We start from the raw sequence: 112267 nt of genomic DNA, 5'->3' as shown, positions 1-112267 counted from the left end.
CGGGGTCCGCGGGGCGGCCGTACGCGATGAAGGCGGCTGCGATTGCACCCACAATCGCACCGAGGATCATGAACGGAACGAACCTGGGTGCCCGGCGAACTGTAATTTCGCGGCGGGCAGTGCCATTTCCGGATGGTGCGTTGGTGTCCTCAGAAGCCATGCCTTCCAGCCTACCGTTCCCTGTTTGTGTACAGATAATGCCCCTCGGATTGCTCCGTAGGGGCATTATTTGTACACAAGTTCGGCAGAGTCAGCTGCCGCGGTACGTCGAAAACGCGAACGGGCTTAGCAGCAGCGGCACGTGATAGTGCTCACCGGCGTCCGAAACCGTGAAGTTCAGGTCCACTTCCGGGAAGAACGTTTCCGTGCCAAGGCCCTCGTAGTAATCGCCAGTGGCGAAGTTCAGACGGTAGGCGCCGCCGGGAATCCGCTCCGGACCGAGATCCTTGATGCGGCCGTCGGCGTCGGTCTCGCCCTTTGCGACCAGGGTCCAGCTATCGCCTTCGCGGACGTAAAGTACGACGGCGACCCCAGCCGCCGGGCGTCCGGAACCGGTGTCCAGGATGTGCGTAGTTACCTGTGAAACGGTCATGAATTTTCTCCTTCGCTGATCACGCCTGCGAGTCGCAGCAATGCTATCTCGCGCAGCTGGCCAGCCACGATTACGTCTTCTTCTTCGGGGGTGTGGGTGAGCCGCTCCTGAAGGGAGCCGAGGATCTCCTCGGCGCTGCGTCCTGCCGCGCGGATCAGGAAGACCCTGCCGAACTTCTCTTCGTAGGCGCGGTTTCCCTCTGCGAGGGCAGCGGCCGTGCCGTCGTCGCTGGGGTCCACTCCGGACTGTTCCGAACGGGACATGGCCGCTTCGGTGGTTTGGGCCTTGGGCCGCTCGCCGATCCGGGGGTGGTGGGCCAGTGCGGACTCCACCTCTTCCGGCGTGAACGGCTCGGCAGCTTGGCGGGCCTGCCCCAGCAGTTCGTCGACGCTCGTGAAGGGTCGGGCGTCCGCGACGTCCTCAACCCAGCGGCTGATATCCAGGCAAGGGGTCAGGGTCCTGATGGCCTCGTCCCGGTCAACACTGTTGAATACTGCAAGCTCCATGCTTGTGTCATCCTCGTGCAAATGCTGGCATCCATGGTGTGGGCTATGCGGAACTCCTGCTTTCCGGCAGGAGGAAGCTTGCTTCTATTGATTCCGCATCATGGAACTGTTATTTCAGCATACGTAAATAGTTAAGCCGAGCACTTAGGCTGGTGTCAAGAGAGTACCGCGCCGGAGCGCCGCGTTCTCACAGTCAGGTAGAGGCGGTGCGCCGTAATGACTAAGGCAAGCCAGGCTATCCCGAGAATCCAAGCGGCCAGAACATCAGTGAGCCAGTGGTGCCCGAGGTAGACACGACTCAAGCCCATGGTTGCGGCAAACGCCGATGCCACCACCACCGTGATGATTCTGGCCTTTGCCGTTTTGAGGCGAAGAATGATCAAGTAAGCCACGATTCCTGCGATCACGATTGAATTCAGGGAGTGGCCGCTGGGAAACGACGGCGATTGCTCGTACGGCGGAATTGCGTCCGCGAGGTCAGGGCGGGTGCGGCCAAACAGAGGCTTGCCCAGGACAGTCATGAGGAGTGAGCCCAAGCCCGCCGTCAACATCAGGATGACAGGAGTCCAGGAGCGACGCTTCGTGGCCAAGGCGATCATGATCCCCACCGCGATAATGGGCATGCCAACCGTGCCGCCAACATTCGTGTATGCAGTGACGGCGAGATCCAGCGCGGGGGAGCGAACGGACCTGGCGGCGTCAAGGACCGGATGGTCAAGGCCCGCAACCCCGTCGGCTTCAGTGACCGACTCGTAAACCTCACCAAAAGCCACAGCGAGGGACACGGCAATGACAAGTCCCACGGCCAACGTGATGATCAGCGCCGCATACGGGCCCAGCAGTGTGGTGATCCACTGTGCAGCTCCCGCCAGGACGCGGCCTACCGGGGATTTCCACCGTGTGAGGTCCTGCCCTGCGACGAACCGGTCCTGGCTGACCTCGCCGCGGACGCCCTGCTCCGGTTGCTCTTTTCCTTCAGTCGTCACCCTTGTCCCCTCACCGTGGCGGCCTCCGTAGTGGTGAGTAACCTTAGCAGTTTGGGCTTGGGGCAGCCGATGTGGCTCGCCCCGCACCGCACGCTGGGGCAGAATGACGAGAACCAGCTGAAGGAGTTCGCACATGCCAGACATATTGACGTCCAGGTTCCTGTTCGGTCCCGGCCCGAGCAACTGCTACCCCGAGGCCATGGCCGCGCTGGCCTACCCGGTGCTCGGGCATTTGGATCCCGTCTTCATCGAACGCCTGGACCGGACGTGCGAGGGGCTGCGGGCCGTCTGGGGTACTTCGAATGCGCGCACGCTCCCGCTGAGCGCCACAGGTTCAGGCGGCATGGAGGCAGCATTCGTGAACACCGTCTCCGACGGCGACGTGGCAGTGATCGCTGTCAACGGACTCTTCGGAGCACGCATGTGCGAGGTCGCCCGGCGGTGCGGCGCAACTGTCGTCCGTGTTGACCATGAGTGGGGCCAGCCCGTTGATGCTGACCGCGTGCTCGCGGCACACCCACATCCCAAGGTGATCGCCGCCGTTCACGCCGAGACTTCCGTCGGCGTTCTCTCCGACATCGCTGCGCTGGGCGCAGGCAAGGGCGACGCCCTGTTGATCACCGACGCCGTGACGTCCATCGGCGGACTCGAACTTCGGGCAGACGACTGGGGGATCGACGTCGGATATGCCGGGACTCAAAAGTGCCTGGGCGTGCCACCAGGGCTTTCGCCGTTCACGGTCTCGGACCGGGCCTTTGAGCGGCGTATCAAGGATCCGCGCTCGTGGTACCTGGATATCGGCTTGCTCGGTGGCTACGTAGGGGCGGCGAGTGGTGCCCGCACGTACCACCACACCGCGCCGGTCACCATGATCGCCGGCCTCGAAGCCGCGCTGGACCGCATCCTCGCCGAGGGGCTCGACGTCGTACAAGCCCGCCACCGCGCTGCCGGCGCTGCGCTGCAGAGTGGCCTGGAGGACATGGGACTTGAGCTGTTTGCCGCTGAAGGCGCACGGCTGCCGAGCCTCACCACCGTGAAGGTACCCGACGGCGTCAACTCGGCTGCCGTCCGTGCTTACCTCCTCGAGAACTTCAGTATGGAGATCGGTTCGGGCGTGGGCGAGTTCGCGGATACTGTCTGGCGCATCGGAATGATGGGGCCCAACGCAAACATCGCCTCGGTGACCTTGGTTCTGGGCGCACTGAAAGAGGCCATCGACAAGGCGTAAGTGAGCGAGCATCCCACGAAAACCCGTTGGATGTGAGCGAGCATCCGTACTTCCGATGTTCTCTCACTTCCTGACCGGTTTCGCCGGATGTTCTCTCACATCATGCCGGCGCCGACGATCACTCGGTGACGTGACCGGCGTCGTACGCCAGAGTCGCCGAAGCCGGGGTGGTGCCATCGGCGGGCTGGATCGAAGCGATTGTCAAGAGGCCAGCCCCCGGAAGGGCGACCGACTGACCTGCGCGGAAAGCCTGCTTTCGTTCCTGTTCGGCGGTGCGGATCCAGAACTGGATGGCGGGAGCACCGTCGGCAATTCCGATCTTCACAACCCCCACCCTGACGCCGTCAAACGTGGGCTGCATGCCTTGCTTGACTGTAACCAGCTGTTCCACGGTCATCCTTACTTCACGCCCACGGAGTACACGGAGTCAAAGTTTTCCTTGTACTCATCCTCGGTCAGTTCCAGGGTGCCGGCCTTCGGCTCGCCGTCCAGCTTGCCTCCGGCCGGGCCCCACGGGTTGGCCAGAACCACAACTTTCTCGCCGTCGTCGTTGGTCTTTACGTCCACCACTATGTAGGCGTGGTTGGGGACGACATCCGTGCGGCTGACCTCGTCCGGCTCCCAGAACCAGTCAAAGTCGTCGTCCTTGACGTCTTGGGTGCCAACCGAGACCGCCTGACCGTCAGCTAGTTTGTCTTCGATCTCGTCGAGGTCCAGTTCGCCGTCCTTATCCGCGGACTGTCCCGTCATGAGCTCCATTGCATCGTTGCTGAACCCGCCATCAATGTCATCGTATGAACCGCCACGGTGCTCGGCCGCAGCACGTTCATAAATGGAAAGCCAGTTCGGCTGGCCGTCGGCGCCCCGGACTCCACCTCCAGTGGACTTGGCCTCCACCGTCACTTCGACGGGTTCCCCGTCTTCGTACAGAGTCACAACCCAATGCGTTGGAGGGTCTCCCACGGGACGCATGTGGGAGGCAAGGAACTCGTCGAGTTTGCCTTCGCGCTCCAACGTCTGTGCCACAGAGCCTATGCCCGCCAAGAGCCAGCAGTCGCCGATTTGCCCTTGGTGGATATCGCTCGGATCGCCCGCATCGGGATCTTTACGGACGTCGCCTGGAACATCTACATCCGAGGTATCAGGATCCAACGGCCCCGGATCGCCGGGAGGATTTGAATCCTGTTTGCCTGCGTCACCGCTACGGCTGCCTTCCGAACTGGTCTTGTCCTGCTCGTCTGCATTGCGGCTCAGTTCGTTGGCCTGGCTTTGCAACTCGCCGGAAATCAGCTTCAGCATGGGGCGGTGCTCCGACTCCCAAGCCGCCCGGAACATCACTGCGTCGCGGCCCTCCCACGGCGCGCTGGATATGAGCTGGCCCAATTCCAGCGAAAGCGTGCTCATTTTGTCCGAATGCCGGGACATTGTCTTGGCGAGCGCCCGAAGTTGATCAACGTCAGCACCGTAGAATCCCGGCATCTGTCTGTCCCCCTATGTTTGACGCTGAAGCCTAAGCCAAGTTATCTGTGAGGAGCTGCTCATGGCGATGGGTAGAACTTCCCCTTAGCTCGCCGGAAGCTCCGTGGGGTCGCAGGTCTTGGAATCCACGGGAACGTTCATGCGCAGATATGCCGGGTTTTTGGACTCAAGGATTACTGTGGCACCGGTTCCGTCCGTGCTGCGGGTTACTGTCCATCCGCCGGGAACTGCATCAATTCCATCGAAGGCGGGGAATTCGTGCCGCTTAAGGATGGGATCGGCCGTAGCGAAGACGGCTTCAAAATTCTTGGATGGCTCCACAATATCTGCACTGCTCTTCATGCTCGCCGGGTGAAATATGCACCGGCCGTCGCTCGCCAGAGCCATGGTGGCAGGCTTGTCCACAGCCCAGGTGATTGCCGGCATCGTCTTCTCCAATGCCGCGATCAGATCCCTGCGCAGGGCGTCGTACTTTGTGAAGCTCTCTGCAACCGGGGCAGGCTCGGCAGTCACCGGAGGGGGACTGCTGGGTTCGGTATGGGGGCCGTCAGGAGCGGAGCAGCCCACCATGATTGCCGCCCCAAGTATCAGAGCACCTGCCAGTACTTTCCGTGCAGTGCGGCCCTTTCGGCGGTCCATGTCATCCCCCAGTTTCATCAAGCCCTCGACGCCGGGCCTCACGGAATGCTTTCACAGTTGCGTCATGTCTGGCGATGGGCAGAACACCACACCCCGCGACCCAGGGTCGTGGGATGTGAGCGAGGATCGCCCGAAAAGGCGTGGGATGTGAGCGAGGATCGCCCGGAAACCGGTGGGATGTGAGCGAGGATCGCCCGAAAAGGCGTGGGATGTGAGCGAGGATCGCCGGAAAAGGCGTTGGATGTGAGTGAGGATCGCCCGAAAAGGCGTTGGATGTGAGCGAGGATCAGGTGTTGCGGGTCAGGATCCACGTGTTGGTGCCGTCCTGGCGTTCGAAGGTCACGGTTGTCACCAAGGCCTCGATGAGCGCAAGGCCCCGCCCGGATTCTGCGTCCTCGTCCGGCATGTCGGACTGCATGTCTTCAGCGAAGGGCTCGCGGGCGTTGAACGCACTGACCCTGGCCACCAGGCGGGTGGGCCGGACGCTGATATCCACACCGATCTCCACGGGCTTCTCGCCCACGGGAAGGGCGTGTTGCACGATGTTGGCGGCGGCTTCAATGACTGCGGTGGTGAAGGTCATCCGGTCCATGTCAGGGACGAAGGAGGCGTCGTCCCACAAGGCATCAATTTCGCCGTGGATGGCATCGATTGCTTCCTCGTTGGACGGCCCGTGGTAGCCCCTGCGTGCGATGACCTCAGTCATTTCCGAACGCCTCCTCGGCTGAGGAGTACGCGGTCAGAACGCGGTCCATGTTGGTAAGTTCCAGCACCATTTTGACCTGGGGCTGCACGCCGGAGATCCGCAAATCGCCACCTGCCTGTCGGGCCGCTTTGAGGCAACCGATGAGGGCTCCGAGGCCGGAGGAATCCATGAAGTCCGTTTCTGCAAGGTTCACTACAACGCGGCTGGATCCACCAGCCACAACCTCTGCCACTAGTTCCCGCAGCTTCGGAGCGGCCACCATGTTCAACCGGCCGACGCTCTTCACCTCCGCGTAGGAGTCTTTGACCTCGTAGCTAAACTGCATCAGCATTCCTCTCTTCGGGGCGTCCAGGACCTTCCGGACCCGCCAATTCCTCAGGGACAAAGCCCTTGTACAAAACTGCCTTGACCAGGACGCTCAGGACCACAAGGTCGAAGGCTACCCACGCTACATTCACCAGGGTTCCGAGGGGCTCCGACAGGCCAGAAAGAAGCCGGGCAAGCCCAACAACCAGTGCAAGGGCAAGCAATGCAGCAACGATGATCTGTGGACGAATCAGGCTCCAACTGGGGCCGCCACTCTGTCTGGCCTTGGGGGTGACGGCGAATCCGAGGGGACGCCCGAACCAGACGTTGCGTGCCGCCGTCGTGCAGGCCTTGATCCACGTGGGGAACAGAGCGAGGCTGTACTGCTGCCCGCGCCAGGTGGGGATCCCATGCCCGGCGATGACGAACAGCATCTGGTTTACCACCATGAACGGGATGAAACGGATGAAGAAGTCGAAGCTCAGGCTGGTCACCGGAAGGATGCCGAGCGTCAGATAAATGATCGGGGCCGCAAAGTAGACGACGGCCGCGAAGCCGCTCAGGTAGCTCCACATGGTGGAGAAGTACATGAGCCGCTGGCCCCAGGTGAGGCGGCGTTGGACCAGAGGGTTCTCGCGCAGGAGGACCTGCATGGTGCCTTGGGCCCAGCGAAGGCGTTGGGTCAGCATGGTCTTGATGTCCTCGGGAGCCAGCCCGTTCGCCAGGACTTCGTGGTGGTAGACGCTCTTCCAGCCGAGGGCGTGCAGGCGCATCGCGGTAGCCATGTCTTCGGTGACGGAGATCGTGGCCAAGGGCATGATCGGCTGGGCTTCGCCGGTTCGTTCCACGGAAATGGCATCCAGGACTGCATGGACCGATTCGAGGGCGCCCAGCGGTGACCAGTCGCGTCCGGACATCCGGTCGACGGCGTCACTCGCCACTGTTGTGACACCAGACTCGCCGACGTGGGCCAGTTCCATGGCGGCGATTTCTTCGAGGTCGGATTGGAGCGCTGAGAAGTCGGCGGCCACGAGCGTGCGCACGGCGTCGTCCACTTTGCGGCGCACACGGTACGTGATCTCGCTCAGGGAAGCCCCGGCTTCGAGCTCCTGCTGGGCGTTTTCGGTTGCGGCTTCCACCTCGTTCAACATTTGCTCGACCAGCGGGTTTTCAGCCTCGGGCGATCGCCGGGCCTTCTTAATAGCGGTGCGGGACGCAGCCAGAGCACGGCGCACACTCTTCTCGGTGGCCTTGACGTAGCCCACCAAACCAAGCTGCATGAGGGCTTCCCTACGCAGGATGGCGTTGGAGCCGCAGAAGAACGCCGCGTTCCAGCCGTCCTTGCCTTGCTGGATTGGCCCATAGAAGAGGGGAGCCTGGCTGCCCAGAGGATCGTCGGCGGGAACGTTGACGAAGTACTGGGGCGTTTGGACCAACGCCACACGGTCATCGTTGAAGTAGCCCAATGTCTTGTCCAGGATGTCCGGCTCGGGGATCTGGTCGGCGTCGAGAATCAACAGGTACTCGCCCGATGTAATCATGAGCGCATTGTTCAGGTTCCCGGCTTTGGCGTGCCGCGGCATGTCCGGTGTCCAATCGGCACCGCGGGTCACGTAGCCGATTCCGTTCGACTCGGCGAGCTCGCGCATCTCAGGGCGGTCGCCGTCGTCCAGGATCCAGGTACTGTGCGGCCAGCGGATGTCCTTGGCGGCGAGGGCCGTCGTCATGACCAGGTCCAGGGGTTCGTTGTACGTGGTGATGAAAACGTCCACCGTAGCAGTGTCCGGTGCCGCGGGCGGTGGCTTGCGGATCTTCAGGTTCCACACCGTCATGCCGAAGAGCATGACGTCAATGAGGCTGTAGGTCTCGGCAATCACCAACGGAACAGCGATCCACCACGCTTCCCAGTTCAGCGAAGCCAGCCAGCGCCACGCCACGTAGTTCACGCCCAGAATGACCGTTAGGACAACACAAAGCCGAGTCCAGAATCGCGTCACGTTCCCCCTTTTTTCGTGGCTAGTACCGGATGATCTAAGCAACTCCGCTGTGGTTGCGTTCCAGCCCTGCATCGAGTGTTGGGTGAACCCCACGCCGTCGGTGAACCACGACGGCGGTCACGTCATCTTCCGCTGTGTCCGCCGGTGCCAGCTCAAGCAGGGCAGCGCAGACGTCTTCCGAGGTGCCCCCGCTCCGCGCCGCCTTCTCTACGTTCCTCACAAACTCTTCAAGGGATTCGTGCGCGTCGAGTACGCCATCGCTGACGATCACCAGCGAATCGCCGGGCTCCAATTGCAGTTCCGCGGCCGGCCATTGCTGTCCGTCCATAATCCCGACGGGTGGCCCCGCGGAAACCAACCTCCGTGCTGCCCCCTCGGCCGGGACGTGCAGCCCAAGTCCATGACCGGCGTCGACATAGCTGAGCCTGCCCGAGGCACTGTCCAGGCGCGCATGGAACATGGTCACGAAGGACCCTGACTGGTCCAGGTCGGAGGTCAGCGTGGCGCTGGCGGAGCCGAAGGCGTCAGCAATTGCCGGGGTATCCGCCACGGACCTCATGACGGCGCGGACGGTGGCCGCTATCAAGGCCGCGCCCATGCCTTTGCCCATGGCGTCGGCGAACGTCAGGTGCATGCCGTCGCTGGTCTGGTACCAGTCGTAGAAGTCCCCACCCACGCTGCGCGATGGGCGGAAGGCGCCAGCGACGTCGTAATCGTTCAGCCGCACCGTTTCCTGCGGGAGGAGGCTTGTCTGCACAACCGCAGCGCGGGCGAGTTCGTCAGTCTGGCGGGTGTCCTCCGCGGGCGTCCGTGCCCTGCGGAACAGCGCCCGGATGCGGGCCTGCAGTTCCTTGGGGCTGAACGGTTTGTTAATGTAATCGTCCGCGCCGGTGTCCAAACCGGTGAGCCGGTCAACCTCGTCGGCACGGGCCGTGAGCATCATGATGTAAGCGTCCGAGAATTCCCGGAGGCGCCGGCAAACTTCCATGCCATCGATGTCCGGGAGGTTGATGTCCAGCGTCACCAGTTCGGCATTGGTATTACGGACAGCCTCGACGCCGGAAAGACCGTCGGGCGCTTCGGTCACCACGAAATCGAGCTGCTCAAGGACCAGAACGAGGAGGCCACGGATGTCGGCGTCATCTTCGATGACTACAGCATGGCGTGGGGACGCGGTTGAGACCATGGCTCCATTAACTACTGCCGCGGAGCTTTTGTCACGTTTAGTAAAGGTACGTGTAACGCCCGCTCACAATAGTGGGCGGGCGTTACAAAATTTGTGCAGTTATGTGCGAGAGGGATTGCCCTAAAGCCGCAGGATGTGCGAGAGGGTTAGACGCCCAGCTCTTCCTTCAGGGCCTGGACGTGGCCCTGGGCGGAAACCTGGTACTGGGTGTGCTTGACGGTGCCTTCGCCGTCGAGCACAACAGTGGAGCGGACCAGGCCCTCGACGATTTCGCCGTCAACCAGCTTCTCGCCCCAGGCGCCGTAGGCAAGGGCCACGGAGTGGTCCTCATCGGAGAGCAGCGGGAAGGTCAGCGCAAATTCGCCAGTGAACTTTGCGAGGGCCTCGGGGCCGTCCGGGGAGATCCCGATGACGTCGTAGCCGTTGCCCTGCAGGCTTGCGAGGTTGTCGCGGAAATCGCAGGCCTCGGTGGTGCAGCCGGGGGTGGCTGCCTTGGGGTAGAAGTACACAATGACGTTGCGTCCGCGGTAATCGGACAGCGAGACCTTGGTGCCGTCGGCGTCGAGCAGCGCGAAGTCAGGTGCTTGCGTTCCGACGAGGAGTTTCTGGGTCATGGCGATCCTTTACGTTTCACCGGCTTGCAGCCGGCATGCATTTAAAACAACAGCGGTCATTCGAGAATTGCGGTGCATTGATCTTTTACAACAGCGAAATCAGATGCTGTATTCCGCAGGTCCGCGCACTGTGGCATAAGGCCCTGGCACGAACTGGTAGCCACCACCACGGACGGTGGCGACAGTGTGGCGGGCGCTTCCGAGCTTCCGCCTCACCCTTCCAACATAAACGTCAATGGAGCGAAATGCCGCGCCGGGGAGGTCAAATGACTCAAGGAAACGTTGCAATTCTTCACGACTGATGGCCCTGGAGCAGTTCACCACGAGGTAGCGCAACAGCTTGTATTCCATGCCAGTAAAGGCAACCGGCTCGCCGTCGAGCAGTACTACTTCAGCCGCGAGGTCGATTGCAAGTTGACTACGGCGCCCGGCCAACATGACGGGCTCGACGGCGGTACTGCCGCTTCCGATCCGACCCCGGCTCACGGACTCATCACCCTCGCGTTCGGAGGTGATTCGTCCGTTCGACGGGGAGTTTCCGTCAGCCAGTGCGTCCGCGAGGGACACCGCGTCCGTCCCGAAAGGGTGGGTACCGGCGTCGGCGGCTTCCTGCGGAGTGCCGCCCCAGGAAGTATCGCCGACGCCGGAGTGTTCTGCCCCGATGGCGGGCCAGATGCGGACTTCCGCCTCCGGGGCAAGTTTCATGGCCCGGGCCAGCACAAGGCGTGCTGCCCGTTCCCAGACTGCAGGATCAATCTCGTCGCCCTCGGCCGGGTTGACCCAAAGAGCAAGGCCACGCGCGCTCAGGCCGGGCTGTGTCTTGAGTCCCGGCCGCCGACCCATGGCCCGCGCTGCGGGGTCACGGAAAGGCGGCGGCCCGTAGGCATTGACTGCCATGACGGTGGACCCTAAACGTTGCCGCGGCGGAGCAGTTTGCCGCCGGGGTTCTGGCCATCGATCGGGGTGCCGCGCAGGTAAGTTTTGCGTACGACGCCGGCCAGGGGACGGCCGTCGTACGGCGTGATCGGGTTCTTGTGCTTGAGCTTGGTGACGTCCACAACGAAGGCCTCGTCCGGGGCGAAGATGGAGAAGTCGGCGTCGTAGCCCAGGGCGAGCTGGCCCTTGTTGTGCAGGCGGGCCAGGGCGGCAGGCTTCTCGGCCATCCAGGAGACAACCTGCTCCAGCGGGATACCGCGGTGGCGGGCTTCGGTCCAAATCAGGGACAGGCCCAGCTGCAGCGAGGAAACGCCGCCCCATGCCACTGCGAAGTCGCCGTTTTCCAGGTCCTTCAAGTCCAGCGTTGAGGGGGAGTGGTCCGAGACGATGCAGTCGATGGTGCCGTCCTGGAGGCCCTTCCAAAGGAGCTCGCGGTTGGAGGCCTCGCGGATAGGCGGGCAGCACTTGTACGCCGTGGCGCCGTCGGGGATTTCCTCGGCCATGAGCGTCAGGTAGTGCGGGCACGTCTCAACGGTGAGGTTGACGCCGTCGCGCTTTGCTGAGGCGATCATCGGCAGCGCGTCCGAGGAGGAGAGGTGCAGGATGTGGGCCCGGGCGCCGGTCCAGCGGGCGCGCTCGATGACCTCGGCGATGGCCTTGTTCTCGGCGCCCCGGGGGCGGGAGGCAAGGAAGGTCTCGTAGTGGTCGCCGCCGGGGTGCGGGGCGCGGTCGATCGCGTGGGAGTCCTCGGCGTGCACGATCATGAGGGAGTCGAAGGACTTGAGCTCAGCCATGTCCTCTTCCATCTCGTCCGCATCCAGATGCGGGAACTCGTCCACGCCCGAGTGCAGGAGGAAGCACTTGAAGCCGAAAACGCCTTCGTCATGCAGGGGGCGGAGGTCCTTCTTGTTGCCCGGGATGGCACCACCCCAGAATCCGACGTCCACGAATGCCTGGTCCTTGGCGACCACGCGCTTCTGCTCCAGGCCGTCCACGGTGGTGGTGGGCGGGATGGAGTTCAGCGGCATGTCGATGATGGTGGTGACACCGCCGGCGGCTGCGGCGCGGGTGGCGGAGGCGAAGCCTTCCCACTCGGTGCGGCCGGGCTCGTTGACATGGACGTGTGTGTCCACCAGGCCGGGGATGAGGGTTTCGTCGTCTGCGAGTTCGATGACCTCGTTGCCCGTCAGGCCGTTGCCCAGGGGTTCGATGGCGACGATGATGCCGTCGCGGATGCCAACTTCGCGTGCTGCGAGGCCGGCGGTGGTCAGGATGCGCTGGCCCCGGATAACGAGGTCATAGGCGCCGATTGCTTCAGACATTGAGGTACTCCTTGTTGTCGGGGTTGCCGGTCCGCTCCGCCAGGTACACGCCTATGTGCTTACCCAATTGTTCAAGCAACGGACCTGCTTCAGCGATACATTTTTGGACATCTTTTTCCAGATCGGTCAGTGCGTGGACCGTGTGGAAGCCGGCATCCGTGAGTTGTTCCCGGCTCAGGGTACTCCGGCCGCACACGGCGATCACGGGAACCCCGGCTTTCTGGGCTGCTCTGGAAACGCCCATGGGGGTCTTGCCGAGCAGGCTTTGTTCGTCCAGGCTGCCTTCTCCGGTGATCACCAGGTCGGCGCCCTTCAGTCTTTGTTCAAGGTCAGTGAATTCAAGCACGACGTCGATACCCGGCCGCCGCTCTGCCTTCAGCGACGCGATGGCAATGTAGCCAACGCCTCCTGCTGCTCCGGCGCCTTCTGCCTTGGCTGCGTACTTGGCCTGCTGACCGGTGGTTGCAGCGAGGACGTCCACGAAGTGGCTCAGGGCTTGATCGAGTTCGGTGACGTCGTCCGGCGTCGCGCCTTTCTGCGGACCGAAGATGGCTGGGGCTCCGCTGGCCCCCAAAAGGGGATTGTCGACGTCGGACGCCAACACGAACTCCGTTGCCTCGATACGGACGTCGAAGTTTGCGAAGTCGATGCTGTCTATATTCGCGAGTGCCGCACCGCCGCCGGGGAGCTCGTTGCCATTCTTGTCCAGAAACACGGCGCCGAGGCCCTGCAGGACTCCCGCGCCAGCGTCGGTGTTGGCGCTGCCGCCCACACCCAGAATGATCTTGCGGCAGCCGAGGTCCAGCGCGGCGCGGATGAGTTCGCCCGTGCCGATGCTGGTTGCGGTTTTCGCCGTCTCTGACGTGGGGCCGTCCGGGAGGAGGGCGAGACCGGAAGCCGCCGCCATTTCGATGACAGCTTCCGTATTTTTGATCGCAAAATCAGCCTGCACGGGTTCGCCCAGCGGGCCGGTGACGGTGGTGGTCCGGCGGGTGAAGCCGGAACCGATGGCGGCGTCGATGGTTCCTTCGCCGCCGTCGGCTACCGGAATGCGTGTTGCCTCAAGGCCTGTTTGGCCGAAGCCTGCCAGCAATCCTGTTGCGAGATGCCTGGCGACGTCGGGCGCGGACAGTGAGCCCTTGAATTTGTCCGGGGCGATGACAACACGCATTCCGGTGCCTCCTTTTCCTTTAAGCCTTGGCGAGGATCGCGGTGGGTGCGTCCGCCGCGGTCTCTGCCAGCTCTTCGAACTCGTTCACGCCGTTGATCTCAACGCCCATGGAGATGTTGGTGATCTTTTCCAGGATCACTTCAACAACCACGGGAACCTTGAACTCGCCCATCAGTGCTTTGGCCTTGTCAAAAGCGGCAGGCATGTCGTTCGGGTTCTCAACGCGGATGGCCTTGCAGCCCAAGCCCTCGGCAACCTTGATGTGGTCAACGCCGTAGCCGTTGGTCTCCGGGGAGTTGATGTTCTCGAAGGCCAGGGACACGTTCTGTTCCATGTTGAAGCCGCGCTGGCTCTGACGGATCAGGCCCAGGTAGCTGTTGTTCACCACAACGTGGATGTACGGCAGGTTGAACTGCGCGCCCACGGCCAGTTCCTCGATCATGAACTGGAAGTCGTAGTCACCGGACAGGGCAACAACGGTGGCATCCGGGGTTCCCCTTACAACACCCAGTGCTGCCGGAGCGGTCCAACCCAGCGGGCCAGCCTGGCCCGCGTTGATCCACTTGCGGGCACCGAACACGTGCAGCATCTGTGCGCCGGCGATCTGCGACAGGCCAATGGTGGACACGTAGGTGGTGTCGCGACCGAAGGCCTTGTTCATCTCCTGGTACACGCGCTGCGGCTTGATGGGCACGTTGTCGAAGTTGGTCTTGCGGTGCAGGGAGCCCTTGCGCTCCTGGCACTCGGCAACCCAACCCGAGTAGTCCGGCAGGGTCTTGGCCGCCTGGCGCTCGCGGGCCAGCTCCAACAGACCGTCCAGCGCCGCACCGGCGTCGGACGCGATGCCCAAGTCCGGCGAGAAAACGCGACCGATCTGCGTCGGCTCGATGTCGATGTGCACGAACTTGCGGCCGGCCGTGTAGGTGTCCAGGCCGCCGGTGTGGCGGTTGGCCCAGCGGTTGCCGATGCCGATCACGAAGTCGCTCTGCAGGAACGTCTCGTTGCCGTAGCGGTGCGAGGTCTGCAGGCCAACCATGCCGGCCATCAGCTGGTGGTCGTCCGGGATGGCGCCCCAGCCCATCAGGGTGGGGATAACCGGAACGTTCAGGATCTCGGCCAGTTCAACCAACTGAGCGGATGCGCCAGCGTTGATGATGCCGCCACCGGCAACGATCAGCGGGTGCTTGGCCGAGGTCAGCATGTCCAGGGCCTTTTCCAGCTGCTTGCGGGAAGCCTTGGGCTTCTCGATGGGCAGGGGCTCGTAGGTCTCGATGTCGAACTCGATCTCGGCCATCTGCACGTCGATGGGCAGGTCCAGCAGGACCGGGCCCGGACGACCCGAGCGCATCAGCTGGAACGCCTTCTGGAAGGCGCCGGGAACCTGGCCCGGCTCCAGGATGGTCATGGCCATCTTGGTAACCGGCTTGGCGATGGACTCGATGTCCACGGCCTGGAAGTCTTCCTTGTGCAGCTTGGCAACGGGTGCCTGGCCGGTGATGCAGAGCATGGGGATGGAATCTGCCCAGGCTGCGTACAAGCCCGTGATCATGTCAGTGCCAGCGGGGCCCGACGTGCCGATGCAGATGCCGATGTTGCCATCAGCTGCGCGGCTGTAACCGTCAGCCATGTGGCTGGCGCCCTCAACGTGGCGGGCCAGCGTGTGGCGGATGCCGCCGTGGGCACGCATTGCGGAATAGAAGGGGTTGATCGCTGCGCCTGGCAGGCCGAAAGCCTCGGTGGCGCCTTCCTTTTCCAGGATGGCGACTGCCGCGTCAACGGTGCGCATCTTAGCCATGGTGTACTCCTTGTTTTTGCCCTTTTCGGGCGAAGTCTGTGGTGTTTTTGGGTGTGGTTAGGGAGCCGCCGTCGTTTAAGTACGACGGCGGGTTCCCTGCTTTGTTGCTGTGTTGCCTCTTGGGCGGCTGGGTTACTTCCGGCCGCTGAGCTGGAGGACCTGCTTGAAGAGGCCCGAGTGGTCGAGGCCGCCGTCGCCCTGGTTGACGGTTGCGGCGACGAGCTGGGCGACTACTGCGCCGAGCGGGACAGCGACGTTGGCTTCGCGGGCTGCGGAGGTGACGATGCCGAGGTCCTTGTGGTGGAGGGCCAGGCGGAAGCCGGGGTCGAAGTTGCGGTCGAGCATCTTCTGACCCTTCTGGTCCAGGACCTTGGAGCCGGCCAAGCCGCCGCCGAGGACCTTCAGTGCTGCGTCGGTGTCTACGCCGTAAGCCTCGAGGAAGGCGATGGCCTCGCCGAGGACCTGGATGTTGACGGCCACGATCAGCTGGTTTGCTGCCTTGACGGTCTGGCCGGAGCCGGACGGGCCGACGTGGACGATGGTCTTGCCCACTGCGTTGAGGACATCCTGTGCTGCCTCGAAGTCTGCAGCTTCGCCGCCGACCATGATGGACAGAACGGCGTCGATAGCGCCCTGCTCGCCACCGGATACCGGGGCGTCGAGGGGACGGATGCCTGCTGCTACTGCATCTTCGGAGAGGCGCTTGGCAAAGTCCGGGCGGATGCTGGAAGCATCGATCCAGAGGGTGCCCTTCTTCGCGTTGGCGAAGACGCCGTCCTTGCCGCTGACTACGCCCTCTACATCGGGGGAGTCCGGGACCATGGTGATGACGACGTCGGCGTCCTTGACTGCGTCCGCGATGCTGGTGGCACCCTGGCCGCCTTCGGAGACGAGCTTGTCGATCTTGTCCTGGCTGCGGTTGAAACCGGTGACCGTGTGGCCGGCCTTGACGAGGTTGATGGCCATGGGGAGGCCCATGATTCCGAGGCCGATGACTGCAACGTTGCTCATTGTGGTTCTCTTTCCGGGGAAGTCTGTGTGTGTTAACTCAGGTGTGCTTACCCAACTAGGTCGCATTTGTGCGCGTTTTCAGGGTTCTAAACGCGCTCTGCTGCTACTTAGTTAGGCGTACGGTGCTTAGTTGGCGTTGGCGCGCTGGCGGATGGCCCAGCTGAAGGCCGTTTCCTGCGGTTCCTTGTACTCGAGGCCGATGTAGCCGCCGTAGCCGAGTTCGCGGCTGCGGGCGATCCATTCACCGAGGGGGAGTGTGCCGGTGCCGGGGGCGCCGCGGCCGGGGTTGTCGGCGATCTGGATGTGGCCGAAGTCCTTGGCGTGGTTCTCGATGACAGATTCGACGTCGTCCCCGTTGACTGCCAGATGGTAGAAGTCGGCGAGGAGCTTGACGTTCTGTGCCCCGGATTCTGCCTTGACGCGGGCGATGACCTTGAGTGCGTCTTCGGCGGTGAGGAGCGGGTACTTGGGTGCGCCGCTCACCGGTTCGAGGAGGACGGTTCCGCCAATACGTGCGACGCCGGCCGCTGCGGTTGCGAGGTTCTCGGCACCAATGGCGTCCTGTTTCTCAGCCGATTCGCCGTCGATGCGGTTGCCGTAGAGGGCGTTGAAGGCCTTGCAGCCGAGGCGCTCGCCGATGCCCGCGACAACGTCGATGTTGTCCTGGAACTCGGTGGAGCGTGCGGGCCAGGAAACCAGGCCGCGGTCGCCGCCGGGCATGTTGCCAGCGTTGAAGTTCAGGCCCGTGAGCTGAACGCCGGCGTCCTTGATGGCAGTTTCAAACTCGGTTACTTGTGCGTCGCTGGGGACGGAGGTCTCGAAGGGCCACCAGAACTCGACGGCGTCAAAACCGGCTGCCTTCGCGGCGGCGGGGCGCTCGAGCAAGGGCAGCTCCGTCAGGAGGATGGAGCAGTTCACTGTGTACGTCATCGTAGGTCCTTCCGAGGAGGGGCTTTGATCTATCTTCCCGTGCGCTTGGCTTGGCCTGCTTGGTCTTGGCTTCGTTTCCGCTTTGTGGAATTTAGATTCTGCTTTATGAAAAGTTTAGGGAAGGTGCGGGTGCGAGTCAAGGGGGTGGGTGGGGAGGCCAGGGTTTGGGATACCAACACGTGGCTGTGAGTCCTTGCATGCTGCGAGAGTGTCGACGATGCCTCAAACGTGGCCGCGTAGAGGTCCAGGATGAGCGGAGATTCAAGATATGCTCATGGATGCAGCCAGCCAGTTGTCTTGCGTCCTATAAATCGTCAGTGGTTCAGCGGAGGATGTAGGAACGTCGACAGTAAGAAGCCGGAGGTAGTCCGTGAGCAACCTAATTGAGATTGATGACGCGATCATCCTTCTGCTTGGGACGCGCGTTGCCGGCGCGCGACCAGGTGAAATTCAAGGGATCACCCGTCTCGAGAAGCTCGTGTTTCTCCTGGAGCGCGAAACATCAAGTAAGACTTGGCTGTCGCAGGACGCTGGATTTGAGCCTTACAATTTCGGGCCGTTCTCACAGAAGGTATATCAGGCTGTAGATATGCTTGCGGCCGCCCAATTGATTGAGGATTCATCGTCCCCTTCGGCGGATGTCACTGACACCTGGGAGCAGCGTGAGGGGATCGGTCTCGACACTGGCTCGGCCGGGCAGAGCAACGATCCGTACCGAACCCGTGATTTCAAATTGACGGAGCGTGGGTGGAGGTACTTCGAAGCGCTGACGAGGGAGTTGCCAAATGGTGCGGTTACCGAACTGCAGCAATTCAAGCGTCAGTTTGGATTCCTTCCGTTGCGACAGCTGATTCGCTACGTTTATACGCGGTATCAGGAATACACTACGAAGTCCAAAATTCGCAATGACATATTGGGGCCAAATACGTGACGCTGCATCTTGAGGTCGCGGCGGCAGCGTCGCAGTTACCTGACCCAGCCTGGGGGTTCGGATTTGGAGGCGCAGTCTTCATCTTGAGCGTTCCTGCTACGTGGGCGAGCATGCACCTCCGTGGGAAAACCCACTTGAGGTTGCGGAAGCCCGTAGATATCGCCTTCGCTGGACTCACTGAACGCGCCGTTGAAAAGTTGCAGGATCTTCAAGCCCGTTTGAATGCGATGCTCCCGGACCCCACCACGCCCTTTAATCCCAGCGATGTCGTCGTCGACCCCTCTTCAGTGCACAAGCCGGTAAAGCTTGGAATTAGGGCTCTCAAGGAGCGCAATTCAATCCATCGTCAATTCCGGTGGATACTTCGGGTTTGCTCGGTATTGAAAACAGTGACCATAGCTTTCACTACCATGGTCCTCATTTCTACTGCACTGTACTTCTTCACTTTTGTGAACACTTGGCTTTGGCAGGCATCCTGTTGGACTACGGCTGGTGTATTCGTCATTGCAGTGATACTTGTCGCTTCGTATGGGATCCTCGATGCTAGAATTCAGCGGTCCATTGAGCACGCGGATCCAATAGAGGACACCCCGGTCGGTGTTGCTTCGTGATGGTCTTCATCGAGCATGATAAGGCCTTCGACACGAGTGGTGAATCAAGAATGATGCCCGACCTTGTGAACTGGCTTAGGCGTTCGCGATGGGTTAGAGATGATTCCATTATCGTTCGCGAACTTCCAATAAATGGACGTCGGGCTGATCTTGTCACCATGACGAAATCTGGGGTTATCTCGACTTTTGAACTTAAGCTTGGCGGCTTCAATCGAGCCTTGGAGCAGGCGGTCTATAATCGGCTCAGCGTTGATCGCTCGTGGATGGTTTTGGGAAGTAGCCCTCGCGCTAGCAATGTGGAGGAAGCAGTCAGGTTCGGTATTGGGATCATTGCAATCAACGAAGGCCAATTGAAAGTTCTGTGCCGACCTGGCGCACCCGGGTTTGATCCTGAGGCGAAACGAAGAGTGGGGGCTCGGTTGAGCGAGATTGGAGTGGTTTGTGTTTGAAGGGTTTCAGCACTATTTGAGCTATGGTTCAACGGACCAGCAGACCGTTCGGGATCTCTCCGAGTACTTTAATGGCTTGCTTGTTCCGGGCACAATTGCTGCATTCCAAGCAGAAGGAACTAAGGGTTTCGTGCTTTCCTTATCGGCTCGTTCCGCGGAACCATACGTTATCGACTCCCGATTTCCCCTGTTTCAGAACCGCTTGCAACGCCCTAAAAAGTCCCATCAGATGCTGGCGGACTTGCTTGGTGTCCCATCGTTGGTAAGTCAATTCATGACTCCTGATCCGAACAATTTCAGTGATGCAACCATCGAGCAGATCTCATCCAATTGGATTGATTTTAATGTTGGGTTTGAAACTGTCCAAACGAAAACATTCGATAAGTATGCCGCCCGATTAGGCGAAAAAGTTCTCCCTGAGAATCGGCAAGATCCTCTCTATATTCTCCCTCCTTACACAATGGTTGGAAGTGCTGCAGACAATTGGGAAAGTGTCTCTCAGCGCATCTGGGATGCATCGCAATCGTATGCCAAGGCTAGAAGCGTCGATGACAAGCTCAGGCGAGTTATCGCTGCAAGTTCGGCAATTGAGTGGGACCGACTTGCCTCTACGTCTGTCGAGCAGGAAATTGTTGCTTGGATCAGTAACCTTGACGAGTTTAAGTTGACCTCTGAAGCGGAACTCGTGCAGTACGGACAGGCTCTAACATCAGCCATGGGTAGGGGGCAGCGCGTGTTTGCCCTCTATGGCGGGTTTTTTTCGGTGTTGCTTTCGCGATATGGGCTTACTGGTTCGTCTCATGGAATCGGGTTCGGCGAGCATCGAGACTGGGTGGAGCTTCCGAGTTCAGGAGCACCTCCTGCTCGCTATTACGTTCCACGCCTTCATCGCTACGTGGGGGTTGATATTGCGACAACAATTTGGCGCCAGTTTCCAGAATTAGTTTCTTGCGATTGTTCGGAATGCAATAATGACTCACCTTCTACTCTGGATTACCACTCCTTGATGCGCCACTCGGTCCGTGTGCGGAATAAGGAGATAGCAGGGTGGCTAGACCTACCTTCAGCTGAAGTTTCTCATCTGCTTGATCGTGACTACCTTGCCTTCCGAGCAGCGGCCCAGAGCCTAGCGGCGCCTGCGAATGTTGCCAAAAAAGTGGAAGAGTCGTGCGCGCATCTCGCCATGTGGTCGAGAGTTATCCAGACCCTGGGCTAGGACCAGTTCTGGCTCCGGGACTTCGTGGCCTTATCTCGCCCTCCAGCTAATCTGAGGAGAGCCGGTGGGGCCTGGAGATGTGCCGGCGTAGGCGCACCGAGAATGCTCGCGGAAGGACAATCGAATGGCTCGGCCGACAGTTCAGGACGTCGCCAAAACGGCGGGCGTGTCCGTAGGGACGGTCTCGCGTGTCTTGAATGGGAGCCCGGCTGTCAGCGAAGCAGCGAAGGAGAAGGTCAACGCAGCGATCCGGGAGCTCAGCTATCGTCCTCTCGCCTCAGCAAGGGACCTCCGCCGGGACAGGACAATGCGCGTCCTCGCCCTCGCGAAGAACCTCGACTCCCTGGTGATCAGCGAAGTGTTCCGAGGTGTCGGCGACGCCGCCGCGGACTCGGGATACGTCAGTCTCATCGCTGCGACCGACGGTGAACTCGACCGCGAGCAGCAGCTCGTGGACATGCTTCGCAATGGCTCCGTGGACGGGTTGGTGATCTTCTCGCCCACGATGCCGGACGATGACGTCAACGCAGTCGCCGAGCAAATGAGCGTTGTTCAAGTATGTGAAATCGTCGACGCCGAAGCCGCTTTTGGAGTGTCCATCGATGACCGCCAGGCCGCCTACGACATCACCAAACACCTGATCGACACGGGCGCCAAGAAGCTGGCCATGCTCGCCCACAGGGGTGCCCGCTCAGGCCGGCTGCGTGAGGAAGGATTTCGCCAGGCACTCACTGAGGAAGGCCTGAACGCGGACCAGATCCTGCTCGGCGAAGGCAACTTCGGATTCCACGCCGGCCGCGATCTCACGAAGAAACTCCTGGAAACAAAGAACCTCCCGGACGCAGTCTTCTGTGGGACCGACGTAGTCGCCGCCGGCTGCGTCCGTGAGCTCACCGATGCCGGCCTAAAGGTCCCGGATGACATTGCCGTAGCGGGTTTCGATGACTCAGCCCAAGCAGAGATGTGCGTCCCCGAGCTCACCACCGTAAGGCAGCCGGCCTACGAAATGGGCCGAGAAGCCTTCGCTGAGCTCCTCGAACGCATGACAGTCCCAGGGGAACATCGCCGCGGAAGAACCTTCCTCCCGCACGAACTCGTCATCAGGGACTCCACGAAATAAAGAGGGTTGACAGCCCTCAGTGGTCCCTGTCACACTACTTTGGAATCGATTCCACGGCCGCAAGGCCGTTTTTCAAGGCAGCATTTGGAATCGATTCCACGAACCAAAAAGAACAACCGGCAAAGAAGCCACCCTCAGCACGCGGGACAGCCAAAACGCGCACTGAACTCCGCCGCCCACAGACCCCAAAGGAGCCACTTGTGGACTTGAACCGACCTGCTCTCCCGCTCCAGAACAAAACCGCACGAAACCGAAAAGCCCTTGCGGCAACCGCAGTAGCGGCAGCCCTCCTCCTCAGCGCATGCGGTGGGGGAGCCGTACCCCAAGGTGCGGAACAAGCGGCAGTTGCCGATCCGGCGTCGGGCGCTAATGCCAGCGGTGCGGTCAACATATGCGGCGTCAAGGACGCGAGCGGTATCTACAAGGGAACGGCGGAGGCCTTCACGAAGGCGAATGGCAAGGTCACGGCCAAGTACACCGAGATCGGCGCCACCACGGACGAGGCCCGCACGCAGATCGTGCAGCGGCTCGAAGGCAAGTCCACCGAGTGCGACCTCTTCCTTACGGACGTCATCTGGACCTCCGAGTTCGCGTCCCAAGGCTGGCTGCTGGAGCAGACCAAGCTGGTCGAAGCCAACAAGGACCGGCTCATTCCCTCCACTGTGGAAACCACCAAGTACCAGGACAAGTACTGGGCCTCGCCGTTCTTCACCAACGCCGGCTTGATCTACTACCAGAAGGACAAGGTAGCCAAGCCCGAGTCCTGGCAGCAGCTCTACGCCGAAGCCGCCAAGGCTCCCGGCAACGGCTACGTCTACCAGGGCAAGCAGTACGAGGGCCTCACGGTGAACTTCCTCGAGATGCTCTACAGCGTGGGCGGCGAAGTCCTCGATGACCAAGGCAACGTCAAGATCGACTCCCAGGAGACCCGCGACGTCCTCGACTTCATGACCGAGGGCCTCAAGAACGGCTCAGCCGACCGCGCCGTCCTCACCTACAACGAAGACCCGGCCCGCCTCGCCTACGAGTCCGGCGACTTTGGATACCAGCGCAACTGGCCGCACGTGTACCGCCTGCTCAACGCGACACCGCTGGCGTCCAGCTTCGGTGTCGCGCCGCTGCCGGCATGGGAAGGCGGCAAGGCCTCCGGCGTGCTGGGCGGCTGGAACCTTGCGATCTCGGCCCACTCCACCAACCAGGCCGGGGCTGTCGCTTTCATCGACTTCGCCACCACCCCGGACTGGCAGAAGCACGTAGCCATGGACTACTCACAGGCACCCGTGAACGAAGCTGCCTACTCCGATCCGGCGGTCCTGGAGAAGATGCCATTCGCCACGGAACTGCTCGCCTCCGTGAAGGGTGCCAAGCCGCGCCCGATCTCCCCGGTCTACCCGCAGATTTCGCAGGCGATCTACAAGAACGTCTACGCCGTCCTCTCCGGCACCGCCTCCACTGAGGAAGCCGTGCAGAAGATGGCCGAGGAAATCACGGCGGCAAAGGCGAGCTTCTAATCATGGCCACCAGAACAATCTCGCCAAGCCGCGGCCCAGCGAAGACAAGCGGCCGCGACCGCGCCGAGCGGAGGCTAGCCCTCCGCATGACCGCCCCGTCGCTGGTGATCATGGCCCTGGTTGCGGCGGTCCCCATCGGCTACGCGATCTGGCTCTCCCTGAACCAGTACAGCGTCCGCACGGCAGGCCTGTCCCGCTTTGTCGGTTTGGAAAACTACATCAACGCCCTGGCAAGCCAAGAGTGGTGGGCTGCGTTCGGCCAGACGCTCCTCTTCGCAGGCCTCTCGGTCAGCCTGGAACTCATCCTCGGCACGGCCATGGCGCTGCTCCTCAACCTCGCGTTCAAGGGCCGCGCCGTCCTGCGCACCGTGGTTTTGCTGCCGTACGCGATCATCACCGTGGTTAGCGCCATCACCTGGCAGACGATGTTCCAGCCCAACATGGGCCTGGTCACCAACGTCCTCTCCATGCTGGGGCTGCCCGGCGGCGACGTCGTCTGGCTCGGTGAACACGGCTACGCGATGGCCGTGATCGTCATGGCCGACGTCTGGAAGACCACGCCCTTCGCGGCGCTCATCATACTGGCCGGCCTGCAGGTCATCTCCGCCGAAACGTACGAGGCCGCGGAACTCGACGGCGCCAGCAAATGGCAGACCTTCGTCAACATCACCCTGCCGCTCCTGCGCCCGGCGATCGTCCTCGCGGCGATCTTCCGCACCATGGACGCCCTCCGCGTCTTCGACCTGCCGTTCGTCCTCACCCGCGGCGCCAACGGCACCGAGTCGATGTCCATGCTCGCCTACACCCAACTGCGCGAAAACCGGCTGGTGGGCGAAGGATCGGCGCTGTCCATCCTGACCTTCCTCACCGTCATGGTGGTCTCGGTCATCTACGTCCGCTTCGCCGGAGGCAACATCCGGGACGTCGCGAAGGAGGAACAATGAGCACGCTGATTGCAGAACGCCCGACGGCGGCACCCGCCACCGCCCGCAAGGCGCCGAAGCGTCGCTTGCGTGGGGAGTCGAAACTGCATCCCTTGGTCTGGGTGTTCGTGGTGGCCGTCATGGCTTTCTCGCTTATCCCGTTCTACTGGCTGGTGAACACCTCCCTTAAGAAGGGCGCGAGCCTGTCCCAAGGCGAGCTCTTCCCGAGCCAGCCGACCCTGGAGAACTATCTGGTGGTCTTCCAGAACCCCGAGTTCCTCTTGGCCTTGCGCAATTCGGTGATTATCGCCGTCGTGACTACAACAGTGGCGCTGGTCTTCGCGTCCTTCGCCGCCTATGCGCTGGCGAGGCTGAAGATGCGCCGCAAGGCGATGATCCTGACGCTGATCCTCTCGGTGACCACGTTCCCGGCCATTGCCATTGCGGCCCCGATGTTCTCCATCTGGCGCGAGATCGGCCTCTACGACACCCTGCTCGGCCTCATTATTCCGAAGCTGACGTTCGCGTTGCCGCTGGCGATCTACACGCTGACGTCGTTCTTCAAGGAGATCCCGCGTGAGCTCGAGGAATCCGCATACATGGATGGCGCCACACCGTTTGTCGCCTTCCGCAAGGTGATCCTGCCGTTGGCGGTTCCGGGCCTGGCCACGACGGCGATCCTTGTCTTCATCTCGGTCTGGAACGAATTCCTCCTGGCCGTCACGCTGACCACCTCCCCGGAGGCCCGCCCAGTCCCAGTGGCGATTGCATTCTTCAGCGGCACCAGCGAGTTCGACCAACCCCTGGGCACCATCAGCGCCGCATCGGTGATCATCACCATCCCACTCGTCATTCTCGTGCTCGTGTGCCAGAAGCGCATCGTTTCCGGCATGACCGCAGGTGCCGTCAAAGGCTAACCCCAAACCGCCCAAAGAAACCCCAGAAAGAACAGGAACAACGTGAGCATTCAGCAGCAGGCCCCGTCCGCAACCCTCAAAGTGGGAGTTGTGGGCATCGGTTGGGCCGGCCAGCAGCACATCAAGGCATACAGCAACATCGACGGCGTCGAGATCGTCGCCGTCGCGGGGATGGAAGCCGACCTTCTTGCCCAGCTGAAGGAGGAGTACAGCATTCCGCACGCCTTCGCCCGCTGGGAAGACATGATCGAGCTTGAAGGCCTCGGCGCCGTCAGCGTCGCCGTGCCCACGTTCCTGCACGCGCCGATCGCCATAGCGTCGCTTGAGCGGGGACTGCATGTGCTGAGCGAAAAGCCGTTGGCGCGCAACGCCGTCGAGGGTCAACAGATGGTGGACGCCGCGCGCAAAGCGGGGCGGGTCCTCGATGTCGCGTTCAACCACCGCCGCCGCGGCGACATCCAGGCGCTCAAGGAAGTGATCGACGCCGGCACGCTGGGCCGTCCGTACTACGCCAAGGCATCCTGGCTCCGGCGCCAAGGCATTCCCATGCTGGGTAGCTGGTTCACCAACCCGGAGCTCGCCGGCGGTGGTCCGCTGGCTGACATCGGCGTGCACGTCCTGGACTACTCGCTTCACCTGCTCGGTGAGCCCAAAGTTCTGGCCGTCTCGGCGTCGACCCATTCCGAACTCGGCCCGCGCGGCCTCGGCGGCAATGCCCGCTATACGGCGTCGAACTCCAGCCATAAGTTTGAAGTGGAAGACTTCGCATCGGCCTTCATCCGGCTGGAAGGGGGTGGAACCTTGATCCTGGAAGCGGGTTGGGCCACTTACCGCGACGAGCGGGACTTGATGGACTTCACTGTTTACGGGACCGACGGCGGAGCGGACTTGCGCTCGGTCGGCGCCTCCGAGAACCCCGTAGCGGACGTCCATGTCTTCACCGAGAAGGACGGCGAAAACGCCGATTTTGAAGTGGTGGCCGAACCCGGCCGAGCCCACCAGGCCGTCGTCGACGATTTCATTGCCGCCGTTCGCGGTGGCGAGACGGTGTGGGGAAGCCACGACGGGTCGCTTGCTCTGAGCCGTGCCCTGGTCCTGGATGCTTGCTACAAATCAGCTCTCGAACAACGTGAAGTGGTGCTCTGAAATGTCTGATTCAAAACTCAAGATTGTTGTGTGGAATGAGGCCGTGCACGAGGCCCGCAACGATCCTTCAACGATGGCCGAGATGTATCCGGAAGGCATCCATGGCGCCATCGCTGCCGGGCTTCGTGCCTACTACCCTGACTCTGAAATTTCCACAGCCACCTTGGCAGATCCCGAGCATGGGCTGTCCGAGGAAGTCCTGAAGCAAACGGACGTGCTGCTGTGGTGGGGGCACATTGCGCATGAGGAAGTCGCTGATGAGGTGGTGGAGCGCGTGCAACGCCACGTACTCGGTGGCATGGGCCTGGTGGTCCTGCACTCCGGGCACTTCGCCAAGATCTTCACCAGGCTGCTGGGTACTACTTGCTCGCTGAAGTGGCGCAACGAAGGTGAACGGGAGCTGGTGTGGACCGTGAAGCCGTCGCACCCGATCGCGGCCGGCATTGAAAGCCCGATCGTCATTCCTCAGCAGGAAATGTACGGCGAACTGTTCGACATTCCGGAACCCGATGACCTGATCTTCATCAGCTCGTTCACCGGGGGAGAGGTGTTCCGCTCAGGCGTGACCTTCTCGCGAGGCAAGGGACGCATCTTCTACTTCAGCCCGGGCGATCAGGAATACCCGGTGTACCACCAGGCGCAGATCCAGAAGGTTATCGCCAACGGCGTCGGCTGGGTGGCTCAGCCGGGTGTCTTCCGGGAGGCGCCGGAGGTTTCCAATCCTGCGCGGGGATGGTTCGAGGAGGGCTAGAACGATGACCACTTTCCCTTTATCCGCTGGCCGTCCGCTGGGCGTGGCTGCGATCGGTTACGCCTTCATGGGGAAGGCCCATTCGAACGCATGGCGGAACGTGACCAGCTTCTTCGACGTCCCGGCCTTTGAGCAGAAAGTCCTCGTTGGCCGGGACGCCACGCTTGTGGCCGAGGCTGCCGCCAAGTACGGCTGGGCCGAATCCGCCACTGATTGGCGTTCCGTGATCTCGCGGGATGACATAGACGTTGTTGATATCTGCGCCCCGGGCTGGATGCACGCCGAGATCGCCATCGCGGCCCTGGAAGCGGGCAAGCACGTCCTGGTGGAGAAGCCGCTCGCCAACACTTTGGGTGAGGCTGAGTTGATGGCTGACGCGGCTGCCTCGGCTCAGGCTCGCGGAGTGCAGTCCATGATCGGGTTCAACTATCGACGCGTTCCGGCGCTGGCATTGGCCCGGGAGCTGATCGCAGAAGGTCGTCTCGGAACCATTCGGCACGTCCGTGCCGCATACCACCAAGACTGGCTTTCCGACGTCGAAACCCCCATGAGTTGGCGGCTACGCAAGGAAACCGCTGGCTCCGGGGCGCTGGGCGATATCGCCTCGCACGCCATCGACCAGGTCCAACACCTCACGGGCCAAACCGTCACTGAGGTGACCGGAACGCTGAGGACTTTTGTTGCCGAGCGTCCCGGTCCTGGAGGTCTGGAAAAAGTGACAGTCGACGACGCCGCGTGGGCCACCTTGGGAATGACTGGAAACATCAGCGCCTCGGTGGAGGCATCCCGGGTGGCCACCGGCCAAAAGAACTCGCTCAAGATCGAAATTTACGGTTCGCTAGGGTCGCTGACGTTTGATCTGGAGAACCTGAACGAGCTCGGCTTTCTGGACGCTACGCTTCCGGTGCGGGAGCAGGGGTTCCGGCGAATTCTGGTCGACGAGCCCGAGCATCCGTACGCTGGCGCGTGGTGGCCGCCGGGGCACATCATCGGTTGGGAACACACCTTCACGCACCAGACCCGGGACTTCCTGTTGGCCATCAGCGCGGGCGAGCCGCCGTCGCCGTCGTTCGCTGACGGGCTCCAAATCCAGCGAGTGTTGGCCGCCGTCGAGGAGTCTGCCGGAAACAAGAGCATGGTGACGGCCGTTCGGGAACGGGTTGGCGTCAGCTAGCCCGGACTACGTTGGCTTCCGCATGGATGATGGCGAGCCCATCTCGATAGGGCGTCACGGCGAACTCAGGGAAATGCGAGGTGAACTTAGTGGAGTCGAAGCGGTTGTGGTGGGCGTAGCGCGGCAGGAGTTCCCTTACTTCGCGAACCTGTGGAGAGAAAAGGCCAGCCGCGTTCAGGGCCCACCGCGGCACGACGGTGTAGCCGGGGTTCTGGCCGAAGGCTTCCGACGCCAAGGTGGCGAACTCCCGGTAGTTGAGGCGCTCCTGTGGGACAGGGAGATGCCAGGTCTGGCCGAAAGCGGCTGGCCGGTTGCCCAGGAGGGCAAGCGCACGGCTCGCGTCGGGAGTCCAGATCAGCGTCCGCTCCCGGTCATCCCGCACCGGGATGCGGGGTTTCTTGCCGGCCTTCAGGGGCTCGATGATCAGGGCATTTGTGAAGCTCTGCGTCCGGCCCGGCCCATAGAACTCGGGCGCCCGGCCGATGAGAACGGGAATATCGCCCCGGGCCATCTCCTCAAGCACCATGGATGCCATGGCGGCGCGGACCTTGCCCTTGCGCCCGTTGGGAGTAAAGGGGGTCAGTTCAGTCTGGACGCGGTCGTCCTGGGGGTACATGTAGGTGTTGTCGAAATAGACGAATTTGGCGCCCGTAGCCCGGGATGCGTCCAACGCGCTGCGGAGCATCGTGGGGAACTGGGCCTCCCACAGCTCGCTGTTCGCCGGAAGTCCGGCGGTGAAATACACGACGTCGCTGCCCTCAACTGCCGCGGTGGTCTGGGAAGACTCGAGCAAGTCCGCTTTCACCAGTGCATCTGACTCGTTGACCTTGCGCGGATTGCGGCTCACGAGCCGCAGGTCCTGGGTGTGGTTGCGGTGAAGCTCCCTGGCGAGTTCCATCGCTATCTGGCCGCTTGCGCCCAGTATTGTCTGCATTTTCGAGCTCCGCTGAATAGGTGACATCGCATTCGTAATGCGATATGTTTACACTGCTTACATCAGCGTAGGAGGCAAAGTTAGCAGTGTCAACATCGGTAAAGCCTTATCACCACGGCGACCTCCGTGCAGCCCTGCTCGCTGCCGCTATTGAGAGCCTGGAGGCGGGGGAGACGTTCTCTTTGAGGGCCGTCGCTCGTCGCGCAGGAGTGTCGCCCACAGCGCCATACCGGCATTTTGCGGACAGGGACGCGCTTGACAGCGCGGTGGCGATCGAAGGGTTCGGGGATCTCCGAGCGGACCTCGAGGCTGCGTTGACTGACGTGGCTGAGCCCGCGGCGCCGGAGGAGGTGATCGCGGCACTCGGAGTGGCCTATGTCGGGTTCGCTTTGAAGCGGCCGGCCGTGTTCCGGTTGATGTTCGGCAACGAATGCGACGAGAGGGACAGTGAACGCGTGCAGGCTTCGGAGCAGCTTCACGAGATGTTGAACCAATCAATCGAGCGGCTCTTACCCGGGGCGAACAACTCTCACCTGTCCCTCGCGCTGTGGAGCATGGCGCACGGCTTGGCGTTCCTTCACCTCGACGGCAAGCTGCAGCCTCAAGCCAGCTCAGACGTTGCCGATCGCGTCAAGTCGGCGGTTGCGGCGATCTTTGCGCTCAATGACAAGAAGTCCGCCAGCTAGTCCCGATCCGCTTACACCTCCAGGAGAACGAGCATGACAAAACGCATCCTCCACGTTGTCACCAATGTCAGCCACTATGACGACCCGTCGCACCCTACCGGTTTATGGCTGTCCGAACTGGTTCACGCCTGGGACGTGTTTGAGGAACACGGTTTCGAGCAGGCAATCGTCAGCCCGCAGGGAGGCTTTGCACCTTTGGAGCCACGCTCACTGAAGTTCCCCAGCTACGACAAGGCAGCCAAGTCGTGGCACGCTGACCCGTCCCGAATGGCGCTTCTTGAAAATACCGCCGGCCCGGAGAGCATTAATTCGGCGGATTTCGACGCCATTTACTTCACCGGGGGCCATGCGGTCATGTACGACTTTCCTGACAGCGAAGGATTGCAAAAGATCACCCGTGACATCTGGGAACAAGGAGGCATCGTATCCTCGGTCTGCCATGGATACTGCGGCCTGCTCAACACCAGGCTTTCCGACGGCAGTCTCCTTGTGGAGGGCCGGAAAGTAACCGGCTTCGCGTGGCAGGAAGAAGTCCTTGCCCGGGTGGATAAGCTCGTGCCTTACAACTCAGAGGAAGAAATGAAAAAGCGCGGGGCGTTGTATGAAAAGGCCCTGCTCCCGTTCGTGCCCTACGCCATCTCTGACGGCAAACTCGTTACGGGGCAGAACCCGGCTTCTGCAAAGGTGACCGCGGAGAAGATCGCCGCACTTCTCTAAAAAGGATCCTTCAGCGGGCACCCAGCTGGCCAAACTAAAGCGCGCTTTTGGAACCGAGAAGCCGGGTTGACCAGGCCCGGCTGACCCACCGGCGGTATTTTTGGCGACGGAAGAAGGTTGGTTTCACCGTTCTAGCTGGTCAGGCTCAAAGGAGAAGAGATGGATGAACGTCCGAAGCTGACTGTTCCTGATCTCGTTGGGCAGCCTGTGCACATTGCCCAAGAGATGGCGGCGAACATTGGGTTTGGTCTCGCCGCCGGGGACCCTGACGGGCCTGGACTCCGTTCGCGTACGTGGCCAGGGCTGTTCTGGGTAACCTCCCAAGATCCGTCCGCTGGGTCGGTCCTTGAGCGGGGTAGCCAAATTAGGATTACTTTCGTTCAGGACGGTCAAGCCCGAAGCGACGTGCCGGAGCAGACGGGCGGGCCGGCCCCCTCACTTAAGAGTCATGCGGAGGCTGAGAAGGACGAGTGAGCGATGTCCGGTGAGGGATGCCCTCAGGCTGCGGCTGGCCTAACGCCCAGGCTCTCAGAGGAAAGCACCAGAGCGTCCGATAGAGGATCCTCTTACGGGCGCCGCTGTTGACGCAAACAACGGAAAATACCGCTACAAGGATCCGGTCGGCACCCCTTCTACCGAAAGAGAATGTAGAAAACGATCGCTAGTCCGGGAAAGAGCGCCTGGCCGATGGCGCTGACCAGAAGGCGCTTCTCCGTTACCCACAGCCAGAAACCAAGGAGGACGTGGCAGGCGCAGCAGAAGATAATTATGGCCAACCCACTGGCGGGAGTGCCAGAGAAGTTCACCAGCCACAGACCTACGGCTATTCCAAGCCCAAAGGTGATGTTGTAGGCGCCAACGTTCATCGCCCACATCCGCACCGCCTGCACGTCGTCAGGTCGGATGAGAAAGATCCGGTGGAAACGTTGATCGCCATGGAAGAAGATCTCCAGGATGCCAACGCTGATCAGCGCGAGGCCGGTAGATCCCGCGAGTATCTGGCTCAGCAGATTCATGCCGTGCTCCTAGCGAATCCTGCAATTTCCGCTTCTCTGCGTGCAGGTTACGCTTCAGGCGCGAAGACCTTCAAGGGTGGTGGCAAACGTGGTCCGCTACCCATGCCCGCCCGCACTGAGCCCCGCCCCTACAGCCGCAACAAACGCATCCGTCTCCGCTGACCTCCGGCTCTTCAACCACAGCGCCGACGTCCGCCAAGCCAACGGATCGCCCACCAGCGGCCGCCACACAATTCCAGCGGGAAGGGGCGTCCACGGCTCCTCATTGAAGTGCACACCCCGGCCGGCCAGGATCAGTCCGTGTGTGAAGTGCTGGTTCCTGGCATGAACAATTGCCGCCGGCAAGTACCCAGCGTCCCGGCAGGTGTGCAGGAACGAGTCGTATAAGGTGGGGGCCATGTGCCGCGGGAAGATGATCAGCGAGCTCCCGGCCAAGTCGCCCAAGCGCACAGAAGACGCAGAAGCCAACGGGTGCGAGGCATTCAGCACCACACCCAATGCACGCGAGAACACCGGCCCCGACTCGAAACCCACGCTGCTCAAGGGGTGACGGACCACCGCAACGTCCAGTTCGCCGTCGCGCAGTCGCTCAACCTGCTCCACGGTGGTGAGCTCGTGCAGGTTCAACAGGACATCAGGCGCAAGCGAGCTAAACGAAGAAACCATCGTGGACAGCGCCACGGGGTTCGTATCCGGCGGCACTGCCACCTGCAGGATGCCCGAAGCGCCAGGCCGGATCCGCCGCATCGATTCCTGCGCCATGGCCACGTGATCCAGGACTCCGCGCGCGTGTTCCAGCAGCAAGGCCCCGGCCTCGGAAAGCTCGACGCCAGTGCGTCGCCGATGGAACAACTGCACCCCGAGTTCTTTCTCCAGGTCCTTGATCCGCTGCGAAAGTGGCGGCTGGGCCATATGCAGACGCTGTGCCGCGCGGCCGAAATGGAGCTCCTCGGAGAGCACCACAAAGTACTTGAGATGGTGGAGGTCCATCTGCGCACCATATCAGTTTGGTATCAAGGCGAGTAGATATTGATGTTAGACGGGTCACAATTGCCGATGGTCAGATGGGAACCAAGAAGCCCAACGAACCAAGGGAAACGCCCCAATGTCCCAAGATGTCCTCTTCGAACAAGACGGCCCCATCGCCATCATCACCCTCAACCGCCCGGACAAGCTCAACGCCTGGACCGAAGCCATGCGCAACGAACTCATCGGCCACCTGGAAGGCCTCAAAGGCAACGACGAAATCCGCACCGTCATCCTCACGGGAACCGGCCGCGCCTTCTGCGCCGGACAGGATCTGGCCGAGACTGCGTCCATGAACCCGGAGGACCACGAATCCGCCGAGGCTTGGATTGACGGTTTTGACCGTCTTTACCGCGCCGTCCGCAACCTCGATCAGATCACTATTGCCGCAGTCAACGGCGTCGCCGCAGGCTCTGGTTTCCAGTACTCACTACTAGCGGATCTCCGCGTCGGCGACTCCAAAGTCCGCATGGGCCAACCCGAAGTCCTCTCCGGCATCCCCAGCATCACCGGGATCTGGGCCATGTGGAGCATCCTCGGCAAGTCCAAGACCTCCCAGTTCGTCCTCACCGGTGAACTGGTGGACGCTGCCGAGGCTCAGCGGCTTGGCCTCCTTAACTACGTGGCGGACGACGGCGGCGTGCTGGATTACGCGAAGGACCTCGCCTCGCGCTTGAGCCTCCTTCCTCCGGGTGCGGTCCGACTGACGAAGAACCGTTTGCGCAGCTTGGAAGATGACGACCTGGCGGACGCCATGGCAGAAGCCAAGCGCGTCCACCGAGAGGCCTACGGCACCGGCGAACCACAGCGCGAGATGGCCCGCTTCCTCGCTGGCCGCCGTTAAGCCGCGAAGCAGGAGGCAAAACCATGACAACCACAGCAACCCAAGACCGCTACACCGAACTACGAAACTCCCACCGCTGGGAGGTTCCCGAGCTCTACAACATGGCCGTCGACGTCGCCGACCACCACCCAAGGGACAAGCGGGCTCTCATCCTGGAGTCCGCCGTCGAAGGTCAACGAGAGGTGAGTTGGGGCGAAATCCAGGACCGCTCACGGCAAATCGCAGCAACCCTCCAACGAGCCGGCATCAAGAAGGGCGACCGCGTCGCCGTCCTGCTGCCGCAGCGCTCCGATACCCCGGCTGCGTATCTGGGCGTGCTGCGGACCGGCGCCATCCTGGTCACGATGTCGCTGCTCTGGGCCGCGGAACCCATCCGATTCAGGCTTGAGGACAGCGGTGCGTCGGTGATCATCGCCGAGGAGTCTGCCAAGCACCTGTTCGAGGACTACGACGGCACCTTTATCGACATCGACAGCCCGGAAATCGCCACCGAAACCACTGAATTCCAGAACGTCGAAACCAAAGCCGACGACCCCGCCCTCATCTTCTACACTTCGGGAACCACCGGCCGCGCCAAGGGAATCGTCCACGCGCACCGCACGCTCCTCGGCCACAACGAGTTCGAGTACTGCCACCAACTCGGCGACGGCGATGTGTTCTACGGTGCGGGGGACTGGGCGTGGTCGCTCGCCAAACTCATGGGCCCGCTTCGGCTCGGCGCCACGCACCTCGTGTTCCGGCCGGAAGGCGGCTTTGACCCCGCAGCGCTGCTGGACGCCATGAGCCGCCACCGCGTCACCAGCGCCCTGGTCAATCCGACGTTCTTGCGCAAGATGCGCGAGGACGTGCCCGACGCCGGTACTCGCTTCCCGCTGTCCCTGCGGACGGTTTGCTCGTCCAACGAGCCGCTGACGCCGGACTTGATCGCTTGGTTCCAGTCGCAGTACGGGGTGACCCTGCTGGACTACTACGGCTCGACGGAGTCTTATCCGCTGCTGGGCAACTACCCCGAGGTCCCGGTGAAGCCGGGCTCGATGGGCAAGCCGCTGCCCGGTTGGGAGGTCCGGTTGCTGGACGAGGTTGGGCAGGAAGTGGCGGCCGGCGAGACCGGTGAGATCTGCCTGCGTGCCCGATCCAACCCGCAGTTTCCCTTGGGATACTGGAATATGCCGGAGGCGTCAGCCGCCGCGTTCGGTGGCGATTGGTACCACACGAAGGACCAAGCCTACGCGGATGACGACGGCTACTTCTGGTTCCTGGGGAGGACCGATGACGTCATCAAAACGTCCGGCTACCGTGTGGGGCCGTACGAGCTGGAGGCAGTCATTCGCGAACTCGATCCCGTGCGGGACGTGTCGGTGACCGGCGTGCCCGATGAGCTCCGCGGCCAGTCCATCAAGGCCTGGATCGAACTGATGCCCGGTCACGCTGGGGGAGCGGACCTGAGCGAAACCATCGTGGCGCATGTGAAGGAGAACTTCTCCCGCTTCGCTTACCCGCGATTCATTGAATACGTCTCCGCGCTGCCTAAGTCGGCCACCGGAAAAGTCCAGCGGGCCCAGCTCCGCGAACTCCCACACGTTGTAGCCTCTCCCCGCATCGAAGGACAACAATCATGAATACGATGACCGAGAAAGTCGCTGAAACTGAGTCTTCCCCCCGGCGCAGCCTCAAGCGCGTCGCTGCGGCAGCCGCCGTCGGAAATTTTGTCGAATGGTTCGACTCCGCGGCTTATGCGGTCATGTCCGTCACCATCGCGAAGCTCTTCTTCCCGGACTATTCAACGACGGCGTCACTCCTGGCCGTGTGGGCGATCTTCGCCGGCGGCTTCATCGCCAGGCCGCTCGGCGCGGCCTTCTTTGGACGTTACGGTGACCGGATTGGCAGGAACAAGATGCTTGGGCTGTGCGTGCTGATCATGAGCGCTGCGACGTTCTGCATCGGTATCCTGCCGACTTTTGCCGTGATCGGCGTGTGGGCTCCGATCCTGCTCTTCTTGTTCCGTGCGGTTCAGGGCTTCACGACAGGTGGTGAGTACACGGGCTCGTCGGCGTTCATCGTGGAGTATGCGCCGGAAGGTAAGCGCGCCACGTACGCCAGCATCATCCCGGCCACTGTCGGCCTGGCTTCGGTTGCCGGTGCGTTGCTCGGCGCGGCCATTACTGCGACTCTGAGCCCGGCCGACCTTCAGGCTTGGGGCTGGCGAATCCCCTTCCTGCTCGCAGCCCCGCTCGGCCTCATTGGCCTCTACATCCGGTCCAGGGTGGACGACACTCCGGTGTTCCGTGGCCTGGAGAAACGGGGCAACGTGGCGAAGAAGCCCTTGGGTGATGCCATCCGGCTTTGCGCACGGCAGATCTTCACACTGTTTGGCTACAGCATCACCAACGCGATCGCTTACTACCTGATGAGCAGCTACATGATCGCGTACATGACCTCGAGCCTTCACTACTCAAGCACTGAATCGATGATCACGAGCGTAGTCACGATGCTGGTGTACACAGCAGTGTGCCCTCTGGCCGCACGTGCCAGCGACCGTTACGGCCGCAAGCGGATGCTGCTGGTGGCGTGTGTTGGCTTTGTGGTGATGACCATTCCGGCATTCTCCATCATGCCGTTGGGACTCGGTTCGCGATCTTGGGCACCAGCGTCCTGGGTGCTTTGGTTGCGGTGATTGGTACGTCCAACGTTCCGGCCCTGGTGGAGATGTTCCCTTCATCGGTCCGTGCTTCCGGGTCTGCGATCGGTTACACCTTGGCCTACGTCCTGTTCGGTGGGACGGCTCCGTTCGTGGCGACCGGATTGGTGGCTGGCTTTGGGACGCCGTTGGCTCCGGCGTTCTACCTGATGGGCATGGCTCTGGTGTCCGCGGTGGTTGTGGTGTTGTTCTTCCGCGAGACGAAGGATCTGTCATTGTCGAGGACGACGGTTCTGTAGGGTTTTGTCACTGATGCTTGCTTCGAAAGCAGGAATCAAGTATCCATGAGTCTTTGCCGTACAACAGCGAGCCCCGAGGGCTATCTCGGGGCTCGCTGCATGAGATCAAAATCTACGACTCAGCACCGCCGGAATCGTGGCTGGTCAACGCATCGTTTTCAAGTTCACGACGAGCATCCTTGATTGCATTCTTTACGGCACGATAAATGACACCGTAAAGGACATACAGGAATATTGCCGCAAAGATCAGCGGTACAAAAAGCGTGAGAGTGAGATCCAAGTTAGAGGGCTCCATAGATCGGCTGGGAAGACTTGCGCAGGACGTCACCCTGGCTGTTATATCCAATGTTCAGGAATCCCCAACCAACAGACACGCTGGCGACACTCCCACCACGGTTTGCCTCGTATGAGAATGCAATTCCCACCTGCGCCGGACCACCAACTGTGCAATTGGCCGCGTTCAGCGTCGATGTGACGTACCCATTGTCGGTCAGGTTTGCGAAACCGGAAGTACCATCTGCAATATTCCAAATGGGGGACTTTGAGCCCACACCGGCGTCCCGCAGGGTGGCACGATTGGTGACCGTTCCATCATACTTGCCGGTATTGGCCAGGAGATTTCCGTGCCGAACACAGTCAGGATAAGTGAACTGCAAGGAAGCCAAGTCCTCGGGGGCGCCTTGGCCGACGAAGTCATCCCGCCAGTTCCACTGGCCATAGACCTTCAACTGGCGGCTTCCCTGTGCCAGCGGCACGTACGTGACGAAGACATTGAAGGCGTCCTGCGGGAAAGCCATCGGCTGAAGCCCCGTGCTCTCGCCATTCAGGACAGCTTGGGCATGCTCCGCGCTGACCTCACCCTCATTGTTCAGCGAGATTCGGGTGCTCTGTCCCGTCAACTTCTTTGAAAGTTTGTTGAGCCCAACAATGTCCTGAGGGTTGTTTGCAACAAACTGATCAATTTGCGCTTCAATTTCAGCATTGGAGAGCTTCTTTCCGACTTCGGCACTCGCCGGCGTGGCCGCAAGTCCGATAAGCAGGGCCGCGCTTGCGATAACGGCCATTTGCTTAGGTAATTTCCCCATTTTTCCCCCAAATATTTCTGTTGCTGAATTAATGCATGGATCACAGTATAGGACGTCGTGGCGAACAGCAAGTCATATGAGCGCACCCAAAAATAGATTAGGCACTATAGACGAATCATCGTTTCATTTCCAGTCAATTCATTAGAAAGTGCTGCCCTTGGCATGCTGTCCCCGCGACAAATAGAAGGTGGCCTTGACTCCGTCGGGGTCTGTGGCAGTCACGACTACGCGTCATGAATTGCCTATTCGGAAGGCCGATCCGCGCCCGCAGAACACGAACTGTAGAACCGTCCATACTTGGCCAGCACCAAATACATGACGACGGCGCTGACCCCACCCAGGAGGGGTCCGGCCCAGATCGCTATGGACGTTCCATGAATGAGGATCGCCGCGGCCGTGAAGGCAGACGCGAGGAGGCTAATTGCTGGTGCATCTGAGGCGGTCTCCCGATCGGTCACGGTCGCAACAGTGAGGGCCAGCCCATAAGAGATGGCTAAACCTAGCCAGTAGCTTCGGATCCGCTTGGCTGAGTTCGCGTTCATCGTAGGTTTCCCCAAAGATTCTTCACTGCCGGTTGCGTCTATGGATACGTGTCGCTGGATGGCGAGGTGGACATCGCCCCAGGTGGAGGCGTCATGGATGGCGGCTGCCTCGACATGATCGGGCATTGATTCCACCACCTAGACCACCATTCCCCTCCACCTAGATAGCCCCACGCGGCACTTATCTTTGGGGCATTCCACCACCTAGTTTCGATTTCCTCCTCTGTGGCACCTTCTCCAGCCCATAGCTTCGTTCCAAGAACGAGGGAAACTATTGGGGGTTGGGTAATTGACGCTGAATGAACAACAGACCATTGCCGCGGCGGTAGATCAGTGGATTACCGGCATACCGGGGCGCATCGCAGGCCATGTAGTTTTCGTGGAGAATCCCGAGCACACTGACTACGCAAAAACATTGGCCGGTGAGGGCTCCGTCATCCTTGCCCTCAATGGCGACAGGGACGACGAAGCCATCACAGCCGTGTCCGGCTCGTTCGATGCCACCGGAGAAGAACTCTTGGTGAACGGCACGCTCAGCCTGGAGATTCAGGATTACGTAGCCATTCCCTTCGTGAATCTTGTGGGGGTCACGCTCGTCCGCATCACCTCCGACGATGACTGGCTGGCATTCTTCGACGACGCCGACGAAGCCCGCCGTTCGGGCCACTTTATTCGTCAGCTCATCGAGGTCAATGCCGTCTTGGCCGAACGCGGATTGTTGACCGGACAAAGCTGCCAGGATCTCGCGAGGCTGCACATTGCGGCCGACGGAACAGTCCTCAGTGGTCCGTACGGCGCGAAGATCGGCCGAATTGGCGATCCCTTTTCCGATCTCCAAAGAAGATCGCTCGCGCTCCAGCCGGAGTCTTCGATTGCCTCCATCCGCGACCCCCGTAGTGTTCGCGAATCGCTGGCAGCCAGACCATGGATTCCCCGCTACCTGGCAGCGTTGGATGCCTGGAAGTTCATCTTCAGGGAGGACCGTGCAAGCACTCAATTTGTTGGCTTCGGCCTAAGCCTCTACGGAGCATCCACAAATGGCGAGCTGCCATCGCCCGGTGCGCCGTTCATCATTCGACATGGTGGCGAGCACAGTCTTTTGGACACCAAGTCCGGACGCGTCTTCAAGGTCGGGATTGACGCAGCTACCATCATCGAGGCCATCTCCAACCTGCAGGACGTCAGCGCTGCTGCCGCGCTCATAGCGCCGGCCCTCAACCTCCCAGAGGCCGTAGCAACAGGATCCGTGACGGCAATCCTGAATCAGTTCGAGCAGCTCGGCATTGACCTCATCGGCACTAAACGATGACCGTACCTCTAAAACACCAGGCACAGATCCCGCTCTGGGTTCCACTTGTAAGCCAGCACGATTTCGAGGCAGCAAGCTACACAGCGGTCAGGGCCCAGGGGGTCCATGTAAATTTCGAGGACGGGCAGCGACGACTCTGCGCAAAGAGCGGCCTGTGGAACACGAACCTTGGCTATGGGAATGCACAGATTGCAGAGTCAATAGCCGATGAACTGGAAACAGCGTCCTACCTGCCGCTTTTCCGGACTGCGCACCGCAAGGCCATTGAGGCAGCCACGGCACTCCTTGAATTGCCGAAGCATCACTTCGAGCGCGTTCTCTTCTCGACGTCCGGAGGTGCCGCCAACGACGCCGTTATGAAACTCGCGCGCCACTACTTCGTCCTGGACAAACAACCCGAACGCAAACTCGTCATCGGGCTAAGCGGCAGCTACCACGGGCTCACCTACGGCAGCCAGGCACTCAGCGGCGACGACCTCGGCCAAGCCGTATATGGTGTGGACAGGCGTAACATCCGGCATATCCGGTTCGACGACGACGGCGCGGAGCTGGCCCGACTCCTGACAAGGGAGGGACACCGCGTAGCAGCAGTGGTGGTTGAGCCCGTCCTTGGTTCGGGTGCGGAAGTTGTACCGGACGCCTTCCTGGCTGCACTCCTCAAACACCGGGATGAGCATGGCTTCCTCGTCGTAGCTGACGAAGTCGCCACCGGGTTCGGCCGTATCGGAGGGTGGTTCGCTTCAGATGAGTGGCGGGAAGCCCCGGACGTCGTTGTCACTTCCAAGGGACTTACCAACGGCACCAGCGCATGTGCCGCCCTCCTCATCGGCCAGCGCATAAGCCAGCTCTTCGATAAGAACGAGGCCGTCTTTGTCCACGGCGAAACCCAAGCCGGAACCCCAGCTACCTCTGCCGCGGTTCTCGCCACGATCTCCGAGATGAAAAGGCTGGATCACAACACTCTGACTCACCGGGTGTCAGAAGGCCTCGACCAGCTCATTGCCAAACTCCAGGCAAGTCCAGGGGTTGCCGGGTCCTCTGGACGGGGGTGCTTGCGGGGCGTCCTGCTGCGAACCGACAGTGGATCACCCCTTTCTCCGAACGGTGTCCTGGCGGTCGTCCGGCGGATCCATCAAGCCGGGGCAATCGTGCAGCCTGGGCCAGGCCGGATCCAGCTGCTGCCAGCACTGATCTATACACGGGAGAACTTCGGGGAACTGCATGCGGCCATGGTCGATGGGCTGGCAAAGGCGGAACGCGATGGTGTTTTCGCATGATCGCCGATCGCATATGGAACACGCGATGCGTCGTCCTCGACCCAGGGATGGCACCCAAATATATCGGCGGACTCACCCGTGGCCGGACCGGACTCGTGGTGGACAAGGCACTCACGGGTCAGAGGGATGCGTTGTTGGCGCGCGACCTAAAGGGAGCGCCAACACTGGAGCTGAACGCTGCCCCGGTCACAGTCGAAACCCTGCGGGTTGTGGGCAGCTTTGTCCGCAAACACGGACTTCGGACAGTTGTGGGACTTGGCGGCGGTTCCGTGATGGATGCAGTGAAACTCGCGGCATTGTTCACTGCGGACCCGAGCCTCACGGTCTTCGTCGAACGCCATGCCAAACGTTCGGGTCTGGTAGTCCTGCCTCCAGTCGCCTATCCAAACGAGCGCTCCCGCACCATCCTCATGCCGTCAACCGTGGGGACCGGCGCTGAAGTCAGCGCAGTAGCGTGCCTGGACACCGCCGTCGGACGCCGTTTGATCTCCTCACGTCACCTCACAGGTGACGTGGCCGTGCTCGACGCCGACAATCTCGCCACTCTGCCCACGCAGCTGCTTTTCGAAGGTTTGCTTGAGGCGTTCCTCCGGGTGGCAGGGACCATGATTGGCAGCAGCCCAAGCGTGTTCGACGACGACGGTCACTCACTTTTGGCGCGGATCGTCCGGCTCGGGAATCGAGTGACACGTGAGGATGCGCCCGAGCTGAGACTGACGGCAGCCCACCTCAGCATGGAGACCCACACCGGCTGGGCCCTGATCGGCCGTGATCCGTACGGAGCGAAGCACTGGTATGTCGCCAACGAACTCGCCCACGTCACTGGGGCCCGAAAGATGACCGCCACCGCCTCGGTGATGGGTCCCATCTGGGCTGAGATAGCCAAGGGAAACGCAGCCTGGGGAGACCAACAAAGACTCCTGAAGCTCTGGTCCGTGGTTGTAGATGCGGATCCTTCATTGGATCCCAACCCCGCCAAAGGCATCAACCAATTGATGTGGCGGTGGGGCATTGCGGGTCTGGACGTCATCGGGGAGCAGGCGTTGATGAAGACTTCCGAGGCCGCCCTCCAGAACTGGGGCGGTGGGCTGCCGATGCTGCGGGGCATTGATGCCGTGCAGATCCAGCATGTCCTCTCCAAAGCAGGGCTGGAACAACAAATCTTGCCAGGCCCAGTGGGCGAGCTACGAGCGGTAAGGGAAAGGGGGTGAGCACCATGAGCAGCACTCTTGCACCCAGGACCTTGGACCTCAACGTCCAGGAACTGGAAAGCATCGACGTCCCTGACGACTGGAGCGAACGCATCCACGGCATCACCGTGGGCCTCGCATTGATCGGGATCGCCGTCAGCATTACCTGACGAATACGCGCAGTCCTTCAACCCGCAGCGAAGGGAGGTGAACGCAAATGCAGAAACAGCTCAACATCTCCATCCAGGAGATCGAGTCGCTGGAAACCCCGGACTTCAACAACTGGTTCATCGGAGTGTCCCAGGGAGTTGCCATCGGCATTATCGCCGTCAGCATTACCTAACCGTCCCGGAAACGGAACGGGCCAACAACAAAAGAGCAACAACAAAGAAAGGAGAACGGAATGATCGCAAACCCGAACTTGCAGCTGACCATCGAAGAACTGGAGAACCTCGACACCCCGGACGATACGCCGTGGTACATGCGCGTTGGTGACGTCATCATCATCGCCGGCATCTTTGTCGGAATCGCCGCCACCTAGCTGGTGCACGCGGGCGGCGCGACCTTTCGCTGCCGCCCGCGTGTAACCGGACACCAACCAACTCCCGGAGAACACGAGCTGATGAATACCCCACCCGACAAGTCCGCCGATGCCATCCTTCGCGTCCTTGGCCACATGGATCCACCCGAGGATTTGTACAGTGTTTCAGGGTCACGCCTTTACGATCAGATCACTGCTGGCGACCTGACTGAACTTCCCGAGATCCTGGCTGCGGCACGAAAAACCACCGGCCCCATTCTGGAATTGGCTGCGGGATCAGGCCGGATCACCCGGCCGCTCCTCGCCTTGGGACGTCCGCTGACCGCCGTCGATTCTTCGCCGGAAATGCTCGCAATACTCGCGGAAAGGATCGCAACCACGGCGTTCAATCCCCGCGGGGTGGCGGTGGAATTGGTCGAAGCGGACATGTCCCGATTTGAGGTCGACGGCGGCTACGGTTGCGTCGTTCTCGGCGCCAGTTCCATCACGCTCCTGGATCCTCATGGCAGGAGGGAGTTGTTCGGCCGCGTCCGTGACTGCTTGACGCCCGGCGGCCGCTTCCTCTTGACACTACTCAACGCAGACAGTCACCAGGCCTCGGAAGGACACGACGGCGGCACGACAGTTTCGGCGCTGGGCGAGGACGCATTCCTCATCACCGTGGAAAGTCGTGATCCGATGAACGGGGCCAGACACGTGACCATGATCCATGTTGGCTTCAATGAAGAGGGTACGTACCGATCGTCCGCATATTCGAGCGACATCGCTTTCGTCAGTAACAGCCTCATCGAGGAGGAAATGCGGGCAGAAGGTCTCACTATCCTCGAGCGGCGGCCGGTCCGCATCGCCACCCCGGTGCCGGGCCTGAACGACATCGAGTTGTGGGTGTGTGGCAAATGAGCATCGATCCTGTACGTACCCTTGATCCTTCGTTCGGGCTGGTTTCCGAGGCGACGGTCTACCTGCCCAACGATGTTGGGCTCTGGCGTACCGTAGCTTCGCTGGCAAATGGGCGCCCGGATGGGAAAGGGTTCGCAACCGCCGTCGGAGCTTTTGACGTGAAGAAGCGGTCCTCCATGACGCGGGGCGCTGGCGAGGCCGTTGAGCGTTTCGCGTTGGTGCCCGGGGCGGCTGACGTCGAACATCTTCTTGCCGGGAGCGTCGGAACGGACAAGCGCATCGATTTCGTCACGGCAGGGTTGGGCCGCGCATCTGCTCTCGCCTTCGACTTCCCGTGGTACCGGGCGACGGATTTGCTGACGGGCCAGGAATCGCACGTGCCAGCTGCCGTGGTGGACTACAGCGCCGGCGCCTCCACGTCTCCCGAACCTTGGAGCCGCTTTTTTGACCCTTCGCCGAACGGCGCAGCTTCCGGGCCGTCAGACCGCTTTGCGCAAGTATCCGGCATCGGCGAAGTCGTTGAGCGGGATGCCTTCCTTTCCGCATGGCGCCAGAGGATTCCGCTCAACAAGTTTGTGTCTGGGGCGATGCCGGCAGCCGTGCTCGACGCGCCCGGGACACGGAGTTTCCTGCGGCTCGTGGCGGCTGCACGCGCTGCTGGCATTGAGCCCACCCTCGCGTTTGTCCCGCACAATGAAAGTCCCTTGCATGTAGCGGTCTGCGTCATCACCGGTCAGCGGGAGCCCGGGCACTTCGGTGCCGTTGGCCTCAAGGCAGCAGCCGATCCCGTCGTCGCACTGGCGGGAGCCCTCCAGGAAGGCCTGCAGATCCGCGAACTCTTCCTGGCGCGCACGCCCTCAACAGTTTCATCATCGCAGGTGACAGACGACGAATCCCGTGCTGACTTCTGGACCACCGGTCAAGCCCTGGCTGAATTGCATTTGTGGGTTCGAACCTTCAGGCCCGCCCACTTTCCGCCGGTCAAACACGTACCGAACGTCGATGCCCTGGTGAAGTACTTGGCGAGGCGTGACATTCAGTCGCACTGGGTCAGCCTCACCCACCGCCTCCCAGCGGCCATTCAGGAGCTCGGCTGGGCAGCCGGCAAGGCGATTTGCCCAGGCGCGGTTCCCCTGACGATGGATGAAACCAAAGGACTGGTTCGTATGCCCCCAGGATCTGTCGGTGACCCATCCGGCTCGTCCACAACACCGCACCCACTGATATGAGAAGGCCATACATGTCCGGACCCAAGGTTCCGGTACCAGCTCAGTGGCCGGTACAGCTGGCCGCAACGGCCTCCATTGATCAACCGTTACGCGATGGCGGTCCTTGGATTGTTGCCATGAACAGTGTGCCAAAAGCTCGCGTTTCAGCAGATGTAGCTGCTGTGCTCAGGACAATTGACGGCGAGAAAAATCCTGCCCAGGTTGCCCAACGCCTTGGGCCTCCTTGGACTGCCGCCGACGTCATGGGAATCGTTCGCCAGCTGACGCACACCGGCATCTTCGACGGCGGTGCGCACCCGCCAAGGGAACGCAGGGTCAAGTTCCGGGCACCGTTAACGGTGCAGTTCACCTTGTTCAATCCGGCGCCGCTCCTGACGATATTCCGGCCTGTTGTTGCTGCCATGGCGCGGCCAATAGCTGCGTTGCCCCTTGCCTTGCTCCTCATAGGCGGCATCCTCGGCGCCCTGGCAGCTGGGCCGGACATTTGGCGGGTCTTGGCACGCCCACTGGCCCTTGATGTATACGTCAATGTTGCAGGTGCGATGGTGGCCTCCACGTTGCTGCATGAACTCGGCCATGGAATGGCCCTCAGCTACTTTGGCGGTACGCCTCGACGAATTGGCATCATGTTGTTCTACCTATCTCCGGCATTCTTCTGCGACGTAACCGATGGCTGGCGGTTGAGCTCCCGGAAGCAGCGGGTTGTGACTGCCCTGGCCGGGCCCTTGGTGCATCTTGGCTTAGGGAGCATTGCGGTGGCGGCGCAGGCTTTCCTACCGGCATCGTCGGTAAAAGATGCGGCGCTGCTGTATGGGGTCATTTGTTGGGCCGTCGCCATTTTGAATCTCTTCCCGTTCATCAAGCTGGACGGCTACGTTGCTTTGATGTCCGCAGTGGACATTCCCCACCTTCGCCGGAAATCCATAAAGGCATTGGCCGACGTCCTTTGCTCAAGGTTTCTTGGAGCGCGCGCCACCTTTCGCGGTAATGGTTTGCTTCCCTGGTTCGGGTTGGCGAGCTCCATTGCAGGTGTCGGCTTCATGGTCATTGGCTTCCAACGCATCGTGCCGATTTTCCTGCAGCTCGGCTACGCCGGGCACATTGTGGTGTTTGCCGTCCTTTGCCTGCTCATCGTGGTGGCTTGCAGAAGCTTGATTCAGTTTTTCCGCATGGCCGCGCAGAATGGCAGCCCAGTGTGGAGGCGTGCCCTCATCATGCTCCTGGGAATTCTTGCCATCGGGACGCTTCTCGTCGTAATCCCTGTACGTCCTGTGACCATTGCGGGCTACACCTATGCGAATGGTCAGCTGCTCATCGTGACTTCCAACCAAGCTGCCGATCAATCGCTGGAACCGGGCGACAGCGTCACCTTGCAATCGCAGGGAATGATCATCCATCAAAACCTCGGCCGGGCCATCATTGGCGACCACCCGCCGTCGTCAACCATGGCACCGGTGGACACCGTCGTCCCGATAGCGCTCGCAGACACCACCCTGCCCGTGTTGGCGTACGTCGGCCAGTTGGAAGGAAGCGCCACCCTCCCTGCATCGGGGCGGGCGGAAGTAATCAGCAGACGCCAAACAAATGTGGCGGAGTGGCTCTGGCAAGCCATTTCACATTCGCCGTTATGGCCCATACAACCCGAACCCGACGACTCCACGAAAGGGCCCTCATGACAATCCACGCCAGCTTCGAGGGATTCAGCAAGCGAAGAGGCCAACGGCTTGCCGTCGACGATCTGACGTTCAATGTGCCGGCCGGGCGGGTTGTGGGATTGATCGGCCCCAACGGTGCCGGAAAGAGTACGGCGCTCGCCGGGCTGACAGGCCTGGTGAAGGCGACGTCGGGTCGTGCAACGGTCTTCGGAATGGACTATCGCTCGCTCAAGAGGCCGGCCACCAAGGTTGGAGTGAACTTGGACGGGATGGAAGTGGAGCCCGGATTAACGGGGCGCCGCCATCTGCAGATCTGCCGGTTGGCAGCAGGGGTGGGCAGGGAAAACGTTGAGCGGGTCCTGGACCAGGTGGATCTTGCAGCCCACGCGGACAGGAAGGTCCGCGACTACTCGCTGGGCATGAAACAACGGCTTGGGATTGCATCCGCGATCATCGGAAACCCCCGGCTGCTTGTCCTCGACGAGCCTGCCAACGGTCTGGACCCGGAAGGCATCCAGTGGCTGCGCGGCTTTCTCCACGGGTTCGCCGAATCCGGCGGGAGTGCCTTGGTTTCAAGCCACCAGCTATTGGAGCTCGAACAAGTGGTCCACGACGTCGTCATCCTGAAGCAGCGGACGTTGTTCCACGGGACCCTTGAGGAAGCGAAGGTTCTTGGTGGCGGCAGCCTCGAATCGGCGTATTTCAAGATCCTGGAGGGTGCCCGGTGACGGGGCGTCCCCACTCCAACTGGGCCTGTGGACTACGCGCAGAGCTACTGAGGTACTTCAGCGGCTATTCGATTCTGGGCATCCTGGCCTTCAGCGCCTTGGTGCCCTGGTTCGTGGCCAACTTCCTGGGCTGGCCGGATAGTGCAGATCAGCTGTCCGCGACGGAAAATATTCAAGCGTTTTGGGCTCTGGCCACCAGCATTGCGATCGTGACCACGTTTGCCGGGAGCTACCTGGTGACACGCGAGTCCTACTACGGGACGCTCCGACACAGCCTAGTGATGTCCGAGTCAGTGCAGCTTGTGGCGGTCAAGTACGCTGCTGCGCTCGTAGTTGGCCTTGGCACCCTGGCGGCGGGAATTCTGGCTTGGGGAGCCAGCGTCGTTTTCACCCTGACACCGGAATTGCGCGTAGAACTCTTCACGCCAGAGTCCTGGCGGGCCCTGCCCGGCGTCGTGGTCGCGTCAGCTGTTGCTTCCCTGTGGGGTTGCTCGCTGGGCTGGATTATTCGGCATTACTACGCGACGACGATCGTCACCATGTTGATACCGCTCGCCGTCGAACTGCCCGTCGTGGCCAACGAGCCCGAAATAGGGCGTTGGCTGCCCTCCGGCGCGTTGGCGGGCATTGCCTCCCTGCCTTTTGAGGGCCTTCTTCCACCAGGCTCCGCGTTCCTGGTGTCGCTGGCGTGGCTACTCGCAGCCGGCGCCTGCCTCGTCGCGGTGCTCCAGAGAAAGGAGTTCTAGATGATGCCCGTGCTTCTTGCCGATCTTCGCCGGCCGTGGCTGTGGAAAGGCTCCGGGATTGCGTCCGTGCTGGTTATCGGACTATTGGGCACGCTCCTGGTGGCAGCCAATCTGGAACCCACCACGGGTGGTCCTTCTCCCGAAGGACCTCTCCGAGAGGCAGGCCTGTCGCTCATGCTCACGGGTGCGGGCGTGATGGGCTCCTGCTCGTTCACGGCCGACTTCCGGGCGGGGTGCCTTACCCGCAGGGTCCTGTTGTTCCAAAGGATCCCGGCATTTATTGCCCGAGCCCTGTCAACAGTTCTTGCAGCACTCCTGAGCGGTGTGATCGTCGGCGTCGCCTTCGGCTTGTCCGGAGCACTATTTTCAGAAGGATGGCAGGTCAGCCCCCAGGTGGTGCTGGCCTTCGCTGGAATGGCGGCGATGGGATCCGTTTGGGGATTCGCGATCGGGTCCTTCATTCGTAGCCATCTTGTGAGCCTCTTCGCAGTTCCGCTGAGTCTGGTGGTTCCGCAGGTCCTGCCCCTGGGTAATGCCGGGGCGTACCTCTTTCCGTTCCAAGCTGCCGACTGGGCGAATCAAGCGGCAGTCCACATACCGCCGTCGGGGTCTTTCTCCGGGGCTCTTGCATGGCTGTTAATCGTCTTGGGGGCAGCCTGCGACGTGTTCTCCAAGCGTGACTTGGCCTGATAACCATCAAGAAATCAAGGAACTCATTGTGAATCGTAAACCGCTGGTATGGCTTCTTCTCGCCCTCACCATGGCCTCTTACGCCGTCTATATTTTCCTCTCAAGCAGCAGCGAATCTGTTTGGTCCCTTATTTCCGGAATCATCATCGCGGCGGCTTCGTTGGTGATGTTGTGGAGATTCTGCCGGGAACTCAAGACCAACCGCCAAGAGTGAGCAATTTGGACGAATTGTGGCGAAAACTCTGGACTACGCGGGCGTACAAAGGTTTTGTCACCATCAACCAGGACACGTACCTGGAAGCTGACGGCTCAGTTTCAACCTGGGACGTGATTGCCAGCCCGGACTCCGCCGCGGTTCTCGCGTTCACGGAGGGCGGAACCGAGGTGGTGCTGTTTGAGCAGTTCCGCGTCGGCCCAGGGAAGACCTTGCTTGAACTGCCCGGGGGCTACTTGAACGAGAATGAAACTCCGGTAGATGCGGCCCGACGCGAGTTGGCGGAGGAAACGGGCTATCGCTCGTCGGCTATCTACTACGCAGGATCCGAGTGGTGGTCCGCCAACTCAACCAGGCGCAAACACCTCGTCATCGCAGCAGAAGCCCGCCCCGGCAGCGACCCCTTGTGGGACGCGTCCGAGGCGGGCTTCGTTCGGCTATTGCCAAGTGACGAGCTGATGGACTTCCTGTTGAGCGGTGAGTTAACAGACGCGGGACTTGCCTGCCGCGGACTCATGAAGTTCGCTGCCAGCACCCAACCTGCCGGCAACCAACGGAGCCCTGCATTGGACAAGCTTCAGGCGACAGTCCGAGGCCTGTTTCCTAGCTAATACGTACATCAATCACGGCCCGCTGCTTGGCTTCAAAACCATCGCCGATCCACCTCCACGACGCGTCGGCTCAGCTGCAGCCGTGAGCTTTCCGCCTTCGCCGAACTCAATCGCCGTAGCTGCGCCTATTTCGGCCGCCGAGGTGAAAGCATCACCGGCCGGGACCAGATCATGGCCCAACGATTCCAGCGCGGGGCCGTAAGCATCAATGAACGCCGGCTCGGAACTCACGGTGAGACCGTTTCGAGGAGCAGCCCGCGGAGCGGCGATTGCCTCGGAGATATCCATCCCCAGGTCAATGCGGTTAAGGATGGTCTGCAGCACGGTGGTGATGATGGTAGATCCGCCCGGCGAACCGAGGGCCAGGAACGGGTTGCCGTCTTGCAGGATGATGGTGGGCGACATCGAAGAACGGGGACGTTTGCCTGGCTGGATCCTGTTGGGATCAGTCGCTTTGTATTCGGCGCTGAAGTCAGTCAACTCGTTGTTCAAGAGGAATCCGCGGCCCGGGACGACGATTCCGGATCCACCTGTTTGCTCAATGGTCAGGGTGTACTCCACCACGTTTCCCCATTTGTCGGCGACAGTCAGGTTGGTGGTGGAAATGTTCTCGGTGTCCGTCTCGTCGGCGAGCGGTGCAGCCGCGGCCGGGCACGCGCCGTCGTACGTTGTTATGTCTCCCGGGGTAACCGGCTTGGGAGCTGCAACAGTCGGATCAATCTCGCAGGCGCGTTCCTTCCCGAAAATCGGGTCTGTGAGGACATCAGTGGGAACATCAACGAAGGCCGGATCGCCCACATAAGCGCCACGGTCGGCGAACGCCAGCGAGCTGGCCTCGAAATAGTGGTGCAGCGCGTCCACCGGCTGCATGTCCTTGAGCTCGAAGTTTTCCAGGATGTTCAGCGACTCGCCAACAGTGGTTCCACCGCTGCTGGATGGCGCCATTCCATAGACGTCATAGCCGCGGTACTCCACGTGCGTTGGATCCTGGTCGAGAGCCTTGTACCCGGCGAGATCGTCCGTTGTCATGAACCCGACCGGTACGGGCAGGTCAGTCTCGCCGGATTTCGGCGGTGCTTTTACTGCGGAGACAATTTCTTCTGCGAGCGGACCCGTGTAGAAAGCGCTGGTGCCTTGCTTTGCCAGCAGGCGGTAGGTCTCGGCCAGTTCGGGGTTCTTGAAGATACTCCCGACGGCGGGAGCGTCGCCACCGGGGAGGAAAAGGTCCTGGGTGGAGGTGAAGGTGTTGAAACGGAACTTGTTGTCCAGAGTCTGGTTCCGGAACGTCTCGTCTACCACGAACCCTCGGTTGGCTACCTTGATTGCCGGCTTTAGTGCCTCGCCCAAGTCCAAAGTTCCCCAACGCTCAAGTGCGCGTTCCCACGTGGCAGGGGTACCGGGGACGCCGACAGAGACGCCGCTGGTTGGCAGTTCGGGCCTCTTGGTCGTAAAGAGATAGGGCTTGACGGTGGCGGGATCGATGAAAGCATCGTTCGGCATAGTTGCCGGCGCCGTTTCGCGGCCATCAATGGTGCTGACTTTCTTGGTCTTGGCGTCGTAGAACACGAAATAGCCGCCGCCTCCAATGCCGGCGCTATACGGTTCTGTTACACCAAGAGTGGCGGCCGCAGCGACTGCGGCGTCGGCTGCGTTACCACCTTTGCGAAGGACTTCGATAGCGGCTGCTGAAGCCTCCGGATCCACCGTGCTTACCGCGCCGCCGTACCCGGTGGCAGTGGGGTTTTTGTCAGTTTCGCGAGGATCGGCGAAGGCAGGACCCGCCACCGCTCCGCTAGTCACGCTCAGGGCCAGGGCTGCAGTGACCGCAGCCAGTTGGCGTCTCACATGTGTCATGGTTCTCCCAGATTTTTCCCAGACGATGATGTGGTTGGACGGTCCGGCCACCCTATCCGGGGCTTTGGGGAGATTCAACGGTTGTAATTCCGGGCATGGAAAGGGTAAGGAAGGGCTAGGGGCCCGGGTGCCTGTTGCCTATCCACGATCAGCCCGCTCGCCTCATGGCTCGGACTGATTTTCTCTAACCGGGCCCTGCGGCCTAATCCCTTGGGCAGTAGAAACTTAGAGGTAGCTCTTCACACTCCCGCGGAGTGCCTCCGCGTGGTCGTAGATCTCCTCCAGCGAGCTAATCGGTACACGCGTTTCTTCTTTGTTCGCGTCGAAGAGCCCGAGGTACTTCTGGCTTCGATTGAAGTGAAGCCGAGCGATCGGCTTGCGGTTGTTGTCGTCGAGGAGAACGGCAAAGTATGACTTGGCATCCCGTTGCACGACACGTGTGGGTTTCACTTCGCTGCACACAATGGCCCGCACGATTTGGTAACCCTCGATTTCTTCGAGTGTCGTCTCAATGGCGTCGGCTTCTATAAGATCCGCCTCAGCGACCGGCTTGCTGGAGACAGCAGCAGCGGCGACATCATCGTTTGCGGTGTAGGCTTGGGCGCCGAGAGCTTTCTTGAGTCTCTCGTTGACTTGATCGTTTAGGAATTGCTTTGTTGCTTTCCCCACCAACATGGTGAATTGCTCGCGAACACGCTGTGTATATGGTCCTGTGTAGACGCGTGTAGTGAGGAACTTGACCCATTCGTCTTCAGGTTCCCGGAATTGTGCTGCAAGAGTCCTCTTCAGTTCCCCGATGTACTTCAGTTCACCGGCGGCGCTAATGATGGAGTCAAGATCGAAGACGTCCTTCGAGAGCTTCTGAAGTTCGGGGAGCAGAGTTTCGTCGATGTCGTTCAGGTCCAGGACCAGGAACGGCTTGGCATCCATGCGGTTGGGCGCATCAAGGTCGGTGAAGAACTGGTATATCTCACCGTTAGTGAGGATCGCGATCCTGGCGTTCGTAACTGCAAAATAGCGGAAGAGTTGTGATGCGTGCTCGATCTTCACCGGTTCGATTGACTTCTTGCACTCAATCAGAATCTGGATCTCGCCATCTTTCACAATGGCGTAATCGACCTTTTCGCCCTTCTTCACACCGACATCTGCTGTGAATTCGGGAACGACTTCCAACGGATTGAAGACGTCATAGCCCAAAATCGAGGAGATAAATGGCATTACGAACGCGTTTTTCGTGGCCTCTTCGGTCTCAATGACCCCCCGTTGCTGCCGCACTTTGGCTGCCAACGCAGCAAGTCGCTCTGCAAACTCCAATTTGACCCCCATGGTCTCAGGAACGATTAGTGAGCCCACACTATCCGAGGCTTGCGACAAAACTGTGCAATGAGACTCTGGCCCCCCATTCAGGCCACCAACGCCTCCAGGACACTTTTGCCAATTTCCCTGCCGATCTGTTGCAGCAGCTCCGCTGAAAGCAAAGGATCCTTCGCGGAGTCCAAGGTTGTGTAGTCAGCCAGCGCATATACGCAGGACAAGGACATCTCGGACCACCGCTCTTGCGGCAGCAGCGAGCGGCCGGCGACGGCGATGATGGGCCGGGTGCCGGAACGGCGGGCGACGGCGGCGGGCAGCTTCCCTGCGAGCGTCTGCTCATCGATGCTGCCTTCGCCGGTGATCACAAGATCGCAATTCTCCCTGCGGGCATCGAAGTCCAGAAGGTCCAGGAAGTAGTCCGCGCCTGAAACCTGGCGGGCACCCAGCAGGAGGCAGGCGAACCCGATCCCGCCGGCACTGCCGGCACCGGGCTGCTCTGCCAAGGACGCGATCCCAGCCTGCGACTCGCGGCCTGACCAGGAACCCACCGCAGAACCAGCGCCAGAACCGGCGAGCACCGAAACGAAGTGCGTCAGACCGGCGTCGAGCGCTGAAACATCAGTGAGCGAACAGCCCTTCTGCGGCCCGAAAACGGCGGGCGAGCCGTCGGGACCGCAAAGTGGGTTGTGGACGTCGGTGGCGAGGATGAGTTCCACGTCCGCCAGTTCCGGGACCAACGATCCGGACACCGAATGCACCAGTGAGAGTGAATGCCCGTTGCCTGACAGGGAAAGCCCGGACGAATCCAGGAACCGAAGACCCAGCGCTGCGAGCATGCCCATGCCGCCATCGGTACTGGAACTGCCGCCAAGGGCCAGCACCAAACGTGCGGGCCGAAGGCCCAAGGCAAACAGCACGGCTTCGCCGAAACCACGGCTCGAAGACTCCATCGGCGCCAAGTCACCTTGAGGCAGTACGGCCAAACCGCACGTGTTCGCGACCTCCACAACTGCCGTGACGCCGTCGAACGCGATGTCTGCCTGGACGGGCCGGCCCGTGGGGCCGGCAACCGTGCAGTTGTAACGGCCGAAGCCGGAGGCGACGGCGGCATCAACGCTGCCGTCACCTCCGTCCGCGAGTGGAAGGATCTCGCAGTGGATCGCCCCGGATGTGCCGTGGGCGGCACCGAGGCCCGCTGCCAGGGCTTCCGCAACCTCGCCGGCGGTGAGGCTGCCTTTGAACTTGTCAGGGGCGATGAGCACGGTCTTCGGGGCGGTGGTGTTGGTCATGTCAAATGGATTCCGAGTAGGCGGGACGGCGGTCGGCGGAGGCGGCGGGTACAGGAGGTGACGGTACGACGGCGGCTGAGTGCTTGGGTGCCTCAAGGGGGTCTGTCTCGTCCTCCACAGGGACCACCACGGCATCATCAGCTGGCATCGGTTCCACGGTCTCGCCCGCAAAGACGCGACGGGCGCGGTCGGTGTCCAGTGTGCGGTCCCAGCGGGCGATGACCAGGGTGGCCACGGCGTTGCCGGTGAAGTTGACCAGGGCACGGCACTCGGACATGAATTTGTCGATTCCGAAGATCAGCATGATCCCGGCCGCGGGGATGGTGCCGAGCGTGGTGAGCGTGGCGGTGAGGGCAATGAAACCGCCTCCGGCGACGCCTGCCGCACCCTTGGAAGTCAGGAGCATCACGGCGAGCAGGCCGAGCTGCTGGCCAATGGTCAGATCCGTGTTGGTGGCTTGTGCGATGTACAGGGCAGCGAGCGAAAGGTAGATGGCGGCGCCGTCCAGGTTGAAGCTGTAACCGGTGGGAACAACCAGGCCAACAGTCTCCTTCTTCACTCCGGCATGCTCGAGCTTGCGCATCAGGCCGGGGAGAGCAGGCTCAGCGGTAGAGGTGCCCAGGATGAGCATGTATTCCTCTTTGAGGTGCCGGATCATGGTGAAGATGTTCAGCCGCAGCATGGCCATGATGGAGCCGAGCACAACAATCACGAACAGTATGGAGGTGCCGTAGAACAGCGCAATCAATCCGCCCATGCTGGTCAGCGACGAGACACCGTACTTGCCAACTGCGAAGGCCATGGCGCCGAACGCACCCAGCGGAGCGGCCTTCATGATGAAGCCCAGGATCTTGAACATCACGCCGGTGAGCCGTTGGACGCCGTCCAGCACAGGTGCGCCAACCTTGCCCATGGCGTTCAGGGCGATGCCGAACACCACAGCAATGAAGATGATCTGCAGGATGTCGCCCTCAACGAACGGGCCGGCGATGCTGTTGGGAATGATGTGCGTCAGGAACTGCCACCACTCCTGGTGCTGTCCGGCGTCGATCAGTTTCGCAGCCGAGTCGGAGGTCTTGATAGTGCTGGCGTCTGCGTTGACTCCGTCACCCAGACGGAAAACGTTGATGGCCACAAGGCCGAAGACCATGGCGCAAATAGTGCCGATCTGGAAGTAGGTGAGGGCTTTCAGACCCGTCATCCCCACCTTCTTGAGGTCGGCGACACTGGCGATTCCGCCCACGATGGTCAGGAACACGATGGGGCCAATGAGCATCTTCATCGCGTTCACGAACGTGGTGCCGATGGGTTCCATGGCGATGCCGGCGGTCGGGGCGAGCCAGCCCAGAACGATGCCGACCACGATCGCGGTGAGCACCCAAAAGTACAACTGCCGGTACCAACGGGTCTTGTTTGGCGCTTTCCTGCATGTGGCCGCTGCGCCGGCGGTGGTGATGTGTTCCATGATTCCTACCTCATTGTGGAATGTCTCTGGAGAAGCTGAAGGATGTGGGGAATTACGACGGCGGCCAGGCGGCCGCCGTCGAACGTTCACTCTGTTGGGTCAGACAGCCGCGAGAGTGCTGACGAGGGCCGAGATAATGGCCTCGGTGACATCGTCCGTGGTGGCGTCGCCGCCGACGTCGCGGGTCAGGTGACCGGAACCGGTGGCCTGTTCGATCGCTGCCTCCACGCGGCGGGCTTCCTCGTGCAGGCCGAAGTGGTCCAACATGAGGGCGGCACTGGCGATGGCACCGATCGGGTTGCTGATGCCTTGGCCCGCAATGTCTGGTGCGGAACCGTGGACCGGCTCGAACATGGACGGGAAGCGGCGCTCCGGGTTCAGATTGGCGCTCGCGGCCAGGCCAAGGCTGCCGGCAATGGCGGAGCCGAGGTCCGAGAGGATGTCGGCGTTCAGGTTGGAGGCAACCACTACGGACAGGTCCTCCGGCTTGAGGATGAACTTGGCGCTCATCGCATCAACCAGCACGCTCTCGGTCTGCACATCCGGGTAGTCCAAGGCGACACGCTGGAAGGTTTCGTCCCAGAGGACCATGCCGTACTGCTGGGCGTTGGACTTGGTCACCGAGGAAACCTTCTTCACCGTGCGGGTCCTGGCGAGATCGAAGGCGAAACGCATGATGCGTTCGCAGCCTTTTTCGGTGAAGAGCGCGGTCTGGAGGGCGACCTCATTGCCGGGACCGCGGCCGCTCAAGTTGCGTCCGCCGAGGCCGGCGTATTCGCCCTCGCTGTTTTCGCGGACGACGATCCAGTCCAGCTCGGTATCGTCAGCCTTGCGGAGCGGGGACTGGATTCCGGGGAGGAACTTGACCGGGCGGATGTTGGCCCACTGGTCAAAGTTCTGGGTGATGTTCAGGCGCAGGCCCCAGAGGCTGATGTGGTCCGGGACGTTTTCCCAACCAACGGCTCCGAAGTAGATGGCGTCGAAGTCCTTGAGAGCTTCAAGGCCCTTTGGATCCATCATCTGCCCGGTCTTTTCGTAGTAGCCGCAACCCCACGGGAATTCGGTCCATTCGAAGGCGAACTTGCCGTCGGAGTTCTCGGCGAGTGCGTCCAGCACGCGACGGCCAGCGGAGACAACTTCCTTGCCCACGCCGTCAGCGGGAATCGATGCGATGGTGAATTTCTGGGTGGCGCTCATGCCTACCTCCTCGTTGAGTTTGTTAGCAGTGAGCCTGTTATGGGGGTCACACTGTTCTTCCTCTTCAAGTAGACGTTTGAGGGGTAGTTGGCGTCCAAGACTTAGTTTCGATACGGCTGATAGGTAGGGCCTATCAGTTCTCTTCGTCACCGTGGCTGCGGGCAACGTACAGGAACGCTCTGGCAGCAGGCGTGAGATTTTCCTTCCGGCTCAGCACTGCGACATCCAGATAATTGACAGGCTCGATCAACAGTGTCCTCAGCCCCGCTTTGTGTGCGGTGGGTGCCCACGACGACGGCATCACAGCGTGGCCGACCCCTGCCAGGACCAGCGGAAGGATGGACGTCCTGTGCGCGACTTCCACCACGATCTCCACCTCCACACCGTGCGCCAAAGCATCGTCCACCAGCCAGCGCATCAGGGATCCGCGCTGGCTGGCGATGAGCCGATGGCCGCCGAGGTCCCCGCGCTGGATGGCAGTGTCTTTGGGCGCAAACGTGTCCGCTTGTGGATTGACGATCAAGATCAGGGGCTGGCGTTCAAGCTCCAGGACTTCGACGCCGGGCACCTTAATTTGGGTCGGCGAGCCGGCCAAACCGATCTCGCTGCTTCCGCTACGGACGGATTCGATCACTTCTTCAGGAGTGAAAGCAGCGCCTACGTTCAGCCGGACCCAGGGATGGAGCTTGGTGAAGGCGGCGATCATCGAGGTCAGAGGTTCGATGCCTGGCGAAGGCATCGTGATGATGTCCAGCCGGCCGCTGCGCATACCCCGCAAAGATTGGACGGCTGACTGGGCCGCGTCGAGGTCCCGCATCACCAAGCGGGCCGGTCCAACGAGTTCCTTGCCGGCTTCGCTCAGGACTGCGCGCCGGCCGATTCGATGGAAGAGCGGAACGCCGAGCTCTTTCTCAAGGCTCGCAATGGTTTGGGACAGTGACGGTTGGGCGATCAGAAGATGCTCGGCTGCGCGGTTGAACCCGTCGTGATCCACGACGGCGAGGAAGTACTTAAGTTTTCGCGTATCCACGGTGTGGGGTCCTTTGGGCGTAGGCGAAGGTTTCAGGGCATTGATAGTTTATGCCTATCAATATCCCTTCAAACGGAACCCAACTGAGTAGCAGATAACGCCGTTTTCAGCCCTCAAAACGGCGTTATCTGCGACTCAGTTGGGTTCAAACCCGGACGGTTTCCTTCCCGGCGATCACCTGGTTCAGCTGGGCGAGCGTGTCCTCCGGCGTTCCGTTGGCGTCAACCCGCATGAAGTCGTCGAACTCGGGCAGGGAGCGGTAAGCAGTTCGGAACGCTTCCAGGTCTGCCAACTCTTCGTGATCGGTACCGCGCGCCATGATCCGTTGGTGGGCACGCCGCGGGTCAACCTCGAAGTGGACTACCACGTCCGGGGCCGGGAGCTTTTCCTGCAGCCACGGGAGGAACCAGCCACGCCTCAATCCAGCCGCGAGGCGCAGGGCCAGTTGGCAGTGCAGGTGCCTGTCCATGACCACCAAGCCGTTGAACCGCAGGGCTCGGGCATGCGAAACAAGGACGTTGACCACGCGGATGCACGTCTGTACAAAATCGGCACCGCGTGGCGGCAACTTCCACCCAAATCGCTCCGCAACGAGCGACATCCGTCTGCGTGCAGCATGGTTGCTAAGCAGCAGCGCGTTGTGCCCCTCAGCGCGAGCCGAGTCCACCAAGGCGCGGGCCGCCGTCGTCTTTCCTGAGCCGTCTATTCCTGTCAGAACAATGAGCATGGGGCCTCCCGTCGTCTCTCTTCCAACGGAGGGGAGGCCAGTGGTGTGCCCTGATTGAGGCATAGATCACTTCCCAGCCAAGGACTGTTCACCCAAAGGGCCGGGTACATGCTCATCATCGAACGCCTCGACACGCCCCATGTCCTGCGGGCTTTCCTGCCGCTGGGATCCCGCTTGCCGATGCACGCGTCCTCCACCGGAATTGCCTATTTGTCCGCTGCTGAGGACGAAATCGTGGATGACTATCTGGCCGCGCCCCTTGAAGCCTTAACGCCGCAAACGGTGGTGGACCCGGCGCAGCTCCGGGCCATGATCGCGGAAACCCGTGCACGCGGATACTCCATCAATGAGCAGGGCCTCAGTACGGGAATCACCTCAATCGGGGTTCCCTTGTTGGGTCCAGGCGGTGTGGCGGCAGGATCAATCTCCATTTCCGGACCGTCAAGCAGGATCGTGCCTGCCAAGTATCAGGAATACGGAGAGGCCGCCGCGGGTACTGCGCGGGAGATCAGCCAGGCACTTGGAGCTTTTTCGGCGAAGAGGTACTAAGTTTCCTGTTGAAATACTTCGCCGGAACACAATGCGCGCCTATCATGATGCTGTGCACGTGCTTCGAGGGCGGCGGTTCTGTTTGAACTGTTGTCATTTGGGGTAAGTACGGAATAAGGAGAGAACATTTCTCCGTTCGGTGCCCGTTGCTTTGGGGTGGAGCTCCAATTGGAGTCCCAGCGGACGCCTTCCTAACTGGACAAATTTGTTTGAAGGGATGCGTAGCTTAGATGAACACACTATTGGTGATTGCCGGCGTCATTGCGATCGTGCTGCTGCTTGTTGGCGGTTTTAACCAGGCCCTGAGTTTCCTGCTGTGGGTAGGAATTATCTTGCTGGTCCTGGCGCTCATTGGCTGGGTTCTCGGCCGGGGCCGGTCGCGCGTATGACAACTGATCCAACCGAAGTTGCCGGCTTCAGTCAGGTGCACGATGGGATCACGACGCCAGGTCATCCGATCCCGCGCGATCTTGGGGCGCCCGACTCCAGCGATCAGGTACCTGTTGGCGACGCATCCGGGGAAGGTTCGGAAGATGCCGCCGATGCCGGGGGAAATGAATCAGCGAATCCACCCGGGCCGGCAGAAGAAAAAGATGAGCGGACCGCAGACGATCGCGGTTTGACTACCGAAACCAATCCTTCGGATTGACATGGGTTTTGCGGTCGCGGCCAGGGAAGGGATCCCGGGCCCGACCGCGCCCTTTGGTCACCCAGCCAGTACTAATAGCCGGGCAGTAATTCCGTTTATCGATTGGGGAAGAAATGCGAATCGGTTCAATTATTGGGCTGTTCGTAGTTGTGTGGCTCGTCATTGGAGCAATAGCGGCCGGCCAACGCGGCTATTACAACGCCCCACCCGCGCAGTGTTCGCAGTTTGCGACCATCGCCCTGAATATTGTGGCCGGGCCCCTTAATTACACAGGCATGGATCCACAAGCCGGTTGCCAGGTTCCGCAGCCATCGTGAGCCGGTACGGCAAGCGCCTGACGACGATTCTTCTGGCTCTGGCGGTACTCGCCGGAGCGTTGACGGCATGCTCACAACGTCCTTCCCCGGAGGCGCTTAAGGGACCAGCCAAGGACGTCTTCTCTGCCGTCCAGGCCACTACCCTGGCGGTGGAAATCAGGATCAAGAACAGCACGACGGCGGCTGCCGGCTCTACTGCTGCGGATGACATGTTGGGCGAGGTCGAGTCCGCAACCGATGAAGTTGAAGGTTTCACCGCTCCCACGGAGGAGGAAAAGTCGCTCCGTGATGACATGTTGGCATCCTTCGCCACAGTCTCGCGCGCCTTGCTGCATGCACGCGACGCGTTGACGGCTCCTGCCGGTAGCCCGCAACCCAGTGGCCCGCAACCCAGCGGCCCCGAACAGGGGCAATCGGGTTCAGGCGAGAATGGCCTGCCCCAAGTCCTGGCCGAACTGCGCAGTGCAACGGACCAGCTCAAAGCCCTCATGACCAAGGCCGGCATCCAGTGAAGCGGCTCCTCGGCGTTGCACTGGGCATCCTGACGGCAATCGGGGGCTTCGTTGACATCGGGGATTTGGTGACCAACGCCGTAGTAGGCTCCCGCTTTGGACTTTCCCTGGCGTGGGTGGTGGTGGTCGGCGTCGTCGGAATCTGCCTTTTTGCCAACATGTCAGGACGGGTGGCAGCCGTATCCGGCCGCGCTACGTTCGAGGTGATTCGCGAACGCATGGGACCGCGCGCCGGACTGGCCAACCTTGGCGCTTCCTTCCTGATCAACCTGATGACGGTCACCGCCGAGATCGGCGGCATCGCTTTGGCCCTGCAGTTGGCCAGCGGCGTGGCCTACCTGCTCTGGGTCCCTGTCGCGCTGCTGGCCGTCTGGCTGGTGATTTGGCGCGTGAAGTTCAAAATCATGGAGAACGTCACTGGTCTCCTGGGACTCTCCTTGGTGGTCTTTGCAGTGGCGCTTTTCCTGCTCAAGCCCGATTGGGGGGTCCTGGCCACCCAAGCGTTCACGCCGTCGGTGCCTCAGGAGGAAGGCGCTGGCGTGTATTGGTACTTTGCCATCGCTCTCTTCGGAGCTGCCATGACCCCCTACGAGGTCTTCTTCTTCTCCTCGGGCGCCGTGGAGGAACGGTGGAAGGTCAAGGATCTGCTCCAGGCCCGAATGAACGTTCTGCTCGGGTTCCCGCTGGGCGGGTTCCTTTCCGTGGCAATCGCCGCGTGCGCCGCCGTCGTTCTCCTGCCTGCGGGAATCAGCGTCACCACGCTTTCGCAAGTGGCTTTGCCCGTTGCCCTGGCCGGAGGCCAACTTGCCTTGGCCGTGCTGATTGTGGGCCTTGTGGCCGCCACATTCGGTGCGGCGCTGGAGACTACGCTGTCCAGCGGCTACACGTTGGCGCAGTTCTTTGGATGGTCATGGGGAAAGTTCCGGCGCCCGGCGCAGGCTGCCAGGTTCCATATGTCCATGATCGTGGTCCTTCTGGCGGGTGCCGCTGTCCTCGCCACTGGCGTAGACCCCATCCTGGTCACTGAATACTCCGTGGTGTTCTCCGCGATCGCGCTGCCTCTCACCTATTTACCGATCCTGATTGTCGCGAACGATCCCCAATACATGGGCGAGCACGTCAACAACAGGGCCGTGAACATCGCCGGGTTGGTCTATTTGGTGATCATCCTGGCCGCGTCATTGGCCGCCATTCCACTCATGATCATTACCGGAGCAGGCGCATGAGTACCGCCAAACGCAGGAAGATCCAGCCGAATGAAATCAGGCCTGCGCCGCGTCCGGCAGGGTTGGTCCTGGACGCGCAACTGCACTTGCTGGACCGGCAGGTGTTGGACGTCGACGGCGTACCCGTCACCACGGTCGACGACCTCGAGTTGAGTGGTCCCGCACCTGACGAGCCCATTCCCGAAGGTGCTGCACCGCCGAGCATTACGGCATTGCTGACAGGTCCGGTACTGGGCACGCGGATCTTCGGCGGCAGGCCGCCGTCGAACAGGTTGATCCGCATTCCATGGGACGTCGTGTCCGGCGTCGACACCGTCATCTCGGTTGGGGTGCGTTCGGACTCACTCGACGCCTCGTGGGTGGAGCGGTGGCTTCGGACCCATGTGATCGGGCGGATCCCGGGAGGTAGCCATGATCCTGACTGACATGCTGGGCAGCGAGGTGGTGGATAGCAGTGGTGACCGGCTGGGAGAGGTTTCAGACGTCCGCTTCGCCCTGGATTCGGCGCCTACCCAGCTCCTGAGCCAAACCCGCGTGGTGGGCATCATTGTGAGTCCACGGACGGCGTCGTCTTTCCTTGGGTATGAACGGCAAGGTATGACGCAGCCGTGGCCAGTGGCGCAGCTCCTGCGTTGGTGGCATCGGGGATCGTTTCTGGTGCTGTGGGAGGACGTCGCGATGATGGGTTCACGGGAGGTGGTGCTTCGTCCGGACTTCGTGGCTTATGAATCGGGGCTGCCACGATAGCGCCTCAAGCATGAAATTGCTAAGTTTGCTGACTAATTTCTTCAAAGCATGGACACGTCGCCAACCGTCCTTATAGGTTCGAAGTGTTCCATTAACACGTTCCACCGCACGGAAAGGACAGGTCACATGGACAAGCAGAACGCCACGCCTGAAGAGGAAGCGGGAGGCTACGGCACCCCCACAGCAGAGCAGGAAGCGGGCGGATCGCAGGCGCAGCCCCGCGTGGAAGAGGACCTCAGCGAAGCCGGCCTGAGCGAGGACAGCCCTGATGGCGAAACACACGCAACCGGCGCACCAAACCTCAGCCATTTGGATCCTGAGGACTCGGACAGCGCAGGCGAACCTGGTGCAGGCCGCTTCGGTGGCATCGACGAACAGTCCCAGGCCGAGCAGAATCTGGACCAGCCTACAGACTCCCTGGCCGATGGCAGCGGCAATGATCTGCCCCGGGACCAGTCACCCAAGGACGACGACGAAGAGAACTTCGACGCAGGTTAGGCCGTAACCCCGGCGCGCCCATAAGACAGGCGCGCCACCGGTTATGCAGCCAGCCGGCTGGCGCGCCGCCGGCACTGCCCGGCTCAAAAGAGTCCGGCACTTTAGAGCGCAGTACATACAACGCACTACAAGAAGACACATCGAAGGAGCGACACCTTATGGCTACCGTCAATAAGTCAGTTGAAGTAGATGTACCCGTGTCCGTTGCCTACAACCAGTGGACGCAGTTCGAGACTTTTCCTGAGTTCATGAATGGCGTGGAGTCCGTGCAGCAGATCGACGACACAGCCCTCCACTTCGCAACGAACGTGGGCGGCGTGAAGCGCGAATACAACGCCCAGATCATCGAGCAGGTGCCTGATGCATTGGTCAGCTGGGCGAGCGTGGACGGCCCGCGCAATGCGGGAACCGTGACGTTTGAACCGTTGGACGCGGGGCACACACGCGTCAATGTAGAGATCGAATGGGAGCCGGACACCCTCGCGGAAAAGGCCGGCTCGGCAGTGGGAGCCGACAGTTTGCGCGTGGGCGCGGACCTGGACAAGTTCAAGAAGTTCATCGAGGCCCAAGGCCATGAGACCGGAGCCTGGCGTGGCACAGTATCCGGTGGTGATGTGGACGAAGGCGGAGGAGCATTGGTTTAAAGGGTTCGTGTAAGCCCCATACCGGTGGAGGTCGGCCAGCGAACGGGCCGGCCTCCATGGGTGCTACGAAGAGCAGGCTCCAGTGAGGAGAAGTGATGGCTACGTCCAGCAACGTAGAGGCAGAGCGGAAGTTCGACGTCGATCCTTCCACGCCGCTTCCCACGCTTGACAGGATCGACGGCGTTGCCCGCGTGGGAGAGCCAGTCACCCATAGCCTGGAGGCGGTCTATTTCGACACGAATGACCTCGCGCTTGCGGCCCGTGGAATCACGTTGCGGCGCAGGACAGGAGGCCCCGACGCCGGTTGGCACCTCAAGCTTCCCCACAGCCCCGGACGTCGCACCGAAATCCATGCACCGTTGGGCCAGGCCGATACCGTGCCAGTCGAACTCATGGATCGGATCCTTGCCTACACGCGCGGACACGCAGTCATGGCAATCGCCACACTCAACACCGAACGCACCAACTACCCCCTCTACAAGGACGACGGCGGCCGGGTTGCGGAGTTCGTGGATGACCACGTGCGGGCACGTGTGTCGCTGGGGAATGCCCATGAACAACAATGGCGCGAATGGGAAGTGGAACTCAACGGCAGCGTGCCCGCGGACAACGGCGACGACATTTTGGATGCCGTGGCAAGCCAGCTCACTGGCGCCGGGGCAAGCCCCAGCGAACGCACGTCCAAACTGGCAACAGCCCTGGGAGATTCCTGGCCGCGTGCAAAGGGGTCCGGCCGCGAGGTCCCCAGCGGCAAGGGACCGGCCGTGGTGCCTGTCCTGAACTACCTCGACGCCCAAGTGGCAAAGTTGCTCCTGCAGGACGCGCATGTGCGGATGAACCGTGACGATTCCGTCCATAAGATGCGCTCACTGACCCGCCGGATCCGTTCGGTGCTCCACAGTTACCGCAAGCTTTTCAAGGGTTCCCCGGTTCAGGAACTTGAGCTTGAGCTGAAATCGTTGGCTCGGACTCTTGGACGCTACCGGGATGTAGAGGTCCTTCATGAGCGGCTCCGAAAGGATGTGGAGGAACTGCCAATGAAGATGGTCTTGGGTCCTCTCCACGCTGAACTGGATGAACGGATGAACGTTCGGAGGGACACGGCGATGGCAGCAATCAGGACCCGGCTCAACAGTCCCCGCTATTTCCGGCTCCTGGATGGGCTCGAAGCGTTCCTGGACTCTCCCGCAATTGCGCGGCAAGGAACCGGGCCGGCACGCAAGATCACAGCCAAGCTCGTTAACAAAGCGGGCAAACGCCTCGCCAAACGCCACGACGCAGCGGTGGGTGCCGCCGTCGGGCCCTCACGTGACTCTGCGTTTCACAACGTCCGCAAGACTGCCAAGAAGCTGCGCTTTGCCGCGGCCACCGCTGAAAGTGTCCACGGGAAGCGCGCCGCAAAGCTCGCGGAAGCTGCCCATGATGTCCAGACCATTTTGGGTGAACACCAGGACAGCGCCATGGCCCGTGCCGAGCTTTTGAAGCTGGGGTCTGCCTCCGGTGCCAGTAACAGCGCTTTCACCTACGGTCTGCTCCATGCCGCAGAACGCGCAAAGGCCGATGCCGCGCAGCAGGAGTACCTGCATAGCGGCAGGAAAGCCAGGAAGCTCCGCCTCAAAAAGTAGGAGTTGCTACTTCTTCAGGAACGCCAGCAAGGCCTCGTTGATCTCGGCGCCGTGCGTCCACAACAGACCGTGGGGAGCACCCTCGATCTCCTGGTAATCGGCGCTGGGCAGTGCCTTCTTGAAGCGCCGCCCGGTGACGTCGATGGGAAGGATGTTGTCCGCGGTGCCGTGGACGATCAGCGCTGGAACATCGATCTTGGGGATGTCCGCCCGGAAGTCAGTCAGCCACGTGGGCTGGGCGGCTACGGAAGCAAAGGCGCCCGACTGGCTGGCAAGGTTCCAGCTGGCGTCCACGGATTCCTGGCTGAGCCGCTCTGTCCCCAGGAAGGCATCGCTGTTGTAGAAGTCCTTGAAGAAGTCGGTGAAGAAGGCGTACCGGTCGGCCTTCACGGCCTGGGACAGGCCATCGAAGACATCCTGGGGAACACCGTCCGGGTTGTCATCGGTCTTCAGGAGGAATGGTTCCAACGATGCGAGGAATACAGCCTTTGCCACCCGGGCGGAGCCATAGGTGCTGATGTAGCGTGCAACCTCGCCGGTGCCCATGGAGAAACCAACCAACACGGCATCGTTCAGGTCCAGGGTTTCCAGGAGGGTCTTCAGGTCCGCGGCAAAGGTGTCATAGTCGTAGCCCACCGTGGGCTTGCTCGACTTACCGAAACCCCGGCGGTCATAGGTGATAACGCGGTAGCCGGCATCCAGCAGGGCAGCAGTTTGCTTCTCCCACGATGAACCATCCAGCGGGTAGCCGTGGATAAGGACCACTGGCTGGCCCGTCCCATGGTCCTCGTAATAAAGCTCGATCCCGGTGCTGTTTTCGTTTCCGACGGTGATGTAAGCCAAAACCCAAGTCCCTTCGATGCGGATCTACACGAACGTTCCCAGCCTACTGTCCGGGCTGGGAGAGACACGCCCAAAGCGGTGAGGGTGGTGTTCCCACCACCACCATCCACGGACACTGGTTGCCGTCGGCTGCGCGATGGATTCTAGGATCACCGCCGATGACGATCCTAGGAATACCCATGCCACTTGCCCTGCACTCCAACGCCCGGAGTTACACCTCCATCGACGAACTCCTGGGCGATGGTCGCGGTCGGTTCTTCAGCCACGGCTACAAGACCACCAACCCCAGGCTGCGGGAACTCCGCGTAAACCACACGGTCTCCGAATCCACGCTCACTGCCCGCGCAGCCCTTGGCGTTGAAGGTACGTGGTCCATGAAGGGGAACTCGGAGCAAACCCCGCACCTTGGCACCACGGATGTCCTTGTTTTGGCTGCCAGGATGGCGGAGGCTTTGTTGGCCAGCCGGTATTCTCCCGGGCTGTTGCCTGCCGCCTACCTGGCGTCGGTGACCATTTCGGGTGGCAGTGAGCCTGTTGAAGGTGCGCTGGGCGATCTCGAATGCCGGGCCACGCTGCAGGACCTGGGACACGCTTCGGTCCTTCGCTGCTCTGTTGCGTCCATGACCACGGTACTGGAAGTGGCCCATGAGCCCGCCGAGCTCGGGCTGGCGTCAGTCCAATCGCCGTCGGAGGAAGCTTTGGTGGGTGACGCCGGCACGCGCCTCTACGGTGGGCTGTGGGCAGAACGGCAGGTCTCGCTGCTGGACGTGGTCCTGGATCCCGGTGAAGGAACGGCCAGCGCGCAGCTCTCATTCCGCCAGCAGCCCTCCCAGCAGTCCTCACTGGGCCGGAGCCTGGATGACCGCCGCGGGCTGGAGGCCGCCTACCCGCAGGCGCTGTCCGCCGTCGAATACTTTGTTGCCTCGCTGCAGCTGGGACAGGTACTCCTGTACCGGCTCGATTCCATGAACCGCGCGGACAGCAACACCTTGTGGATGCGCAAAACCCGCATCACACTCAACGGCTCCTGCCCGAGGAATGGGGGCGGGCAGGGGACCGGCCTTGCAGTGCGGCTGCACAAGAGCCGGTTGATCGAAAAGGACGGCGGATGGTGGCGCTGCGCTGATGTCGTAGGAACGTTCGACGGCGGCGAAGTAGTTTGCAGCGTTGCCCACCAACTGCCGTCCCAGGTTGCGGCAGTAAGCGCTTCCGTAGGGGATAGGAAATGAGTGCGGCATCCGCCGTTGTCCGCGGCCTTGGCGGAGCACTGCCCAGGAAGGTGGTCACCAACGAGCACCTGTCTGCTGTCATGGATACCACGGACGAATGGATCAGGCGCAGGACAGGCATCGCCGAACGCCGCCACTCTGACGAAACGGAAAGCACCAGCGTCCTGGCAACGACGGCGGGTCGGCGGGCGTTGGCCAGTGCCGGCGTCGAATCTGCGCAGCTTTTGTTGGTGGCGACCTCGACGCCGGACAAGGTCTGCCCGGCCACGGCACCCAAGGTGGCGGCGAACCTGGGGTTGAAGGGCATTGCTGCCTTCGATGTCTCCGCAGTTTGCTCAGGATTTGTCTATGCCTTGACCACGGCCACCTGGGCTATCCGTTCGGGATCCGTGGACTCGGCATTGGTGATCGGGGCGGACACCTTTACCCGCTTGCTCGATCCGGGGGACCGGACCACCTCGGTGATCTTCGGGGACGGAGCGGGCGCGGCTTACTTGTCCGCTGGAACAGCAGACGAACCCGGGGCCATCAAGGCGTCAACGCTGCACTCCGATGGCGAGGGCGAAACGCTCATCCACGTGCCGGAAGGCCCTGGTTCATTCTTTGAAATGCAGGGCAAGGAAGTGTTCGCGCAGGCAGTCGCAGCGATGTCCGGTTCTGTGGAAACAGTGCTCGCAAGCGCTGGCTGGGCTGCCGGCGATGTGGATTCCTTGATTGCGCACCAGGCGAACCTCCGGATCCTGAACACCGTTGCTTCGGTGACCGGCATTCCGGCATCCAAGGCTGAGGTCCATCTGGACAGGGTAGGCAATACCTCAGCCGCATCCATCCCGTTGGCCATGACCGACGCAGGAACCAAAGGCCACAGGAGCCCCGGAGACAAGGTGGTCCTGACTGCCTTTGGCGGAGGGACTACCTGGGGAGCCGTTGCCATGACCTGGCCATCGATCTCGGTTGTCGACCCGCACTAGGGCCGGACACCGATTCCTGCCGGCCGGGGTGCCTGCAGGACCACTGTGGCGCCGGCCAACCCGGGCCACCTGTAAAAGGGGGAAGCAAATGGAAATTACAGCAATGGACGTCGTAGGCGCGATCGGGTCCACCATGGACGAGCTCGGCCACATGGGACCGGACGACTCGTTCGCCGACCTTGACATCGATTCACTGTCACTCGTTGAAGCCGCCGTGATCCTTAGCAACAAATTCGGTGTTCGCGTGGATGAATTCGAGCTCGCCGAGGCAGGCAGCGCCCGCGCCGCAGCAAGCATGGTCACGGAAAAGCTGGCCCTGCAGCCCGCCATCTAGTTACACCATCACACGTAGACGCATGACCACACAGAACAAACAGGAAGGACACTGATGGCCACTCCGGCGATTGCAGTTGTTTATTATTCAGGCTCGGGCCACACCAAGGTCCTGGCAGACGCAGTGGTTTCCGCTGCCTCCGCCACCGGAGCCACAACGGCTCTCCTTCGCGTGGATGAGCTGACCCAGGAATCCTGGGATTTCATCGACCAGGCAGACGCCATCATTTTCGGCGCCCCTACCTACATGGGCACCGCGCCATCGGCATTCCATGCGTTCGCCGAGAAGACCGCAGGCCGATGGGCCGTGCAGAAATGGCACAACAAGCTGGGGGCCGGCTTTACCAATGCCGCCTGCAAAGCCGGCGACAAGAATTCCACCCTGGACTACTTCTCCACTTTCGCAGCCCAGCACGGCATGAACTGGATCAACCTGGGCCTTCTCCCGGGATGGAAGAGCACCAAGGGCACGGAAAACGATCTCAACCGCTTTGGCTACTTCAACGGAGCCGCGGCGCAGACATTCTCGGACGTCGGTGTCGAAGGCGTTCATCCCGCAGACATCGCTACCGCAGAGCATCTGGGGCGGCGCGTTGCGCAAATGGCCGCGATATTCGCTGCCGGCAAGACCGCCCTTGACCGCGAACTCGTGAGCGCGGGAGCCTAGGGCTTTCTCGTTCACTGCCACGGAAAACGCCTGGCGCTGCCCATATCCGGGCGTCGCCGGGCGTTTTCCGTGGCGCTAAAGTGTTCCGGTGTCAACGATGGCGCCCGTCAGGGTGGCTGCCACAATCGCCCTGACCTTCGGGTTTCCTATATGGAACAGGTGGCCCCCACCGACTACCTCGATCAATCGTGGCTTCTGCGCGCACCAGTCCGTCCAGCGCCGTGACTCTGAAGCCGTAACCACAGGATCATCAGGGCTGTAGAGGACCGTGGCCGGCACCTTCAACTGGCCGGCGGGCCTCCCGGGATAGCTGTGCAACAATTCCAGATCCTCAAGCAGTACTTCCCTGGCCCGCTCGGAGTGGGCGCCTAAAGCGGCTGCCGCGGCAGCGCCGGCGTCGTACATTCCCGACGGCGGCCGCGCGGCTGCCAGGAACACGTGCAGCACCCGCCCGGTGTCCTGAAGCCGAAGGGCGGCCTCGAAGGCGAGCACGGCGCCCATGCTGTGGCCATAGAGCGCCAACTCACCGGACTGCGAGCTTGCGATTCGATCGGCCATGGCGGCCGCGGCGGCACCAACGGAACGGAAATCCCTGCCGCGGTATCCGAGCTTGGTTACGTGCACGCCGTCAAAACGCCAGCCCGCAAAACTGGCCGTGGTTCCGCCCGCGTGGTGCAGGCAAAACAGGTGCATGTCCGGCGTCCCGGCGCTAGTTGAAAGCGAGCCGGTGGCGGTCGTGTTCCATGCGGGAGGCGGCGACGTCGTCCATGTGTTCCTCGGCCCACTCCTTCATCTCGAAGATGATCCGCAGCAGCGAATGTCCGCGCGGAGTGAGTTCGTAGTCAGTTCGCACGGGGACGGAGACGGTCACATGCCGTAGGACCAGTCCATCCCGTTCAAGCGAGCGGAGGGTGGAGGTCAACATTTTCTGGCTTGCGCCGGGTATCCGTTTGCGGAGGTCGCTGTGGCGCTGCTGCCCGTCCTCCAGCGCGAGCATCACCAACGTGACCCACTTGCTGCTGATGGCCTCAAGCAGCTGCCGTGCCGGGCAAAGATCCAGGGAAGCGTTGTAGTGCTTCCGGGCCTTCATGCGTTTCTGTTCAGCCGTGAGAGTCATATCCCCAATACTTTCCTCATCAAGTGGACTGCTTGCCACAGCATACTTGGGGGTTGTTGCAGGTGGGGAACCGGTGACTCAAACCTTAACCGGGGTGACCAGCAGCGATTCTCCGGCCAAGGCCATGAAAGGAAGGTCCGAACTGTGGTCCCCGTAGGCGAAGCTGCCCGACAGATCCACCAAGAACGCTGCAGCGTGTGCTGCCACGGCCCGCGCCTTGGCGTCGGCTACCAGGGCCTCCCCGATGTCGCCGGTATAGATGCCATTGGCGGCAGTAGGGAACGTGCACAGCAGCTCAAGGTGCGGCCACCGCCGTCGAACACGTATCAAAGCCGGCTCGAACGACGCCGTGACGGCCACGATGCGCCGTCCCTCCGCGGTGTGTTTGTCCAGGAGGGAAGCCACGGGTTCCAGGAAGGCCCAACCGTCCGGTGACGCGGCCTGGAAATCTGCCCAGCGCTCGCCGAGTTCCTGGACTTCGCTCACGCTGCGGCCCCGCCACCAGCTGAAGTATCGGGCGTTTGTCACGGATCGCGGTACGCCATTTCCGGCTGCGGCCCGCAGGCCCCCAAGGAAGTCTTCCGCTTCGGCTTTGCGGGAGTTGCCGGCGTCGAAGCGGAGGAACTCGAAAATGGTGTTGTAGGCGGTGACGGTGCCGTCGATGTCTGTGTAGGCGGCCTGGGACGTGCCACGGCGTGAGCCGCTGCTTTGGCCCGTGATGGGGCTTCCGGATTCTTCCACAGGAAGAATCCTAGGGACCGCTCCGGCAATGTGAAGCCTTCCAGGGGAGGGCACTTTGAGGTGCCCTAGGCACAAAAAAGTGCGTTCTTACGCTGCACCCGGCAGCCGGGTGAGGATCGAATACGGGGCACAAAGCGTCCCCGCAGCAAAGCCTCGAAAGGAAGCCAATGCCTACCATCCTCCACATCAACGCTTCTCCCCGCTACGCCAACAGCGACTCCCTGCGGTTGGCCCGGCACTTTATCGACTCCGTCCAGGCTGCCGGTCCGGAGAGCTTTGAGCTGGAGACCCTGAACTTGTTCGACGACGGTGCGTTGCCTGTTTTCGGTCGGATCGCGGCCGCCGCCAAGATGGCTGTCTTCACCGGACAGGACCAGACGCCGGAGCAGGTTGCCGCCTGGGAATCCGCACGCGCTGTGTTTGATCAGTTCGCTGCAGCCGACGCGTATGTCTTCAACATCCCCATGTGGAACTCGGGCGTCCCCTACGTGCTGAAGCAGTGGATCGACATCATCACCCAGCCCGGCTGGAGCTTCGGATTTGACCCGGAGCAGGGCTACCGCGGCCTCATGGAGGGCAAGCAGGCTCTGGCGATCCACACGAGCGGGGTTTACGCTCCGGGTGTTCCGGCCGCTTTCGGCTCCGACTTCAGCAGCACCTTCTTCGCTGACTGGCTGAACTTTGTGGGCATCCAGGACGCAACCCACGTTCGCTTCGCTCCCACGGTCCTCAATGGCGACGTCGATGGCACCCGCCAGGTTGCAGAAGCGGACCTGAGCGACGCTGCAATCGAATTCGCCGGCAAGCTCAGCGCCGCGGGCACCCTCCAGCTCGTCAACGACTAGGGGTTCCTTGTGCGCATTGGCATTTCGGGCACCTATTCCTCGGGCAAGACGTTCACGTCCATGGCACTTTCCCACTACACCGGGTTGCCCCGCACCAGGGCCAGGACCATGCGGGAAATCCTGCCCGAGGCCGCCCCTGGCAAGACCCTTGAGGAATGCACCGCCGCGGAGCTCATCCAGATGATCGTGACCCGACATGTGGAGCGTGCAGTGTATGAAGACAAGCTCTCGGACGGTTTCATCTCCGACGGTTCATCGCTGCAGGAATGGATCTACGGGTCCGTGCGGGTTTCCCTCGGGCTGAACCCCAGTGCCTCAGCGCACCTGGCGGCGGGGGAGAGTGTGGAGAAGACTCCGGAACTGGCGTTCTTCGAAGAGGTGATGACCAGTCTGGGCAACAGCTTCAAGAGGCACGTCAAGAACTCCTTCGATGTGTTCGTGCACCTGAAGAACGAGCTTCCGCTCTCTGCTGACGGACACCGCCCGGTCAATGATCAATTCCGGAACATGTCGGATGAGATCCTGCAGAACACCATGGACGAGTTGGGCATCCCCTTCCACGTTGTGTCAGGTTCCGTGGAGGAACGCCTCCAGAAGATTGCTTCGCTCTTCAACCTGGAGCCGCGCATGAGTCCCCAGGACGCCACACGCCTGGCAGCCGAGGAATACGCGCAGTTGGACGTGCGCTCCGAACGGGAGCGGGTCTTGCAGTAACCAGATCCTGCAGTAACCAGATCCTGCAGGAACACGGAAACATCCGTTTGGATCCTGCTCACCGGTTCGTCCGGCCGACCCCCGCGTCACCGCGAAGGTCGGCCGGACGCTCGTCTTTTTACTGGAGACCCATTGCCTGCCGACCAGCCTCTTTCCCATCAAGCCCGCTCCAACCACGCCCGCCTTGGCGAGTTCTTTCGCACGCGCCGCGAGCAGACCCGTCCCCAGGATGTCGGGTTACCAGTCAGCCCACGACGCCGGACTCCCGGACTCAGGCGCGAAGAGGTGGCCGTCCTGGCCAATGTCGGCGTCTCCTGGTACACATGGCTGGAGCAGGGGCGGGCGATTGGGGCCTCGGAGGAAATCCTCGATGCCATTTCGAACGCACTGCGGCTGAGCCCGGAGGACCGGACGTACGTCCGGCGGCTCGCGTCCGCGCGTCGTTCAGGTCTGACCGGCAACAAGGACAGCGCGGCCGGTGGGCCGGCTTTGGGACAGGCTGCCGGCCACAACTTCGACGTAGGCGACGCCCAGCTCGCTCTGCTGCAGCAACTCGTGGATGCCATGGCGAATCCCAGCTACGTCGCGGACCCTTTTTGGACCGTCGTGGTCATGAATTCGACGGCCGCGGAAACCTTCGATACGCGTGTGGGCGAAAGCTGCCTCCAACGGTTCTTTACGGATCCCGAGCTTGCCCGGCCGCACGTGCACAAGGAGATGATGGCCCGCTCCATGGTGGCGCAGTTCCGTGCGCAATCAGCCAACTTCCCTGACGATCACCGTTTCGACGCCATGGCCCGGGGCCTGTGCCAGGTCTCGGAAGCTTTCCGCGAATTATGGGAGCGGCAAGTGGTTGGCGATTCGTACCATGTGGATGTTGTGTACGACCACCCGGCTGTGGGCCGCCTTAGCTTCGCTCCCATGGTGCTGGGTGTCCCGCAGTTCCCTGCCCTCCGTCTTTTCACGTACCTGCCCAAAAGCGGCACCGGAACGCAGACTGCCATGCAAGGTTTGAACAGGAAAGCAGTGGGCTGATTTTTCCTCTAGTTGCCCACAGCAACTAGACGTAAACTGGCCTTCGGTTCACTACGTTGGTTCGGAGTCCCCATGCTTTGGAAGGTTCTCGTTCGGTTCCTGAAGCCGCACCAGCGGTTGCTGGTTGCCGTCGTCGTATTTCAATTGGCGCAATCCATCGCGTCCCTTTACCTGCCTACGCTCAACGCCGACATCATCGATAACGGTGTCGCTACCGGAGACACCGATTACATCCTGCGCATGGGCGGCCTCATGCTGCTGATCACCCTGCTGCAGATCGCCTGTGCCGTGGTTGCCGTGTACTTCGGCGCGAAGGCAGCCATGGGAATGGGCCGCGACCTGCGGGACGCCATCTTTGCCAGGGTGGGGGAGTTCTCCGAGCAGGAAGTCACCAAGTTCGGGGCGCCGTCCTTGATCACGCGGTCCACCAACGATGTCCAGCAGGTTCAGCAATTGGTCCTCATGTCCTGCACGCTTATGGTTGCGGCCCCCATGCTCAGCATTGGCGGCGTCATCATGGCAGTTCGGCAGGACGCCCAACTGTCCTGGTTGATCGCGGTCTGCGTGCCGGTATTGCTGGTGGCCGTCGGGCTGATCGTTACCCGGATGGTTCCGTTGTTCCGCAAAATGCAGGTTCGGATCGACGCCGTCAACCGTGTCCTGCGCGAACAACTCACCGGCATCCGCGTGGTCCGGGCGTTCGTGCGTGAAGACATGGAGACCTCCCGGTTCGGAAAGGCGAACGACGACGTCACTGACGTCGCGCTGCGTGCAGGCCGTTTGATGGCGCTCATGTTCCCGGTGGTCATGCTGGTCATGAACATTTCCAGTGTGGCGGTGATTTGGTTCGGCTCGTTCCGGATCGAGGACGGTTCCATGCAGGTAGGCACGCTCATCGCTTTCCTCAGCTACCTCATGCAGATCCTGATGTCCGTCATGATGGCCACTTTCATGGCCGTGATGATCCCGCGCGCGTCCGTTTCCGCCGACCGGATCGGTGAGGTGCTGGAGACCGAATCAAGTGTCCAGCCGCCGTCGAATCCTGTTACCGGCGGTATCCGCCGGGGCGAACTGGAGATGCGCGACGTCGGATTCGCCTACCCGGGCGCCGAGCAGCCGGTGCTCAGCGGCGTCAGCTTTACCGCCCTGGCCGGCCAGACCACGGCGATTATTGGCAGCACCGGCGCCGGCAAAACCACGTTGGTGAACCTCATGCCGCGGCTGTTCGACGCCACTGCAGGCGCGGTTCGAATGGACGGCGTGGACATCCGCGAGCTCCATCCGGACCTGCTGTGGGGGCATATCGGCCTGGTGCCCCAACGGCCCTATCTGTTCTCAGGCACTGTTCGCAGCAACCTTCAGTACGGCAAACCCGACGCCAGCGACGACGAGCTGTGGCAGGCCCTTTCAGTGGCCCAGGCTCGGGACTTTGTTGAAGAGATGGAAGGTGGACTGGATGCACCTATCTCCCAAGGCGGCACCAACGTTTCCGGAGGGCAAAGGCAACGCCTGGCCATTGCCCGGGCACTGGTGAAACAGCCGGAACTGTACATTTTCGACGATTCGTTTTCCTCGCTGGACACGGCTACCGACGCCCGCCTCCGGCTGGCCCTCAAACATCACACCAACGGTGCCACGCTGGTGATCATCGCCCAGCGCGTCTCCAGCATCGCGGACGCGGACCAGATACTAGTGCTCGACGACGGCAGGATCGTTGGGCAGGGAACGCACGATGAGCTGTTGGAGACTTCCGAAACGTACAGGGAAATCGTGTCCTCCCAGCTAGCTGCGGAGGAGGCGGCATGAGCGCCCTGGCAGCTGGTCAACGCGGGCCACAGCGGCCACCCATGGGGCCTGGGCGTGGTGGTCCGTTCGCTGGAATGAGCATCCCGGCCGAGAAGGCCGCCAACTTTGGTGCCTCGGCCAGGCGGCTCCTGGGCACGTTGCGGCCTGAGCGGTTCTGGCTGACACTTGTGGTGATCTTCGCAGTGGTCAGCGTGACCTTGTCCGTCATCGGGCCCAGGCTGCTCGGCGAAGGAACCAACCTCATCTTCGCCGGCGTCGTGTCCAAACAACTGCCCGCAGGGGTCTCCAAAGCCCAAGTAATTGCTGGCCTGCGCGCCTCCGGCGAGAACAACAAAGCCGACATGCTGAGCGCCATGAACCTGACACCCGGCGTCGGCATTGATTTCGGCGCGCTGTCCTCCGTGCTGCTCTGGGTGCTGGCGCTATATGTCCTGGCCTCAGCGTTCGGTTGGATGCAGGCCTACGTGCTCAACGGCGTCGTCCAGCGGACCGTGTACCGCCTCCGTGAACGGATCGAAGCGAAAATCCATCGGCTTCCCCTGCGGTATTTCGATTCCATCCAACGTGGTGAGCTGCTCAGCCGGGTGACCAACGACGTCGACAACATCTCCCAAAGCCTGCAGCAATCCATCAGCCAGGTGGTGTCCTCGCTGCTCACCGTGCTTGGCGTGCTGGTGATGATGTTCCTGCTCTCCCCCCTGCTGGCCCTGATTGCGTTGGTGACCATCCCGCTCACCCTGGGGACCACGGTGGTGATTGCCAAGCGTTCACAGAAACTGTTCGTAGCGCAATGGAAAAACACCGGCGAGCTCAACGGACAGATCGAGGAAACGTACACCGGACACGCACTCGTGAAGGTCTTCGGCCGGCAAAACGAAGTCCAAGCGAAGTTCCGCGCCAAGAACAGCGAGCTGTACCAGGCAAGCTTCGGGGCACAATTCGTGAGCGGCCTGATCATGCCGGCCATGACCTTCATCGGAAACCTGGTGTACGTGGGCATCGCTGTGGTGGGCGGCCTGCAAGTGGCCTCTGGAGCCATGCAATTGGGTGACGTGCAGGCCTTCATCCAATACTCACGCCAATTCACCATGCCCTTGGCGCAACTGGGATCCATGGCCAACATGCTCCAATCCGGCGTCGCCTCGGCGGAACGCGTGTTCGACCTTCTGGATGAGGAGGAAGAATCCCCGGAACCTGTTTCCGGCCAGTCCAAGGGCCCAGCGCGCGGGCGGCTCGTGTTCGAGAACGTGTCCTTCCGGTACCTGCCCGACAAGCCACTCATCACGGACCTCAGCCTGGTGGCCGAGCCCGGTCAAAGCATTGCCATCGTTGGGCCAACAGGTGCGGGCAAGACCACCCTGGTGAACCTCATGATGCGCTTCTACGAACTGGACGCAGGACGCATAACCCTCGACGGCGTGGACATCGCCACCATGTCACGGCAGGAGCTGCGCTCGCGGATGGGCATGGTCCTGCAGGATACGTGGCTGTTCGGCGGGACCATCCGCGACAACATCGCCTATGGCCGGCCCACCGCTTCCGAACCCGAGATCCTTGAAGCTGCCCAGGCCACCTACGTGGATCGGTTCGTCCGTTCCCTTCCCGAGGGCTACGACACATTGCTCGACGACGAAGGCGGCAATGTCTCCGCCGGCGAGAAGCAGCTGCTCACCATCGCCCGCGCCTTCTTGTCCCGTCCATCGGTGCTGATCCTTGATGAAGCCACCAGCTCGGTGGATACCCGTACAGAGGTCCTGGTGCAGAAAGCCATGAACGCACTCCGCTCTGACCGGACCAGCTTCGTCATCGCCCACCGGCTTTCCACCATCCGCGACGCCGATCTCATCCTGGTCATGGAGTCCGGGCAGATCGTGGAACAGGGGACACACGCCGAGCTGCTCGCTGCTGGTGGGGCATATTCGAGGCTGTATGAGGCGCAGTTTGCAGCGCCGGCGGCTGAAGAGGTGTGAGCCTGCCGTAATCAGGGAAGCCGGGATGGCCGGAGGACCGTGGCCTCGCCCGCCCGGGATGGGTCCAATGGCACGGGGCTTACCAAGACAGCAGGTCCGCGGTGCAGGAGACCCCCGGAAATCACCTGGCAGCGAACCCCGCCCCTGCCGCGCATCGCCTTGTGTGCCCCCGGTGCCAGCATCTGGTCCATCCAGGCGCAAGGATGTGCTGGCCTGCCTGCCTTTAGCCGCACGGAGTCGCCGCCGGACTCCAGAGTGAACTCATGCCCCAGCAACGGAGCCAGCTCGGCCCCGCGAAGCACCACGTTTCGCCGGGTTGCCAACGGATCGAAAGGTCCGGCATCCAGTTCAGCGGCAATGGACTCGAGTGCTTCCACCGCGAATACCGTCACGGCGACGTCCATGTGGGCGGCCTTGCCGAAGAACCTGTCCCCGACGATGCCCTTGCCGGCCACAAGCTCGGCCTGCCCAGCATCCGTCGTCGGAACGTCCGCAGCACCTTCGCGGGCACGGCCAAAATAGGCGTGCGCCGGCGACACCAAAAGATGCAGAACCTCGACGTCGTACCTGTACTCAGCGGTCATTATTCAACGCTAATGCTTCGACGCTTCGAACGGCAGCTCCTTATGTCGTGCACCACAGCGCCGGCGTCGTCCGGAAGATACAGTGGCACGGTGAACTTTGCCGTGGCCCCCGATGGCGCTGAACTCGCCTGGACGTCCGAAGGCGACGGCGAACCAATGCTGTTGATTGCCGGCCAAGCGACCTCCATGGACGGTTGGGGCCCGACGGCGAAGCTTCTCTCCCGCTCCTACCGCGTCATCCGCTTCGATCACCGGGGCATTGGCCGCAGCAGCAAGGGTGACGCCGTGCGGTACACCACGAGGCTGATGGCGGGGGATGCAGCCGAGGTCCTCAACGCTGCGGGCGTTGATGTAGCACACGTGTACGGCCACTCCATGGGCGGACGCGTAGCGCAGTGGTTGGCCATCGACTATCCGGAGAAAGTACGGACGCTGGTCCTGGCCGCCACCAGTGGAGGCAAGTGGCCGGGGGAGGGTACGGACCCGGCCAAGGCTGCCTTGCAAGCCCTCGTCAGCGGGGATATGGACCGCTTGGTACCGCTCTTCTTTGATGAAGACTGGGCGCGTAACAACCCGGAGGCCACGCACACGTTCTTCACTTCCCACGCTTCAGCCTGGGCCAAGGCGCGGCATTTCAAGGCCAGTCGTGAGCACGATGCCTGGAGCCGGCTAGGTGATATCAAGGCCCCGACTCTGATAATTCATGGCACCGAGGATGCCCTTACGCCGTTACCGAACGCCGTCCTGCTCCGCGAGCACATTTGCCGTTCGGTGCTTGTCAGGGTTCCCGGAGCAGGACATGGCCTGAACTTGGACCACCCGGAGACCATTGACTGGATTCGGCAATTTGTTACCAAAAAGGGTGCCTAATTTCTGCACTTGGCGAGAGGCTCTAAAGGGCTTTCCCGCCAAGGTGCCGGACCAACGCGTCCACAATCGGCAGCTGCCCTTTGACGAGCTTTGTCCGGGCCGTGGCTTCCCCAAACCATCGGGCATCGTCTATCTCAGGAAATTCCTTGATGGAGCCGGACCCCTTGGGCCATTCCATGGGAAAGGTATTGCTGACGATTTCATCGGGCTGGAAGGAGTCTGCCTCTGCAGTGAAAGTCGTGATGAGTTTGCCGGAGGGCTGCTTGAAAACCCCTAACAACATGTAGTCGCCGGGTGGCGGTGGAGTACCAATTTCCTCGGTGAATTCGCGTCGGGCAGCAATCAGCGGGTCTTCATCCTCAAGGTATTCACCCTTGGGAATTGACCACGCATGCTGATCCTTGTGCGCCCAAAAAGGCCCACCCATGTGGGCAATCCAGAGTTCCAACTCTCCAGTGGAACCTTGCCGGTACAGCAGGATTCCAGCGCTGCGAATCGTGATGCGACCTCCCGGCGTCATGATGTGAACGCGAAACGAATAGACAAAGCCAAGATTACTCCGGGCCACGCTGCCGTTATCCAATTGATGGCATATCGCCCGTTTTGGTTCGTCAATTCCCTTCCTACGGGCTCATGTCTACTTGATAATCGAGGAACTGCACGTTCCTCGTGGGGGTGGAACGTCTTTGCGGTCGCCGGTTTTTGCCGACGACGAGTCTGGGCGCATCAATGGAGGACACGGCTATGGCATGGTCAGTAGGGCTCATTCCGCATGGGCGAATAAAAGCAGCAGGTTTGGCCGTTGTACTGGCGGTGGGCTTATCAATGCTCGCTGGAGCGGGCCCATCCCGGGCGGCCGATACAACCCCCATGGCTGAGGATCCCGGCCCTGTGGGCAGCTTTGCCTGGAAGGGTTTCAACTGGCAGAAACGCTTCTGGGGCGGGGCTCCGATGTACAACGCGAGCTGGGACGCCAACAACGTAAGCAACCCGGACGCCAATGGGTACGTCAAACTGTCCATCACCAACCCAACCGGTTCGGCTCCCAAGGGCGCAGAGTTCCAGTCAACGCGTGAGGGATTCGGCTACGGAACGTACAGCACCACAGTGGAAAAGGACGTGAGCGCGCTCCAGAAGGAAGTGGTCTGGGGCTGCCTGTTCACCTACGACCCCGCGGCGGAACCTGGCTACACGGAGATCGACCTCTGCGAGGCGTCCGCTTGGGGAGGCGGAGCTGCCTATGGCCAGAACTGGCCTGTCACCCAAGGCCATGGCTATTGGTTTGACGCCACACTGCCTCCTGGACAGGGCAACAACACTGTCACGTTCGATGTCACGAACGCCCCGATCCTTACCCACAGGATGGTTTGGGAACCGGGCAAGCTCACTTTTGAGACGTTTGCCGGCGAAGGCTACGGAGGAACGCTGCTGAAGAGGACTATCCTGCAGGGCTCCACAGTTCCACTTCCCGCAAAGGAACAGATCCATTTCAATCTCTGGGTTACCGGAGGTGGCGGCGGTGATGCTGCCCATGTGTCACCTGAATCCGTGACGATCCGTGATTTCTCATTTGTACCGGGCATCCCGTTGACGGCCCCAACACCCACTATCTCCGGAACGGCGGCAGTGGGATCAACATTGACTGCCAACCCAGGCGCGTGGACCACTGGAACCGCGTTGACTTATCAGTGGTTCAAGAACGGCACGGCCATCGCCGGCGCAACGGCCCCCACGCGTGTCCTTGCAGCAGCGGATCAAGGTGCCACGTTGACCGTCCGGGTTACAGGCACCAAAGCCGGCTACGCCACCGCCACGAAGGAATCGGCACCCACGGCTGCCGTGGTGGCCGGTACGCTGCTTGCCCCTACTCCCACGGTCACAGGGACGCTCACTGTTGGTTCCACACTGACTGCCAACCCGGGGACGTGGACCTCGGGAACCACCTTGACCTATCAGTGGTATCGCTCCGGTGTTGCGATCACTGGGGCAACTGCCAGGACCTACGTTCTAGTGGGCGCGGATCAAGGAGACACCATGCGGGTGCGGGTTACAGGAACGAAGGCCGGGTACACCTCGGTATCCAAGTACTCCGCCAATACGGCACTCGTAAGTTAAGGAACGTCGGGTTAAGGCAACAAACCCGCAGTTGTGTCGCGCTGGGGGCGTGATCCGACACAACTGCGGGTTTGCTGGGCTTTATGGTTTCTCTGTGCGCGCTAGTTTTTCTGCGCGCGGACCGGGACCATCCTCTTGATGGCCAGGCCAAGAGCCAGCATGGCGAAGGCGGCCAGTGCGAACCAGAAGAGGTCCCCGGCGCCGGTCATGGCAAGAGTGCCGGAGCCGGCCCCTCCCGCAATTGCTGCGCCTACGGATCCTGCCGGGTTGTTGTACATGAGTCGTTTACCAAACTTTCTTTCTGTTGAGTGCGGCGTCCAGGTAGGCCTTGGCGTGGACTGCCTGGAGGAAAACGTCGATGACGGTTTCGTACATGGTTGCGGCAAGCAACATGTACCTCCAACCCCGGAAACGCAGGGTTACTATGCGTTCCAGGACGAAGATGCAGGTGACAGCGAGCCAGAATGGGTGGAGATTCAGCCCCATTCCGGTGGTCAGGGCAAAGATGATGGATCCGAGATATGCCAGGGTCACCAGGACGCCGAGCATGGAGAGAAACTGCCGTCCCCAGTAGGCCCTGGTGACTTTGGTCCATCCGTACTGCACACAGTTCTCCACGGCTCCGCGCTTCCAGCGAAGCCGCTGCGACCATAGTTCCCGCCACGTGGGCATGACTTCGGTAACCAGCGTGCAGTTTGATGGTGAAGCTATGCGGTATCCGAGGGTGAGGAGTGCGAAGGACAATTCGTTGTCTTCGGTCAGCACCGAGGTATCGTAGACGCCGCCCTTGCCGTTTCCGGGAGGAAGCGTACCGTTCAATCGTGCTGCGACGACGTCCCGAAGGGTTCGAATGCGGAATAGCGCCGCAGTCCCCGTGACTACCAGGCATCTGCCGTGGAGGCGCTTTATATCCCTGGCGTAGCGGGCGTACTCATTTCGTTGCAGGTGCCCTACGAATCCGCCTCCGGGTCCACCGCTGAACACTCCGCCCACGGCGCCCAGCAGTTCGTCGTTGAGGAGGTTGTTGGTGGCATTCTCGATGAAGTCCGGGGCGAGCTGCGAATCGGCGTCCTGCACCAGAACCAGGTCGTCGGGATCAGCTCCGGGAAGAAATTGCCCCAGGGCGAAGTTCAGGGCACCGGCCTTCTTATCCTTGTTGCCGACCGTGTGGAAGACTTCGACGCCCTGGGCCAAAGCCAGTTCTTCAGTATCGTCATTGCAGTTATCGGCCACCACGATCACGCGATCAGGGCGGCGGGTCTGGTTGTTCAGCGAGATAAGGGTTTGGGTAATGCCAGCGGATTCGTTGTGTGCCGGGACCAGAACCGTAACCACACCGCCAGGGGCACGATGGGATCCTCGTGGTGCGGGAGTTGTCTCTGAATTGACGCCCCGATACATGTGGGATACCTCCGTTCGAACCTTGAAGTGGTGTTTCACTTAGGGTTCCAACGCGAACGCAAGAAAGCTGCCCGCAAAGCATCAAGGAAGTCTCAAGGTTTGATCAGGAGTTCCCGGACGGCGTCAATATGCAGAAAACGCAAGAGGACGACGCCGGGAGGTCCCGGCGTCGTCCTCTTGTGGTGCGTTTGAGCTGCTTAGCGGCTCAGGCTAACGGTGAAGGTTTTCGGTCCGCTGAGCGTTACTGCAATGCCGCAGTTTTCTGCAGCGGCGCGGGGGGAAAGATCCCGGATGGCGGCGTCGATGGTGTGGTCGATTGCCGACTTGTCCCAGATTTTCAGCGTGATGGAGTCAGTATGTGTCGTCATTGTCAGTACTTTCACTCAGGCCGGTAACAGCCCCAAGCTTCTTCGCAGGGGCCGCATCCTCGTCGGTGAGGATTGCTGATTCAGCTTGTATGGGAACGAATTCCCTCATTCATGGTTCATGCTGCCTACCGCGATTGACAAGCTGATCCGGCCAAGTGTGACCGATTACACGTTGGACGTTACTCCGTGTAACCCGTGCTGATGCTCTGCTCGCGCCAACGATCCACCTCGGCGCGCTGGGCTTCCTCCACCGCACCGTAGGCGTAGACGGCGTCGGCGCCCAGCAGCAGGAAGCCTGGTGTTTCAGCTGCTTGGACCGCGGCGATAATCACCTCTGCGGCTTTGTCCGGGTCGCCGGGCTGGGTGCCGTGGACGGTGTCATTTTCCTTGCGACGCTTCCCGGCCGTCTCTGCGTAGTCCTGGATCGCCTGGGCAGATTGCGTCAGCGAACGCCCCGCAAAATCGGTCCGGAATGCACCGGGCTCTACCACTGTCACGGAGATTCCCAGAGGCTTCAGTTCCTTCTGCAACGAGCCGGACAGGCCTTCCAGCGCGGCCTTCGTTGCTGAGTAATAGCCGGAACCGGGAGGGCAGATCCGGGCGCCAATGGAGGAGATATTCACGATCGCACCGGAGCGGCGGGAGCGCATCCTAGGCAGGACGGCCTTGATCATGGCCACCGGGCCAAAAACGTTGGTATCGAACAGCGCCCGGACGTCGCCGTCGTCGCCCTCTTCAATGGCTGCGCGGTAACCATAACCGGCGTTGTTGACCAGGACGTCCACCGCGCCAAAGCGTTCTTCGGCCTCCTTCATGGCGGCTTCAATCTGCGACTGCTCGGTGACATCGAGTGCGACGGCGAGGGCCGTCGTCGGAAATTCTGTGGCCAGGTCCTGCAGCTTGGAGACGTCGCGGGCGGTGACGACGGCGTTATCGCCCCGCGCGAGCACGGCTTGGGCCAGTGCGCGGCCGAGTCCGGTGGAGCAGCCAGTGATGAGCCAGGTAGTCATGATGTTCCTTTCAAGGGTTGACCACTCCCTTGGAACGCTACCCCTTAGAGGAATGGGCGTGGGCTCCTGACTTTCTTTGAATCTTCGACGACGTCAAAACAACTCCAATCAGTTGAATTTGCGGGCCCTTCGGCAGCAAAGAAGGTCAGGAGGAAGCGAGTTCCGGCCTGTTCACTTCTGTCAAACTCTTGACTGCCGTGTTTTGCCACTGGTAAACATTGAGGCGGAAAGCGTTTTCTCACCCCCTTGAACCATTGTGAGGGATGCGCTTTGCCATGTATTGAAACGTTCCAAACCGCGTTCGGCAGGCCCGCTGCCGCCCAGCATCAAAGGAGATGTTCTTTGGCTTACCCCATGAAGTGTTCCTCCCGCAGTACCAACGGCCGCGCGTTCAGGAGCCTGCCGTTGGCAGCGTCAGCTTCGCTGGCCGCCGCAGCCATAGCCCTGACGGGGCTCCCGGTGGCCCAAGCAGCTCCAGCGCCGGTCGGCCCGTCAACGCACGCCGGTCTTCCCGGCGTCGTGCCTGCCGAAAAGGCTGGCCCGACGCTCAAGCGCCAGGTGGAATACCTGGACCGCGCACCCGTCGCCGTCTTAACCGATCAAGGCGTTACCGTGAGCTGGCGAATGCTCGGCCTGGATGAGGACACCGTCGGTTTCCAGGTGTTGCGTGACGGCGTCAACATCACCGAGGAGCCCATCCGCAACGCCACAATGTTCGTGGACCCTGACGGAACCGCGGAGTCCAGCTACGTCATCAAGACCGCTGGAAACGGCCAAGGCCAGGACAAATTAACCGAAGCCGTCACGCCGCTGGCGCAGAACTACCTGGCCATCAAGCTCGATAAGCCCGCCGATGGCGTGACCCCTGACGGCAAGGCCTACACGTACTCGGCCAACGATGCCACCGTGGCCGACCTCGACGGCGACGGCACGTATGAGGTCATTCAGACGTGGGCGCCGTCCAACGCCAAGGACAACTCGCAGTCCGGCTACACGGGCAACGTTTACGTCGATGCCTACAAGCTGGACGGTACCAAGCTGTGGCGCATCGATCTGGGACGCAACATCCGCGCCGGCGCACACTACACCCAGGTTCTGGCCTACGACTTCGACGGCGACGGCAAGGCCGAAGTTTCCTTCAAGACGGCGGACGGCACCCGTGACGCGGCGGGCACGGTGATCGGAAACGCCGACGCCGACTTCCGCAACAGTTCCGGTTATGTCCTGTCCGGCCCGGAATTCCTGACGGTCTTCAAGGGCGAGACCGGAACCATCATGGATACGGTGGCTTACGCACCCGAGCGCGGCGCCGTTTCCGGCTGGGGCGACACCTACGGCAACCGCGTGGACCGGTTCCTTGCGGGCGTGGCGTACCTCGACGGCGAACACCCGTCCATGATGTTCAGCCGTGGCTACTACACCCGCACCGTCCTGGTGACGTACGACCTCGTGAACGGCAAGCTCGTGGAGCGGTGGACGTTCGATTCCAACCTGGCCGGTGACCAATACAAGGGGCAAGGCAACCACAACCTCTCCGTAGTGGACGTGGATCGGGACGGCAAGGACGAGTTCGTCTTTGGCTCCATGACCATCGATGACAACGGTCAGCCGCTTTACAACACCAAGTTGGGCCATGGCGACGCGATCCACACCAGCGACCTTGATCCGTCCAGGCCCGGCCTTGAAACCTTCGCTGTCCACGAAAGTATGAGCCAGAGCGGCAACAGGGGAGCCACCTTCCGAGACGCTGCCACGGGTGAGGTTCTCTGGAGCATCCCGGCCATCAAGGACACCGGCCGCGGAGCAGCAGGGGACATCGATCCCCGATATGCCGGGGCTGAAGGTTGGGCGGTAGGCGGTTCCGCTGCGTGGGATTCACCCGTGGGCCAGCTGATGTCTGCCAAGGGAGAGCTGATCGCGGAGAAGATTCCCGCAGCGAACTTCCTGGCCTGGTGGGATGGCGATCTCCTCCGTGAGATTGTGGACCACGATTACGATGCCACGGTGTCCCGTGGCGTTCCGACCATCTCCAAGTGGAATTGGGAAACCGAACAGAGCGACCGTCTCCTGACGGCCGACGGCGCCCGCAGTAACAACACCACCAAGGGAAACCCGTCCATCCAGGCAGACATCCTGGGAGACTGGCGTGAAGAGATCGCCTGGCCGTCCACGGACAGCACCGAGCTGCGCATCTACACCACCACGGCTCCCACCGATGTTCGCCTGCGGACGCTGATGCACGACACCGTGTACCGTACGTCCGTCGCCCGGGAGAACGTGGCCTACAACCAGCCGCCGCACCCGAGCTTCTACATCGGCGAGGGCATGCAGGTGCCGGCGATGCCCGCCGTCGCCTATGCCGGTCAGAACTAGCGGCCCTTAACAACGCCCTTGCAACCAGAGGTTATTAACAGGAGTGCCGCCCGGATCTTGGTGATCCGGGCGGCACTGGTTGTTTCTTCTGTGGGGGGGTGCCCGCTACCGCTGGCCGGGCAGCCCGCCCATAGGTGGGATATAACCCGGGCCGAAGCCCTCGTCGTCCTTCCGTTCCGCGGCACTGCGCGTATCGCTGTCCGCTGTCTCGTCGGAATCGCCGTCCAGATCTGCCAGGCCGTTGGTCTGATCGAAGGCGTGCGTGATGGGATCTACGATCGGGACGTCGGTGGGTGCATCCTTGTCGGCCCCTGTTGAAGCCCCTGCTGCTGCGCTGGTGCTGGCCGCTGTTGCGGCACCGGCTGCTGCGCTCGTGCCGGTTGTCGCGCTTGTGCCGGTTGTTGCGTCGGCAGGTGTAGCCATGGTGCTCGTGTCAGCAGCCCGTTCGGGTGCCTTGTGCTCGACGTATTCCTTGAACTTCTTCAAGTCCGACTCCGCCTGCCTTTCAACCACATGTAATTTGTCGCCCAGGAATTCAAGGACGCCGTGCGGTTCGTATTCCAGCGACAGATGCAAGGACGTTTGGCTCGGTCCGGCTTCCTTGAAGTCCACCCAGCCGGCATTCTTGGCACCTTCCACTGCAGCCCAGGCCACGGCCCGGTCCATGTCCTGCTGGACGATCTTTGCTTCCCAGCGGCGATGGACGCCAGCGATCTCGGCTACCCATTCCAGACGGTCCTCGCCCAGGCGCGTCACGCGTTCCACTCCGCCCATGAAACGGGGAAACTCCTCGAAATGCGTCCATTGACTGTAGGCCGTACTCACCGGAACGTTGACCAGGATTGTCTTGTCTACCTTCGTGGTCACAATGTCCTCCTCTGACTCGGTTCGGTTTTGCCCGAGACGACGTCATGCGCCATCCATTAATAAGCTTACTTACCGTGGGACTTCCTGACCCTTTTGGTTTTTTGAGCGCGCAAAATCAACCCATTTGGCTCACTTTCCGCCCGCGGCGGCGGCAAGGAAGGTTGGAAACCAACATGCCTTTCCCCGAGCCCTGGCTAGGAGATCACCCTGCCGTCCTGGATCAGGAATTCGAGATGCTCCGACATATCTGCCAGCACGGAAACGTCCGCCACGGGGTCGGCGCCGAGCACCAGGATGTCCGCGTCCGCGCCAGGTGCGATCACGCCAAGTTCACCTTCGCGCTCAAGCAGCTGGGCCGCCGTCGTGGTTGCTGAGCGGATGGCGTCGATTGCTGGCTGGACCTTGCCGAGCAGTCTGAACTGTTCGTTCTGATGGCGGTGCATGCCGCCCAGGAGATCGGAGCCGAAAGCCATTTTTACGCCGGCTTCGTGTGCCCGGGAGATGGCCTCCAGCCCGCTGGTTAGTACGGAGTCCACCTTGGCCCACATCTCCTCGGTAAGCCCGAATTCCTTGCCCTCTTCCTTCAGTGCCCAGTACGTGACGAGCGTGGGAACCAGGAAGGCGTCCTTCTCGATGAAGAGCTTGAGGCTTTCGTCGTCCAGGAGGTTTCCGTGTTCGATCGAGCGGACGCCGGCTTCGAGCGCTCGGTTGATGGCGCGTGCTGTGTAGGCGTGCGCCGCGACGTAGCGGTTGGCGGCTTCGGCTTCTTCCACCGCGGCCCGCATTTCTTCCATCGAGTATTGGGTGGAGTCGATGCGGTCCGTGGGGGAGGAGACTCCACCGGATGCCATGATCTTGATGTGGTGGGCGCCCTTGCGGATCTCGTCGCGGGCGGCTGCCCGTACTGCATCGACGCCGTCGGCTACGCGACCGATTCCGCAGCACCCACGCCCATTGGGGTCGTGGTCTTCGCCGGGAAGGCGCATGTCGCCATGGCCGCCGGTCTGGCTCAGGGCGTGGCCGCAGAAATGGATCTTCGGACCCTCAAGCAACCCTTCCTGCTGGGCCATCGCCAGGCCGAAATCAGCGCCGGACAGGTCGCGGACGGTAGTGAAACCGCGGCGCAGCATCTCTCCCATGATCCGGGCTGTCTGTGCGTACACATACGACGCCGGTGTCCAGGTCAGCGAGCGGAAGTCAGCACTGGACGCGACCACATGGACGTGCGCATCAATGAGTCCCGGGATGACGAACTTGCCGGTGCCATCAATCACGCGTGCTCCGGAAGGCGCCTGGGCATCGGCGCCGACGCTGCTGATCTTTCCATCAACACTCACGACGTCGGCAGTGGAGTACGTGCCTGCCTTGACGTCCAGGACGCTTGCGTTGCGGATGACGAGCGCGGCGGCTTTGGGGGTGGTGCTCATGCTAAACAGTGTCCTTCCCGGGGACTTCGGTATCTGCAGTGACTTCGGTGGGTGCGGGGACTTCGGTGGGATGGGCTTCAAAGGCTTGGACGAGTTCGGCCAGATTCGCGTTGACCAGCTCGACGGCGGCTTCCACGCTGTGCTGCGTGTACTTGCCTTCTGCGTCCAGTAGCGCCAGGACACCTACAACGTTGCGTTGCGGGTCGAGGACAGGCACATTGATGACGGCGCCGCAGCCGAGTTGCTGAATGAGCGCAGAGTCCGCGAAGACGTCCCTCAGTGCTGTCAGATCGGGGGCCAGGAACGGCTTCTTGTGCTCAATGACTGTCCCAAGCCAGCCCGGTGAGATTTCGACCGTCTTCTCGCCGCCCACGGGGTACTCGGCCGGGTGGCTGGTGAACAGCCGCCTGAGGCTGGAACGTTGGGGGATCCACTGGAGGGCGGTGAAGAGGATGACGCCGGGGTCCTGCTGCAGGGCGTCGAAAGCGTGTTGGAACGTAGTGTCGGTTTTCGTGAAGTTTCCGCTCATTGCTACGCCTTTCCTGCTGGAGCCGGATCATGTTCAGCACGGGCGTTGATGTCCTCCAAGGACTTGCCCGCCGTGGAGGCGCCGAAGATCACCACGCCAAGAACGCCAATGGTCAACACCACCGTGGTCATCGTGAACACCCCACCGAAACCGAGGGCCGCTGAGAAGATGCCGATGATGGATGGCGCGAGGATGCTGCCGATACGACCAACTGCGCTGGCCAGGCCAACACCGGTGGCGCGCATCCACGTGGGGAAGAGCTCCGGAGTGTAGGCGTAAACACCGGCATACGTACCGTTCAGGAAGAAGGACAACGTTGCGGCGGCTACCAGGATCATGCCGGAATCATTGGATTGGCTCAGCCAGAACGCGCTGAGCGCCGATCCCGCCAGGTACAAGGCAATGGTGTTCTTGCGGTCGATCCGGTCGCACAGCCATGCTGCCGAGAAGTAGTCCGGAATCTGTGCCAGGTAAATGATGATCGAGTATTCAAAGCTCTTGGTTACGGTGATACCCCGGCCAACCAACAGCGTGGGAATCCATGAGAAGAAGCCGTAGTAGGAGAAGGTGATCACGAACCAGATCAGCCAGATAACGGCCGTCCGACGACGCATGGCCTTTGACCACATGAACTTCAGGGCGTTCCAGATGCTGATCTTCTGCTCATGCTTGGCGATCTCCTCTTGGGCCGGAGGCAGCGAAGCGAGGTCTTTGCCGGTGGCTTTGACGACGCTCTGTTCAAAGCGCTCCACCACCTCTGTTGCTTCGGCCACGCGGCCACGGCTGATCAGGAACCGCGGGGATTCAGGCAGGCTACGGCGCCACCAGAGCAGGAGAAGGATGGGTATGGCCGTAACCACTTGGGCCCAGCGCCAGCCGTCCTCACCCATAGGCACGATGAACCGGCCAATCAATGCAGCGCCTACGAAGCCGAAGGAGAAGAAGCCGGCAAGGGTCCCAATGAACCAGCCGCGACGCTTTGGGGGAATGAACTCTGACAGGAACGGCGCGATGATGACGCTTTCTGCGCCCGCCCCCAATCCTGCAAAGATCCGTGCAATCAGGAACACTTCGAAGGTGGGAGCCATGGCCGCAACCACTGACATAACGCAGTAGAAGGCGAGGGCCCACAGCATGACCTTTTTCCGGCCAAATCGGTCACCCATCCATCCGGAGAGGATCGCGCCGAAGAAAAAGCCCAGGGGGGCAGCTGAACCTACCAGGCCGAGGCTGGCATTGCTGAGGCCCCACAATTCCTGGATTCGAGGGAGCAGGAACGCGACCACTGCGCCGTCCATACCGTCGAATGAGTAGCCGAGGCCTCCGATGAGGAGAAGCTTGTAGTGTGGTCGACTGAGAGCCAGACGATCCAAGCGTGCGGTGAGAGACATGGTGATTCCTGCCAAAGTGGGCCAAGTTGTACATTTTTAGGAATATGCACAAGTCTGTGCAGATGCGATGTGTCGAAGGTACGGCGAAAGTGTGAGGTAGGTCAATAGATGGAAGAAGATTTCGACTCGTCAACGTTGACTGAGTGGCTCGACAGTCGTGTCCAGGGCCGGAAGCTTGCAGCACGCCAAATGCAGGTGGTTGGAATCCTGCGCTCGCAGCCGCGCCTTGCCTCCTACGGGTCTGTGAGTGACATTGCTGCAGCAGCCGCTTCGAACGCCTCCACGGTGACCAGAACCGCTCAAAGACTGGGGTTCAAGGGCTGGGCTGACTTCCAATTCGAGCTCAGGTCACGGTTCCTGGCGTCGCTGAGCGCAGTGGAAGTTGCTGCGGAGCATAATGGCCATATCAGTAGTCCGGCACAGGCTGCCGTCTCAACCGATCGCGCGAATTTGGCCCATTTTGAACGAACTTTGGACGCCGACACCATCCACCTGATCGCCAAGGCCATCGCCGGTGCCCGACAAACCTTCATTGTGGCAGCAGGAAGCTACGCCATCCCCGGCAAGGCCTTGGAGCACAACGCAATCATCGCCGGCTACAACGTCAGGCTCCTCGATGCCGACGTCGCTGCACTGACAAATGCCATCGCGCGGCTGGGCGCCGAGGACCTGGTCATCGCCATCAGCCTTTGGCGGGTTTACGACAGCACCATTCGCGCCGTCGATATTGCCCGCAATATCGGTGCGCCGGTTGTTTCCATCACTGACAGCGCAGGGTCACCTGTGGCCGTGCACGCCCAGCATCGGATCGTCGTGCCCACCGAAGGCGCCGGTTTCTTCCCGTCCCTGACAGGTGCGGTGGCCGCGGTCCAGGCGATCGCCGTCGAACTTGCCTCCCTGGACCGCGAACGCTCAAACCAGAACATCGCTGCTTCTGAGCGCACCTGGGACCAGATGCGGATCATGCATCCGCGGTCGAGCTCCTAAGGCCGCGGCGGCAAAGAGAGTCGGGAACCAACAGGACTTACGACGCCGGGCCCTCCTCCCCGGGGAGCGCGCCTCCAACAAGGGCCAGGTTTTGGATGACGGCCAAGCCGAACTGGGCGGTGTCATTGGTGGAAACCGTCGGAGCTTCGTCTACGGGCTGGAGGACATGCGGCGGCAGGATCTTTTTCAGCGTGAACGCCTCGGCATGGTTCAAGTTCTCCCCGCCCTGGGCAAAGCTCTCCCACGCCAACCCTGCCAGGTCCGGGGACCCTAGTCGGGCTGCCGCGTAGGCCGTGAGTCGGCTGTGCGCCTGAGTCAGGTAGATGCCTGCAAGGGGCTGTCCTACTTCGGCGGCTTGCTCCTCCGGAGAAGCCAGGAATAGCCGGCAATACTGCATCCATGCTTTCTCGAAGGATGCATCCGGCACCAGGCTGATCAGTTCGCTGCAGATTTCCACTAAACCGAACACGGCGCTCAGGTGCGAGACGCTGATGACCTCGCGTCCGGCGTCGAACCTTCCTTTGTCCAGGTCGTAGAGCGCTTCGCCGGTGAGGAATCCGTACTTGAGGGCGCCGATATCGGCCATGGTTCCCAGGAGGCGGTCGCGTGAACGGGGGTTGCCGGTGCGTTCCCAGTCGGTGAGCCACGTGGCGGCGAGCGAGCCCCAGTCTGTACCCAGCCCGACGCCCAAGGCGCCGCGGTCCGGGCGGTAGGTATCGGCGTCGGGACGTACTTTGCGGACCGGGTCCAACCCCAGGAAGTTCTGGTCGCTGTCCACCAGTTCGGTGAGGAGATCGCCGGTGCGCTCATCGGCGGTCAGGTAATAGTAGAAGCGTCGGTAGGCGGGGGTGCTGATTCGAAGCTGCTTCGCGCTGCAACCCCAGTGCTGCACGTTGTGCCGCGAGCCCAGCCCGCGCCAGGGGCCAAGGTGGTACACATCCACTTCGCCGGTGTGGCGCGTCATTGCCTCGGCAAAGCGGAAGACGTCGGCCCGGCCCGAGCGCAGGTACATGTACCAGAGCCAGAGATCGGGTGAGAGTTCCGAGTTGTCCCACGCGTAGCCGCCGACGTCGTAGCGCCAGACGTGCCGGTCGGAGTCGTAGGTGTGCATGACGTCGCCGTAGTTCCAGAATCCGTACCAGCGGCGCTGCTCCCTTTGGCCCTGGTAGAAGTCGAACAGGAAATCGAGCTTGTCTTCGAGCGCCGCCCGCGCCCGAGTGCTGCGGTCCACCGGCGTCCAGTCGCCGAAGACGCCCGCGGAGTGCAGGTACTCAGGCGATGGCTGCAATAGCGGGGGAGTGGACGCTGCCCGGGCGTCCATGGCGAGGGATTCGGCGCTGGGCGTGGCGTCGTACGCGAACAACGTGAGCTCGTGGGTCCGTGCAATTCCCGTAGGATTCCCGAATCCAGGCTCGTAATCCTCGTACGTAATCTCGAGCCCCTCGAGTTGTTCCTCGAAGGTGTCCTGGCCGAGGCCGTCGTGATAGAAACGCAGGTCCATCGGTTGGGCTTCGGGGGAGTAGAGCCAAGCGGTCAGCGTTGCCTCCCGGGTGGCCGCTCCTCGGATGTCCAGCTGGCCCGGGTGCGACTGCCAGAAGTCCCGAACGCCAACGCCGAAGCCGCCTTGAGGGTCGCTCAGGGAGCAGAATCCCGCCGATCGCGTCCCGCCGGAGATGCCCACCCAACCGTGGCCCGGAGCCGTGCGTTTGCGTAGCTCGAAGCCGTCCGCGCTCAGCTGCGTGAGGGAGTAGTCGTTCCATGTGGGGATGAGATGGAGCCGTTCGGAAACCAGGGGACTCCATTCGTTCAGCGGCGGAGTGGGTTCCCCGGCGATCTGGGCTTGGCGCACGGCCTCACCCGGATCCCTTCTCAGGCCGGTGAGTCCGCGGACCGCCTCCACAAGGAATCCGCCGTCCGCTCCGGCGATCCGGACGTGGCGATCGTGCAATTCGCTCTCGAGCGGGATGGTGAACCGAACTCCAAGTCCGGCCAGGAAATTCTGCCCGGCATCGCCGTCCCAGATGAACGAATGCATCATTCGGATGCTCCGCGCGCCAGCATAGAAGTAGAAGCGGACGGTGAATGGAAGCCACTCCCTTTTGCCAAGGTCCGCCCGATGGCGGCCTTCCAGACGCACGACGGCGCGAAGGGGACCGCGCTGCTCGACCGTCAGGGACGTGACTTCGCCAGTGAAGCCTTCGCGCGTTGTGCTGCCAGCTCCCTCCGCAACGTCGTTCTGCAGTAGGCTCACGAGCCGTCCGTCCTTCGCCACCACGGAACCGTCGCGGGACAGCATACTGAACAGGCTCGCTCCAGACCGCGGCAGGACCATTTCCAGAGTCCCGGTGGAGACGGTCACGGACTCTTCCCTTTCGTTGACCCTCACTTCAGGCGAGCGTTCGACGCCGGCTGCCGGGCCGCCGTCGTGCGCTTGCTTGTCGCTGGAGGTGACGGAGTATGCGCTCGCCGGGTTGCCCGTCGCGCCCAAGGCGATGCCCGCCCACTTGAGGGAGCCGTCCGGCCAAGTAGCGAGCGGCCAGGTTTGGGCGTTGACGTGGCGTCCGCGGGCATCCATTACGGACAGCTCCGACGCCTGCGTGACGGTGCCCCGGGCAAAGGGCATCCCCCATGTTGTGCCACCGCTCAGGGCGGCGGGCGGTGCGCCATCGAGCCACGTGATGGGAGCGTGCTGAGTCATGTTCGAGTCCACCTAAAGTTCCGGAAAGCGCTTTCTTTGTTACGTTTCAAAAAACTTACCTCCGCGTGTCGTTAGCCGCAAGGGGTGACCGTTGGATGATTCCAGCGAACCATTGACACGCCTGCATCGCGACGATATCGTACAACCAAATGGTTGTAGATCAGCTCAATTCCGTACCCTCCAGTGATGTGGACCTTGACCGGTTGTTCCACGCGTTGGCAGATGGCACTCGGCGGGACATTGTGGCCAGGGTGACATCCGGGGAGTACTCGGTGTCCGGATTGGCTGGGCTCTACACCATGAGTTTCGCGGCCGTGCAGAAGCACGTCGCGGTCCTGGAACGGGCCTCCCTGGTGACCAAGGAGAAGCGTGGGAGGGAGCAGATCGTGCGGGGGAACCGTGATGGACTGCAAAAAGCCCGGCGTCTGCTGGACCAATACGAAATGATCTGGCGGCAACGTGCCGACCGGATCGCCGAAATTCTCGCTGAAGACTAGGAAGGGATCTGCCATGACCGTGGTCAGCGTGGACAAGAATACGGAGGCCCTCAGCCTCACAGTCGTTGCTGAGTTCGATGCCGGCGTTCAGCGCGTTTGGAAAATCTGGGAGGACCCACGCCAACTTGAACGATGGTGGGGGGCGCCTACCGTCCCAGCCACGTTCGAAACCCACGATTTCACGCCCGGAGGCAAGGCCGCCTATTACATGACGGTGCCCGACGGAACAAAGGCCCACGGCTGGTGGCAGTTCACCAGCATCAACGCCCCGGACCACCTCGAATTCGACTACGGATTTGCCGACGATCAGGGCACCCCCATGGGCGAGCATGGAGCCGCGCACGCCACCGTTAAGCTCGAGCCCATTGGCGACCGCACCCGCATGACCATGTCCACGCGCTTTGACTCTGAAGAACAGCTTCAAATGATGTCGGACATGGGCATGGAGGAAGGCCTGCGGGAGGCCATCGGTCAGGTCGACGCACTCCTCGCCGAGCCGGCCAACGCCTCACGCCAGTAGCGGCCGCCAAGAAAAACCGGCGACGGCGGGAGCGTCGCGCCGTCGTCGGCGTATCGTTTAAGTCCCGGCCGCCTCTTGGAACGGACTTGTGTCATGGCGCGATTGATCATCATGGGCCCTCCAGGTTCCGGCAAAGGCACGCAGGCGGAAGTGATCGCCCGGCATTTCTCGATCCCCGCGATCTCTACGGGAGACCTCTTCCGTGCACATGTTCGGGACAAGACTGAACTCGGCGCAGAAGCGGGTGAGTACATGGACCGGGGCGAATTTGTTCCCGACCACGTCACCACGGCCATGCTCCGCCAGCGGCTGGAGGAAGGTGACACGGGGAACGGGTTCCTCCTTGACGGCTACCCGCGCACTGTCATCCAAATTGGCGCCCTTGATGAGATATTGGCCGCGAGGCATCAGGCGCTCGAAGTGGTTCTTGTGCTGAATGTGGAGGATGCCGAACTCGTTGCCCGCATGCTTCAACGGGCTCAGGAACAGGGCCGCAGCGACGATACTGAACCCGTGATTCAGCGCCGGCTGGAGCTGTACCGGGATGAGACGCAGCCTGTGGTGACTGCGTACACGCAACGCGGAATCCTGTTGATGGTGGACGGCTCCGGCGATCGGGAATCGATTACGGCGAAGGCCATTGCTGCGGTGGAGAAGGCACTGGCGGTTTAGCGCGCCACGGACGAAAGCCCGGAGCCAAGGGCCCGGAGATAGGCCGCGAATCCTTCGGGTGCCCGGGCCTGCAGCCGCCCGGAGGTTGTCACCTTGGTGGTGTCCGTGGCGATGACCGCCAGCCCGAGCCGCCGAAGGCGTTCAACCAGGACCCGGTCCTCGTGGGACCTTAGCCTCGGAAAGCCGCCCGCGGCCAGGTACGCAGAAGCACGGACGCCAAGGTTTGCCCCGTAAATATGGGGATGGTCTTCCCGGGAGGGGTGCAGTTCCCGCCAGCGTTCCAGGACCGCCTCGTCCATGTCCCGGGAGTCCGGCTCCACGGATCCCAAGATGGCGTCGGCACCGGCGTTGGCAAGTTCCACCTGTCGCACCAGCCAGTGTCCCGGGACGGTGGAGTCGGCGTCGGTGGTGGCCAACCACGTACCTGCGCCTGCGACTGCGGCGAAGGGCAGGCGTTCCAGGGCGGCACGGATGCCGGCGTCGCGGCTGGCGCCCGTGCTGCGAAATCCGACCTCCACCGGGAGGAAACGGAGATCAGCCGAAGTGTACGCAGCCGTGATGCTGGAGGATCGGTCCGTGCAGGCGTCCAGGACCACAGCGATTGAAACTCCGATTCCGGGGTGCTCGCGCTGCAGGGCATCCGCCGCGGTCTGCAACGCCGCCAATGCTGAGCCGATGTGCCGTTCCTCGTTGTGGGCCGGCATGACCACCGCGACGCTCCGGATTTTTTGCCGGTCCGCGGTGGTCACAGCGTTTCACTCGGGGCAATAAGGATCTCCAGCATGAAGTCCCTTTCCCGGTAGATCCCATGCGCGGGCCACGCAAGATGGCTGCGGGCCATTGCGTGAACTGCCTCTGCGTCCAGTTGCCAGCCCGAGATCGGGTGCCGCCAATGGCAAAGAAGCAGGGTGCCGCCGGGCCGGGTGGAAGCTCGAATCCGGTCCAGTAGTTCGCTCAGTTCTTCCGGCGAAAGGTAATAGCCCGTCTCGGACAACACCACCAGGTCGAAGGTCCCTTCCGGCCACTCATCCGGCACAGTGAGGCGGCGGGCTTCGGCCGAGGGGTATCCGGAGAGCCGCTGTGTTGCCTGGAGCAATGCCGTGCTGCTGGCGTCCACTCCAAGGAATTGCCGGCAGCGCCGGGCGAGTTCCTCGCTGAGCGTGCCGATGGAACAGCCCACTTCCAGGCCGGAATCATACGACTCCTTGGGCAAGGCCGCCAACGTCAGGGCACGCTTGCGGCGTTCGTACCAGCTGGAGGAGTAGTCCCACGGGTCCTCTTCGCGGGAGTGGACCTCGTCGAAGATCCGCTCGGCGTCTGCTGCTGTGTTGCTCCCCGCCGTGAATGGGTGCCAGGCGAAGGTCTCGAAGTGGCGGGAAAAGTGCTCCAGGAAAGTCCCGGACAGCAGCGTCTCATCACCCGGCTGCTCGGACAATGGTTCCACTTGCGAGGCATGGGCGCCCATCGCGTCGTTCTTGGCGTCCCGCTCCGCCGCTGTTAACGGCACCCGTACCCATGACTGCCAAGCGGCATCGCCGGGTCCTGCCCAGAGCCAATACCAAATGGGGTACTCCAGCAGGCCATGGCCTCCGGCGGCGGCAACCCTGGCTGCGATCGAGCCCAAGGTGTCGTGGTCTGTGTGCCCGTCCGACCGGTACGGCGCCACGATCACCACGTTGTCCGCCGGATGGCCTGACGCTGCTTCGCGAACCGCGTCTTCGATTCGATCTTCATGGGCTGCCAGCTGCCCGTCCGGCAGCTCCAGGAATTGCCACGCCGCGCTGGGAGCCAGCCCGGACACAGCCGTGTCGAACTCAATGAGCCTGATAGCGGCAAGCTGTTCCGACGTGGTGGTTTGCGACTCCGGGTGCGACGCTTCGCCGGCAGTGCAGAGCAGGAGCTTCACGGTGGCCCCGCTGTGGTGGAGCTTGGCCAGGAGGCCGCCGGCGCCGAGTGTTTCGTCGTCCGGGTGCGCGGCGAGCACCACAAAGGCCATGCTTGTGAGTTCGCTTGCGTCCAGCGGCAACTCCGGCAAGGCAGCGACGCCGCTGGCCGCCCATTCCGCCTCGGTTGTTCCCGTGTCTGCGTGCGAGAAGCTCACCATCCGGCGTCCCCATCCAGAGTCAAGGCGCCCAACTGCGCGTCGTCTCTCAGGGCGTGGTGCTGGCGAATGTATAAGGACAGGTCCGCCATTCGTTTTCCGTACCCCTCGTTGAAAGCCAGCGGGCCCGGTCCAAGGTTCTGGCTCACAACCGTTTGGACACGTTCGACGGCGGCGGCAACAGTCCCGCGGACGCGCAAGGCTTCGCTCCAGGCGCTGGAGCCGTCTCCACCTGAATCGGCCAGCCGGCCGGCGTCGATCCGTTCGGCTGTTGCGGCCAGGTATCCGCCGACGGAGGTGAGGATCCGGTCCACCTCGCCCAGGGAAGCGAGGGCGATCTGGTCCGGGTTCCGGCCGTTTCCTACGCCCGCGGCCAGGGCTGCCCTGAAGTCACGGGCCATTGCCACGGCTCCGCCGAACCAGCACGAGGCCACTCCCATGCCACCCCACGCGAAGCCGGGACGTTTGAAATACCAGTCCTCGTCGCCCACCGGTGCTGCCTTCACATGCTCGAAGTGGACGGTGCCGCTGGGGATTTCCTGCAGGCCCCGGCTGGTCCACCTCGGGGTTTCGCACGAAACTCCAGGGTCCTTCAGGCTGACGGCGAAGGCCGTCCTGCCGTTGCCCTCCGTGTGGGCTGTGATGATGGCATTGTCCAGCTGGGCGGCCAGCGAGCACCATGGTTTGGCGCCGTTGAGTACGTAGTTTCCGGCAGGGTCGGTCTTGGCCTCGAGTTTCATGCCGGGACCTTCGGCCGCGAAGACTCCCCACGGGCCTGTCGCGACTGCTTCGGAACCGGACTGGGCCAGGATCGCGAGGGCGTCCAGGTGGGGTTCAAGGACGCGTCCGGCGGCCACGTCCACGGCCGTGACGGACGCCAGGAGTTCCCAGAGCTTGGCTGTGTTGCCCTCGCCAGGCTTCGGAGCAGTGTGTCCTATCTCCCCGGCAATGGCCAACAGTTCAGGGATGTTACCCACGGCCGCCCGGATTTGTTCGAGTACGGGTTCGAGGGCTTGAAGTTGAACGGACTCGGAACTGATGCGTACGGGTTGGGCTTCGGGGTCGCTCATGGACTCAAGCCTAAACTAAGGAGCCTTAGTTTATGGGCTGCGAGAAGCAAGAACGACGGCGGGAGGGGCATCACTGCCGACTTCCCAAGTGCCGAGCCATTTATGGCATCGCGCCGAGGTGGGACGGAGGTGAGCATTGCGCTGGGTTTCCAACGAGTCCCGCCCGCGGAAAAGTTCCCCTTTGTCGCCACATGACGCAGCCTTTTCACAAGTTTTGTCACAAGAATCACATCATCTTGTCATTTAACATGACAGGATTCCTACGCTGGAGGAGTCAATGTTCCCGAGCCTTAGGAATTCCAGTGCCACAACCAAACGACTCCGCTTCCATATCAATCGACTCCCACAGTCCGCCCGGAAAGAACCCGCCCGGAAAGAACCCGCCCGGCAACCCGCGCAAAGCCCAAGGTTTCCTCAGCAACCTCGGCGCCGACCTCCCTGCGTCCTTGGTGGTTTTCCTCGTTGCCCTTCCGCTGTCCCTCGGCATCGCGGCGGCCTCCGGAGCACCTGTCATGGCCGGGCTCATCGCAGCTGCCATCGGCGGAATCGTCGCGGGCAGCCTGGGCGGCTCTCCACTCCAGGTGAGCGGTCCCGCCGCGGGCCTGACCGTCGTCGTTGCCGGCCTGGTTGACGAGTTCGGCTGGCAGGTGACGTGTGCGATTACGGCTGCTGCCGGCGTCGTGCAGTTGCTGCTGGGTATCAGCCGCGTAGGCCGGGCCGCACTGGCAGTGTCGCCGGTGGTGGTCAAAGCCATGCTCGCTGGCATCGGCATCACGATCATCCTGCAGCAGTTGCATGTGCTGCTCGGCGGCCAGGCCGCTGGGTCCGCCGTCGAAAACCTGACCGCACTTCCAGGGGCCATCACCAACGTCGAGTTGCATTCGGCGCTGCTGGGACTGGCCGTCGTCGCGATTCTTCTGGCGTGGAAATACCTGCCCACTGCGGTGCGGAAGATTCCCGGGCCGCTTGCCGCCGTCGTCGCTGTTACCGCTTTGTCTGCAGCAGTTGCGCCCAGCGTCGAGCGCATCAGCTTCAGTGGTTCCCTGTTCGACGCCGTCGCCCTTCCCAGTTTGCCGGACGGTAACTGGCGTGCCGCGGTCATGGCGGTCATCACGGTAGCCCTGATCGCAAGCATCGAATCGCTGCTTTCCGCGGTGGCGGTGGACAAGATGCATGCAGGCACGCGCACCAACCTCAACCGGGAACTCGTTGGACAAGGGTCCGCCAATATGGTCTCCGGCATGCTGGGCGGCCTCCCGGTGACGGGCGTGATCGTCCGCAGCGCCACCAACGTTGAAGCCGGCGCCGCGAGCCGCGTGTCCGCCATCCTGCACGGCGTGTGGGTCCTGGTGTTCTCTGCACTGTTCGCCGGTCTCATCCAGCTGATTCCGTTGTCCGTGCTCGCAGGCCTGTTGCTCGTCATCGGCGCCAAGCTCATCAAGGTCGCCGACATCAAAACCAGCCTGCGCACCGGCGACCTCCTGGTCTACGTGGTCACGCTGGCATGCGTTGTTGTACTGAACTTGCTCGAGGGCGTCATTATCGGCCTGGCACTCGCGGCCCTCTGCGTGTTGTGGCGGGTACTCCGTGCCCAGATCCAAGCCCATGCTCCCGCCGGGGAGCAGCTGCCGTGGCGGGTCACGATCGCCGGGTCCTGCAGCTTCTTCGCCCTGCCCCGACTGAACCGCGTGCTTCACTCCGTGCCCGAAGGACAGGACGCAGTGGTTGAACTCAACGCCGATTACCTCGATCACGCATTCCGCGAGGCTCTGGTTGCCTGGCAGACGCAGCACCGCTCCAGCGGCGCCTCGGTGCTGCTGGAGGAACACGGAACCACCGCTTTTACCGACGCCGCGGACAGCACTCCCCAGCGTCAGGATCCACGCGAATTCCCGCTGCCACCCAGGACTTCCTGGCAATCGTCGCCGCTGGATGGTACCCACCAAGAAGCGCACGACGACGGCGTGCAGCTTCCGCTGCGGTCGATCCTCCTTGGCATCGACAAATACCATCGACGCTACGCAGACAAGGTTCGCCCGCTGGTGCAGGACCTGACCGAGGGGCAGAACCCGGACACCTTGTTTGTTGCCTGCGTCGACTCCCGCGTCAATCCGAACCTGATCACCAGCAGCGGCCCCGGCGACCTTCTGACACTGCGGAACATCGGCAACGTAGTGTGCCCTGATGGCCGGGATGCCTCGATCGATTCTGCCCTGGCATTCGCGGTCAAGGGCTTGTCCGTGGACTCGATCGTGATCTGCGGCCACTCCAATTGCGGCGCGATGAAGGCCGTTATCGCCGACGCCGAGGGTGCGGCCGCAGCTTTGGGTGGGGGCTTCGATGCCTGGCTGGAGCACGCCCGGCCGAGCTACCGCGCGCTGTTGGACGGTCATCCTGTGGCCCTTGCTGCCGAAGCTGAGGGCTACAGCCGCCTGGACCAGCTCAGCATGGTGAACGTAGCTGTCCAACTCCAGAAGCTCGAAGAGCACCAGGTCACTGGGCCAGCCCTGGCATCTGGACGAGTGCAGGCCACGGGTTTGTTCTACGACATTTGCACGGCCCGCGTGGTCCTTGTGACTCCCCAGGGCATCGAACAACTGGATCCGAGCATGGCCGTTCACTAGCCTGCCAGCTGCCCTGCGTTGCTTCACGACCTGCTTTGAGCCGACGCTGGCGCCGACACGCCGTTACCTGCGGCGTGTCGGGGCCGCCAGGCTGTCAAAGGGGGGCGTGAAGCAACGGGCTGCGGCGTTCGTGGAACCAGGAAGCCTAGCGGTCCGTGAGCAGCAGGACGTTCCCGTCGAGGTCCCGGACGGTGAAGAACAAGCACACGTCCGGATCGCCCTCCACCACCGACACGCCATGTCCGTTCCTGAGCAAACGATCCCGCATGCCCGTGAGGTCCTCCACGAGGAAACCGCACGTCGCCCAAGCCAGCCCGGGCTCAGCCGCGATCCCGCTGAGGGGACCCATCAGCGTAACTGTGGCACCGCCGTCGCCCGTTAGAACTGCCGACCACTCCGAAACGGTGACGATCCGAAGCCTCAGGTGCTCCGAATACCACTTGGCTGCCCGGCCCGGATCCGAGACGGGAATGAATGCATTGGAAACAGTAGTCACGCGCGGCCCTTCCTATGGGGATATTTGGATTGAGAGTAGCCCCCGCCCCTCCCCGTGGCCCAGCAAAGTGCGGAATACTGGAGCCGGAACCACGATTTCCGGCAGGAGAGGACTGCCGTGCGAGGAGGTGGCGAAACGTGAGCGCCGGGAACAACGCCTTCAGGCGGAAGCTCGAGCGGGGAGCGGAACTGCGGGCCGTCCGATCGTGGGGCGGCAATGCCGAGGAAGACGCAGAGCTTGAGGCGGCCGAGGCGGAGGAGCGGGAGAAACGCCGCAAGGTGGACGACGCCGCGCGGGTCGAATATTTGATCCGGGATGCCATGAACCAGGGCAAATTCGACAACCTCAAATACGCCGGCAAGCCGATCCCGGGCCTGGGGGAGCACTATGACCCGGACTGGTGGGTCAAAGGTCTGATCCAGCGCGAGCAACTCAGCGGGATCGGCCCGCCAGCCATACTCCTCCGGATCGAGGACGCTGAACTCGACGCGAAGCTGGATCAGCAGTACACGGAGAAGCAGGTCCGCGACATTCTTGAGGACTTCAACAAGCGGGTCATTGAGGCTCGTCGACAGCTCCAGGGTGGGCCGCCAGTGATCACCAAGCTGAGGGATGTTGACGCCGAGCTGGAACGCTGGCGCGGACGACGTGCCGCGGCGGCGCCGCCCGAGCCGGAGCCCGGGGAACCAATCAAACGTACTTGGTGGCAGCGGCTCTGGAACGGCTTCGGCTGATACGAAATCCGGCCCCAGCGTCGGGGATGCGGCTAGGCGAAGCTGTCTTCCTTTGCCTGCTCCGACTCCTTGCGTCCACCCTTGATCAGCGACGACAAGTGCGCCTGCTGCTGGCGGAAATGGCCGTGGGCCGTGAGGCCGAACTCGTAGGCAGACTCTGCATGCTGGGTGAGGTCCACGCCGGTTACTTCATGTTCGTGGGCCACGCGGAAGCCGATTGTCTTGTCAATAGCGCGGCCGATCAGGAGGGTGCCCAGGCCAGAGAGGGCGATAGTGAGCAGCACGGCAACTGTCTGTGCCACGAGTTGCTGAACGCCGCCGCCGTAAAGGAGGCCGCCGGCCACGCCCTCTGTGGGGAAGGCAACGAAGCCAAGCGAAAGCGTGCCGATCACGCCGGCGCCGAAGTGCACGCCCACGACGTCAAGGGAATCGTCGAAACCGAACTTGTACTTCAGGTCTACGAACACCGCGCAGGCAGCACCGGCAACGAGTCCCAGGCCAAGGGCCGCGAGTGGGGTGATGTTGGCGCAGGAAGGGGTGATGGCCACCAAGCCGGCGACAACGCCGGAGGCTGCGCCCAACGATGTCGGGTGTCCGTGGCGGATCTTCTCCGTGACCAACCAGCTCAGCATCGCAGCGGCAGGAGCCACCAGGGTGTTGACCCAGATCAGGCCTGCCTGCTCAACCGTAGTTGCAGCGCCGCCATTGAAGCCAAACCACCCGAACCAGAGGATTGCTGCGCCGATCATGATGAACGGGACGTTGTGGGGGCGGTGGTTGGGGTCCTTGGCGAATCCGTGACGCTTTCCCACGATCAATGCGAGGACGAAAGCGGCGGTACCTGAACTGACCTCAACTACGGCACCGCCGGCGAAGTCGATCACCTGGCCGAAGATCTGCGTGACGGCTCCGCCGGCGCTCATCAAGCCACCGCCCCAGACCATGTAAGCCAGCGGGCAGTAGACCACGGTTACCCAGATGGGGACGAAGAGCGCCCACGCGCCGAATTTGGCGCGGTCGGCGATGGCACCGCTGATGAGCGCCACAGTGATGATGGCGAACGTAGCCGCGAAAACTACCTTGAGGAGGTCAGGCGAACCCATGAGGTCCTGGAGGCCGAAGTGTGCAAAGGGGTTGCCGAACAGGCCCAGGAAGCCGTCGCCGGTGGTCATCGAGTATCCCCACAGGACCCACACCACGCCAACAATGCCCGCAGAGATGAAGCTCATCATGATCATGTTGAGCGCTGCCTTGGCGCGGGTCATGCCGCCGTAGAAAAGGCCAAGGCCCGGAGTCATGAAAAGCACCATTGCCGATGACAACATCAGCCAGACGTGTTGCGCAGAGATCTCCACTGCGTTCCCTTCTGATCAAGCCTGAACGGGCCCGTTGTTGCACGGCCCTCACTACCCCCCCCGATCAATATTCGGTGAGCTATGTTTCCGACTCAGAAGAGCTAAGTTGCAGGGAAGTTACAGAAACCCCACGTTCGTGAAGATCAGGTGACTGGCATGTTTCAGAGATGTTACCGGCGCTTCCCGCGAGGTCATTTTTCGCGAGGCCCTGTTTCGCGCGGCGTTGTTTCGCGCGGCCCTGCCGGGTATCCGCCACGCCTGCTGAAGATGATGATCCCCAAGGCAATCGCTGTTGGCAGCGCCGCGGCCAGCGGCACCAGCTGAGCCCCAACGGTGGTCAGCGCCAAAGCACCGTAGCCGGCACCGATGGCGATCCCCAGCTGGATGGTAACTACTGTGAGGCCGTTGGCCGCATCCTTGTGCTCCCCGCCGGCGCGAAGGATCGCCGCCTGGTTGTAGATGCCGATCGCTCCGAAGGAAACACCCCAGGCGACCATCAGCGCGAAAACCCCCACCCATGTGCCGCCCAGAACCGGAAGCAGCGCGAAGGCAAGCAAAAGAAGCCCGACGGCGGTAATCACCGAACGCCGGGGACGGGAATCGGCGGTCAGGCCGGCAATCCAGATCCCGACCAAGCCCGAGATTCCCACCACGGACAGGGAAATGCCAGTGAGGGCTTCGGGCAATCCGGAGGCGAGCAGGAAAGGGGCAACATATGTAAAGAGTGTGAAGTGTGCCAGCAGCAAGAGTGGCCAAGCGGTGGCCACGGCGATCACGCCCGGTAGCTTGAGCGCCGCCCGGATCGACGGCGTCTTGTGGGTACCCGGATCATGCGCAGCAGGCAGGAGCCAGAACGCCAAAACTGCCAACAGGACGCCAACCCCGGCCAGGACCACGAAGGAAACCCGCCATGTCATGAGCGTGCCCATCAGTGTGCCTATCGGAGCCCCGACTGCCAACGCGATGCTGGTTCCGCTGAAGACGACGGCCATGGACTTGCCCACCGAGTGGGCAGGAACGATTCGCGCCACGTACGGCGCCATGCTCGACCACAACATGCCATGGGCAATACCGCCCAACAGCCTTGCAACGATGGCCACTTCAAGATTTGGGCTCAATGCCAGCAAGACGTTGCTAAGTGCAAAGGCAAGTACGGTCCCGATCAACAGGGTCTTTCGTGGGACCCTCCCGCCCAGGAGTCGGGACAAGGGAAGGGCGGTGAAGACGATGATTGCTGCATATGCTGCGGTCAGGGAACCTACAGCCGATTCCTCCACACCCAGATCCCGGCTGATCTGGGGAAGCAGCCCGGACGGAAGCAGCTCTGTGGTGACAGCCGTAAAGCCCGCGGCAGCAAGCACCAAAAGGCCGCCCCAAGGGATCTTGCCCGCTGCCCGGGTTTTCGCTGGGCTTTGCTTGGACTTTCCTTCATCGGGTGTCGCGTGCATCTGGGTTTCGACCGCCAAAGGGTCCTGCTTCAAAGATTGCTCCTCATGGATGAATCACGTTTGTGGGCATGTGCGTGAGTATCCCCAACGCTACCCAGCCAGCGGCGCGTGAGGGAGGCTCTGACAGAAACCCCTTTCTTGGGGTGCAGAGCAGGCCTCGCAAGATCCCTAGCGAGCGTAGAGTTCTGTGAAATTCCTCAAGACCCGCATCGGTTCCGTCACCGAGGCTTGCTTGGCGGTTTCGATGAGTTCATCGGCAGCGTCCGGCGGGAAATAGCCCGCGTTCTTGTAGATGTTGATCCTGGTGATCAGGCCGTCGACATCCAGTTCGGGGTGGAATTGCGTGGCATAGAGATTCTTCTTGATGCGGAACATGTGCACCGGGCAGGCTGCGGAACTAGCGAGCAACACGGCGTTTCCCGGCAGCTTGCTGCAGGCTTCCTTATGCCCGACGAATGCTTCGAAGGTGTGGGGCAGGCCTTTGAGCAGGGGATCGCGCTCCCCGTCCGCGGTCAATTTAATCTCCGTGGCACCCACCGGTTCACCGTAGCGGCGATCAATGATGGCTCCCTGATGAACACCCAGGGTTCCAACTCCGTAGCAGGCACCCAAGAAGGGGAAGTCCTCGGCCACGATGCGATCCAGGAGGGCTGAGAGTTCAGCTTCGACGCGAAGCTGGGCCGGGCTCTTCTCCTCCACAGGGTCGCTGGAGGTGTAGGGACTGCCGCCCACAATCACACCGGAGTATCCGGCCAGGTCAATGGCCGGCAATGGTCCTGACTCGAGCCTGATGCGGACCAATTCCTCAGCCTGGAGCCCGCAGTACCGGAGGTAAGCCTGGTACTCGTCATCCGCTGCCGCGTCTTCGGCACGCGTGGCCAACAAAAGGAAGGGCTTCACAGGCCAAGTCTGCGGGAGGAACGACTGGCTTTCAAAGTCTTTCTGCCGGCTGGGCCGCGGAAATGGCGCGCAGACCGGGCCCCGTAACGCAGACCCACTCAGCGAGGTGCGGCCGGTGACGTGCTCGGACCAGGGGAAGGCGGGGGAGCGGGAGGGTTGAACGCACCGCTCGGATAGAGGGCGGTGGCCTGCATCATGTAGTTGGCCCACTGCGGGCCGGCGATCATGTAGCCGTCCAATGACTTGTAGAACTTTCCGTTAATGGTGACGTTCTGTCCCGCGCGCTGTTGTCCCGCCGTCGTATCCCCAAAGAAGGAAGCCGTGGCGAGCCGGGTGGTGTATCCGGCCACCCAGGTTGCGCCGTTGTTGTTGGAGGTACCGGTTTTGGCCGCGACGGGGACCTGGTTCTGTACCTTGGGTTCGATGTAGACGCCGGATCCGAGCTTGAGGACGTCCTGCAGCACCGCTGTGACCCCACGGGCCACAGCAGGTTTCACCGTCTCCTTGCATTCAGGGGTTTGCGCTGGATATTTTCTGCCTTGTGAGTCGCTGATGTCGGTGATGGCGATTGGTTTGCAATAGGTGCCATCGTTGGCGAATGTTGCGTAGGCGCTCGCCAGGACAACAGGAGCGACGCCGATGGACCCCAGGAGGTTGCCGATCTGGTGCATGTTGATCTGGGCGTTGTCCAAGCCGCTGTGCAAACCAACCGCGTCCACCATTTTTTGGATGCCGCAGAAATCCAACTGGGCGGCAGTAGCGAAAGTGGCGGTGTTAATGGAGTTGTAAAGGCCGTAGTTGATGGGCATGGGGCGGTAGTAGCCCTCGTCGTTGTTCTGCAGGTCATCATCCGCGCCGAGGTTTTGGGCCTTCTGCGCAGTGCTGTATCCACCCAGCACCTTGCCGCAGCTGGACCGCCAGGGGAAGCCAACCGGGTAGACCCGGCGGGAAGCATCCACCACGGCAGTGGGCGACTTGCCCTCGTTGAGCCACTCCGCGAAAATGAACGGCTTCATGGTGGAGCCGGGTTGGAAGCCACCGGCACCGTTGAGGTCGTTACCGTTTTCGTCCTTCGCATCCACGTTGAAGTTCAACTGGGTATCGAATTTCCCGTCCTGCGGAACGAACACCGTGTTTTGTGCCATGGACAGTATCTTTCCCGTGCCTGGTTGCACGGTGGTCATCGAAGCACCCCACTTGTCCGGGTTCGCGCCTGCAGAGGCATCCACTTGTACTTGTGCCGCCGCCTGCAACCGGCTATCCAACGTGGTGGTGATGGTGAGCCCGCCCCGGTAGAGGAGTCGTTCGCGGTCCTCCACGGTTGCGCCGTAGGCCTCATTGTTGAGGATCAGGTGGGACACGTAATCGCAGAAGTAGATGGCAATGGTGGCGCCCGCGCAGCCCTGCAGGGAAGGAGTGATTTTCAGCTCAACGGGGCTGGCGACTGCCGCATCATGATCTACTTGCGTGATCTTGCCTTGTTCCAACATCCTGTCCAGCACCAGGTTTCGGCGGGCGAACGCTGATTCCGGGGCGGTTGTTGGGTCATAGACGCTGGGTCCGTTCACCAAGCCGGCCAAGAGCGCGGCCTGTGGCAATGTGAGGTCTTTTGCTGATGTGCTGAAGAAGTAGCGTGAAGCAGCTTCGATGCCATACGCGTTCCGGTTGAAGAACACGATGTTCAGGTACCCCTCAAGGATTTGGTCTTTGCTGAAGCGTTTCTCAAGCTCCAACGCCAGCTTGATCTCGCGCAGCTTGTCACCCATGGTCTTGTCCCCGCTGAGCACCACGTCCTCGGGCCGACCCTGCGAGAGGCGGGACTCGTTCAGCACGTTGGTGACGTATTGCTGGGTCAGGGTGGACGCGCCCTGCCGGGTTCCCTTGGTCACGTTGGATGTCAGGGCGCGGATGATCCCTTGCGCATCTACTCCGGGATGTTCGTAAAAACGGCTGTCTTCGATGGCCACGATTGCCTGGCGGATGAAGGGTGACATCTGATCCAGAGGTACCTTCACCCGGTTCTCGGCATAAAACGTGGCGATGTGCTGGCCATCCGCACTAAGCACGGTGCTGGAAAGGGACGGCGAATCAACGTCCAGTTGGCTGGGAAGGCTTTCGTAAAAGCCGATGGAACCGCCCATGGTAGTGCTGGTGAACTGAACCACCGGCACCATGAAGCCGCAGATCAGCACCCCGCAGAGGGCGCTCACGAAGAAAAACCCGAAGATCCTCAGAAGGACCTTGCCAAGACCTAACCGTGGACCCTTGTTCCGCGCCATTTCGTGCCATTCCGTCGAGATGTCAGGCTGAAAAGTAGCTACAGAATACGTCTGCGGACGCCGTCAATCCATGGCTCCAGGGCCGTAAAAAGGTCCCAAATTGGACTCAATCCAGTGGCAGTGTGACCCTCACGGTGGTGCCCCGCCCAACCCCGGAGTCGATCTCGACTGACCCTCCGGCGTCGTGTACGGCAATGGACATGAGCAGCAGGCCGAAGCCGTGGCGGCGGCCGCTGGGGGCGGCGTGGATTTCGAAACCTTTGCCGTTGTCCATGATCGTCAGTTGGATTCCGTGGTAAACGGCGTTGAGGCGGATGGTCAGTTCGCTGGCGTCGGCGTAGTTCAGCGTGTTGCTGAAAGTCTCTTGGGCTACGTGGTACAGCAGCGCGGCGGATGCGGACGAGATCTCGATGCCGTGGTGGGGTGTGTGCCAATGGACGGTCACTCCGGAGCGTCGAAGCGGCGCAGCAAGCCTGTCGATGCATCCTGCGACACCAAGTGCGTGGAAATCCACGGGGTGCTGGTCCTGGATGATGCCCTTGACGGCGATCACCTCGGTTAGCGCTGCTGACTGTTCCATTGGTTCCCCCACATCATTGTGATTCTTGCTGGTTGTTCGTTGCCGAAACCCTGATGGATTGATGGAACGGGGGCTTCGTCTGCTTCCAGCGTGGCGCGCCAAAATCAAGGACTCTGTTTGTTTGGCTCAATTTCCCATCAAGTTTGCGGGGCGGGCTTGCGGACGTGGCACTCTTCATGCGGGGCGCCCGACGGCGGCACTTGCGTCCCGCCGTCGGGCGCCGTTTGTGGGGTCTAACCTTCCTGTGGAAGCGCCGCGAGCAGCAGCCGGCAGGCGCTGGGGATCGGTTGGATGATCTCGACGGCGGTCGTTTCGGCAAGGCGCCGGGCGGTGGCGCTCAGTGGCCCTCCGGCAATGATGACCGCCTGGGAGCCGTCGTTTTCCGTTGCAGCGCTGACTGCTTCGGCCAATTCATGGAATTGTCTTTCAGGATCGGCAGCGAGGGCCAGAGGCTCGGACGTGGTCAATCGAACACCTGCGAAGTGTTCCGAAAGTCCATGGGCCGCCACAAGCTTGCCCAAGGCGTCCACCAGCAACGGAGTGCTGGTCGCCATCCCAAAACGACGCAGCTCGCCATCCCGAGCGTGGGCTGCGGCGTGCACAGAGCCTTGACCGATGCCGATCACCGGGATGTCCAGTTCCCCGTCCAGTTGCGCGCGCCCGGGATCACCGATGGCGGCGACGATCACGCCGGCGACCCTGCCGCCGTCGGGCCCTGAAAGGTAGTTTTGCACTGCTTCGGTGACGTGCCGGGCCGACTCAGCCAGCGAGACGGGATCCACAATCATGGAAGGTCCAGACGACGCGGTGATACCGACTACCTGGAGACCGTGGGGTTCCAGGGTCTCCTTGGCGAGGTCCACCATCATCGCTGTTGTGCTGCTGTTGGTGTTCGGATTTACCAGCAGGACGATCCGGGCTGAAGGCCGGGGAGTATCAGTGTCCATAAATTGCCGCCTCCTCGTCGTTGCCGGGTTCCGAGTCTTCTTCCAGTGGCTTCCCGAAGGTTTCCGGCGGGAATTGAACCACGATTGCCAGGACACAGAAGAGCACGGCCAGGGTGGTGAACATGCCGGGCAGACCCGCTGAGTCAAAGACAGCTCCGGAGATGAGCGGGAAGAGGCCGCCGGACAACGAGCCTGCTGCGAGGATAATCGACGTTCCGAAGCCTCGGGTGCGGGTGGGGTAGAGCTCCGGGGCGAACAGCCAGATGGTGGTGTTCAGGATGATGACGGAGAAGTTGAAGAGGACACCGAAGATCACTACCAGCACGATGTCGTTGGCGAGGAAGGCCATGGACAGTCCTGAGAGGCACCCAAGGATGGCGGCAGCCGTGAGCACCTTTTTGCGTGGCAAACGGCTGGCCAAATAGGCAGCGGTGGCCGCGCCCAGCAAAGAGCCCGACTGCATGATGAGGGTGAACCAGAGGCTGGTGTTTACGGCATATCCGCGGGAAACCAGAATGGTGGGCATCAGCGTCAGCATCGAAATCTGGGCGGCGTATGACATGCAGACGGCGATGCAGAGCAGGACAGTGCGCTTGAGGAGCTTACCGCGCAGCGCGTCCTTCCAATGTCCCGACGCCGTGGCCACCACGGGGTCCGGCACTGCGGTGATGTAAGTTTCCGGATCCGCTATGCGCCCGGAGAGCTTGTTGCGGGCCAGACGGGTGATGACCATGTTTGCTTCGTCGATCTTGCCCTGGGATGCAAGGAAACGGGGCGTTTCGGGGACAAAGCGTCGGAAGAACATCACCAAAAGGGCGGGGATGAACAGTAAGCCGAACACCCAGCGCCACTTGTCGGGACCATCGAAGAGACTGAAGACAAGGATGCCAAAGGCAGGTGCAAGCATGTTGCCCAAGCCGGCCGCGGTGACGTTGATGAGTCCGACGGCGGTCCCGCGGTGTTTCGCTGCGAAGAACTCCGCCATCATGATCACGGCCACTGCGATTTCGCCGCCCAGGCCAAAGCCCACCACGAAACGGCCAGCGGCCAGGATGGGGTAGTTGGGGGCAACGGCACAGAGCAGCGAACCACCAGCGAAAATGATGAGGTTGATGACCAGCATGTGCCGGCGGCCATATTTATCGACGATCAGGCCCGTCGCCAGCCGTCCGAGTGCGGTTGCCGTAAACGTCATTGTGTTCAGCAAGCCGATCTCGGTGGCCCCAAGACCCCACGACTGGCGCAGGATGGGGCCGGTTATGCCCACGGCGTTTTGCTCAAGGGCGTCGAAGAACACCCCCAGCAGGATCATGAAGACGATCTGGCGATGCGCGCCAGTCACTCCGATCCGCTGGTACGCGCCTTCAATTTGTTTCGCCAGGGATCCGGTCCGCGGTGTTGCAGCCTCCTGGGCAAGGTCTTTTTCCACAGTGCGCTCCTTACTGAGCTCTGAAGGTTCATTCATTGCCACGTGAATGGTTCCATCATGCGGAATGCGAATATCACATGAAGGAATGTGATGTAGATTACGCTTTGGGATACCAAAACGCCATAGTTGGCGCGTAAACAAAATGTGACCGGATGCTCATGGATGGACTGGGCGCGGGTGGCTTCGTGACCCCCTTTGGCCATCCTTGGCCATGGATGCAACTGAATAAGGTTGTCTTTCGGCGATTTCCATCGCAAAAAGGGTCGGGAAGCCAAGGGCAGCCACCGGGTTAACCTCACCAACACGGAAAAGACAAAACACGCCCCGACGGCAACGTAGTATGCCATCGGGGCGTGCTTAGCTGTGTCTTGGAGGTCTGTGTCAGGTGAAACCTAGCGGCGCCCGCCCCCACCACCGGGACCCTGTGCCTGCGTGTACTGGCCTGCCGTCACTGTTCCCTGCTTGTCCGCTCCGTCAATGGACCCTGTCGTCAGACCAGCCTTCGCATCCGCCTTGCCTCCCGTGTAAACCGTGTACGTCTGGCCCTCGCTGATTGCGGACGAGGAGAACACCAGGGAGGCAGTGGTCTTGGTTGTCACGAAGGATGCCACCACAGTCCCCGACGGGTCAACGATGTGCACAGGCGTGCCGGCAGCCACAGAGGAGTTGAAGGTTACCTGCATGCCGGACTGAGTGGATGAGGTCCCCGGAGTCACTGCCATCCCGGCACTGCCGGCTGCAGCCACAGTCCCACCCGTGACGGTCAATTCACCGTTGACGTCAAGCGCTCCATTGCCATCGTTCGTGGGCCCGTTGACCACCACCGTTCCACCGGAAATCGTCGCATTCCCGTTGGAGTCCAAGCCGTCTCCCTGGGAGTTGATGGTCAAGGTGCCACCGGACACGTCAACGGTGTAGTCGCCGACGGTCTCGCCGCCGCCCATGTCGCCGCCCCCGCCCCCTCCCATAGCGCCTGGGCCGGTGCCCGCCCCGGAATCCGCAGAGTTGGAGGACCCGCCCGAGGCGTTCACGCCGTCGTCGTTGGATGTGA

General features: G+C 61.7%; 117 protein-coding genes (2 of these 117 cut by a window edge). 59 read left to right on the top strand and 58 right to left on the bottom strand.

Going from position 1 to position 112267, the window contains the following annotated elements:
* From LDN82_RS19085 to LDN82_RS19070, 4 genes are all read right to left on the bottom strand, one after another.
* Positions 1-160 carry the 5' end (the start) of a hypothetical protein gene (locus tag LDN82_RS19085; protein WP_224165441.1) on the bottom strand. It extends 185 nt beyond the left edge of the window, so only the first 160 of its 345 coding nucleotides appear in the window; the start codon lies at positions 158-160; the stop codon falls past the left edge of the window.
* 90 nt (positions 161-250) lie between these two features.
* Complete coding sequence (gene uraH / locus LDN82_RS19080; RefSeq protein WP_224089084.1) at positions 251-592, bottom strand: hydroxyisourate hydrolase; 342 nt, start codon at positions 590-592, stop codon at positions 251-253.
* Complete coding sequence (uraD, locus tag LDN82_RS19075; protein WP_224165440.1) at positions 589-1098, bottom strand: 2-oxo-4-hydroxy-4-carboxy-5-ureidoimidazoline decarboxylase; 510 nt, start codon at positions 1096-1098, stop codon at positions 589-591. The genes uraH and uraD overlap by 4 nt, the downstream gene beginning before the upstream one ends.
* A 155-nt stretch (positions 1099-1253) precedes the next feature.
* On the bottom strand, positions 1254-2084 hold the full coding sequence (locus LDN82_RS19070; protein ID WP_224165439.1) for a phosphatase PAP2 family protein: 831 nt from the start codon (positions 2082-2084) through the stop codon (positions 1254-1256).
* 133 nt (positions 2085-2217) lie between these two features.
* Between LDN82_RS19070 and LDN82_RS19065 the strand changes: the two genes are divergently transcribed.
* Complete coding sequence (locus LDN82_RS19065; RefSeq protein ID WP_224165438.1) at positions 2218-3312, top strand: alanine--glyoxylate aminotransferase family protein; 1095 nt, start codon at positions 2218-2220, stop codon at positions 3310-3312.
* Positions 3313-3430: 118 nt separating this feature from the next.
* Here the strand turns inward: LDN82_RS19065 and LDN82_RS19060 are convergent, their stop codons facing one another.
* From LDN82_RS19060 to LDN82_RS18995, 14 genes are all read right to left on the bottom strand, one after another.
* Positions 3431-3703 carry a hypothetical protein gene (locus LDN82_RS19060; RefSeq protein WP_224165437.1) on the bottom strand — a complete coding sequence of 91 codons (273 nt, stop codon included), beginning with the start codon at positions 3701-3703 and terminating at the stop codon, positions 3431-3433.
* An 8-nt stretch (positions 3704-3711) separates the two neighbouring features.
* On the bottom strand, positions 3712-4791 hold the full coding sequence (locus tag LDN82_RS19055; protein WP_224165436.1) for a C2 family cysteine protease: 1080 nt from the start codon (positions 4789-4791) through the stop codon (positions 3712-3714).
* An 84-nt stretch (positions 4792-4875) separates the two neighbouring features.
* Positions 4876-5430 carry a hypothetical protein gene (locus LDN82_RS19050; RefSeq protein ID WP_224165435.1) on the bottom strand — a complete coding sequence of 185 codons (555 nt, stop codon included), beginning with the start codon at positions 5428-5430 and terminating at the stop codon, positions 4876-4878.
* Positions 5431-5716: 286 nt separating this feature from the next.
* On the bottom strand, positions 5717-6136 hold the full coding sequence (locus LDN82_RS19045; protein ID WP_224165434.1) for an ATP-binding protein: 420 nt from the start codon (positions 6134-6136) through the stop codon (positions 5717-5719).
* Positions 6129-6461, bottom strand: coding sequence for an STAS domain-containing protein (locus LDN82_RS19040; protein ID WP_224089065.1), 333 nt, complete (start codon positions 6459-6461; stop codon positions 6129-6131). The genes LDN82_RS19045 and LDN82_RS19040 overlap by 8 nt, the downstream gene beginning before the upstream one ends.
* Positions 6451-8439 (bottom strand): glycosyltransferase family 2 protein, encoded by a 1989-nt coding sequence (locus LDN82_RS19035; protein WP_224165433.1) that lies wholly within the window; start codon positions 8437-8439, stop codon positions 6451-6453. Before LDN82_RS19035 ends, LDN82_RS19040 begins: the two co-directional genes overlap by 11 nt.
* A 34-nt stretch (positions 8440-8473) precedes the next feature.
* Positions 8474-9625, bottom strand: a complete 1152-nt coding sequence (locus LDN82_RS19030) for a SpoIIE family protein phosphatase (RefSeq protein ID WP_224165432.1) — start codon at positions 9623-9625, stop codon at positions 8474-8476.
* 146 nt (positions 9626-9771) lie between these two features.
* A complete protein-coding gene (bcp, locus tag LDN82_RS19025; RefSeq protein WP_224165431.1) occupies positions 9772-10239 on the bottom strand; it encodes a thioredoxin-dependent thiol peroxidase in 468 nt (155 codons plus the stop codon).
* Between the two features lie 99 nt (positions 10240-10338).
* Positions 10339-11136: a winged helix-turn-helix domain-containing protein gene (locus LDN82_RS19020; protein WP_224165430.1), complete on the bottom strand. Its 798-nt coding sequence runs from the start codon at positions 11134-11136 to the stop codon at positions 10339-10341.
* An 11-nt stretch (positions 11137-11147) separates the two neighbouring features.
* Entirely contained in the window at positions 11148-12497 is a 1350-nt protein-coding gene (gene allB / locus LDN82_RS19015) for an allantoinase AllB (protein WP_224165429.1), read from the bottom strand.
* Complete coding sequence (locus LDN82_RS19010) at positions 12490-13668, bottom strand: glycerate kinase (RefSeq protein ID WP_224165428.1); 1179 nt, start codon at positions 13666-13668, stop codon at positions 12490-12492. Before LDN82_RS19010 ends, allB begins: the two co-directional genes overlap by 8 nt.
* 19 nt (positions 13669-13687) lie before the next feature.
* Positions 13688-15463 (bottom strand): glyoxylate carboligase, encoded by a 1776-nt coding sequence (gene gcl / locus LDN82_RS19005; protein ID WP_224165427.1) that lies wholly within the window; start codon positions 15461-15463, stop codon positions 13688-13690.
* A gap of 132 nt (positions 15464-15595) precedes the next feature.
* Positions 15596-16474 carry a 2-hydroxy-3-oxopropionate reductase gene (locus LDN82_RS19000; RefSeq protein WP_263422271.1) on the bottom strand — a complete coding sequence of 293 codons (879 nt, stop codon included), beginning with the start codon at positions 16472-16474 and terminating at the stop codon, positions 15596-15598.
* Positions 16475-16600: 126 nt separating this feature from the next.
* A complete protein-coding gene (locus LDN82_RS18995; protein ID WP_224165425.1) occupies positions 16601-17404 on the bottom strand; it encodes a TIM barrel protein in 804 nt (267 codons plus the stop codon).
* Positions 17405-17774: 370 nt separating this feature from the next.
* Here LDN82_RS18995 and LDN82_RS18990 point away from each other — a divergent pair, with 370 nt between their 5' ends.
* From LDN82_RS18990 to LDN82_RS18940, 11 genes are all read left to right on the top strand, one after another.
* On the top strand, positions 17775-18335 hold the full coding sequence (locus LDN82_RS18990; protein WP_224165424.1) for a hypothetical protein: 561 nt from the start codon (positions 17775-17777) through the stop codon (positions 18333-18335).
* Positions 18332-18946, top strand: coding sequence for a hypothetical protein (locus LDN82_RS18985; protein WP_224165423.1), 615 nt, complete (start codon positions 18332-18334; stop codon positions 18944-18946). The genes LDN82_RS18990 and LDN82_RS18985 overlap by 4 nt, the downstream gene beginning before the upstream one ends.
* Entirely contained in the window at positions 18943-19395 is a 453-nt protein-coding gene (locus LDN82_RS18980) for a hypothetical protein (protein WP_224165422.1), read from the top strand. Before LDN82_RS18985 ends, LDN82_RS18980 begins: the two co-directional genes overlap by 4 nt.
* Positions 19388-20611 carry a hypothetical protein gene (locus LDN82_RS18975; RefSeq protein WP_224165421.1) on the top strand — a complete coding sequence of 408 codons (1224 nt, stop codon included), beginning with the start codon at positions 19388-19390 and terminating at the stop codon, positions 20609-20611. The genes LDN82_RS18980 and LDN82_RS18975 overlap by 8 nt, the downstream gene beginning before the upstream one ends.
* A 124-nt stretch (positions 20612-20735) precedes the next feature.
* Positions 20736-21731 carry a LacI family DNA-binding transcriptional regulator gene (locus LDN82_RS18970; RefSeq protein ID WP_224165420.1) on the top strand — a complete coding sequence of 332 codons (996 nt, stop codon included), beginning with the start codon at positions 20736-20738 and terminating at the stop codon, positions 21729-21731.
* 200 nt (positions 21732-21931) lie between these two features.
* Complete coding sequence (locus LDN82_RS18965) at positions 21932-23242, top strand: ABC transporter substrate-binding protein (protein WP_224165419.1); 1311 nt, start codon at positions 21932-21934, stop codon at positions 23240-23242.
* A gap of 2 nt (positions 23243-23244) precedes the next feature.
* Positions 23245-24186, top strand: coding sequence for a sugar ABC transporter permease (locus tag LDN82_RS18960; protein WP_224165418.1), 942 nt, complete (start codon positions 23245-23247; stop codon positions 24184-24186).
* Entirely contained in the window at positions 24183-25082 is a 900-nt protein-coding gene (locus tag LDN82_RS18955; protein ID WP_224165417.1) for a carbohydrate ABC transporter permease, read from the top strand. The genes LDN82_RS18960 and LDN82_RS18955 overlap by 4 nt, the downstream gene beginning before the upstream one ends.
* A 42-nt stretch (positions 25083-25124) precedes the next feature.
* Positions 25125-26228, top strand: a complete 1104-nt coding sequence (locus LDN82_RS18950; protein WP_224165416.1) for a Gfo/Idh/MocA family oxidoreductase — start codon at positions 25125-25127, stop codon at positions 26226-26228.
* 1 nt (position 26229) lies between these two features.
* Positions 26230-26979 (top strand): ThuA domain-containing protein, encoded by a 750-nt coding sequence (locus LDN82_RS18945; protein ID WP_224165415.1) that lies wholly within the window; start codon positions 26230-26232, stop codon positions 26977-26979.
* A gap of 4 nt (positions 26980-26983) precedes the next feature.
* A complete protein-coding gene (locus tag LDN82_RS18940; protein ID WP_224165414.1) occupies positions 26984-28153 on the top strand; it encodes a Gfo/Idh/MocA family oxidoreductase in 1170 nt (389 codons plus the stop codon).
* Here the strand turns inward: LDN82_RS18940 and LDN82_RS18935 are convergent.
* Complete coding sequence (locus tag LDN82_RS18935; protein ID WP_224165413.1) at positions 28146-29087, bottom strand: NAD-dependent epimerase/dehydratase family protein; 942 nt, start codon at positions 29085-29087, stop codon at positions 28146-28148. The genes LDN82_RS18940 and LDN82_RS18935 overlap by 8 nt on opposite strands.
* 86 nt (positions 29088-29173) lie before the next feature.
* Between LDN82_RS18935 and LDN82_RS18930 the strand changes: the two genes are divergently transcribed.
* The gene (locus LDN82_RS18930) at positions 29174-29773 is read left to right on the top strand and encodes a TetR-like C-terminal domain-containing protein (RefSeq protein ID WP_224165412.1); all 600 of its coding nucleotides are present in this window, start codon (positions 29174-29176) and stop codon (positions 29771-29773) included.
* A gap of 33 nt (positions 29774-29806) precedes the next feature.
* Positions 29807-30490 (top strand): type 1 glutamine amidotransferase domain-containing protein, encoded by a 684-nt coding sequence (locus tag LDN82_RS18925; RefSeq protein WP_224165411.1) that lies wholly within the window; start codon positions 29807-29809, stop codon positions 30488-30490.
* 632 nt (positions 30491-31122) lie between these two features.
* Here LDN82_RS18925 and LDN82_RS18915 read toward each other — a convergent pair.
* Together LDN82_RS18915 and LDN82_RS18910 are read right to left on the bottom strand one after the other, a co-directional pair.
* Positions 31123-31506, bottom strand: coding sequence for a DUF1304 family protein (locus LDN82_RS18915; protein WP_224165409.1), 384 nt, complete (start codon positions 31504-31506; stop codon positions 31123-31125).
* A 96-nt stretch (positions 31507-31602) separates the two neighbouring features.
* The gene (locus tag LDN82_RS18910; RefSeq protein ID WP_224088999.1) at positions 31603-32496 is read right to left on the bottom strand and encodes a LysR substrate-binding domain-containing protein; all 894 of its coding nucleotides are present in this window, start codon (positions 32494-32496) and stop codon (positions 31603-31605) included.
* 115 nt (positions 32497-32611) lie between these two features.
* Between LDN82_RS18910 and LDN82_RS18905 the strand changes: the two genes are divergently transcribed.
* Genes LDN82_RS18905 through LDN82_RS18890 form a run of 4 tightly spaced genes read left to right on the top strand, consistent with a single transcriptional unit; the run spans position 32612 to position 36313 of the window.
* Positions 32612-33376, top strand: coding sequence for an enoyl-CoA hydratase/isomerase family protein (locus LDN82_RS18905; protein WP_224165408.1), 765 nt, complete (start codon positions 32612-32614; stop codon positions 33374-33376).
* Positions 33377-33399: 23 nt separating this feature from the next.
* The gene (locus LDN82_RS18900) at positions 33400-34995 is read left to right on the top strand and encodes an AMP-binding protein (RefSeq protein ID WP_224165407.1); all 1596 of its coding nucleotides are present in this window, start codon (positions 33400-33402) and stop codon (positions 34993-34995) included.
* The gene (locus LDN82_RS18895) at positions 34992-36050 is read left to right on the top strand and encodes an MFS transporter (RefSeq protein WP_224165406.1); all 1059 of its coding nucleotides are present in this window, start codon (positions 34992-34994) and stop codon (positions 36048-36050) included. The genes LDN82_RS18900 and LDN82_RS18895 overlap by 4 nt, the downstream gene beginning before the upstream one ends.
* Positions 36014-36313, top strand: a complete 300-nt coding sequence (locus LDN82_RS18890; protein WP_224165405.1) for a hypothetical protein — start codon at positions 36014-36016, stop codon at positions 36311-36313. Before LDN82_RS18895 ends, LDN82_RS18890 begins: the two co-directional genes overlap by 37 nt.
* 112 nt (positions 36314-36425) lie before the next feature.
* Here the strand turns inward: LDN82_RS18890 and LDN82_RS18885 are convergent, their stop codons facing one another.
* From LDN82_RS18885 to LDN82_RS18875, 3 genes are all read right to left on the bottom strand, one after another.
* Positions 36426-36593, bottom strand: coding sequence for a hypothetical protein (locus LDN82_RS18885; RefSeq protein ID WP_224165404.1), 168 nt, complete (start codon positions 36591-36593; stop codon positions 36426-36428).
* Position 36594: 1 nt separating this feature from the next.
* Positions 36595-37398 carry a hypothetical protein gene (locus LDN82_RS18880; RefSeq protein WP_224165403.1) on the bottom strand — a complete coding sequence of 268 codons (804 nt, stop codon included), beginning with the start codon at positions 37396-37398 and terminating at the stop codon, positions 36595-36597.
* A gap of 242 nt (positions 37399-37640) precedes the next feature.
* Positions 37641-38066 (bottom strand): hypothetical protein, encoded by a 426-nt coding sequence (locus LDN82_RS18875; RefSeq protein ID WP_224165402.1) that lies wholly within the window; start codon positions 38064-38066, stop codon positions 37641-37643.
* A gap of 163 nt (positions 38067-38229) precedes the next feature.
* Between LDN82_RS18875 and mpaB the strand changes: the two genes are divergently transcribed.
* From mpaB to LDN82_RS18810, 14 genes are all read left to right on the top strand, one after another.
* Positions 38230-39249: a daptide biosynthesis RiPP recognition protein gene (gene mpaB / locus LDN82_RS18870; RefSeq protein ID WP_224165401.1), complete on the top strand. Its 1020-nt coding sequence runs from the start codon at positions 38230-38232 to the stop codon at positions 39247-39249.
* Positions 39246-40526, top strand: coding sequence for a daptide-type RiPP biosynthesis aminotransferase (gene mpaD, locus LDN82_RS18865; protein ID WP_224165400.1), 1281 nt, complete (start codon positions 39246-39248; stop codon positions 40524-40526). Before mpaB ends, mpaD begins: the two co-directional genes overlap by 4 nt.
* Complete coding sequence (mpaC, locus tag LDN82_RS18860; protein WP_224165399.1) at positions 40523-41737, top strand: daptide-type RiPP biosynthesis dehydogenase; 1215 nt, start codon at positions 40523-40525, stop codon at positions 41735-41737. The genes mpaD and mpaC overlap by 4 nt, the downstream gene beginning before the upstream one ends.
* Positions 41738-41742: 5 nt before the next feature.
* On the top strand, positions 41743-41886 hold the full coding sequence (locus LDN82_RS18855) for a daptide-type RiPP (protein ID WP_224165398.1): 144 nt from the start codon (positions 41743-41745) through the stop codon (positions 41884-41886).
* Between the two features lie 47 nt (positions 41887-41933).
* Positions 41934-42059: a daptide-type RiPP gene (locus LDN82_RS22600; RefSeq protein ID WP_263422270.1), complete on the top strand. Its 126-nt coding sequence runs from the start codon at positions 41934-41936 to the stop codon at positions 42057-42059.
* Between the two features lie 60 nt (positions 42060-42119).
* Positions 42120-42257 (top strand): daptide-type RiPP, encoded by a 138-nt coding sequence (locus LDN82_RS18850; protein ID WP_224088985.1) that lies wholly within the window; start codon positions 42120-42122, stop codon positions 42255-42257.
* An 81-nt stretch (positions 42258-42338) separates the two neighbouring features.
* On the top strand, positions 42339-43157 hold the full coding sequence (mpaM, locus tag LDN82_RS18845) for a daptide-type RiPP biosynthesis methyltransferase (RefSeq protein WP_224165397.1): 819 nt from the start codon (positions 42339-42341) through the stop codon (positions 43155-43157).
* Positions 43154-44386, top strand: coding sequence for a YcaO-like family protein (locus LDN82_RS18840; protein ID WP_224165396.1), 1233 nt, complete (start codon positions 43154-43156; stop codon positions 44384-44386). The genes mpaM and LDN82_RS18840 overlap by 4 nt, the downstream gene beginning before the upstream one ends.
* Entirely contained in the window at positions 44383-46062 is a 1680-nt protein-coding gene (gene mpaP, locus LDN82_RS18835) for a daptide biosynthesis intramembrane metalloprotease (protein ID WP_346347101.1), read from the top strand. The genes LDN82_RS18840 and mpaP overlap by 4 nt, the downstream gene beginning before the upstream one ends.
* Positions 46059-46769: an ATP-binding cassette domain-containing protein gene (locus LDN82_RS18830; RefSeq protein WP_224165394.1), complete on the top strand. Its 711-nt coding sequence runs from the start codon at positions 46059-46061 to the stop codon at positions 46767-46769. Before mpaP ends, LDN82_RS18830 begins: the two co-directional genes overlap by 4 nt.
* On the top strand, positions 46766-47515 hold the full coding sequence (locus LDN82_RS18825; protein ID WP_224165393.1) for a hypothetical protein: 750 nt from the start codon (positions 46766-46768) through the stop codon (positions 47513-47515). Before LDN82_RS18830 ends, LDN82_RS18825 begins: the two co-directional genes overlap by 4 nt.
* Entirely contained in the window at positions 47516-48205 is a 690-nt protein-coding gene (locus tag LDN82_RS18820) for a hypothetical protein (protein WP_224165392.1), read from the top strand. It abuts the gene before it with no gap.
* Positions 48206-48233: 28 nt separating this feature from the next.
* Positions 48234-48419 (top strand): hypothetical protein, encoded by a 186-nt coding sequence (locus tag LDN82_RS18815; protein WP_224165391.1) that lies wholly within the window; start codon positions 48234-48236, stop codon positions 48417-48419.
* Positions 48416-49030, top strand: coding sequence for an NUDIX hydrolase (locus LDN82_RS18810; RefSeq protein WP_224165390.1), 615 nt, complete (start codon positions 48416-48418; stop codon positions 49028-49030). The genes LDN82_RS18815 and LDN82_RS18810 overlap by 4 nt, the downstream gene beginning before the upstream one ends.
* A 12-nt stretch (positions 49031-49042) precedes the next feature.
* Here LDN82_RS18810 and ggt read toward each other — a convergent pair whose 3' ends face one another.
* The 7 genes from ggt to LDN82_RS18775 form a co-directional block, all read right to left on the bottom strand.
* Positions 49043-50884, bottom strand: coding sequence for a gamma-glutamyltransferase (gene ggt / locus LDN82_RS18805; protein WP_224165389.1), 1842 nt, complete (start codon positions 50882-50884; stop codon positions 49043-49045).
* Positions 50885-51109: 225 nt separating this feature from the next.
* Entirely contained in the window at positions 51110-52198 is a 1089-nt protein-coding gene (locus LDN82_RS18800) for a type I restriction endonuclease (RefSeq protein ID WP_224165388.1), read from the bottom strand.
* Positions 52199-52287: 89 nt separating this feature from the next.
* Positions 52288-53487 carry a glycerate kinase gene (locus LDN82_RS18795; protein ID WP_224165387.1) on the bottom strand — a complete coding sequence of 400 codons (1200 nt, stop codon included), beginning with the start codon at positions 53485-53487 and terminating at the stop codon, positions 52288-52290.
* A gap of 1 nt (position 53488) precedes the next feature.
* The gene (gene dctA, locus LDN82_RS18790) at positions 53489-54952 is read right to left on the bottom strand and encodes a C4-dicarboxylate transporter DctA (protein WP_224165386.1); all 1464 of its coding nucleotides are present in this window, start codon (positions 54950-54952) and stop codon (positions 53489-53491) included.
* Positions 54953-55051: 99 nt separating this feature from the next.
* Positions 55052-56149 (bottom strand): tartrate dehydrogenase, encoded by a 1098-nt coding sequence (locus LDN82_RS18785; RefSeq protein ID WP_224165385.1) that lies wholly within the window; start codon positions 56147-56149, stop codon positions 55052-55054.
* A gap of 133 nt (positions 56150-56282) precedes the next feature.
* Complete coding sequence (locus tag LDN82_RS18780; RefSeq protein WP_224165384.1) at positions 56283-57179, bottom strand: LysR family transcriptional regulator; 897 nt, start codon at positions 57177-57179, stop codon at positions 56283-56285.
* 145 nt (positions 57180-57324) lie between these two features.
* On the bottom strand, positions 57325-57906 hold the full coding sequence (locus LDN82_RS18775) for an AAA family ATPase (protein ID WP_224165383.1): 582 nt from the start codon (positions 57904-57906) through the stop codon (positions 57325-57327).
* Between the two features lie 108 nt (positions 57907-58014).
* Between LDN82_RS18775 and LDN82_RS18770 the strand changes: the two genes are divergently transcribed.
* The 9 genes from LDN82_RS18770 (at position 58015) to LDN82_RS18730 (ending at position 64673) form a co-directional block, all read left to right on the top strand.
* Positions 58015-58455 (top strand): IclR family transcriptional regulator C-terminal domain-containing protein, encoded by a 441-nt coding sequence (locus LDN82_RS18770; protein WP_224165382.1) that lies wholly within the window; start codon positions 58015-58017, stop codon positions 58453-58455.
* A gap of 230 nt (positions 58456-58685) precedes the next feature.
* Positions 58686-58844, top strand: coding sequence for a hypothetical protein (locus LDN82_RS18765; protein WP_216926527.1), 159 nt, complete (start codon positions 58686-58688; stop codon positions 58842-58844).
* 552 nt (positions 58845-59396) lie between these two features.
* A complete protein-coding gene (locus tag LDN82_RS18760) occupies positions 59397-59933 on the top strand; it encodes a hypothetical protein (protein WP_224165381.1) in 537 nt (178 codons plus the stop codon).
* A complete protein-coding gene (locus tag LDN82_RS18755) occupies positions 59930-61159 on the top strand; it encodes an Nramp family divalent metal transporter (RefSeq protein WP_224088961.1) in 1230 nt (409 codons plus the stop codon). The genes LDN82_RS18760 and LDN82_RS18755 overlap by 4 nt, the downstream gene beginning before the upstream one ends.
* Entirely contained in the window at positions 61156-61584 is a 429-nt protein-coding gene (locus LDN82_RS18750) for a hypothetical protein (RefSeq protein ID WP_224165380.1), read from the top strand. The genes LDN82_RS18755 and LDN82_RS18750 overlap by 4 nt, the downstream gene beginning before the upstream one ends.
* Positions 61571-61906: a PRC-barrel domain-containing protein gene (locus LDN82_RS18745; protein WP_224165379.1), complete on the top strand. Its 336-nt coding sequence runs from the start codon at positions 61571-61573 to the stop codon at positions 61904-61906. Before LDN82_RS18750 ends, LDN82_RS18745 begins: the two co-directional genes overlap by 14 nt.
* A 126-nt stretch (positions 61907-62032) precedes the next feature.
* Positions 62033-62404 carry a hypothetical protein gene (locus LDN82_RS18740; protein ID WP_224165378.1) on the top strand — a complete coding sequence of 124 codons (372 nt, stop codon included), beginning with the start codon at positions 62033-62035 and terminating at the stop codon, positions 62402-62404.
* A 158-nt stretch (positions 62405-62562) separates the two neighbouring features.
* Positions 62563-63048 carry an SRPBCC family protein gene (locus LDN82_RS18735; RefSeq protein WP_224088953.1) on the top strand — a complete coding sequence of 162 codons (486 nt, stop codon included), beginning with the start codon at positions 62563-62565 and terminating at the stop codon, positions 63046-63048.
* A 95-nt stretch (positions 63049-63143) separates the two neighbouring features.
* Entirely contained in the window at positions 63144-64673 is a 1530-nt protein-coding gene (locus LDN82_RS18730; protein WP_224165377.1) for a CYTH and CHAD domain-containing protein, read from the top strand.
* A gap of 6 nt (positions 64674-64679) precedes the next feature.
* On the opposite strand, the gene LDN82_RS18725 is transcribed toward LDN82_RS18730, so the two are convergent.
* Complete coding sequence (locus tag LDN82_RS18725) at positions 64680-65516, bottom strand: alpha/beta hydrolase (RefSeq protein WP_224165376.1); 837 nt, start codon at positions 65514-65516, stop codon at positions 64680-64682.
* A 179-nt stretch (positions 65517-65695) separates the two neighbouring features.
* Here LDN82_RS18725 and LDN82_RS18720 point away from each other — a divergent pair, with 179 nt between their 5' ends.
* The 4 genes from LDN82_RS18720 to LDN82_RS18705 all read left to right on the top strand — a co-directional run bounded on the left by LDN82_RS18720 (position 65696) and on the right by LDN82_RS18705 (position 68716).
* Positions 65696-66745: an AvrD family protein gene (locus LDN82_RS18720; RefSeq protein ID WP_224165375.1), complete on the top strand. Its 1050-nt coding sequence runs from the start codon at positions 65696-65698 to the stop codon at positions 66743-66745.
* Positions 66742-67716 carry a beta-ketoacyl-ACP synthase III gene (locus tag LDN82_RS18715; RefSeq protein ID WP_224165374.1) on the top strand — a complete coding sequence of 325 codons (975 nt, stop codon included), beginning with the start codon at positions 66742-66744 and terminating at the stop codon, positions 67714-67716. The genes LDN82_RS18720 and LDN82_RS18715 overlap by 4 nt, the downstream gene beginning before the upstream one ends.
* Before the next feature lie 88 nt (positions 67717-67804).
* Positions 67805-68050 carry an acyl carrier protein gene (locus tag LDN82_RS18710; RefSeq protein WP_224088948.1) on the top strand — a complete coding sequence of 82 codons (246 nt, stop codon included), beginning with the start codon at positions 67805-67807 and terminating at the stop codon, positions 68048-68050.
* A 54-nt stretch (positions 68051-68104) separates the two neighbouring features.
* Positions 68105-68716 carry a flavodoxin family protein gene (locus tag LDN82_RS18705; RefSeq protein ID WP_224165373.1) on the top strand — a complete coding sequence of 204 codons (612 nt, stop codon included), beginning with the start codon at positions 68105-68107 and terminating at the stop codon, positions 68714-68716.
* 75 nt (positions 68717-68791) lie between these two features.
* On the opposite strand, the gene LDN82_RS18700 is transcribed toward LDN82_RS18705, so the two are convergent.
* The 3 genes from LDN82_RS18700 to LDN82_RS18690 form a co-directional block, all read right to left on the bottom strand.
* Positions 68792-69409, bottom strand: coding sequence for a thioesterase domain-containing protein (locus LDN82_RS18700; protein WP_224165372.1), 618 nt, complete (start codon positions 69407-69409; stop codon positions 68792-68794).
* A 16-nt stretch (positions 69410-69425) separates the two neighbouring features.
* Positions 69426-69833: a helix-turn-helix domain-containing protein gene (locus LDN82_RS18695; RefSeq protein ID WP_223934520.1), complete on the bottom strand. Its 408-nt coding sequence runs from the start codon at positions 69831-69833 to the stop codon at positions 69426-69428.
* A 78-nt stretch (positions 69834-69911) separates the two neighbouring features.
* On the bottom strand, positions 69912-70574 hold the full coding sequence (locus tag LDN82_RS18690; protein WP_224165371.1) for a haloacid dehalogenase-like hydrolase: 663 nt from the start codon (positions 70572-70574) through the stop codon (positions 69912-69914).
* 167 nt (positions 70575-70741) lie between these two features.
* Between LDN82_RS18690 and LDN82_RS18685 the strand changes: the two genes are divergently transcribed.
* The 5 genes from LDN82_RS18685 (at position 70742) to LDN82_RS18665 (ending at position 76944) form a co-directional block, all read left to right on the top strand.
* Entirely contained in the window at positions 70742-71419 is a 678-nt protein-coding gene (locus LDN82_RS18685; RefSeq protein WP_224088943.1) for an NAD(P)H-dependent oxidoreductase, read from the top strand.
* A 9-nt stretch (positions 71420-71428) separates the two neighbouring features.
* Positions 71429-72133: an AAA family ATPase gene (locus LDN82_RS18680; protein ID WP_224088942.1), complete on the top strand. Its 705-nt coding sequence runs from the start codon at positions 71429-71431 to the stop codon at positions 72131-72133.
* Positions 72134-72265: 132 nt separating this feature from the next.
* Complete coding sequence (locus LDN82_RS18675; RefSeq protein ID WP_224088941.1) at positions 72266-73168, top strand: helix-turn-helix transcriptional regulator; 903 nt, start codon at positions 72266-72268, stop codon at positions 73166-73168.
* 72 nt (positions 73169-73240) lie between these two features.
* On the top strand, positions 73241-74974 hold the full coding sequence (locus LDN82_RS18670) for an ABC transporter ATP-binding protein (RefSeq protein ID WP_224088940.1): 1734 nt from the start codon (positions 73241-73243) through the stop codon (positions 74972-74974).
* Complete coding sequence (locus LDN82_RS18665) at positions 74971-76944, top strand: ABC transporter ATP-binding protein (protein ID WP_275964713.1); 1974 nt, start codon at positions 74971-74973, stop codon at positions 76942-76944. The genes LDN82_RS18670 and LDN82_RS18665 overlap by 4 nt, the downstream gene beginning before the upstream one ends.
* 11 nt (positions 76945-76955) lie before the next feature.
* Here the strand turns inward: LDN82_RS18665 and LDN82_RS18660 are convergent, their stop codons facing one another.
* Complete coding sequence (locus tag LDN82_RS18660) at positions 76956-77528, bottom strand: MOSC domain-containing protein (protein ID WP_224165370.1); 573 nt, start codon at positions 77526-77528, stop codon at positions 76956-76958.
* Between the two features lie 90 nt (positions 77529-77618).
* On the opposite strand from LDN82_RS18660, the gene LDN82_RS18655 reads away from it, so the two are divergent.
* A complete protein-coding gene (locus LDN82_RS18655) occupies positions 77619-78398 on the top strand; it encodes an alpha/beta hydrolase (protein ID WP_224165369.1) in 780 nt (259 codons plus the stop codon).
* A 22-nt stretch (positions 78399-78420) separates the two neighbouring features.
* Here the strand turns inward: LDN82_RS18655 and LDN82_RS18650 are convergent, their stop codons facing one another.
* A complete protein-coding gene (locus tag LDN82_RS18650; protein WP_224167575.1) occupies positions 78421-78900 on the bottom strand; it encodes an NUDIX domain-containing protein in 480 nt (159 codons plus the stop codon).
* Positions 78901-79142: 242 nt separating this feature from the next.
* Between LDN82_RS18650 and LDN82_RS18645 the strand changes: the two genes are divergently transcribed.
* A complete protein-coding gene (locus LDN82_RS18645) occupies positions 79143-80513 on the top strand; it encodes a hypothetical protein (protein WP_224165368.1) in 1371 nt (456 codons plus the stop codon).
* A gap of 101 nt (positions 80514-80614) precedes the next feature.
* Here LDN82_RS18645 and LDN82_RS18640 read toward each other — a convergent pair whose 3' ends face one another.
* The 4 genes from LDN82_RS18640 to LDN82_RS18625 all read right to left on the bottom strand — a co-directional run bounded on the left by LDN82_RS18640 (position 80615) and on the right by LDN82_RS18625 (position 83292).
* Positions 80615-80791 carry a hypothetical protein gene (locus LDN82_RS18640; protein ID WP_224088936.1) on the bottom strand — a complete coding sequence of 59 codons (177 nt, stop codon included), beginning with the start codon at positions 80789-80791 and terminating at the stop codon, positions 80615-80617.
* Positions 80792-80798: 7 nt separating this feature from the next.
* A complete protein-coding gene (locus LDN82_RS18635) occupies positions 80799-81953 on the bottom strand; it encodes a glycosyltransferase family 2 protein (protein WP_224165367.1) in 1155 nt (384 codons plus the stop codon).
* A gap of 158 nt (positions 81954-82111) precedes the next feature.
* Positions 82112-82282: a hypothetical protein gene (locus LDN82_RS18630; protein WP_216926503.1), complete on the bottom strand. Its 171-nt coding sequence runs from the start codon at positions 82280-82282 to the stop codon at positions 82112-82114.
* A 179-nt stretch (positions 82283-82461) separates the two neighbouring features.
* Positions 82462-83292, bottom strand: coding sequence for an oxidoreductase (locus LDN82_RS18625; RefSeq protein ID WP_224165366.1), 831 nt, complete (start codon positions 83290-83292; stop codon positions 82462-82464).
* A 354-nt stretch (positions 83293-83646) separates the two neighbouring features.
* Between LDN82_RS18625 and LDN82_RS18620 the strand changes: the two genes are divergently transcribed.
* Positions 83647-85665: a rhamnogalacturonan lyase gene (locus LDN82_RS18620; protein WP_224165365.1), complete on the top strand. Its 2019-nt coding sequence runs from the start codon at positions 83647-83649 to the stop codon at positions 85663-85665.
* Positions 85666-85770: 105 nt separating this feature from the next.
* Here LDN82_RS18620 and LDN82_RS18615 read toward each other — a convergent pair whose 3' ends face one another.
* The 4 genes from LDN82_RS18615 to LDN82_RS18600 form a co-directional block, all read right to left on the bottom strand.
* Positions 85771-86532 (bottom strand): SRPBCC family protein, encoded by a 762-nt coding sequence (locus LDN82_RS18615; protein ID WP_224165364.1) that lies wholly within the window; start codon positions 86530-86532, stop codon positions 85771-85773.
* A 194-nt stretch (positions 86533-86726) separates the two neighbouring features.
* Positions 86727-87959 (bottom strand): amidohydrolase family protein, encoded by a 1233-nt coding sequence (locus tag LDN82_RS18610; RefSeq protein ID WP_224165363.1) that lies wholly within the window; start codon positions 87957-87959, stop codon positions 86727-86729.
* 1 nt (position 87960) lies between these two features.
* Positions 87961-88488, bottom strand: a complete 528-nt coding sequence (locus tag LDN82_RS18605) for a GAF domain-containing protein (protein ID WP_224165362.1) — start codon at positions 88486-88488, stop codon at positions 87961-87963.
* A 2-nt stretch (positions 88489-88490) separates the two neighbouring features.
* A complete protein-coding gene (locus LDN82_RS18600; protein ID WP_224165361.1) occupies positions 88491-89879 on the bottom strand; it encodes an MFS transporter in 1389 nt (462 codons plus the stop codon).
* Between the two features lie 108 nt (positions 89880-89987).
* Between LDN82_RS18600 and LDN82_RS18595 the strand changes: the two genes are divergently transcribed.
* The gene (locus LDN82_RS18595) at positions 89988-90866 is read left to right on the top strand and encodes a MurR/RpiR family transcriptional regulator (protein WP_224165360.1); all 879 of its coding nucleotides are present in this window, start codon (positions 89988-89990) and stop codon (positions 90864-90866) included.
* Positions 90867-90903: 37 nt separating this feature from the next.
* Here LDN82_RS18595 and LDN82_RS18590 read toward each other — a convergent pair whose 3' ends face one another.
* The gene (locus LDN82_RS18590) at positions 90904-93564 is read right to left on the bottom strand and encodes a Tat pathway signal sequence domain protein (RefSeq protein ID WP_224165359.1); all 2661 of its coding nucleotides are present in this window, start codon (positions 93562-93564) and stop codon (positions 90904-90906) included.
* 149 nt (positions 93565-93713) lie between these two features.
* Between LDN82_RS18590 and LDN82_RS18585 the strand changes: the two genes are divergently transcribed.
* The 3 genes from LDN82_RS18585 to LDN82_RS18575 all read left to right on the top strand — a co-directional run bounded on the left by LDN82_RS18585 (position 93714) and on the right by LDN82_RS18575 (position 95253).
* Positions 93714-94061: a metalloregulator ArsR/SmtB family transcription factor gene (locus LDN82_RS18585; protein ID WP_224165358.1), complete on the top strand. Its 348-nt coding sequence runs from the start codon at positions 93714-93716 to the stop codon at positions 94059-94061.
* A gap of 13 nt (positions 94062-94074) precedes the next feature.
* Positions 94075-94581: an SRPBCC domain-containing protein gene (locus LDN82_RS18580; RefSeq protein WP_224165357.1), complete on the top strand. Its 507-nt coding sequence runs from the start codon at positions 94075-94077 to the stop codon at positions 94579-94581.
* A gap of 93 nt (positions 94582-94674) precedes the next feature.
* On the top strand, positions 94675-95253 hold the full coding sequence (locus LDN82_RS18575) for an adenylate kinase (protein ID WP_224165356.1): 579 nt from the start codon (positions 94675-94677) through the stop codon (positions 95251-95253).
* On the opposite strand, the gene LDN82_RS18570 is transcribed toward LDN82_RS18575, so the two are convergent.
* From LDN82_RS18570 to LDN82_RS18560, 3 genes are read right to left on the bottom strand one after another with little or no spacing between them, the layout of a single operon-like run.
* Positions 95250-95957 carry a glycosyltransferase gene (locus tag LDN82_RS18570; RefSeq protein WP_224167574.1) on the bottom strand — a complete coding sequence of 236 codons (708 nt, stop codon included), beginning with the start codon at positions 95955-95957 and terminating at the stop codon, positions 95250-95252. The two genes, LDN82_RS18575 and LDN82_RS18570, sit on opposite strands and share 4 nt — an antisense overlap.
* 41 nt (positions 95958-95998) lie before the next feature.
* On the bottom strand, positions 95999-97357 hold the full coding sequence (locus tag LDN82_RS18565) for a bifunctional PIG-L family deacetylase/class I SAM-dependent methyltransferase (protein WP_224165355.1): 1359 nt from the start codon (positions 97355-97357) through the stop codon (positions 95999-96001).
* Entirely contained in the window at positions 97351-98424 is a 1074-nt protein-coding gene (locus tag LDN82_RS18560) for an acyl-CoA dehydrogenase family protein (RefSeq protein WP_224165354.1), read from the bottom strand. The genes LDN82_RS18565 and LDN82_RS18560 overlap by 7 nt, the downstream gene beginning before the upstream one ends.
* 302 nt (positions 98425-98726) lie before the next feature.
* On the opposite strand from LDN82_RS18560, the gene LDN82_RS18555 reads away from it, so the two are divergent.
* On the top strand, positions 98727-101048 hold the full coding sequence (locus LDN82_RS18555) for a bifunctional SulP family inorganic anion transporter/carbonic anhydrase (RefSeq protein WP_224165353.1): 2322 nt from the start codon (positions 98727-98729) through the stop codon (positions 101046-101048).
* Positions 101049-101193: 145 nt separating this feature from the next.
* Here the strand turns inward: LDN82_RS18555 and LDN82_RS18550 are convergent, their stop codons facing one another.
* Positions 101194-101544, bottom strand: a complete 351-nt coding sequence (locus tag LDN82_RS18550) for a VOC family protein (protein ID WP_224165352.1) — start codon at positions 101542-101544, stop codon at positions 101194-101196.
* 137 nt (positions 101545-101681) lie between these two features.
* Between LDN82_RS18550 and LDN82_RS18545 the strand changes: the two genes are divergently transcribed.
* Positions 101682-102278: a DUF1992 domain-containing protein gene (locus LDN82_RS18545; protein WP_224165351.1), complete on the top strand. Its 597-nt coding sequence runs from the start codon at positions 101682-101684 to the stop codon at positions 102276-102278.
* 32 nt (positions 102279-102310) lie between these two features.
* Here the strand turns inward: LDN82_RS18545 and LDN82_RS18540 are convergent, their stop codons facing one another.
* From LDN82_RS18540 to LDN82_RS18505, 8 genes are all read right to left on the bottom strand, one after another.
* Positions 102311-103633, bottom strand: coding sequence for an ammonium transporter (locus LDN82_RS18540; protein WP_224088915.1), 1323 nt, complete (start codon positions 103631-103633; stop codon positions 102311-102313).
* Positions 103634-103824: 191 nt separating this feature from the next.
* Complete coding sequence (locus LDN82_RS18535) at positions 103825-105114, bottom strand: MFS transporter (protein ID WP_224165350.1); 1290 nt, start codon at positions 105112-105114, stop codon at positions 103825-103827.
* A gap of 135 nt (positions 105115-105249) precedes the next feature.
* Complete coding sequence (locus LDN82_RS18530) at positions 105250-105981, bottom strand: glutamine amidotransferase (RefSeq protein WP_224165349.1); 732 nt, start codon at positions 105979-105981, stop codon at positions 105250-105252.
* A 98-nt stretch (positions 105982-106079) separates the two neighbouring features.
* Positions 106080-108260 carry a transglycosylase domain-containing protein gene (locus LDN82_RS18525; protein WP_224165348.1) on the bottom strand — a complete coding sequence of 727 codons (2181 nt, stop codon included), beginning with the start codon at positions 108258-108260 and terminating at the stop codon, positions 106080-106082.
* A 106-nt stretch (positions 108261-108366) separates the two neighbouring features.
* Positions 108367-108840, bottom strand: a complete 474-nt coding sequence (locus LDN82_RS18520) for an ATP-binding protein (RefSeq protein WP_224088909.1) — start codon at positions 108838-108840, stop codon at positions 108367-108369.
* A 233-nt stretch (positions 108841-109073) separates the two neighbouring features.
* Positions 109074-109787 (bottom strand): aspartate/glutamate racemase family protein, encoded by a 714-nt coding sequence (locus LDN82_RS18515; protein ID WP_224165347.1) that lies wholly within the window; start codon positions 109785-109787, stop codon positions 109074-109076.
* On the bottom strand, positions 109777-111216 hold the full coding sequence (locus LDN82_RS18510; RefSeq protein WP_224165346.1) for an MFS transporter: 1440 nt from the start codon (positions 111214-111216) through the stop codon (positions 109777-109779). Before LDN82_RS18510 ends, LDN82_RS18515 begins: the two co-directional genes overlap by 11 nt.
* Before the next feature lie 392 nt (positions 111217-111608).
* Positions 111609-112267, bottom strand: the end of a protein-coding gene (locus LDN82_RS18505; RefSeq protein WP_224165345.1) for a carbohydrate-binding domain-containing protein. 949 nt of this gene lie beyond the right edge of the window; 659 of the gene's 1608 nt are visible here — the last part of the coding sequence; its start codon lies beyond the right edge, outside the window; it ends in the stop codon at positions 111609-111611.

The organism is Arthrobacter sp. StoSoilA2, assembly GCF_019977195.1.
Taxonomy (GTDB): Bacteria; Actinomycetota; Actinomycetes; order Actinomycetales; family Micrococcaceae; genus Arthrobacter.
Note: the sequence above shows the minus strand (reverse complement) of the source record. Positions and strands in the feature narration are given on the sequence as shown.

Bases quoted from the DNA above. Each gene is read 5' to 3' on its own strand.
- uraH (WP_224089084.1), bottom strand. From the start codon at position 592: ATGACCGTTTCACAGGTAACTACGCACATCCTGGACACCGGTTCCGGA.
- uraD (WP_224165440.1), bottom strand. From the start codon at position 1,098: ATGGAGCTTGCAGTATTCAACAGTGTTGACCGGGACGAGGCCATCAGG.
- LDN82_RS19065 (WP_224165438.1), top strand. From the start codon at position 2,218: ATGCCAGACATATTGACGTCCAGGTTCCTGTTCGGTCCCGGCCCGAGC.
- LDN82_RS19055 (WP_224165436.1), bottom strand. From the start codon at position 4,791: ATGCCGGGATTCTACGGTGCTGACGTTGATCAACTTCGGGCGCTCGCC.
- LDN82_RS19050 (WP_224165435.1), bottom strand. From the start codon at position 5,430: ATGGACCGCCGAAAGGGCCGCACTGCACGGAAAGTACTGGCAGGTGCT.
- LDN82_RS19045 (WP_224165434.1), bottom strand. From the start codon at position 6,136: ATGACTGAGGTCATCGCACGCAGGGGCTACCACGGGCCGTCCAACGAG.
- LDN82_RS19040 (WP_224089065.1), bottom strand. From the start codon at position 6,461: ATGCAGTTTAGCTACGAGGTCAAAGACTCCTACGCGGAGGTGAAGAGC.
- LDN82_RS19030 (WP_224165432.1), bottom strand. From the start codon at position 9,625: ATGGTCTCAACCGCGTCCCCACGCCATGCTGTAGTCATCGAAGATGAC.
- bcp (WP_224165431.1), bottom strand. From the start codon at position 10,239: ATGACCCAGAAACTCCTCGTCGGAACGCAAGCACCTGACTTCGCGCTG.
- LDN82_RS19020 (WP_224165430.1), bottom strand. From the start codon at position 11,136: ATGGCAGTCAATGCCTACGGGCCGCCGCCTTTCCGTGACCCCGCAGCG.
- allB (WP_224165429.1), bottom strand. From the start codon at position 12,497: ATGTCTGAAGCAATCGGCGCCTATGACCTCGTTATCCGGGGCCAGCGC.
- LDN82_RS19010 (WP_224165428.1), bottom strand. From the start codon at position 13,668: ATGCGTGTTGTCATCGCCCCGGACAAATTCAAGGGCTCACTGTCCGCG.
- gcl (WP_224165427.1), bottom strand. From the start codon at position 15,463: ATGGCTAAGATGCGCACCGTTGACGCGGCAGTCGCCATCCTGGAAAAG.
- LDN82_RS19000 (WP_263422271.1), bottom strand. From the start codon at position 16,474: ATGAGCAACGTTGCAGTCATCGGCCTCGGAATCATGGGCCTCCCCATG.
- LDN82_RS18995 (WP_224165425.1), bottom strand. From the start codon at position 17,404: ATGACGTACACAGTGAACTGCTCCATCCTCCTGACGGAGCTGCCCTTG.
- LDN82_RS18970 (WP_224165420.1), top strand. From the start codon at position 20,736: ATGGCTCGGCCGACAGTTCAGGACGTCGCCAAAACGGCGGGCGTGTCC.
- LDN82_RS18960 (WP_224165418.1), top strand. From the start codon at position 23,245: ATGGCCACCAGAACAATCTCGCCAAGCCGCGGCCCAGCGAAGACAAGC.
- LDN82_RS18955 (WP_224165417.1), top strand. From the start codon at position 24,183: ATGAGCACGCTGATTGCAGAACGCCCGACGGCGGCACCCGCCACCGCC.
- LDN82_RS18945 (WP_224165415.1), top strand. From the start codon at position 26,230: ATGTCTGATTCAAAACTCAAGATTGTTGTGTGGAATGAGGCCGTGCAC.
- LDN82_RS18940 (WP_224165414.1), top strand. From the start codon at position 26,984: ATGACCACTTTCCCTTTATCCGCTGGCCGTCCGCTGGGCGTGGCTGCG.
- LDN82_RS18935 (WP_224165413.1), bottom strand. From the start codon at position 29,087: ATGCAGACAATACTGGGCGCAAGCGGCCAGATAGCGATGGAACTCGCC.
- LDN82_RS18925 (WP_224165411.1), top strand. From the start codon at position 29,807: ATGACAAAACGCATCCTCCACGTTGTCACCAATGTCAGCCACTATGAC.
- LDN82_RS18915 (WP_224165409.1), bottom strand. From the start codon at position 31,506: ATGAATCTGCTGAGCCAGATACTCGCGGGATCTACCGGCCTCGCGCTG.
- LDN82_RS18910 (WP_224088999.1), bottom strand. From the start codon at position 32,496: ATGGACCTCCACCATCTCAAGTACTTTGTGGTGCTCTCCGAGGAGCTC.
- LDN82_RS18905 (WP_224165408.1), top strand. From the start codon at position 32,612: ATGTCCCAAGATGTCCTCTTCGAACAAGACGGCCCCATCGCCATCATC.
- LDN82_RS18900 (WP_224165407.1), top strand. From the start codon at position 33,400: ATGACAACCACAGCAACCCAAGACCGCTACACCGAACTACGAAACTCC.
- LDN82_RS18895 (WP_224165406.1), top strand. From the start codon at position 34,992: ATGAATACGATGACCGAGAAAGTCGCTGAAACTGAGTCTTCCCCCCGG.
- LDN82_RS18880 (WP_224165403.1), bottom strand. From the start codon at position 37,398: ATGGGGAAATTACCTAAGCAAATGGCCGTTATCGCAAGCGCGGCCCTG.
- LDN82_RS18875 (WP_224165402.1), bottom strand. From the start codon at position 38,066: ATGCCCGATCATGTCGAGGCAGCCGCCATCCATGACGCCTCCACCTGG.
- mpaD (WP_224165400.1), top strand. From the start codon at position 39,246: ATGACCGTACCTCTAAAACACCAGGCACAGATCCCGCTCTGGGTTCCA.
- mpaC (WP_224165399.1), top strand. From the start codon at position 40,523: ATGATCGCCGATCGCATATGGAACACGCGATGCGTCGTCCTCGACCCA.
- LDN82_RS18855 (WP_224165398.1), top strand. From the start codon at position 41,743: ATGAGCAGCACTCTTGCACCCAGGACCTTGGACCTCAACGTCCAGGAA.
- LDN82_RS22600 (WP_263422270.1), top strand. From the start codon at position 41,934: ATGCAGAAACAGCTCAACATCTCCATCCAGGAGATCGAGTCGCTGGAA.
- LDN82_RS18850 (WP_224088985.1), top strand. From the start codon at position 42,120: ATGATCGCAAACCCGAACTTGCAGCTGACCATCGAAGAACTGGAGAAC.
- mpaM (WP_224165397.1), top strand. From the start codon at position 42,339: ATGAATACCCCACCCGACAAGTCCGCCGATGCCATCCTTCGCGTCCTT.
- LDN82_RS18840 (WP_224165396.1), top strand. From the start codon at position 43,154: ATGAGCATCGATCCTGTACGTACCCTTGATCCTTCGTTCGGGCTGGTT.
- mpaP (WP_346347101.1), top strand. From the start codon at position 44,383: ATGAGAAGGCCATACATGTCCGGACCCAAGGTTCCGGTACCAGCTCAG.
- LDN82_RS18830 (WP_224165394.1), top strand. From the start codon at position 46,059: ATGACAATCCACGCCAGCTTCGAGGGATTCAGCAAGCGAAGAGGCCAA.
- LDN82_RS18820 (WP_224165392.1), top strand. From the start codon at position 47,516: ATGATGCCCGTGCTTCTTGCCGATCTTCGCCGGCCGTGGCTGTGGAAA.
- ggt (WP_224165389.1), bottom strand. From the start codon at position 50,884: ATGACACATGTGAGACGCCAACTGGCTGCGGTCACTGCAGCCCTGGCC.
- LDN82_RS18795 (WP_224165387.1), bottom strand. From the start codon at position 53,487: ATGACCAACACCACCGCCCCGAAGACCGTGCTCATCGCCCCTGACAAG.
- dctA (WP_224165386.1), bottom strand. From the start codon at position 54,952: ATGGAACACATCACCACCGCCGGCGCAGCGGCCACATGCAGGAAAGCG.
- LDN82_RS18785 (WP_224165385.1), bottom strand. From the start codon at position 56,149: ATGAGCGCCACCCAGAAATTCACCATCGCATCGATTCCCGCTGACGGC.
- LDN82_RS18775 (WP_224165383.1), bottom strand. From the start codon at position 57,906: ATGCTCATTGTTCTGACAGGAATAGACGGCTCAGGAAAGACGACGGCG.
- LDN82_RS18770 (WP_224165382.1), top strand. From the start codon at position 58,015: ATGCTCATCATCGAACGCCTCGACACGCCCCATGTCCTGCGGGCTTTC.
- LDN82_RS18765 (WP_216926527.1), top strand. From the start codon at position 58,686: ATGAACACACTATTGGTGATTGCCGGCGTCATTGCGATCGTGCTGCTG.
- LDN82_RS18750 (WP_224165380.1), top strand. From the start codon at position 61,156: ATGAGTACCGCCAAACGCAGGAAGATCCAGCCGAATGAAATCAGGCCT.
- LDN82_RS18745 (WP_224165379.1), top strand. From the start codon at position 61,571: ATGATCCTGACTGACATGCTGGGCAGCGAGGTGGTGGATAGCAGTGGT.
- LDN82_RS18740 (WP_224165378.1), top strand. From the start codon at position 62,033: ATGGACAAGCAGAACGCCACGCCTGAAGAGGAAGCGGGAGGCTACGGC.
- LDN82_RS18735 (WP_224088953.1), top strand. From the start codon at position 62,563: ATGGCTACCGTCAATAAGTCAGTTGAAGTAGATGTACCCGTGTCCGTT.
- LDN82_RS18730 (WP_224165377.1), top strand. From the start codon at position 63,144: ATGGCTACGTCCAGCAACGTAGAGGCAGAGCGGAAGTTCGACGTCGAT.
- LDN82_RS18720 (WP_224165375.1), top strand. From the start codon at position 65,696: ATGCCACTTGCCCTGCACTCCAACGCCCGGAGTTACACCTCCATCGAC.
- LDN82_RS18715 (WP_224165374.1), top strand. From the start codon at position 66,742: ATGAGTGCGGCATCCGCCGTTGTCCGCGGCCTTGGCGGAGCACTGCCC.
- LDN82_RS18710 (WP_224088948.1), top strand. From the start codon at position 67,805: ATGGAAATTACAGCAATGGACGTCGTAGGCGCGATCGGGTCCACCATG.
- LDN82_RS18705 (WP_224165373.1), top strand. From the start codon at position 68,105: ATGGCCACTCCGGCGATTGCAGTTGTTTATTATTCAGGCTCGGGCCAC.
- LDN82_RS18700 (WP_224165372.1), bottom strand. From the start codon at position 69,409: ATGCACCTGTTTTGCCTGCACCACGCGGGCGGAACCACGGCCAGTTTT.
- LDN82_RS18695 (WP_223934520.1), bottom strand. From the start codon at position 69,833: ATGACTCTCACGGCTGAACAGAAACGCATGAAGGCCCGGAAGCACTAC.
- LDN82_RS18685 (WP_224088943.1), top strand. From the start codon at position 70,742: ATGCCTACCATCCTCCACATCAACGCTTCTCCCCGCTACGCCAACAGC.
- LDN82_RS18670 (WP_224088940.1), top strand. From the start codon at position 73,241: ATGCTTTGGAAGGTTCTCGTTCGGTTCCTGAAGCCGCACCAGCGGTTG.
- LDN82_RS18665 (WP_275964713.1), top strand. From the start codon at position 74,971: ATGAGCGCCCTGGCAGCTGGTCAACGCGGGCCACAGCGGCCACCCATG.
- LDN82_RS18660 (WP_224165370.1), bottom strand. From the start codon at position 77,528: ATGACCGCTGAGTACAGGTACGACGTCGAGGTTCTGCATCTTTTGGTG.
- LDN82_RS18645 (WP_224165368.1), top strand. From the start codon at position 79,143: ATGGCATGGTCAGTAGGGCTCATTCCGCATGGGCGAATAAAAGCAGCA.
- LDN82_RS18640 (WP_224088936.1), bottom strand. From the start codon at position 80,791: ATGTACAACAACCCGGCAGGATCCGTAGGCGCAGCAATTGCGGGAGGG.
- LDN82_RS18630 (WP_216926503.1), bottom strand. From the start codon at position 82,282: ATGACGACACATACTGACTCCATCACGCTGAAAATCTGGGACAAGTCG.
- LDN82_RS18625 (WP_224165366.1), bottom strand. From the start codon at position 83,292: ATGACTACCTGGCTCATCACTGGCTGCTCCACCGGACTCGGCCGCGCA.
- LDN82_RS18620 (WP_224165365.1), top strand. From the start codon at position 83,647: ATGAAGTGTTCCTCCCGCAGTACCAACGGCCGCGCGTTCAGGAGCCTG.
- LDN82_RS18610 (WP_224165363.1), bottom strand. From the start codon at position 87,959: ATGAGCACCACCCCCAAAGCCGCCGCGCTCGTCATCCGCAACGCAAGC.
- LDN82_RS18605 (WP_224165362.1), bottom strand. From the start codon at position 88,488: ATGAGCGGAAACTTCACGAAAACCGACACTACGTTCCAACACGCTTTC.
- LDN82_RS18600 (WP_224165361.1), bottom strand. From the start codon at position 89,879: ATGTCTCTCACCGCACGCTTGGATCGTCTGGCTCTCAGTCGACCACAC.
- LDN82_RS18595 (WP_224165360.1), top strand. From the start codon at position 89,988: ATGGAAGAAGATTTCGACTCGTCAACGTTGACTGAGTGGCTCGACAGT.
- LDN82_RS18590 (WP_224165359.1), bottom strand. From the start codon at position 93,564: ATGACTCAGCACGCTCCCATCACGTGGCTCGATGGCGCACCGCCCGCC.
- LDN82_RS18585 (WP_224165358.1), top strand. From the start codon at position 93,714: ATGGTTGTAGATCAGCTCAATTCCGTACCCTCCAGTGATGTGGACCTT.
- LDN82_RS18580 (WP_224165357.1), top strand. From the start codon at position 94,075: ATGACCGTGGTCAGCGTGGACAAGAATACGGAGGCCCTCAGCCTCACA.
- LDN82_RS18575 (WP_224165356.1), top strand. From the start codon at position 94,675: ATGGCGCGATTGATCATCATGGGCCCTCCAGGTTCCGGCAAAGGCACG.
- LDN82_RS18570 (WP_224167574.1), bottom strand. From the start codon at position 95,957: ATGCCGGCCCACAACGAGGAACGGCACATCGGCTCAGCATTGGCGGCG.
- LDN82_RS18565 (WP_224165355.1), bottom strand. From the start codon at position 97,357: ATGGTGAGCTTCTCGCACGCAGACACGGGAACAACCGAGGCGGAATGG.
- LDN82_RS18560 (WP_224165354.1), bottom strand. From the start codon at position 98,424: ATGAGCGACCCCGAAGCCCAACCCGTACGCATCAGTTCCGAGTCCGTT.
- LDN82_RS18525 (WP_224165348.1), bottom strand. From the start codon at position 108,260: ATGGCGCGGAACAAGGGTCCACGGTTAGGTCTTGGCAAGGTCCTTCTG.
- LDN82_RS18520 (WP_224088909.1), bottom strand. From the start codon at position 108,840: ATGGAACAGTCAGCAGCGCTAACCGAGGTGATCGCCGTCAAGGGCATC.
- LDN82_RS18515 (WP_224165347.1), bottom strand. From the start codon at position 109,787: ATGGACACTGATACTCCCCGGCCTTCAGCCCGGATCGTCCTGCTGGTA.